Source organism: Streptomyces sp. NPDC097129, from assembly GCF_055668065.1.
On sequence record NZ_JBVOQE010000013.1, the window covers coordinates 113930 to 228450 of the forward strand.

100 protein-coding genes, 1 tRNA gene and 2 pseudogenes (1 of these 103 cut by a window edge) are annotated in these 114521 nt (G+C 72.5%); 33 read left to right on the plus strand and 70 right to left on the minus strand.

The annotated features are described in order from the left end of the window. The 6 genes from AC0B9F_RS31530 to ssd form a co-directional block, all read right to left on the minus strand. Positions 1-182, minus strand: partial view of a TadE family type IV pilus minor pilin gene (locus AC0B9F_RS31530; RefSeq protein WP_472008271.1) — the 5' portion only. Its footprint begins 184 nt before the window's first position; the window shows 182 of its 366 coding nt (coding positions 1-182); it begins with the start codon at positions 180-182; the stop codon falls past the left edge of the window. Beyond that, positions 169-381 carry a DUF4244 domain-containing protein gene (locus AC0B9F_RS31535; RefSeq protein WP_472008273.1) on the minus strand — a complete coding sequence of 71 codons (213 nt, stop codon included), beginning with the start codon at positions 379-381 and terminating at the stop codon, positions 169-171. Before AC0B9F_RS31535 ends, AC0B9F_RS31530 begins: the two co-directional genes overlap by 14 nt. A 74-nt stretch (positions 382-455) precedes the next feature. Further along, complete coding sequence (locus AC0B9F_RS31540; RefSeq protein WP_472008275.1) at positions 456-1247, minus strand: type II secretion system F family protein; 792 nt, start codon at positions 1245-1247, stop codon at positions 456-458. 76 nt (positions 1248-1323) lie between these two features. Next, positions 1324-2274: a type II secretion system F family protein gene (locus AC0B9F_RS31545; protein WP_472008277.1), complete on the minus strand. Its 951-nt coding sequence runs from the start codon at positions 2272-2274 to the stop codon at positions 1324-1326. Continuing rightward, positions 2267-3493 (minus strand): TadA family conjugal transfer-associated ATPase, encoded by a 1227-nt coding sequence (locus tag AC0B9F_RS31550; RefSeq protein WP_472008279.1) that lies wholly within the window; start codon positions 3491-3493, stop codon positions 2267-2269. Before AC0B9F_RS31550 ends, AC0B9F_RS31545 begins: the two co-directional genes overlap by 8 nt. Beyond that, positions 3490-4602, minus strand: coding sequence for a septum site-determining protein Ssd (gene ssd, locus AC0B9F_RS31555; RefSeq protein ID WP_472008281.1), 1113 nt, complete (start codon positions 4600-4602; stop codon positions 3490-3492). The genes AC0B9F_RS31550 and ssd overlap by 4 nt, the downstream gene beginning before the upstream one ends. Positions 4603-5182: 580 nt before the next feature. Between ssd and AC0B9F_RS31560 the strand changes: the two genes are divergently transcribed. Then, on the plus strand, positions 5183-6016 hold the full coding sequence (locus tag AC0B9F_RS31560; protein ID WP_472008282.1) for an HAD family hydrolase: 834 nt from the start codon (positions 5183-5185) through the stop codon (positions 6014-6016). A gap of 382 nt (positions 6017-6398) precedes the next feature. On the opposite strand, the gene AC0B9F_RS31565 is transcribed toward AC0B9F_RS31560, so the two are convergent. Beyond that, positions 6399-7223 carry a Fic family protein gene (locus tag AC0B9F_RS31565; RefSeq protein ID WP_472008284.1) on the minus strand — a complete coding sequence of 275 codons (825 nt, stop codon included), beginning with the start codon at positions 7221-7223 and terminating at the stop codon, positions 6399-6401. A gap of 101 nt (positions 7224-7324) precedes the next feature. Between AC0B9F_RS31565 and AC0B9F_RS31570 the strand changes: the two genes are divergently transcribed. Further along, complete coding sequence (locus AC0B9F_RS31570; protein ID WP_472008286.1) at positions 7325-8305, plus strand: ATP-binding protein; 981 nt, start codon at positions 7325-7327, stop codon at positions 8303-8305. A 49-nt stretch (positions 8306-8354) separates the two neighbouring features. Here the strand turns inward: AC0B9F_RS31570 and AC0B9F_RS31575 are convergent, their stop codons facing one another. After that, positions 8355-9635, minus strand: coding sequence for a polysaccharide deacetylase family protein (locus AC0B9F_RS31575; protein WP_472008287.1), 1281 nt, complete (start codon positions 9633-9635; stop codon positions 8355-8357). 339 nt (positions 9636-9974) lie between these two features. Between AC0B9F_RS31575 and AC0B9F_RS31580 the strand changes: the two genes are divergently transcribed. The 6 genes from AC0B9F_RS31580 to AC0B9F_RS31605 all read left to right on the plus strand — a co-directional run bounded on the left by AC0B9F_RS31580 (position 9975) and on the right by AC0B9F_RS31605 (position 18713). After that, on the plus strand, positions 9975-12494 hold the full coding sequence (locus tag AC0B9F_RS31580; protein WP_472008289.1) for a SulP family inorganic anion transporter: 2520 nt from the start codon (positions 9975-9977) through the stop codon (positions 12492-12494). A 365-nt stretch (positions 12495-12859) separates the two neighbouring features. Beyond that, the gene (acs, locus tag AC0B9F_RS31585; protein WP_472008291.1) at positions 12860-14824 is read left to right on the plus strand and encodes an acetate--CoA ligase; all 1965 of its coding nucleotides are present in this window, start codon (positions 12860-12862) and stop codon (positions 14822-14824) included. Between the two features lie 356 nt (positions 14825-15180). Then, on the plus strand, positions 15181-16830 hold the full coding sequence (gene nhaA, locus AC0B9F_RS31590) for a Na+/H+ antiporter NhaA (RefSeq protein WP_472008292.1): 1650 nt from the start codon (positions 15181-15183) through the stop codon (positions 16828-16830). A gap of 91 nt (positions 16831-16921) precedes the next feature. Further along, a complete protein-coding gene (locus AC0B9F_RS31595) occupies positions 16922-17437 on the plus strand; it encodes a phage holin family protein (RefSeq protein WP_472008294.1) in 516 nt (171 codons plus the stop codon). Further along, positions 17434-18393 carry an alpha/beta fold hydrolase gene (locus tag AC0B9F_RS31600; RefSeq protein WP_472008296.1) on the plus strand — a complete coding sequence of 320 codons (960 nt, stop codon included), beginning with the start codon at positions 17434-17436 and terminating at the stop codon, positions 18391-18393. The genes AC0B9F_RS31595 and AC0B9F_RS31600 overlap by 4 nt, the downstream gene beginning before the upstream one ends. Positions 18394-18530: 137 nt before the next feature. Further along, entirely contained in the window at positions 18531-18713 is a 183-nt protein-coding gene (locus AC0B9F_RS31605; RefSeq protein WP_472008298.1) for a hypothetical protein, read from the plus strand. 72 nt (positions 18714-18785) lie between these two features. Here AC0B9F_RS31605 and AC0B9F_RS31610 read toward each other — a convergent pair whose 3' ends face one another. From AC0B9F_RS31610 to nth, 3 genes are all read right to left on the minus strand, one after another. Beyond that, positions 18786-19985 carry a MarP family serine protease gene (locus AC0B9F_RS31610; protein WP_472008300.1) on the minus strand — a complete coding sequence of 400 codons (1200 nt, stop codon included), beginning with the start codon at positions 19983-19985 and terminating at the stop codon, positions 18786-18788. A 13-nt stretch (positions 19986-19998) separates the two neighbouring features. Continuing rightward, complete coding sequence (locus AC0B9F_RS31615) at positions 19999-20694, minus strand: NUDIX hydrolase (RefSeq protein ID WP_472008302.1); 696 nt, start codon at positions 20692-20694, stop codon at positions 19999-20001. A gap of 66 nt (positions 20695-20760) precedes the next feature. Then, positions 20761-21861 carry an endonuclease III gene (gene nth / locus AC0B9F_RS31620; RefSeq protein WP_472008304.1) on the minus strand — a complete coding sequence of 367 codons (1101 nt, stop codon included), beginning with the start codon at positions 21859-21861 and terminating at the stop codon, positions 20761-20763. 365 nt (positions 21862-22226) lie between these two features. Here nth and AC0B9F_RS31625 point away from each other — a divergent pair, with 365 nt between their 5' ends. Then, positions 22227-22901 carry a Crp/Fnr family transcriptional regulator gene (locus AC0B9F_RS31625; protein WP_363266380.1) on the plus strand — a complete coding sequence of 225 codons (675 nt, stop codon included), beginning with the start codon at positions 22227-22229 and terminating at the stop codon, positions 22899-22901. A 58-nt stretch (positions 22902-22959) separates the two neighbouring features. Next, the gene (locus AC0B9F_RS31630) at positions 22960-23778 is read left to right on the plus strand and encodes a nucleotidyltransferase (protein ID WP_472008306.1); all 819 of its coding nucleotides are present in this window, start codon (positions 22960-22962) and stop codon (positions 23776-23778) included. Here the strand turns inward: AC0B9F_RS31630 and AC0B9F_RS31635 are convergent. The 4 genes from AC0B9F_RS31635 to AC0B9F_RS31650 are packed head-to-tail and all read right to left on the minus strand — an operon-like array spanning position 23775 to position 26162. Continuing rightward, the gene (locus AC0B9F_RS31635) at positions 23775-24605 is read right to left on the minus strand and encodes an MBL fold metallo-hydrolase (protein WP_472008308.1); all 831 of its coding nucleotides are present in this window, start codon (positions 24603-24605) and stop codon (positions 23775-23777) included. The genes AC0B9F_RS31630 and AC0B9F_RS31635 overlap by 4 nt on opposite strands. 2 nt (positions 24606-24607) lie before the next feature. Continuing rightward, complete coding sequence (locus tag AC0B9F_RS31640) at positions 24608-25483, minus strand: NUDIX hydrolase (protein ID WP_472008310.1); 876 nt, start codon at positions 25481-25483, stop codon at positions 24608-24610. A 56-nt stretch (positions 25484-25539) separates the two neighbouring features. Then, a complete protein-coding gene (locus tag AC0B9F_RS31645) occupies positions 25540-26004 on the minus strand; it encodes a RidA family protein (RefSeq protein ID WP_472008311.1) in 465 nt (154 codons plus the stop codon). Next, a complete protein-coding gene (locus AC0B9F_RS31650) occupies positions 26001-26162 on the minus strand; it encodes a DUF4177 domain-containing protein (protein WP_003975360.1) in 162 nt (53 codons plus the stop codon). The genes AC0B9F_RS31645 and AC0B9F_RS31650 overlap by 4 nt, the downstream gene beginning before the upstream one ends. 153 nt (positions 26163-26315) lie before the next feature. Here AC0B9F_RS31650 and bagA point away from each other — a divergent pair, with 153 nt between their 5' ends. Continuing rightward, positions 26316-27293 carry an ATPase BagA gene (gene bagA, locus AC0B9F_RS31655; protein ID WP_472008313.1) on the plus strand — a complete coding sequence of 326 codons (978 nt, stop codon included), beginning with the start codon at positions 26316-26318 and terminating at the stop codon, positions 27291-27293. Beyond that, positions 27290-28807, plus strand: coding sequence for an ATPase BagB (gene bagB, locus AC0B9F_RS31660; RefSeq protein WP_472008315.1), 1518 nt, complete (start codon positions 27290-27292; stop codon positions 28805-28807). Before bagA ends, bagB begins: the two co-directional genes overlap by 4 nt. Before the next feature lie 204 nt (positions 28808-29011). On the opposite strand, the gene wblA is transcribed toward bagB, so the two are convergent. Beyond that, positions 29012-29341 carry a transcriptional regulator WblA gene (gene wblA / locus AC0B9F_RS31665; protein ID WP_472008505.1) on the minus strand — a complete coding sequence of 110 codons (330 nt, stop codon included), beginning with the start codon at positions 29339-29341 and terminating at the stop codon, positions 29012-29014. A 417-nt stretch (positions 29342-29758) separates the two neighbouring features. Here wblA and AC0B9F_RS31670 point away from each other — a divergent pair, with 417 nt between their 5' ends. Continuing rightward, complete coding sequence (locus AC0B9F_RS31670; RefSeq protein WP_472008317.1) at positions 29759-32008, plus strand: transglycosylase domain-containing protein; 2250 nt, start codon at positions 29759-29761, stop codon at positions 32006-32008. 180 nt (positions 32009-32188) lie between these two features. On the opposite strand, the gene AC0B9F_RS31675 is transcribed toward AC0B9F_RS31670, so the two are convergent. Then, positions 32189-32653 carry a GatB/YqeY domain-containing protein gene (locus tag AC0B9F_RS31675; protein ID WP_472008319.1) on the minus strand — a complete coding sequence of 155 codons (465 nt, stop codon included), beginning with the start codon at positions 32651-32653 and terminating at the stop codon, positions 32189-32191. A 147-nt stretch (positions 32654-32800) separates the two neighbouring features. On the opposite strand from AC0B9F_RS31675, the gene AC0B9F_RS31680 reads away from it, so the two are divergent. The 3 genes from AC0B9F_RS31680 to AC0B9F_RS31690 all read left to right on the plus strand — a co-directional run bounded on the left by AC0B9F_RS31680 (position 32801) and on the right by AC0B9F_RS31690 (position 34861). Further along, the gene (locus AC0B9F_RS31680) at positions 32801-33727 is read left to right on the plus strand and encodes a metallophosphoesterase (RefSeq protein ID WP_472008321.1); all 927 of its coding nucleotides are present in this window, start codon (positions 32801-32803) and stop codon (positions 33725-33727) included. Positions 33728-33956: 229 nt separating this feature from the next. Then, positions 33957-34754, plus strand: coding sequence for a Pr6Pr family membrane protein (locus AC0B9F_RS31685; RefSeq protein ID WP_472008323.1), 798 nt, complete (start codon positions 33957-33959; stop codon positions 34752-34754). Positions 34755-34787: 33 nt separating this feature from the next. Beyond that, positions 34788-34861, plus strand: a tRNA-Pro gene (locus tag AC0B9F_RS31690). A gap of 952 nt (positions 34862-35813) precedes the next feature. Here AC0B9F_RS31690 and AC0B9F_RS31695 read toward each other — a convergent pair. The 5 genes and pseudogenes from AC0B9F_RS31695 to AC0B9F_RS31715 form a co-directional block, all read right to left on the minus strand. Continuing rightward, positions 35814-36030, minus strand: a pseudogene (locus AC0B9F_RS31695) (hypothetical protein); the annotation flags it as partial. Positions 36031-36058: 28 nt separating this feature from the next. Further along, positions 36059-37495 (minus strand): DUF6177 family protein, encoded by a 1437-nt coding sequence (locus AC0B9F_RS31700; RefSeq protein ID WP_472008325.1) that lies wholly within the window; start codon positions 37493-37495, stop codon positions 36059-36061. 17 nt (positions 37496-37512) lie between these two features. After that, a complete protein-coding gene (locus AC0B9F_RS31705; protein ID WP_472008327.1) occupies positions 37513-37965 on the minus strand; it encodes a hypothetical protein in 453 nt (150 codons plus the stop codon). A gap of 87 nt (positions 37966-38052) precedes the next feature. Beyond that, positions 38053-39096 carry a hypothetical protein gene (locus AC0B9F_RS31710; RefSeq protein ID WP_472008329.1) on the minus strand — a complete coding sequence of 348 codons (1044 nt, stop codon included), beginning with the start codon at positions 39094-39096 and terminating at the stop codon, positions 38053-38055. After that, entirely contained in the window at positions 39093-39533 is a 441-nt protein-coding gene (locus AC0B9F_RS31715) for a hypothetical protein (RefSeq protein WP_472008331.1), read from the minus strand. Before AC0B9F_RS31715 ends, AC0B9F_RS31710 begins: the two co-directional genes overlap by 4 nt. Before the next feature lie 606 nt (positions 39534-40139). Here AC0B9F_RS31715 and AC0B9F_RS31720 point away from each other — a divergent pair. Further along, positions 40140-40949 (plus strand): DUF2637 domain-containing protein, encoded by an 810-nt coding sequence (locus AC0B9F_RS31720; protein ID WP_472008333.1) that lies wholly within the window; start codon positions 40140-40142, stop codon positions 40947-40949. 182 nt (positions 40950-41131) lie between these two features. On the opposite strand, the gene AC0B9F_RS31725 is transcribed toward AC0B9F_RS31720, so the two are convergent. The 5 genes from AC0B9F_RS31725 to AC0B9F_RS31745 all read right to left on the minus strand — a co-directional run bounded on the left by AC0B9F_RS31725 (position 41132) and on the right by AC0B9F_RS31745 (position 48044). Beyond that, the gene (locus AC0B9F_RS31725) at positions 41132-42268 is read right to left on the minus strand and encodes a hypothetical protein (protein ID WP_472008335.1); all 1137 of its coding nucleotides are present in this window, start codon (positions 42266-42268) and stop codon (positions 41132-41134) included. A gap of 53 nt (positions 42269-42321) precedes the next feature. After that, on the minus strand, positions 42322-42570 hold the full coding sequence (gene tatA, locus AC0B9F_RS31730) for a Sec-independent protein translocase subunit TatA (protein ID WP_472008336.1): 249 nt from the start codon (positions 42568-42570) through the stop codon (positions 42322-42324). Between the two features lie 75 nt (positions 42571-42645). Then, the gene (locus AC0B9F_RS31735) at positions 42646-44448 is read right to left on the minus strand and encodes an LCP family protein (protein ID WP_472008338.1); all 1803 of its coding nucleotides are present in this window, start codon (positions 44446-44448) and stop codon (positions 42646-42648) included. A 149-nt stretch (positions 44449-44597) separates the two neighbouring features. Then, on the minus strand, positions 44598-47672 hold the full coding sequence (locus AC0B9F_RS31740) for a cation-translocating P-type ATPase (protein ID WP_472008340.1): 3075 nt from the start codon (positions 47670-47672) through the stop codon (positions 44598-44600). A 9-nt stretch (positions 47673-47681) separates the two neighbouring features. Continuing rightward, positions 47682-48044: an ArsR/SmtB family transcription factor gene (locus AC0B9F_RS31745; protein ID WP_472008342.1), complete on the minus strand. Its 363-nt coding sequence runs from the start codon at positions 48042-48044 to the stop codon at positions 47682-47684. Between the two features lie 181 nt (positions 48045-48225). On the opposite strand from AC0B9F_RS31745, the gene AC0B9F_RS31750 reads away from it, so the two are divergent. Both AC0B9F_RS31750 and AC0B9F_RS31755 read left to right on the plus strand, forming a co-directional pair. Then, a complete protein-coding gene (locus AC0B9F_RS31750) occupies positions 48226-48618 on the plus strand; it encodes a BlaI/MecI/CopY family transcriptional regulator (RefSeq protein WP_472008344.1) in 393 nt (130 codons plus the stop codon). A gap of 3 nt (positions 48619-48621) precedes the next feature. Beyond that, positions 48622-49569 carry a M56 family metallopeptidase gene (locus AC0B9F_RS31755; protein ID WP_472008345.1) on the plus strand — a complete coding sequence of 316 codons (948 nt, stop codon included), beginning with the start codon at positions 48622-48624 and terminating at the stop codon, positions 49567-49569. An 85-nt stretch (positions 49570-49654) separates the two neighbouring features. Here AC0B9F_RS31755 and AC0B9F_RS31760 read toward each other — a convergent pair whose 3' ends face one another. Further along, entirely contained in the window at positions 49655-50281 is a 627-nt protein-coding gene (locus AC0B9F_RS31760; protein WP_472008347.1) for a hypothetical protein, read from the minus strand. Between the two features lie 246 nt (positions 50282-50527). Here AC0B9F_RS31760 and AC0B9F_RS31765 point away from each other — a divergent pair, with 246 nt between their 5' ends. From AC0B9F_RS31765 to AC0B9F_RS31775, 3 genes are all read left to right on the plus strand, one after another. Next, the gene (locus AC0B9F_RS31765; protein WP_472008349.1) at positions 50528-50740 is read left to right on the plus strand and encodes a DUF4287 domain-containing protein; all 213 of its coding nucleotides are present in this window, start codon (positions 50528-50530) and stop codon (positions 50738-50740) included. A 284-nt stretch (positions 50741-51024) separates the two neighbouring features. Then, positions 51025-55143, plus strand: a complete 4119-nt coding sequence (locus AC0B9F_RS31770) for an nSTAND1 domain-containing NTPase (RefSeq protein ID WP_472008351.1) — start codon at positions 51025-51027, stop codon at positions 55141-55143. A gap of 613 nt (positions 55144-55756) precedes the next feature. Beyond that, complete coding sequence (locus AC0B9F_RS31775; RefSeq protein ID WP_472008353.1) at positions 55757-56563, plus strand: glycosyltransferase family 2 protein; 807 nt, start codon at positions 55757-55759, stop codon at positions 56561-56563. Here the strand turns inward: AC0B9F_RS31775 and AC0B9F_RS31780 are convergent. Both AC0B9F_RS31780 and AC0B9F_RS31785 read right to left on the minus strand, forming a co-directional pair. Beyond that, the gene (locus AC0B9F_RS31780) at positions 56551-58521 is read right to left on the minus strand and encodes an NAD-binding protein (protein WP_472008507.1); all 1971 of its coding nucleotides are present in this window, start codon (positions 58519-58521) and stop codon (positions 56551-56553) included. The genes AC0B9F_RS31775 and AC0B9F_RS31780 overlap by 13 nt on opposite strands. Positions 58522-58633: 112 nt before the next feature. Beyond that, positions 58634-60460, minus strand: coding sequence for a S9 family peptidase (locus AC0B9F_RS31785; protein WP_472008355.1), 1827 nt, complete (start codon positions 60458-60460; stop codon positions 58634-58636). A gap of 271 nt (positions 60461-60731) precedes the next feature. Here AC0B9F_RS31785 and AC0B9F_RS31790 point away from each other — a divergent pair, with 271 nt between their 5' ends. Further along, a complete protein-coding gene (locus tag AC0B9F_RS31790) occupies positions 60732-61634 on the plus strand; it encodes an SURF1 family protein (RefSeq protein WP_472008357.1) in 903 nt (300 codons plus the stop codon). Here AC0B9F_RS31790 and AC0B9F_RS31795 read toward each other — a convergent pair. The 9 genes from AC0B9F_RS31795 to AC0B9F_RS31835 form a co-directional block, all read right to left on the minus strand. After that, positions 61604-62791, minus strand: a complete 1188-nt coding sequence (locus AC0B9F_RS31795; RefSeq protein ID WP_472008359.1) for a hypothetical protein — start codon at positions 62789-62791, stop codon at positions 61604-61606. The two genes, AC0B9F_RS31790 and AC0B9F_RS31795, sit on opposite strands and share 31 nt — an antisense overlap. Continuing rightward, positions 62788-63390: a SigE family RNA polymerase sigma factor gene (locus AC0B9F_RS31800; RefSeq protein ID WP_472008362.1), complete on the minus strand. Its 603-nt coding sequence runs from the start codon at positions 63388-63390 to the stop codon at positions 62788-62790. Before AC0B9F_RS31800 ends, AC0B9F_RS31795 begins: the two co-directional genes overlap by 4 nt. 464 nt (positions 63391-63854) lie before the next feature. Continuing rightward, a complete protein-coding gene (locus AC0B9F_RS31805; RefSeq protein WP_472008364.1) occupies positions 63855-64907 on the minus strand; it encodes an aspartate-semialdehyde dehydrogenase in 1053 nt (350 codons plus the stop codon). Positions 64908-64935: 28 nt separating this feature from the next. Further along, positions 64936-66207 carry an aspartate kinase gene (locus AC0B9F_RS31810; RefSeq protein ID WP_472008366.1) on the minus strand — a complete coding sequence of 424 codons (1272 nt, stop codon included), beginning with the start codon at positions 66205-66207 and terminating at the stop codon, positions 64936-64938. 179 nt (positions 66208-66386) lie between these two features. After that, on the minus strand, positions 66387-68546 hold the full coding sequence (locus AC0B9F_RS31815; protein ID WP_472008368.1) for a tetratricopeptide repeat protein: 2160 nt from the start codon (positions 68544-68546) through the stop codon (positions 66387-66389). A 41-nt stretch (positions 68547-68587) separates the two neighbouring features. Further along, the gene (locus AC0B9F_RS31820; RefSeq protein ID WP_472008370.1) at positions 68588-69169 is read right to left on the minus strand and encodes a Uma2 family endonuclease; all 582 of its coding nucleotides are present in this window, start codon (positions 69167-69169) and stop codon (positions 68588-68590) included. A 50-nt stretch (positions 69170-69219) separates the two neighbouring features. Continuing rightward, positions 69220-70146: a hypothetical protein gene (locus AC0B9F_RS31825; protein WP_472008372.1), complete on the minus strand. Its 927-nt coding sequence runs from the start codon at positions 70144-70146 to the stop codon at positions 69220-69222. Positions 70147-70452: 306 nt separating this feature from the next. Continuing rightward, positions 70453-70641 carry a DUF397 domain-containing protein gene (locus AC0B9F_RS31830; protein ID WP_472008373.1) on the minus strand — a complete coding sequence of 63 codons (189 nt, stop codon included), beginning with the start codon at positions 70639-70641 and terminating at the stop codon, positions 70453-70455. Continuing rightward, the gene (locus AC0B9F_RS31835; protein ID WP_472008375.1) at positions 70634-71428 is read right to left on the minus strand and encodes a helix-turn-helix domain-containing protein; all 795 of its coding nucleotides are present in this window, start codon (positions 71426-71428) and stop codon (positions 70634-70636) included. Before AC0B9F_RS31835 ends, AC0B9F_RS31830 begins: the two co-directional genes overlap by 8 nt. Positions 71429-71506: 78 nt before the next feature. Here AC0B9F_RS31835 and AC0B9F_RS31840 point away from each other — a divergent pair, with 78 nt between their 5' ends. After that, the gene (locus AC0B9F_RS31840; RefSeq protein ID WP_472008377.1) at positions 71507-71938 is read left to right on the plus strand and encodes a hypothetical protein; all 432 of its coding nucleotides are present in this window, start codon (positions 71507-71509) and stop codon (positions 71936-71938) included. Between the two features lie 15 nt (positions 71939-71953). Here AC0B9F_RS31840 and AC0B9F_RS31845 read toward each other — a convergent pair whose 3' ends face one another. The 5 genes from AC0B9F_RS31845 to AC0B9F_RS31865 all read right to left on the minus strand — a co-directional run bounded on the left by AC0B9F_RS31845 (position 71954) and on the right by AC0B9F_RS31865 (position 76683). After that, positions 71954-72361, minus strand: coding sequence for a hypothetical protein (locus AC0B9F_RS31845; RefSeq protein WP_472008378.1), 408 nt, complete (start codon positions 72359-72361; stop codon positions 71954-71956). Positions 72362-72415: 54 nt separating this feature from the next. Then, the gene (locus tag AC0B9F_RS31850; protein WP_472008380.1) at positions 72416-74881 is read right to left on the minus strand and encodes a tetratricopeptide repeat protein; all 2466 of its coding nucleotides are present in this window, start codon (positions 74879-74881) and stop codon (positions 72416-72418) included. 128 nt (positions 74882-75009) lie between these two features. Further along, positions 75010-75669: a DUF5063 domain-containing protein gene (locus tag AC0B9F_RS31855; protein WP_472008381.1), complete on the minus strand. Its 660-nt coding sequence runs from the start codon at positions 75667-75669 to the stop codon at positions 75010-75012. After that, on the minus strand, positions 75662-76261 hold the full coding sequence (gene recR, locus AC0B9F_RS31860; protein WP_363266343.1) for a recombination mediator RecR: 600 nt from the start codon (positions 76259-76261) through the stop codon (positions 75662-75664). Before recR ends, AC0B9F_RS31855 begins: the two co-directional genes overlap by 8 nt. Before the next feature lie 77 nt (positions 76262-76338). Next, positions 76339-76683 (minus strand): YbaB/EbfC family nucleoid-associated protein, encoded by a 345-nt coding sequence (locus tag AC0B9F_RS31865; protein WP_472008383.1) that lies wholly within the window; start codon positions 76681-76683, stop codon positions 76339-76341. A 278-nt stretch (positions 76684-76961) separates the two neighbouring features. Between AC0B9F_RS31865 and AC0B9F_RS31870 the strand changes: the two genes are divergently transcribed. After that, positions 76962-77714 carry an SLATT domain-containing protein gene (locus tag AC0B9F_RS31870; RefSeq protein WP_472008385.1) on the plus strand — a complete coding sequence of 251 codons (753 nt, stop codon included), beginning with the start codon at positions 76962-76964 and terminating at the stop codon, positions 77712-77714. A gap of 129 nt (positions 77715-77843) precedes the next feature. On the opposite strand, the gene AC0B9F_RS31875 is transcribed toward AC0B9F_RS31870, so the two are convergent. The 3 genes from AC0B9F_RS31875 to AC0B9F_RS31885 all read right to left on the minus strand — a co-directional run bounded on the left by AC0B9F_RS31875 (position 77844) and on the right by AC0B9F_RS31885 (position 81658). Continuing rightward, entirely contained in the window at positions 77844-80516 is a 2673-nt protein-coding gene (locus AC0B9F_RS31875; RefSeq protein ID WP_472008387.1) for a serine/threonine-protein kinase, read from the minus strand. A 69-nt stretch (positions 80517-80585) separates the two neighbouring features. Next, positions 80586-81044 (minus strand): MarR family winged helix-turn-helix transcriptional regulator, encoded by a 459-nt coding sequence (locus AC0B9F_RS31880; RefSeq protein WP_472008389.1) that lies wholly within the window; start codon positions 81042-81044, stop codon positions 80586-80588. Then, the gene (locus AC0B9F_RS31885; protein WP_472008391.1) at positions 81041-81658 is read right to left on the minus strand and encodes a type 1 glutamine amidotransferase family protein; all 618 of its coding nucleotides are present in this window, start codon (positions 81656-81658) and stop codon (positions 81041-81043) included. Before AC0B9F_RS31885 ends, AC0B9F_RS31880 begins: the two co-directional genes overlap by 4 nt. Before the next feature lie 181 nt (positions 81659-81839). Between AC0B9F_RS31885 and AC0B9F_RS31890 the strand changes: the two genes are divergently transcribed. From AC0B9F_RS31890 to AC0B9F_RS31900, 3 genes are all read left to right on the plus strand, one after another. Further along, positions 81840-83198, plus strand: coding sequence for an aminotransferase class III-fold pyridoxal phosphate-dependent enzyme (locus AC0B9F_RS31890; RefSeq protein WP_472008393.1), 1359 nt, complete (start codon positions 81840-81842; stop codon positions 83196-83198). Positions 83199-83307: 109 nt separating this feature from the next. Next, the gene (locus AC0B9F_RS31895; protein WP_472008395.1) at positions 83308-84045 is read left to right on the plus strand and encodes a GntR family transcriptional regulator; all 738 of its coding nucleotides are present in this window, start codon (positions 83308-83310) and stop codon (positions 84043-84045) included. 90 nt (positions 84046-84135) lie between these two features. Further along, on the plus strand, positions 84136-84786 hold the full coding sequence (locus AC0B9F_RS31900; protein WP_472008397.1) for a hypothetical protein: 651 nt from the start codon (positions 84136-84138) through the stop codon (positions 84784-84786). 3 nt (positions 84787-84789) lie between these two features. On the opposite strand, the gene AC0B9F_RS31905 is transcribed toward AC0B9F_RS31900, so the two are convergent. The 3 genes from AC0B9F_RS31905 to AC0B9F_RS31915 all read right to left on the minus strand — a co-directional run bounded on the left by AC0B9F_RS31905 (position 84790) and on the right by AC0B9F_RS31915 (position 86725). After that, positions 84790-85083 carry a hypothetical protein gene (locus AC0B9F_RS31905; RefSeq protein WP_472008399.1) on the minus strand — a complete coding sequence of 98 codons (294 nt, stop codon included), beginning with the start codon at positions 85081-85083 and terminating at the stop codon, positions 84790-84792. A 96-nt stretch (positions 85084-85179) separates the two neighbouring features. Beyond that, positions 85180-85374: a hypothetical protein gene (locus tag AC0B9F_RS31910; RefSeq protein WP_472008400.1), complete on the minus strand. Its 195-nt coding sequence runs from the start codon at positions 85372-85374 to the stop codon at positions 85180-85182. Between the two features lie 67 nt (positions 85375-85441). After that, positions 85442-86725 carry an adenylosuccinate synthase gene (locus tag AC0B9F_RS31915; protein WP_472008402.1) on the minus strand — a complete coding sequence of 428 codons (1284 nt, stop codon included), beginning with the start codon at positions 86723-86725 and terminating at the stop codon, positions 85442-85444. Positions 86726-86933: 208 nt separating this feature from the next. Between AC0B9F_RS31915 and AC0B9F_RS31920 the strand changes: the two genes are divergently transcribed. Beyond that, positions 86934-87752 carry a diacylglycerol kinase gene (locus AC0B9F_RS31920; protein ID WP_472008404.1) on the plus strand — a complete coding sequence of 273 codons (819 nt, stop codon included), beginning with the start codon at positions 86934-86936 and terminating at the stop codon, positions 87750-87752. Positions 87753-87950: 198 nt separating this feature from the next. Here AC0B9F_RS31920 and AC0B9F_RS31925 read toward each other — a convergent pair whose 3' ends face one another. Further along, complete coding sequence (locus AC0B9F_RS31925; RefSeq protein ID WP_472008405.1) at positions 87951-89171, minus strand: cytochrome P450; 1221 nt, start codon at positions 89169-89171, stop codon at positions 87951-87953. A 277-nt stretch (positions 89172-89448) separates the two neighbouring features. Here AC0B9F_RS31925 and AC0B9F_RS31930 point away from each other — a divergent pair, with 277 nt between their 5' ends. Further along, entirely contained in the window at positions 89449-89592 is a 144-nt protein-coding gene (locus AC0B9F_RS31930; protein WP_472008407.1) for a hypothetical protein, read from the plus strand. Between the two features lie 14 nt (positions 89593-89606). After that, positions 89607-90071, plus strand: coding sequence for a hypothetical protein (locus AC0B9F_RS31935; RefSeq protein ID WP_472008408.1), 465 nt, complete (start codon positions 89607-89609; stop codon positions 90069-90071). Positions 90072-90181: 110 nt separating this feature from the next. Here AC0B9F_RS31935 and AC0B9F_RS31940 read toward each other — a convergent pair whose 3' ends face one another. The 8 genes and pseudogenes from AC0B9F_RS31940 to AC0B9F_RS31975 form a co-directional block, all read right to left on the minus strand. Further along, positions 90182-90844: a response regulator gene (locus AC0B9F_RS31940; RefSeq protein WP_472008410.1), complete on the minus strand. Its 663-nt coding sequence runs from the start codon at positions 90842-90844 to the stop codon at positions 90182-90184. After that, positions 90841-92199 (minus strand): sensor histidine kinase, encoded by a 1359-nt coding sequence (locus tag AC0B9F_RS31945; protein WP_472008412.1) that lies wholly within the window; start codon positions 92197-92199, stop codon positions 90841-90843. The genes AC0B9F_RS31940 and AC0B9F_RS31945 overlap by 4 nt, the downstream gene beginning before the upstream one ends. 169 nt (positions 92200-92368) lie before the next feature. Then, positions 92369-93043 carry a response regulator gene (locus AC0B9F_RS31950; RefSeq protein ID WP_472008413.1) on the minus strand — a complete coding sequence of 225 codons (675 nt, stop codon included), beginning with the start codon at positions 93041-93043 and terminating at the stop codon, positions 92369-92371. Continuing rightward, positions 93040-94449, minus strand: coding sequence for a sensor histidine kinase (locus AC0B9F_RS31955; protein WP_472008415.1), 1410 nt, complete (start codon positions 94447-94449; stop codon positions 93040-93042). The genes AC0B9F_RS31950 and AC0B9F_RS31955 overlap by 4 nt, the downstream gene beginning before the upstream one ends. Then, positions 94442-95635, minus strand: coding sequence for an acyltransferase family protein (locus tag AC0B9F_RS31960; RefSeq protein ID WP_472008417.1), 1194 nt, complete (start codon positions 95633-95635; stop codon positions 94442-94444). Before AC0B9F_RS31960 ends, AC0B9F_RS31955 begins: the two co-directional genes overlap by 8 nt. Beyond that, positions 95628-96620: an alpha/beta hydrolase gene (locus AC0B9F_RS31965; RefSeq protein WP_472008419.1), complete on the minus strand. Its 993-nt coding sequence runs from the start codon at positions 96618-96620 to the stop codon at positions 95628-95630. The genes AC0B9F_RS31960 and AC0B9F_RS31965 overlap by 8 nt, the downstream gene beginning before the upstream one ends. Before the next feature lie 110 nt (positions 96621-96730). Continuing rightward, positions 96731-96925: pseudogene (locus AC0B9F_RS31970) on the minus strand (DUF397 domain-containing protein). Positions 96926-96943: 18 nt separating this feature from the next. Then, on the minus strand, positions 96944-97816 hold the full coding sequence (locus AC0B9F_RS31975; RefSeq protein WP_472008420.1) for an alpha/beta hydrolase: 873 nt from the start codon (positions 97814-97816) through the stop codon (positions 96944-96946). Between the two features lie 197 nt (positions 97817-98013). Between AC0B9F_RS31975 and AC0B9F_RS31980 the strand changes: the two genes are divergently transcribed. After that, positions 98014-98616 carry a TetR/AcrR family transcriptional regulator gene (locus tag AC0B9F_RS31980; RefSeq protein ID WP_472008422.1) on the plus strand — a complete coding sequence of 201 codons (603 nt, stop codon included), beginning with the start codon at positions 98014-98016 and terminating at the stop codon, positions 98614-98616. Between the two features lie 146 nt (positions 98617-98762). Next, the gene (locus AC0B9F_RS31985) at positions 98763-102083 is read left to right on the plus strand and encodes a FlgD immunoglobulin-like domain containing protein (RefSeq protein WP_472008424.1); all 3321 of its coding nucleotides are present in this window, start codon (positions 98763-98765) and stop codon (positions 102081-102083) included. Between the two features lie 225 nt (positions 102084-102308). Here AC0B9F_RS31985 and kynU read toward each other — a convergent pair whose 3' ends face one another. From kynU to AC0B9F_RS32040, 11 genes are all read right to left on the minus strand, one after another. Then, positions 102309-103493, minus strand: coding sequence for a kynureninase (gene kynU, locus AC0B9F_RS31990; protein WP_472008426.1), 1185 nt, complete (start codon positions 103491-103493; stop codon positions 102309-102311). Next, on the minus strand, positions 103486-104325 hold the full coding sequence (locus AC0B9F_RS31995; protein WP_472008427.1) for a tryptophan 2,3-dioxygenase family protein: 840 nt from the start codon (positions 104323-104325) through the stop codon (positions 103486-103488). The genes kynU and AC0B9F_RS31995 overlap by 8 nt, the downstream gene beginning before the upstream one ends. Before the next feature lie 144 nt (positions 104326-104469). Beyond that, positions 104470-104883 (minus strand): DUF3151 domain-containing protein, encoded by a 414-nt coding sequence (locus tag AC0B9F_RS32000; RefSeq protein WP_472008429.1) that lies wholly within the window; start codon positions 104881-104883, stop codon positions 104470-104472. 13 nt (positions 104884-104896) lie between these two features. After that, entirely contained in the window at positions 104897-106921 is a 2025-nt protein-coding gene (locus tag AC0B9F_RS32005) for a WD40 repeat domain-containing protein (RefSeq protein WP_472008430.1), read from the minus strand. A gap of 189 nt (positions 106922-107110) precedes the next feature. Then, a complete protein-coding gene (fbaA, locus tag AC0B9F_RS32010; protein WP_472008432.1) occupies positions 107111-108133 on the minus strand; it encodes a class II fructose-bisphosphate aldolase in 1023 nt (340 codons plus the stop codon). Positions 108134-108297: 164 nt separating this feature from the next. Continuing rightward, on the minus strand, positions 108298-108846 hold the full coding sequence (pyrE, locus tag AC0B9F_RS32015) for an orotate phosphoribosyltransferase (RefSeq protein WP_361634711.1): 549 nt from the start codon (positions 108844-108846) through the stop codon (positions 108298-108300). Between the two features lie 20 nt (positions 108847-108866). Then, positions 108867-109655 carry an aldose epimerase family protein gene (locus AC0B9F_RS32020; RefSeq protein ID WP_472008435.1) on the minus strand — a complete coding sequence of 263 codons (789 nt, stop codon included), beginning with the start codon at positions 109653-109655 and terminating at the stop codon, positions 108867-108869. A 288-nt stretch (positions 109656-109943) separates the two neighbouring features. Next, a complete protein-coding gene (locus AC0B9F_RS32025) occupies positions 109944-110885 on the minus strand; it encodes an SRPBCC family protein (RefSeq protein WP_472008509.1) in 942 nt (313 codons plus the stop codon). 296 nt (positions 110886-111181) lie between these two features. Further along, on the minus strand, positions 111182-112831 hold the full coding sequence (locus AC0B9F_RS32030; RefSeq protein ID WP_472008437.1) for a polyamine aminopropyltransferase: 1650 nt from the start codon (positions 112829-112831) through the stop codon (positions 111182-111184). Between the two features lie 114 nt (positions 112832-112945). Continuing rightward, positions 112946-113464 (minus strand): DUF2617 family protein, encoded by a 519-nt coding sequence (locus AC0B9F_RS32035; RefSeq protein ID WP_472008439.1) that lies wholly within the window; start codon positions 113462-113464, stop codon positions 112946-112948. Positions 113465-113843: 379 nt separating this feature from the next. Then, entirely contained in the window at positions 113844-114236 is a 393-nt protein-coding gene (locus tag AC0B9F_RS32040; RefSeq protein WP_472008441.1) for a hypothetical protein, read from the minus strand. Positions 114237-114521 lie beyond the last annotated feature (285 nt).

The window sequence follows — 114521 nt, forward strand, 5'->3', positions numbered from 1 at the left end:
GCCGGATCCTGGCGGGCGGCCGCTCGCGCCCCCGTCCGCGCCGCGTCCACGCACTGGACCTGCGCCGCGACGACGAGCAGCCCCCACACCAGGGCGGTGGCGAAGAGGACCAGTACCGGCAGGGCCACAGCCGTCTCCGCCGTCACGAACCCGGCGTCTCGCGGCCGCTCACACCGCCGCACCGAGCGCTCGATTCATCAGGGCCTGCAGCTGCGCGGAGACCGCCTCGCTCGTCACCAGTTTGTAGAGCACGGTGGCGAACGCCACCGCCGCCACCACGCCGACCGCGTATTCGGAGGTGACCATTCCGGCGTCCCTCCGCCCCACCGCGCGTGCCCTGCGCAGCAGTACCCGCATGCGTGCCTTCACTGCCTTGTACATCTCAACCCCCGTGAGGTTCCGTTCCGTTCGTCCGTCAGTCCGTGTCGTGCGTTCACACCGGTCCGTCCCCGCCGTCACCCACCCCCTTCCAGCACGCCGCCCGCGAGTCCGATCACCACGGGCAGGACGCCGATCACGATGAACGCGGGCAGGAAGCACAGCCCCACCGGCGCGGTCACCATCACCACCGCCCGTCTGGCCCGTTCCGTCGCCGTACGCGTCCAGTCGGCGCGGGCGTCCGTGGCGAGCCGCGCGACCGGCTCAGCCATCGGCAGCCCGCTGACGTCGGCCCGTTCCAGCAGCCGGGCCAGCGCACCGGCCCCGGGCAGCGCGGCCAATCTCCGCCAGGCGTCGGCCGGTTCGCCGCCGAGCCGTACCTCCGCGGCCCCACGCGCGAGGGCCTGTCCGAGCGGACCGCCCAGCGCATCACCGACGGCATGCGCCGCGTCCACCGGTCCGGCGCCCGCGGCGATACACGCGGCCAGCAGGTCGGATGCGAGCGGGAGTTGACGTTCCGCTTCCCGCAGTTCCACCGCGGTGAGGCTTGCACCGGAAATTCCCGCCGACTGCCGCCGGCGCCAGACCTCCAACCCGGCCGCGGCGACCACGCCGAGGACTACGCCGGTGATCCCGCCGATGACGGCCCATCCCGCGCCCGCCACGGCGAGCAGGGGCAGTCGGCGCCTCCACCCACGACCCAGCCGTAACCGGCGACTCACCGACACCGCCTCTCGGGCCAGCAGCCGAGTCAGCCGCCGACGCATCCGGCGCTCACGCCGCACCCGCTCCAGCCACCGCGCCGCCCACACCAGGCTCAGCACCAGGGCAGACACCGCCCCCAGCCTGTGGACAACCTCCGTGCTCATCACGCCCTCACTCCTCCCGGTCCTCTCCGTCTCCTGCCGTCTCCGCGCCTCGCGCCGGCGCCGGGCGACCGGCTCCTCACGCCGATTCCGCCGCCCGCACCACCCGCAGCGCCCACCACACGCCCGCCGCCTCCAGCAGCCCGCCGACCAGCAGGCATCCGAGACCCGCTCCGGTGTGCAGGAGCACCCGCAGCGGATCGGCGCCGAGCGCGGTGCCCAGGGCCAGGCCGAGGGCCGGCAGACCGGCGAGCAGCACCGCGGTGGAGCGGGCGCCCGCCAACTGGGCGCGTAGATCCGCACGCTGGTCGCGTTCGGCACGCAGAGCCGCCTGGAGCCGGTTCAGTCCGGCCGCGAGGCCCGCGCCCTGGTCCAGGGCCACCCGCCAGCAGGCGGCGAGCCCCAGCAGTCCGTCGGCGCCCGGCTGCCGGGCCGCGGTCGCGAGCGCGGCCGGGACGTCCCCGCCGAAGCGGGCGGCCGCCAGGACCGCGGCCCGGCCCTCTCCGAGACCGCCGGACTCGCGCGCCGCGCTCAGCAGCGCGTGGCCCGGCTGTCGCCCGGCGCGTACCTCTCCGGCGAGCGCCGCGCACAGCGCGATGACGGCGTCCTCCCGTTGTTCCCGCTCGCGCCGCGCCTTTGCCGCCAGCCGCGCCCGCCGCAGCAACGGCACCCCGGCCGCCCCCGCGACGACCGGCAGCAGGGAGGCGCCCCACAGGCCCAGCAGCACTCCGGCGACCGCCGTCCACCACTCGGGGCGCCACCGCGCCCGCAACCGCTGTACCTCCTGGGCGAGATCGGGCCAGGCGGGCACGGCAGCCACCACTCCCCCGGCCGTCACCACCCCTCCCGCCGTCACCAACCCTCCGGCAGCCGGCGTTCCCCCGGCCGCCACCGTTCCCCCGCCCGCGAGCACCAGCCGGACCCGCCGCGCCCCGAAGTGGTCACCGCCGACCAGCCAGGCCGCCATTCCCAGGCAGGCCGCGGCGGCGGCCCATGACGCCTGCGCCACACCCCACGGTGTCTCATCCATCCGTGCCACCTCCCCGGTCACCGGTCGCGCCCGGGTCCTCGTCGCATCCGTCGCCATGGCTGCCGAGCAGCTCCCGCAGCCGCTCCCAGCCCCGCTCGCGCACGAACGCCTCCCGGCCCCAGCGCAGGGCCGGCACCGTCCGCACCAGGCCGGACGGGTCACGCTCCAGGACGTGCACCTCGGCGATCCGGCGTCGGCCGGCGCGGTCGCGTGCCAGGTGCAGAACGACGGACAGGGCGGCGGCGACCTGGCTGTGCAGGGCGGCCCGGTCGAGCCCGGCGGCCGTGCCGAGCGCCTCCAGGCGGGCCGGGACGTCCGCTGCCGCGTTGGCGTGAACGGTGCCCGAGCCTCCTTCGTGGCCGGTGTTGAGGGCGGCCAGCAGATGCACGACCTCCGCCCCGCGCACCTCGCCGACGACCAGCCGGTCCGGCCGCATCCGCAGCGCCTGCCGCACCAGGTCCTCGAGAGTGACCAGGCCCGCGCCCTCCTGGTTGGCGGGTCTGGCCTCCAGGCGTACGACATGCGGGTGGTCGGGCCGCAGTTCGGCGGAGTCCTCGGCGAGGACGATGCGCTCGTCCGGCCCGACCAGGCCGAGCAGCGCGCTCAGCAGGGTCGTCTTGCCGCTGCCGGTACCACCGCTGATCAGGAAGGACAGCCGGGCCGCCAGCAGGGCGCGCAGCACCCGGTCTCCGCCGGGCGGCACGGTGCCCGCCGCGACCAGCTCGCCGAGGGTGAAGGCGCGCGGCCGTACGACGCGCAGGGACAGGCAGGTGCAGCCGACGGCGACCGGGGACAGCACCGCGTGCAACCGGGTGCCGTCGGGCAGCCGGGCGTCAGCCCAGGGACGGGCGTCGTCCAGGCGCCGCCCGGCCACCGCGGCGAGGCGCTGCGCGAGGCGTCGTACGGCGGCCGGGTCGGGGAAGGTGACGCCGGTCAGCTCCAGGCCGGTGCCGCGGTCCACCCAGACCCGGTCCGGCGCCGAGACCAGCACGTCGCTCACGGTCGGGTCGGCCAGCAGGGGCTCCAGCGGTCCGGCGCCGACCAGTTCCGAGCGCAGCCGCTCGGCCGCGCCGAGGACTTCCGCGTCGCCGAGGACCCGGCCCTGTTCGCGCAGCGCCTGTGCCACGCGGGCGGGGGTGGGTTCGGCGCCGCTGGCGGCCAGCCGGCGTCGTACGCCGTCCAGCAGTTCCACTCCGGTCGTCGCGTCGAGGGCGTTCATGCGGCACCCGCCTCGATCAGGGCGCGCTCCCAGAACTGCGTGCAGAACCGGGCCAGTGGCCCGCGTGCCGCCGCGCCCGGTGGCGCCTTGCCCTCTCCGGGGCGCAGCAGGGCCGATTCCAGGGGCACCTCACCGGCGAGGGGGAGTTGGAGCAGCCGCGCCACTTCGCGGTCGTCGAGGCCGGGCGCGTAGGGGCCGCGTACGGCGACCCGCAGGTCTTTCAGGACCATGCAGACGGCGGACGCCACCCGTCCGGCGGCGGCGACGGCCCGTAGCTCGGCGGGGACGACGAGGAGGCCGATGTCGAGCTGGGCGAGCACCTCGGCGACGCCGTCGTCGAGGCGGCGCGGCAGGTCGACGACGACGGTGCCGCCGCGGCGCCGGGCGGCGGCGAGGACCGCGCGCACGGCCTGCGGGGGCACGGCGACGCAGTCTCCGCGGTCCCAGCTGAGCACGCGCAGTGCGTGCAGTTCGGGCAGTGACTCCTCCAGCGCGCCGCCGCCGACCCGGCCGCGGGATGCGGCGAACGCCGGCCAGCGCAGGCCTTCGGCGCTCTCGCCGCCGAGGAGGACGTCGAGGCCGCCGCCCAGCGGATCGGCGTCGACGAGCAGGGTGCGCATGCCCTCCCGCGCGGAGGTGACGGCGAGCGCGCACGCGAGCGTGGAGGCTCCGGCACCGCCGCGTCCGCCGATGACGCCGATGGTGAGGGCGGGCCGGCCGACGCCCTCGGCGACGTCGGCGATGCGGTCGACCAGCCACTGCTCTCCGTCGGGCAGCATCAGGACGTGGTCGGCGCCGATCTCGACGGCTCGCTTCCACACCCCCGAGTCGTCCTGGTCGCGCCCGACGAGAACCACGCCCCGGCGCCGGGTGGCGCCGCGCACTCGCCCGGCAGCATCGTCGCCGACCAGGACGAGCGGGGCGGCCTCCCAGTTGCCGCGCGGTTCGGGCACCCCGTGGTGCACTTCCGGTGTGGCGCCCGCTGCCGCGCACAGGCGCAGCAGGTCGTCGAGGAGCTCGGCGTCCTCGGTGACGATGAGCGGTCGGCCCTGGCGTCCCGAGGTGGCGGGCGGCGGGTCGTGTGTGACGGTTCCGGACACGGTTTCCATCCCCCTTGGCTGCATGGCGCGTGGCCTCTCGGGCCCCGCGATTCCTGAACGTGTGAAGAACCGGCGAGCGGCCTCCATATGGACGGCCGACGGAAACCGGCCATACGCGCCCGCCAATGGGAACCGGCCACGAACTCGCCGTGGCGGGACGCGTTGGAATCACGGTGCAGCGAAGTCGGAAATCATGTGGATCTTGGTCGATAACTGTGGACGGCTCAGGGCTTGTGAATATCTCCGTCACCCATACCGGTGACCCTTGTCCGGCGCGTGCGCGGCTTTCCACAGCGCAGCCCTAGTGCTACCCACAGTAACCAGTCATGGGCATGACCAATCGGCCGCGTTCGTTCCACAGGCACGGCAGAGTCGTACGGGAAAGGGAGGAACCCGGGGAGAAACCCACCCGGACATGCGACGACCCCCGCCGGGGGGGAGAGCGGGGGTCGTCTCCACGGCCGACTCGGGGGGGGAGGAGTCGGACCGGGTTAGCACGGTCGCGAACGATCCGTGACTTCCATGGTGTACCCGAGAGGCCTCTCAGGCAAACCCACACGCCCCACCTTACGCCGAATGGGCTGCCCCTATGCTCTGGGGCGTGGAAAACCACTCCTTGCCCCGGACAGCGGCCTTCTTTGACCTGGACAAGACGGTCATTGCGAAGTCGAGCACGCTCACCTTCAGCAAGTCGTTCTACCAGGGCGGCCTGATCAACCGCCGCGCCGTCCTGCGGACCGCATATGCCCAGTTCGTGTTCCTGGCCGGCGGAGCCGACCACGACCAGATGGAACGGATGCGCGCATACCTGTCCGCGCTGTGCCGCGGCTGGAACGTGCGGCAGGTCAAGGAGCTCGTGGCCGAGACCCTGCACGATCTCATCGACCCGATCATCTACGACGAGGCCGCCTCCCTCATCGAGCAGCACCACACCGCGGGCCGCGACGTCGTGATCGTCTCCACGTCCGGCGCCGAGGTCGTCGAGCCGATCGGCGAGCTGCTCGGCGCGGACCGCGTGGTCGCCACGCGCATGGTCGTGGGTGACGACGGCTGCTTCACCGGCGAGGTGGAGTACTACGCGTACGGCCCGACGAAGGCCGAAGCCGTCCGGGAACTCGCCGCGTCCGAGGGGTACGACCTGGCCCGCTGCTACGCCTACAGCGACTCGGCGACCGACCTGCCCATGCTGGAGACCGTCGGCCATCCGCACGCCGTCAACCCGGACCGCGCCCTGCGGCGGGAGGCGCTCTCGCGCGGGTGGCCGGTTCTCGACTTCCACCGCCCGGTGCGCCTCAAGCAGCGCATCCCGGGGCTCTCGGTCCCGCCGCGGCCGGCGCTGGTGGTGGCTGCCGCCATAGGCGCCGCGGCGGCCACGGCGGGCCTCGTCTGGTACGCGAGCCGGCGTCGCCCCGGCCTGGCCTGACCTGCCTCGGCACGCATTCGGATACAGGGTGTCCGTTTACGCACTATTTGAGAACAAAAGTAAAGACGAGCAGGGCAGGGGTTTCGCTTACCCCCGGTCTGGAGTAAAAAGGACTTAACGGCCCGCGAGACCAAAGGACATCCGCGAGGATCACCTTTACGACGCATTTTGGCCCCACGGACCGAGCATGGACATCTGGCACCCACGCGACGTCGACCCGTCGATTACGGGCCAGCCGCACCAGGTACGGGCAAAGTTCCCGACCTGATGGGCACACATCGAGGACGCATGGTAACCGGGTGAACATGCCAGCGGCGGTACGAGTCTCTCGTACCGCCGCAACCCTTTCGGCCCCCTGTTGGGGCACCTGCCCTCCCGGCGTTTACGCCGCCCCGCGCTGCAGCGCCTCGCACACCGCGGTCGACTCGCGGGCGCCGAGCTCCACCGCCCGGCCGCAGTGCGCGATCCAGGCCGCCATGCCCTCCGGGGTGCCGGAGACGTACCCGCCGAGGGCCGTCAGATAGGCCGCGCGGCCCAGTTCGGCGTGGCCCACCTCGGCCGGGCAGATCGCCTTGGGGTCCAGGCCGCTGCCGATCAGGACGATCCGCTCGGCGGTACGCGCGACCAGGCCGTTGTGGGAGGTGAACGGCCGCAGCGCGAGCAGCTCGCCGTGCACGACGGCCGCCGTGACCAGCGCGGGCGCCGAGCTGCCCTTGATGATCAGGTCGGCGAGCCCCTCCAGTCGGCCGGAGACCTCGGCCGCACTCGGCAGGGCCAGCTCGACCAGCGGCTCGTCGACGTCCTCGCCGGCCTGCCGGGGCCGCCCGACCCGGTCGTCGTCACTGGCGGCCGCCACCAGGTGCAATCGGGCCAGCACCCGCAGCGGCGACTGCCGCCAGATGGACAGCAGCTGCCCCGCCTCGGCGGTCAGGCGCAGCGCCGCGCCCACCGCGCGTGCCTCGTCGTCACCGCCGAAGTCGGTGCGCCGGCGCACCTCCTCCAGCGCCCAGTCGGCACCGGAGAGCGCGGCGGACCCCCGGGCGCCGCGCAGGGCCGCCTCCGAGGTGATCGCGGTACTGCGGCGGCGCATGATCCGGTGACCGTAGACCCGGTCCACGGCCTTGCGTACGGACTCCACGGACTCGGCCACACCGGGCAGGTCGCCGAGGGCGGCGAGAGGATCGGCGGTCGCGCCTGTCGTACTCATGGGTACGACAGTACGCACCTGGGCCTCCCACCCCACGAAGGAGTGGTCTTCTTCACGCCGACTGGCCACGCACAGCCATCACACCACTACGCTTCGTGAATATGAAAATTGCTTTCGTCGGGAAGGGCGGTAGCGGCAAGACCACCCTCTCCTCCCTGTTCATCCGCCATCTCGCGACCACCGGCGCGCCGGTCGTCGCCGTGGACGCCGACATCAACCAGCATCTGGGCGCCGCCCTCGGCCTCGACGAGGCGGAGGCCGCCGCGCTGCCGGCGATGGGCGAGCACCTGCCGCTCATCAAGGACTACCTGCGCGGCAGCAACCCGCGGATCGCGTCCGCCGAGACGATGATCAAGACAACGCCGCCCGGTGAGGGCTCCCGGCTGCTGCGGGTGCGCGAGGACAACCCGGTCTACGACGCCTGCGCCCGGCCCGTGGAACTCGACGGCGGCGCCGTCCGTTTGATGGTCACCGGCCCCTTCACGGACGCCGACCTGGGGGTCGCCTGCTACCACTCCAAGACGGGAGCGGTGGAGCTGTGCCTGAACCACCTGGTGGACGGGCCCGGCGAGTACGTCGTGGTGGACATGACGGCGGGCTCGGACTCCTTCGCCTCCGGCATGTTCACCCGCTTCGACATGACGTTCCTCGTCGCCGAGCCCACCAGGAAGGGGGTCTCCGTCTACCGCCAGTACAAGGAGTACGCCCGCGACTTCGGCGTGGCGCTGAAGGTCGTCGGCAACAAGGTGCAGGGCCAGGACGACGTCGACTTCCTGCGTGCCGAGGCCGGTGACGACCTGCTCGTGACGGTGGGGCACTCCGACTGGGTGCGCGCCATGGAGAAGGGCCGCCCGCCGCGGTTCGGCCTTCTGGAGGACACCAACCGCCTCGCGCTGCGCCAGTTGCAGGAGGCCGCCGACGCGACGTACGCCCGGCGCGACTGGGCGCGCTACACCCGGCAGATGGTGCACTTCCATCTGAAGAACGCCCAGTCCTGGGGCAACGCGCGCACCGGGGCCGACCTGGCGGCGCAGGTCGACCCCGACTTCGTGCTCGGCGAGGAGATCGCCGCCGCCGTGTGAGCGAGCTCGGGAGCCCGCTCACAGCCGGCGCTCCCGGTGTCCGCTACGGCTACGGCTTGGCCGCCGGCGCCCCGGGGACTCCCTTGGGCGCCGGCGCCGGGCGGCCGCTGAGGAAGGACGCCCAGCCCTGCTTCGGGGCCTCGCCGACCTCCAGGCTGCGCAGCTTGGCCAGGGTCTGCGGGTCCTGGGCGTCCAGCCAGTCGGCGAGCTGCCGGAAGGACACGCAGCGCACGTCGGGCTTGTTGCAGACCTCCTTGACGACGTCCCCGAGGGCGCGCATGTAGGTGCCGCCGTTCCAGGACTCGAAGTGGTTGCCGATGATCAGGGGCGCGCGGTTGCCGTCGTAGGCGCGCCGGAAGCCCTTGAGCAGGCCCTCGCGCATCTGGTCGCCCCATTGGTCGTACATGCTGGGGTCGCCCTGGGTCTGGGTGCCGGACTGGTTGACCATGAAGTTGTAGTCCATGGTCAGCTGCTCGTAGGAGTGGCCGGGGAAGGGCACCAGCTGCATGGACAGGTCCCACAGGCCCTCCTTCTTGCCGGGCCAGACCTGGTTGTTCACGCCGCTGGTGTCGTAGCGGAAGCCCAGCTCATGGGCGGCCTTCATGAAGTTCTTCTGGCCCTCCAGGCACGGGGTGCGGGCGCCGATCAGTTCCTTGTCGTAGTCGAAGGGCAGCGGCGCCGCCTTCGTCATCCCCGTGTTGGTCTTCCAGCTCTTCACGAACTGTTTGGCCTGGGCGATCTCGTCCTTCCACTCGTCGACCGACCACTCGCCCACCCCGCCGTCCTTGCCGCAGAAGTGGCCGTTGAAGTGGGTGCCGATCTCGTTGCCCTCCAGCCAGGCCAGGCGGAGTTGCTTGACGGTGTCGGCGATGCCCTGGTTGTCATTGAAGCCGATGTCGGAGCGGCCCGGTGAGTGCTGCGGCGGCCGGTAGAGGTCGCGCTTCTCCTCCGGCAGCATGTACACGCCGCTGAGGAAGAACGTCATCGTGGCGTGGTTGGCCTTGGCGACCTCACGGAAGTGGGAGAAGAGTTTCTGGCTGTCCTCGCCGGCGCCGTCCCAGGAGAACACCACGAACTGCGGGGGCTTCTGGCCCGGCTTCAGCCGCTCGGGCCTGGGCAGGTGCGGCTGCGCCCCGGTGTAGGCGGTGGAGCCGTCGCCGATGAGCCGGACCGCGCTCTTGGGTGCGGCGGCGGGCCTGCCCTTCTGCGGGCCGGAGGCCCCTCCTCGCTCTCCGCTGGAGCCACCGGTTCCCATCGTGCAACCGGCCAGCGATGCGACTACGGCCGCGGCGGCCACGGCGCCTGCGGCGATCCTCTGGGTGGCGGCCATCTTCCGCCCACCTTCTTCCTTCTCTCAGGCCAACGCCGACGAGGGCGTCTTGACGGTGCGCGGCCGGGGCCCGAGCCGGGCTCAGCCGACAGCGCCGTCAAGGTCGCACGGGGCCGAGAAGGAATTAGTACGACAAGCCGATGAAATGCCCACTTCCCTCCAGCGGGTGAATCAATAACCCATTTGCTTCGAATATCCATGCTTGCTCTTTACTCTTCATTGCGATTCATTTACTAATTGTTGGTACATCCCGCCGCTGCACTCGTGGCCTACGCCGCGACGGCCTCGGGCCCAACCGGGGCCCCTCAGCGGCCGTGACGCCCCGAAGGAGACGGGAACATGCCAGCCTGCACCCCGGCCCGTACGGCCCACGCGACGCGCACCGAGCGCGTCCACCCGCCACACAGCCCGCCGCCCGCCCCGCACCATCGCTTCCGGCTCTCGGGCGCCGATGTGTCCGCTTCGATCGCGGTGTTCCTCATCGCTCTGCCCCTGTCCCTCGGTATCGCCCTCGCCACCGGCGCGCCCCTGCAGGCCGGTCTCGTCGCCGCTGCCGTGGGGGGCCTCGTCGCCGGCCGCCTGGGCGGCTCCCCGCTCCAGGTCAGCGGGCCGGCCGCCGGCCTCACCGTCGTCACCGCCGACCTCATCCACCGCTACGGCTGGCAGGCGACCTGCGCCATCACCGTCCTCGCCGGAGCGGCCCAACTCGGCCTCGGGTGCCTGCGCGTGGCCCGCTCCGCCCTCGCCGTCAGCCCCGCCATCGTGCACGGCATGCTCGCCGGCATCGGCGTCACCATCGCCGCCGCCCAGCTGCACATCGTCCTCGGCGGCAACCCGCAGAGCTCGGTGCTCGCCAACCTCCGGGCGTTGCCCGCACAGTTGGCCCATCTCCAGCCCGCCGCCGTGACGGTCAGCGCGCTGACCCTGGGGGTGCTGATGCTCTGGCCACGCCTGCCCGGCAGGGCCGGAAACCTGCTGCGCACGCTCCCCGCGCCCCTCGTCGCGGTCGCCGGCGGAACCACGGCCGCGGCCCTCGCCGGGCTCACGCTGCCCCGAGTCGACCTGCCCTCATGGCGCAGTCACGCCCTGCCGGCGCTGCCCGAGGGCCCGGTGCTCGGCCTGATCGCCGCCGTACTCACCATCACCCTGGTGTGCAGCGTGCAGTCGCTGCTCGGCGCGGTCGCCGTGGACAAGCTCGTCGCCTCCGGCCCCGGGACCGACCCCCGCGTTCACCGCGCCCACCGTGTCCATCGCTCGAACCTGGACCGCGAACTGCTCGGGCAGGGCGCCGCGAACATCGTCTCCGGTGCGCTCGGCGGGCTGCCCGTGGCCGGGGTGGCCGTGCGCAGCACCGCGAATGTGCGCGCGGGCGCCGTGAGCCGGAACTCCACGATGCTGCACGGCGTTCTCGTAGTGATCGCCGCGCTGCTGATGGTCCCGCTCCTGGAGCTCATCCCGCTCGCCTCGCTCGCCGCCCTGGTGATGGCCGTCGGCATCCAGATGGTGTCCCTGCACCACATCCGCACGGTGACCCGGCACCGGGAGGCGGTGGTGTACGCCGTCACCACCCTCGGCGTGGTGCTCCTCGGTGTCCTCCAGGGCGTGGCGCTGGGGATCGCCGTGGCCGTCGCCGTCGCCCTGAACCGCCTCGCCCACACCCGCATCACGCACGATGAGAAAAAGGGGGTCCATCACGTACGCGTCAGAGGGCAGTTGACGTTCCTCGCGGTGCCACGGCTCAGCCGGACCCTGCATCTCGTTCCCCAAGGCGTCGCCGCTGTCGTGGAGTTGGACGGCTCGTTCATGGACCACGCGGCGTACGAGTCCCTGCAGGACTGGCAGAAGACGCACACCGCGCAGGGCGGCACCGTGGAGGTGACCGGCCGCCGCGCCGCCGTCCGCCCGGCCGGCCCCGCCGAGACCCCCGCCGCCATGGAGCCCCGCACGAGACAGGCGCCCGGCGATACGGCACGTACCCCCGAGGCGCACACCGCCACGTCGCACATCTCCACAGCGCACCCCGCCACTGGCTGCCGCTGCCGGCCCTGGACACCGTGGCGCAACCACCAGTGCGCGGTGCCCCTCACCGCGCCGCCGAACGAGCCACCGTTCGGGGAGCAGCCGGGCGGCGCACCGGTCACCCCACCCGGGGACGAGGCCCCCGCCTCCCAGCCGGGCGACGCCTACCAGCTCACCCACGGCGTCAGCGCCTTCCAGCGCAACACCGCGCCGCTGGTCCGGGAGGAGCTGGCGCGGCTGGCGCGGGAGGGACAGCGGCCGTCGCAGTTGTTCCTCACCTGCGCCGACTCGCGTCTGGTCACCTCGATGATCACCTCCAGCGGTCCGGGCGACCTGTTCGTGGTGCGCAATGTCGGCAACCTCGTGCCGCTGCCGGGCGCGGAAGGCGGGGACGACTCGGTGGCGGCGGCGATCGAGTACGCGGTGGACGTGCTGAAGGTCCGGTCCGTGACCGTGTGCGGGCACTCCGGGTGCGGAGCGATGCAGGCGTTGCTGGGCTCCGAGCCCGGGGGCGCGCAGACGCCGCTGAAGCGGTGGCTGCGGCACGGGCTGCCGAGCCTGGCGCGGTTGGCCGACACCGGCCGGCCCCGGCCGCGGCTGGCCGGGCGGCCGCCCGCCGACCAGGTGGAGCAACTGTGCCTGGCCAACGTCGTGCAGCAGCTGGACCATCTGCGCGCCCACCCGTCGGTGGCCCGTGCGCTGCGGGACGGAGCTCTGGAGCTGCACGGGATGTACTTCGACGTGGGCGAGGCGCAGGCGTACCTGCTCACCGGAACGGACGGCGCAGAGGAGGCGGGACAGCGGTTCGACCGGGTGCGGGCAGCCGGGCTGGCGGGGTGAGGCCGGCACGGGTGGAGCGGGACGCGGGCCGGCCCGACCCATCGGGTGGAGGCCCACGCCGGGCCAAGGGGGTGAGGCCCGGCCCGGCCGATCGATCCACAGGCCGTCTCCCCAAGCAGGTTCACCAGCCGGGCGGAAGAGCGCATCGGCTTATGGATCGCATGCGTCAACGGCCTGGCACCGCCCGGTTGTGGGGCGGACGCGTTGGGTAGGCGCCGCCCTCGGGGGGAGAACCTCCGCGGGGTGCGCCCCGTGACCCGGGCGTGAACGGGTGACAGGATGCGGGGAGGGGTTGACCAGCCCCGTCGACCCCTCGGAGAATCAAGGGCGTTGATTGGTCTAAACCACTTTGGGACGGTGCACGGATGGCAAGCAACGAAAGTCCTTCACTCTCCAACCTCCTCAAGGAGGACCGTCGCTTCCCGCCGCCTGCCGAGCTCGCCGCGAACGCCAACGTCACGGCCGAGGCGTATGAGCAGGCCAAGGCGGACCGGCTCGGATTCTGGGCCGAGCAGGCCCGTCGGCTGAGCTGGGCCAAGGAGCCGACGGAGACGCTGGACTGGTCGAACCCGCCATTCGCGAAGTGGTTCAAGGACGGGCAGCTCAACGTCGCGTACAACTGCGTCGACCGCCATGTCGAGGCCGGCAACGGCGACCGGGTGGCCATCCACTTCGAGGGCGAGCCCGGCGACAGCCGCGCGATCACCTACGCCCAGCTCAAGGACGAGGTGTCCAAGGCCGCCAACGCGCTGCTGGAACTGGGCGTCGGCAAGGGCGACCGGGTCGCGATCTACATGCCGATGATCCCGGAGACGGCGATCGCCATGCTCGCCTGCGCCCGCATCGGCGCCGCGCACTCGGTGGTCTTCGGCGGCTTCTCGGCCGACGCGCTCGCGACGCGCATCCAGGACGCCGACGCGCGCGTGGTCATCACCTCCGACGGCGGCTACCGGCGTGGCAAGCCGTCCGCGCTGAAGCCCGCCGTCGACGAGGCGGTCGGACGCGTGGAGAACGTCGAGCACGTGCTGGTGGTGCGCCGTACGGGCCAGGACGTGGCGTGGACCGAGGGGCGGGACGTGTGGTGGGACGACATCGTCGCCCGCCAGTCCGCCGAGCACACGCCGGAGGCGTTCGACGCCGAGCACCCGCTGTTCATCCTGTACACGTCCGGCACGACCGGGAAGCCGAAGGGCATCCTGCACACCTCCGGCGGCTACCTCACCCAGACCGCGTACACGCACTGGGCCGTCTTCGACCTCAAGCCGGAGACGGACGTCTACTGGTGCACCGCCGACGTCGGCTGGGTCACCGGCCACTCCTACATCGTCTACGGTCCGCTGGCCAACGGCGCGACGCAGGTCATGTACGAGGGCACGCCGGACACCCCGCACCAGGGCCGGTTCTGGGAGATCGTCCAGAAGTACAAGATCTCGATCCTCTACACCGCCCCGACGGCGATCCGTACGTTCATGAAGTGGGGCGACGACATCCCCGCGAAGTTCGACCTGTCCAGCCTGCGCGTGCTGGGTTCGGTGGGCGAGCCGATCAACCCCGAGGCGTGGATCTGGTACCGGAAGAACATCGGCGCCGACGCCACGCCGGTCGTGGACACCTGGTGGCAGACCGAGACCGGCGCGATGATGATCTCCCCGCTGCCCGGTGTCACCGCCGCCAAGCCCGGCTCCGCGCAGACCCCGCTGCCCGGCATCAGCGCGACCGTCGTCGACGACGACGCGAACGAGGTGCCCAATGGCGGCGGCGGCTACCTCGTGCTGACCGAGCCGTGGCCGTCGATGCTGCGCACCATCTGGGGCGACGACCAGCGGTTCATCGACACCTACTGGTCGCGTTTCGAGGGCAAGTACTTCGCCGGTGACGGCGCGAAGAAGGACGACGACGGCGACATCTGGCTGCTGGGCCGCGTGGACGACGTCATGCTCGTCTCCGGGCACAACATCTCCACCACCGAGGTCGAGTCCGCCCTGGTCTCGCATCCGTCGGTGGCCGAGGCGGCCGTCGTCGGCGCCGCCGACGAGACGACCGGGCAGGCGATCGTCGCGTTCGTGATCCTGCGCGGTACGGCGACGGAGACCGAGAAGCTGATCGACGAGCTGCGCAGCCACGTCGGCGCCACGCTCGGCCCGATCGCCAAGCCCAAGCGCATCCTGCCGGTGGCGGAGCTGCCGAAGACGCGCTCCGGCAAGATCATGCGCCGGCTGCTGCGTGACGTCGCCGAGAACAGGCAACTCGGCGATGTCACCACGCTCACGGACTCCACGGTTATGGACCTGATCCAGACGAAGCTGCCGAAGGCGCCCAGCGAGGACTGAACTCGGGACCCACGGCGGGACTGAGCGCGGGACTGAACGCGGCACCTGCCGCGGGACCGAAAGCAGGAGCGAAAGCAGGACTGAACGAGCGAGGGCACGGGCACCCGGAATGCAGCGCGCCGGGTGCCCGCGCCGTACCCGCCCCACGTTCGGCTGGGTCCCGCCATGCCTCGGGTTCGCGTGGCTGGGCGCCCGCCTCAGCCCACCCCCTCCGGCCCCGGATGCCTTCGCGTCGCCGCTTAGGTAAACTAAACAAAGCGTCGATGACGCGACGGATCCGCCTCAGGATCATCAAGGTGCGCCGGGAAGTCTGGTCGGCATGCGTTCCGCCCTGCCCACCGACCGGAGGTCCCACCGTGACCGCGCCCCGCCCCACCACCGCCCGCAAGGTCCTCGGCCGGCTGTCGCTGCCGGAGCGGACCTTCGTCGCGGACGCGCTGCGCACCGAGACCGTCGGCGGTGTGCTGCTGCTCCTCGCCGCGATCGCCGCGCTGGTCTGGGCGAACATTCCGGCGCTGCGGGGCAGCTACCACAGCGTCAGCGAGTTCCACTTCGGCCCGTCGGCGCTCGGCCTGGACCTGTCCGTGGCGCACTGGGCCGCCGACGGGCTGCTGGCGGTCTTCTTCTTCGTCGCCGGGATCGAGCTCAAGCGCGAACTCGTGGCCGGCGATCTGCGCGACCCGAAAGCCGCCGCACTGCCCGTCGTGGCGGCGCTGTGCGGCATGGCCGCCCCCGCGCTCGTCTACGTGATCGTCAACCTCACCGGTGGCGGCTCGCTCGGCGGCTGGGCGGTGCCGACGGCCACCGACATCGCGTTCGCGCTGGCCGTGCTCGCCGTCATCGGCACCTCGCTGCCGAGCGCGCTGCGCGCCTTCCTGCTCACCCTCGCCGTCGTCGACGACCTCTTCGCGATCCTGATCATCGCGGTCTTCTTCACCGACCGGATCAACTTTCCCGCGCTCGGCGGCGCGGTCGTCGGCCTCGCCGTCTTCTGGCTGCTGCTGCGCCGGGGCGTGCGCGGCTGGTACGTGTACGTGCCGCTCGCGCTGGTGATCTGGGGGCTGATGTACAACAGCGGCATCCACGCCACCATCGCCGGCGTGGCGATGGGCCTGATGCTGCGCTGCACCACCCGTGAGGGCGAGCAGCACTCCCCGGGCGAACACATCGAGCATCGGGTGCGGCCGCTGTCGGCGGGCCTCGCCGTGCCGCTGTTCGCGCTGTTCAGCGCGGGGGTGTCCCTCACGCCGCACGCGCTCGGCGACGTCTTCGCCAAGCCCGAGACGCTCGGCGTGGTCCTCGGTCTGGTCGTCGGCAAGACGATCGGCATCTTCGGCGGGACCTGGCTGACCGCCCGGTTCACGCGGGCCTCCCTCAGCGAGGACCTGGCCTGGGCGGACGTCTTCGCGGTGGCGTCGCTCGCCGGGATCGGCTTCACGGTCTCGCTGCTGATCGGGGAGTTGGCCTTCGCAAGCGACGCGGTCCTCACGGACGAGACGAAGGCCGCCGTACTGACCGGGTCGGTGATCGCGGCGGCCACGGCGACGGTGCTGCTGAAGATCCGCAACGCCAAGTACCGCCGACTGGTCGAGGCGGAGGAGCGCGACGAGGACCTCGACGGCATCCCGGACATCTACGAGGAGGACGACCCGGCGTACCACCTGCGCATGGCCGCCCTGTACGAGCGCAAGGCCGCACAGCACCGCAGGATCGCCGAGGAGAAGGCCGCTGAGCGCGACGCCGCCCCCGGCGACCAGCCCGACGGGGGGCGCCGCTCAGCCAGGGAAGACGGAGGTCGCCGCTCAGCCGGGGAAGACGGAGGTCGCCGCAACGCCGGGGAAGACCGCGCTCGCCGTACCGCCGGGGAAGAAGCCGACCGGGGTCGCCGTACGGCCGGAGAAGGGGCCGGCCGGGGTCGCCGTACCGCCGACGGGGAGGCCGTCGCGCGGCGCGCGGTAGGCGAAGTGGTGGGCGGGGAAGGCGAGGAGGACGAGCGTCCGGCATGATCTGACGGGACGGTACAAAAGACGGGGCCCGACGCAGTCCGGCGGACACGTCAGGCGGATACGGACCCGAACGCGAGAGAGGGAGACCGCGATGAGCGCACCCGACGGCAGCCCGGTCGGTGCCGAACGCAGCATCGGCCAGCTGTTCGCCTCCGCGACGACCGAGATGTCGGCGCTGGTGCACGACGAGATCGCGCTGGCGAAGGCGCAGCTCAAGCAGGACGTCAAGAAGGGCGCGATGAGCGGCGGCGCGTTCAGCGTGGCCGGCGCCGTGCTGGTGTTCTCGCTGCCGATGCTGAACTTCGCCCTCGCCTATGGCATCCACGCCTGGACCGGCGGCCACAACGGCCAGGACGGCTGGAACCTCGGCTGGTGCTTCCTGCTGTCCTTCGCCGCGAACGTCCTGATCGCGGGCCTGCTGGCGCTGATCGGCGTCGTCTTCGCCAAGAAGGCGAAGAAGAGCAAGGGCCCGCAGAAGGTCGCCGCGTCCATGAAGGAGACGGCGGGCGTGCTGCAGAAGGCCAAGCCGCACCCGCGTCCCGAGGTTCCGGCGCTGGAGGACCGCACGCCCCAGGCCATCGAGGCTGTGGCACGCTCGTCCTCATGACGGACCCTGCCACCCCCTCGGCCCCGCAGCAGCCGGCCGCCTCGGACGTACGCATCGACATCCCCGGCGGCAGACGAGTGAAGCACCGGGACGTCGCCGCCAACGGCGCGCGTTTCCACATCGCGGAACTCGGCGACGGTCCGCTGGTCATGCTGGTGCACGGCTTCCCGCAGTTCTGGTGGACATGGCGGCACCAGTTGACCGCGCTGGCCGACGCCGGGTACCGGGCCGTCGCGATGGACCTGCGGGGCGTCGGCGGCAGCGACCGCACTCCCCGGGGCTACGACCCGGCCAACCTCGCCCTCGACATCACCGGCGTGATCCGCTCCCTGGGCGAGCCGGACGCCGCGCTCGTCGGCCACGACCTGGGCGGCTACCTCGCCTGGACGGCGGCCGTGATGCGCCCCAAGCTGGTCCGCCGGCTCGTGGTCGCGTCCATGCCGCATCCGCGGCGCTGGCGCTCGGCCATGCTCGCCGACGTCCGGCAGTCCCGGGCCGGCTCGCACATCTGGGGCTTCCAGCGGCCGTGGATCCCCGAACGGCAGCTCACCGCCGACGACGGCGCGCTGGTCGGGCGGCTGATCCGGGACTGGTCCGGGCCGCGCCTGCCGGAGGACGAGGCGGTGCGGACGTATCAGCGCGCGATGTGCATCCCCTCCACCGCGCACTGCTCGGTGGAGCCCTACCGCTGGCTGGTGCGCTCGCTGGGCCGTCCGGACGGCGTCCAGTTCTACCGGCGGATGAAGCGGCCGGTGCGCGTGCCGACGCTGCATCTGCACGGCTCGCTCGACCCGGTCATGCGCACCCGCAGCGCGGCCGGGTCCGGCGAGTACGTCGAAGCGCCGTACCGCTGGCGCCTGTTCGACGGACTGGGGCATTTCCCGCACGAGGAGGATCCGGTCGCATTCTCCACCGAACTGGTCAACTGGCTGAAAGATCCCGAACCCGATCGGTGACGGAGCGATCGCGCCCGGTACCCGCCCCGCACCCGGTGCCGAACTGCTGTGCCTCGAACGGCCAATTGCCGCCCGCATAGGCCAATTGAGGGGTCGCGGGGCGGTTATCGACCTTGGGAGAGGGCAGACGTCCGGGTATGGGCTGGACGCACGACTACAGTGACGTGGCACGCAACCGCCGCTCGGGCAGCACCCTGAGCTCCCACCAGCGAGGCGGCACTCCGCAACTGACGGGGAACGACCCCCGGGTGGGCATTTCGCGCATCCTGCGCCGCCGCGCCCGCTGGGTGTCCGTGCGCCTGCGTCACACGCGCGACTGACCCGCCCCGCGGGGGCCGGGCCCTACGCCGCGCACGCGTCCCTCACGCGTCCCTCAGAGCGCGCAACCGTCGCTAGAGCGCGCAACTGTCGCTGTCGACCTGCTGGTTCGCCTTGCGTCCCGTGGCGATGTCGTCCTTGATCTCGTCCAGGCTGAGCGCGTACCCGGTCTCGGCGTCGTCCAGGGACTTCGCGAAGACCACGCCGTAGACCTTGCCCTGGGGTGTGAGCAGCGGGCCGCCGGAGTTGCCCTGGCGGACGGTCGCGTACAGCGAGTAGACGTCACGGCTGACGGTGCCGCGGTGGTAGATGTCCGGGCCGTTGGCCGTGATCCGCCCGCGGACCCGGGCGGCGCGCACGTCGTAGGAGCCGTTCTCCGGGAAGCCGGCGACGATCGCGCCGTCCCCGCTGGCGGCGTCCTGCGCGGAGAACCGCAGCGCGGGCGCGTCCAGGTCCGGCACGTCCAGTACGGCGATGTCGCGCCGCCAGTCGTAGAGGACGACCGTCGCGTCGTACTTGCGGCCCTCTCCGCCTATCTGCACGGTGGGTTCGTCGACGCCGCCGACCACGTGCGCGTTGGTCATCACGCGGCGGTCGGCGAAGACGAAGCCGGAGCCCTCCAGGACCTTGCCGCAGCCCTGCGCCGTGCCCATCACCTTCACGATGGACTTGCGGGCGCGCGCCGTGACCGGGCTGCTCGTGAGCGCGGGGTCGGGCGGCTGGACCTCCTTGATCGGCTCGTTGGCGAACGGGCTGAAGACCTGCGGGAAGCCGTTCTGCGCGAGGACCGAGGTGAAGTCCTTGAACCAGGTGTCGGCCTGCGCGGGCATCGCCTCCGACACGCCCAGCAGCACCTTGGAGCCGCGCACCTCGCGGCCCAGCGTGGGCAGCGTGGTCTGCGCCAGCGCCGAGCCGATCAGCCACGCCACCAGCAGCATCGCCACGACGTTGACCAGCACGCCGCCGGTGGCGTCCAGGGCGCGGGCCGGGGACCAGGTGATGTAGCGGCGCAGCTTGTTGCCGAGGTGGGTGGTCAGGGCCTGGCCGATCGACGCGCAGACGATCACGACGACGATCGCGACGACCGCCGCCGTGGTGCTGACCTCGGCGTGGTCGGTCAGCGCGGCCCAGATGACCGGCAGGGCGTACACGGCGACGAGACCGCCGCCGAGGAAGCCGATCACCGACAGGATGCCGACGACGAAGCCCTGGCGGTAGCCGACCACCGCGAACCAGACGGCCGCGACCAGCAACAGGATGTCCAGCACGTTCACGTCAGACACCCTGTCATGCGCGCCAGTCGAGCGGGACCTGCCGGTCGCGGTCCCAGGGGATCTCCCAGCCCGAGTAGTGCAGCAGACGGTCGATCACACCGGCTGTGAAGCCCCACACCAGCGCCGATTCGACCAGGAATGCCGGGCCCCGGTGCCCACTGGGGTGGACGGTGGTGGCGCGGTTGGCGGGGTCCGTGAGATCCGCCACGGGCACCGTGAAGACCCGCGCGGTCTCGGCCGGGTCGACCACGCCGACCGGGCTCGGCTCGCGCCACCAGCCCAGCACCGGCGTGACCACGAAGTGGCTGACCGGGATGTACAGCTTCGGCAGCACGCCGAACAGCTGCACCCCGCGCGGGTCGAGGCCCGTCTCCTCCTCGGCCTCGCGCAGCGCGGCCCGCAGCGCGCCGTCCCCGGCCGGGTCGCCGTCCTCGGGGTCGAGGGCGCCGCCCGGGAAGGACGGCTGACCGGCATGCGACCTCAGGGAACCGGCACGCTCCATCAGCAGCAGCTCGGGGCCGCGCTCGCCCTCGCCGAACAGGATCAGCACGGCCGACTGGCGTCCCGCGCCGTCCTCGGGCGGCAGGAAGCGGCTGAGCTGCACCGGCTTGACCGTCTCGGCGGCTCGCACCACCGGGCGCAGCCAGTCCGGCAGCCCGTCCTTGCTCAGCGTCACCGGGCCGCCCTGTGTGTTGCTCGCACGCGTCATCGCCACCCCCGTCGTCCTGCCCAGTCCAACGCCCGGCGACACCGAGATCGTTCCGTCATACGAAGCTCAGCTCCCGGCCCCCAGCGGCGGTGCCGGTTTGCCGCCCGCGTCGAGGTAGGCCTGCGGCGGATCGAGCCGCTGGCCGGGGAAGCCACCCTTTTCGTACTTCAGCAGCTTCTTCGCCTTCTCCGGGTCGGTCTCGCCCTCGCCGTACGCCGGGCACAGCGGGGCGATGGGGCAGGCGCCGCAGGCGGGCTTGCGGGCGTGGCAGATGCGGCGGCCGTGCCAGATCACGTGGTGCGACAGGTCCGTCCACTCGCTCTTGGGGAACAGCGCGCCGACCGCGGCCTCGATCTTGTCCGGGTCGCTCTCCTCGGTCCACTTCCAGCGCCGCACGAGCCGCTGGAAGTGCGTGTCCACGGTGATGCCGGGCCGGCCGAATGCGTTGCCCAGCACGACGAACGCGGTCTTGCGGCCCACGCCGGGCAGCTTGACCAGGTCCTCCAGCCTGCCGGGCACCTCGCCGCCGAAGTCCTCCGCCAGCGCCTTCGACAGCCCTATCACCGACTTGGTCTTGGCGCGGAAGAAGCCGCAGGGCCGCAGGATCTCCTCGACCTCCTCCGGGTTCGCCGCGGCGAGGTCCTCGGGGGTGGGGTACTTGGCGAACAGCGCCGGGGTCGTCTGATTGACCCTCAGGTCGGTGGTCTGGGCGGACAGCACGGTCGCGACCAGCAGCTGGAAGGGGTTGGTGAAGTCGAGTTCGGGGTGGGCGTAGGGGTAGACCTCGGCGAGTTCGCGGTTGATCCGGCGAGCACGGCGGACGAGGGCGGTTCGGGACTCGCCCGACGGCGTCTCCTCCGTGATGGTCCGCGCCGGCGGGACGTCCTTGACGGCGGCGCTGGCCTTCTTGGGGGCGACGACCGCCTTCTTCAGGGCGGGAGCCTTCTTGACGGCGGGCTTCTTCGCTGCGGGCGCCTTCTTCGCGGCGGGCTTCTTCGCCGCGGGTGCCTTCTTCTCCGCCGACGCCTTCTTCGTGGCCGACGCCTTCTTCGTGACCGACGCCTTCCTCGCAGGCGCCTTCCTTGCAGGCGCCTCCTCAGCCGTCACCGGAGTCCTCGCCGTCTTCTTCTCCGCAGCCGTCTTCTTCTCCGCAGCCGTCTTCCTCACGCCCTTCCTGTCCGCCGCCGCCTTCTCCCCCACCGCCCCGTGTGTGGCGTTTGTCGCATTTTCAGCACCGCCCGAGACTTGTTCGCCCACAGCGGAATTACGACGTACCACCACCCGCCCAGCCCCCTTGGCCTGCGCTCTCACCGGCGATTTGGACACTCGGCCAGCCTAAAGCCCGCCACCGACATCCGCCCCGGACCGCGAAGATCGGCGTCCAATTGGCCCCCTGCCGCGTACCCGGGGACAGGTGTACGGCATCCTTGTGACAGATCACACTGTTTGGACCGTCCGGCAAAATGGGCACCACGGACCCCTGGTACACCGGGGGGACAAGATCCCTGAGCAGGTCGAATAGGAGAGAACTCGTGGACGACGTTCTGCGGCGCAACCCGCTCTTCGCGGCGCTCGACGACGAGCAGGCCGCGGAGCTCCGCGCCTCCATGACGGAGGTGACCCTCGCACGCGGCGACTCCCTGTTCCACGAGGGTGACCCCGGTGACCGGCTGTACGTCGTCACCGAGGGCAAGGTGAAGCTGCACCGCACATCCCCCGACGGGCGCGAGAACATGCTCGCGGTGGTCGGCCCCGGCGAGCTGATCGGTGAGCTGTCCCTGTTCGACCCGGGCCCCCGTACGGCCACGGCGACGGCGCTGACCGAGGTCAAGCTGCTGGGCCTGGGCCACGGCGACCTCCAGCCCTGGCTGAACGCCCGCCCCGAGGTGGCTTCCGCGCTGCTGCGGGCCGTCGCCCGGCGCCTGCGCAAGACCAACGACGCCATGTCCGACCTGGTCTTCTCCGACGTGCCCGGCCGCGTCGCGCGCGCCCTGCTGGACCTGTCCCGCCGGTTCGGCGTGCAGTCGGAGGAGGGCATCCACGTCGTCCACGACCTCACGCAGGAGGAGCTGGCGCAGCTCGTCGGCGCGTCCCGCGAGACGGTGAACAAGGCGCTCGCCGACTTCGCCGGGCGCGGCTGGCTGCGCCTGGAGGCGCGCGCCGTGATCCTGCTGGACGTGGAGCGCCTCGCGAAGCGCTCGCGCTGACGCCGGGCACGGCGAAAAATCGGCTGCTCGCGCGCCTGTCCCCGGGCAGAGTGCGTCCATGGCCGACATCGCCGTGCGTCCCGGAGTGGACGCCGAGGGCTTCCTCACCCGCGAGGGCTCCCTCACGCGCGTGCAGCCCCCGTTCCGCCCGGTCGTGGCTGTCGCCAAGCGGCGGTTGGCCGACCTGTTCGGGCCGCGGTTGCACAGCGCGTACGTCTACGGGTCGATCCCGCGCGGCACCGCGCGCGTGGGCCGCAGCGACCTTGACCTGCTGCTCGCGCTGCGGGACGAGCCATCCGACGCCGACCGGGCGGCCGTACGGGACCTCGGTGACGAGCTCGACGGACGGTTCGGGCAGATCGACGGCGTCGGCACGCTGCTGTACGGCCGGGCGAGGCTGCTGAGCGAGGCCGAGCGCTACGACCTCGGGTGGTTCGTCGCCTGCCTGTGCACCCCGCTGTACGGCGAGGACCTCGCCGCCCGCCTGCCACGCTACCGGCCCGAGTCACGGCTGGCCCGTGAGACGAACGGCGACCTCGCCGCCCTCCTGCCGGGCTGGCGCAAGCGGATCGCCGGGGCCGATGAGACCGATCGCGTCCGCTGCGTGCGCTTCATGTCCCGCCACCTCGTGCGCACCGCCTTCACCCTGGTGATGCCCCGCTGGCGGGGCTGGACCAGCGACCTGCACGAGATGGCCGAGGTGTTCGCCGGGTACTACCCCGAGCGCGCCGGGCAGCTGCGCACGGCCGCCCGGCACGGCTACGACCCCGTGGCCGACCCGGCCGTCCTGCGGCGTTACGTCGACGACCTCGGCCCCTGGCTGGCAGGCGAGTACACGCGCGTGCACGGCACGAAGGGCACGCGCGCGCAGGTCTAGATCAGACCGTGTTCGCTGAGGTAGTCCAGCTGGGCCCGTACTGACAGCTCCGCCGCCGGCCACAGGGAGCGGTCGACGTCGGCGTACACGTGGGCGACGACCTGCTCGGGGGTGCGGTAGCCGTCCTCGACGGCCGTCTCGACCTGGGCGAGACGGTGGGCGCGGTGGGCGAGGTAGTACTCGACGGCGCCCTGGGCGTCCTCCAGGACGGGACCGTGGCCCGGCAGGACCGTGTGCACGCCGTCGTCGACGGTCAGCGAGCGCAGCCGGCGCAGCGAGTCCAGGTAGTCGCCCAGGCGCCCGTCGGGGTGCGCGACGACCGTCGTACCGCGACCGAGGATCGTGTCGCCGGTGAGGACCGCCCGGTCGGCCGGGAGGTGGAAGCACAGGGAGTCCGCGGTGTGCCCGGGCGTGGGGACGACGCGCAGCTCCAGCCCGCCGACGGTGATCACGTTCCCGGCGGCCAGCCCCTCGTCGCCGAGCCGCAGCGCCGGGTCGAGGGCCCGCACGCGCGTGCCGGTGATCTCGGCGAAGCGGGCGGCGCCCTCGGCGTGGTCCGGGTGACCGTGGGTGAGCAGGGTGAGGGCGACTCGCTTGCCGGCCTGCTCGGCGGTGTCGACGACCGCCCGCAGGTGGCCCTCGTGCAGGGGGCCGGGGTCGATCACGACGGCCAGGTCGGAGTCCGGCTCGGAGACGATCCAGGTGTTGGTGCCGTCCAGGGTCATCGCGGAGGCGTTGGGCGCGAGGACGTTGACCGCGCGCGGTGTCGCCGGGCCATTGCCGACCGCGCCGCGCGGCTGGCCGGGGAGGGTGCTGGCGTCGGTCATGCTCAGGATCCCCCGGTCGGAAGCGTCGGGATGTGCTTGGTGAACTCGTCGTGGCCCGGCCAGGTCAGCACGACCTCGCCGTCCTCCAGCCGCGCCTCGGCGACCACGGGCGTCATGTCGCGGCCGGGCGCGGCGGCCAGCGCCTCGGCGGCACTCGCGTACGGCGCGAGCTGGCGCAGGGTCGCGATGGTGGGCGGCATCATCAGCAGCTCGCCCTTGTCGTACGACGCCGCCGCGTCGGCCGGGCGGGTCCACACCGTGCGGTCGGCCTCCGTGGAGGCGTTGCGGGTGCGCTGGCCCGCGGGCAGGGCGGCGACGAAGAAGAACGTGTCGTAGCGGCGGGGTTCGAACGCGGGGGTGATCCAGCGGGTCCAGGCGCCCAGCAGATCGGAGCGCAGCACCAGGCCGCGGCGGTCGAGGAACTCGGCGAAGGACAGGTCGCGGACGACCAGGGCGGCGCGGTCGGCCTCCCAGTCGTCGCCCGTGGTGTCACCGACGACCGACTCGGGCGTGGGTCCGGCGAGCAGGACGCCGGCCTCCTCGTACGTCTCGCGCACGGCGGCGCAGACGACCGCCTGGGCCGCCGACTCGTCGTCCACACCGAGTCGCCGCGCCCACCACGCGCGCGTGGGGCCCGCCCAGCGGACCAGGACGTCGTCGTCGCGCGGGTCGACGCCACCGCCGGGATAGGCGTACGCGCCTCCGGCGAAGGCCATGGAGGCGCGTCTGCGCAGCATGTGGACGGCCGGGCCGCCGTCGGCGTCCCTCAGCAGCATGACGGTCGCCGCGCGCCTGGGCGCGACCGGAGTGAGGGTGCCGTCCGCGAGAGCGCGGATGCGGTCCGGCCAGTCCGGGGGAAACCACTGCCCATTCGCCATGGCCGGAGGCTATCCCGTGGTGAGCGAATGTTCGAGAGGTGATCCGGAGCGGTGGCTCAGGGGGCCAGCTCGACCTGGATCTCGACCTCGACCGGGGCGTCCAGCGGCAGCACCGCCACGCCGACCGCGCTGCGCGCGTGCACGCCCTTGTCGCCGAGCACCGCGCCGAGCAGCTCGCTCGCGCCGTTGACCACACCGGGCTGGCCGGTGAAGTCGGACGCCGAGGCGACGAAGCCGACGACCTTCACCACGCGCGCGATACGGTCCAGGTCGCCCGCGACCGACTTCACGGCGGCCAGGGCGTTGAGGGCGCACGTGCGGGCCAGGTCCTTGGCCTCCTCGGGCGTGACCTCGGCGCCGACCTTGCCGGTGACGGGCAGCTTGCCCTCGACCATGGGCAGCTGACCCGCGGTGTACACGTACGGGCCGGACTGCACGGCCGGCTGGTAGGCGGCCAGCGGCGGAACGACCTCCGGCAGCGTCAGCCCGAGCTCGGCGAGCTTCTCCTCGACGGCGCTCATGCCTGCTTCTCCCGCTTCAGGTAGGCCACCAGCTGCTCGGGGTTGTTCGGACCGGGCACGACCTGGACGAGCTCCCAGCCGTCCTCGCCCCAGGTGTCCAGAATCTGCTTCGTGGCATGGACGAGCAGCGGCACGGTTGCGTATTCCCACTTGGTCATGGGGGGACTGTAGCCGCTGCGCCACAGCACCCTGTCGACCTGCCCCCGGGACGTCGTGCGACCCCGGTTTTCCACAGGCCGGCGCACTCTTCGCCACCCCGTTGTCCACAGCCTGCGGGTTGACGCGGACGCGGACTGGTTACGCTCGAAGACGTGAGCAGGCTCCAGGTCGTCAGCGGCAAGGGCGGGACCGGAAAGACGACGGTCGCCGCAGCCCTCGCGCTGGCCCTCGCGACCGAGGGGAAGCGGACGCTTCTCGTCGAGGTCGAGGGCCGGCAGGGCATCGCGCAGCTCTTCGAAACGGAGGCGTTGCCCTATGAGGAACGCAAGATCGCCGTAGCACCCGGGGGCGGGGAGGTGTTCGCCCTCGCCATCGACCCCGAACTGGCGCTGCTGGACTACCTCCAGATGTTCTACAAGCTCGGCAGCGCCGGCCGCGCCCTGAAGAAACTCGGCGCGATCGACTTCGCGACCACCATCGCGCCCGGCCTCAGGGACGTGCTCCTGACCGGCAAGGCGTGCGAGGCGGTGCGCCGCAAGGACCGGTCGGGCCGGTTCGTCTACGACTACGTCGTGATGGACGCGCCGCCCACCGGCCGCATCACCCGGTTCCTCAACGTCAACGACGAGGTCGCCGGGCTCGCGAAGATCGGCCCGATACACAATCAGGCGCAGGCCGTGATGCGGGTGCTGAAGTCGGCGGAGACCGCCGTGCACCTGGTCACGCTGCTGGAGGAGATGCCGGTCCAGGAGACCGCCGACGGCATCGCCGAGCTGCGGTCGGCGCGGCTGCCGGTGGGGCGGATCATCGTCAACATGGTGCGGCCCGGGCTGCTGGAAGCGGCCGATCTGGACCTCGTACGGACCACGCCGCACGCGGCTCTCGCGCAGTCGCTGTCCGCGGCCGGCCTCGGCGGGGCGCGCCGCGGCGGGCACGCGGAGCGGCTGGTGGATCCGCTGCTGGAGCAGGCCGAGGAGTACGCCGAGCGACACGCGCTGGAGCAGGAGCAGCGGGCGACGCTGGGCGAGCTGGGTCTGCCGCTGCACGAACTGCCGTTGCTCGCCGAGGGCATGGACCTGGCGGGCCTGTACGAACTCGCCACCGAACTGCGGAAGCAGGGGATCGCATGAGCCCGGACCCGGCCCACGCCTCGGAGGGGGCCATTGCCTCGGAGGGTGCCAATGCCTCGGAGGGCGCCCGCGCGGCGGAGGGGGCGCGCCCGTCCGGCAGTGGCCGCGCCTCGGACGGTGCCCGCGCCTCGGACGGTGCCCGCGGCCCGGAGGGTGCCCGCGGCCCGGAGGGTGCCCGCGGGCTCTCCCCCGCGCGCGTGCTCGACGTCGACCCGATCCTCGACGACCCGAAGACCCGCATCGTGGTGTGCTGCGGCTCGGGCGGCGTCGGGAAGACGACGACCGCGGCGGCACTGGGCCTGCGCGCGGCCGAACGCGGCCGCAAGGTGGTCGTGCTCACCATCGACCCCGCCAAGCGGCTCGCGCAGTCCATGGGCATCGACTCGCTCGACAACGTGCCGCGCCGCGTCAAGGGCATCGAGGACGGCGCCGGTGGCGAGCTGCACGCGATGATGCTCGACATGAAGCGCACCTTCGACGAGATCGTCGAGGCGCACGCGGACGGCGAGCGGGCCGCCACGATTTTGAACAACCCCTTCTACCAGTCGCTCTCGGCGGGCTTCGCGGGCACGCAGGAGTACATGGCGATGGAGAAGCTGGGCCAGCTGCGGGCCCGGGACGAGTGGGACCTGATCGTGGTCGACACCCCGCCGTCCCGCTCCGCGCTGGACTTCCTGGACGCGCCGAAGCGGCTCGGCTCGTTCCTGGACGGCCGGCTGATCCGGCTGCTGACGGCGCCGGCGAAGCTGGGCGGCCGGGCCGGGATGAAGTTCCTCAACGTCGGCATGTCGATGATGACCGGCACGATCGGCAAGCTGCTCGGCGGTCAGCTGCTGAAGGACGTCCAGACGTTCGTGGCGGCGATGGACACCACGTTCGGCGGGTTCCGCACGCGCGCGGACGCGACGTACAAGCTGCTGCAGGCGCCCGGGACGGCGTTCCTGGTGGTGGCGGCCCCGGAGCGGGACGCGCTGCGCGAGGCGGCGTACTTCGTGCAGCGGCTGGCGGCGGAGAGGATGCCGCTCGCCGGACTGGTGCTCAACCGCGTCCACGGCAGCGGCGCCGCCCAACTGTCGGCCGAGCGGGCGCTTGCCGCCGCGGAAAATCTTGAGGAAGCCCGCATTGTGGATCAGGGGGGCGGGAAAGCTGGACTTCGTAACTCTCCCGAAACGTACGGAAGTTCAGCATCGACAAGCGCCGAAGACACCGAGAGCTCCGACGGCACCGCGCACGCCGATGTCACCGAGAACCCTGACGTCACCGAGGACGAGGCTCCCCCGCCCGCCGAGGACGGCACCCGGAACGTCGAACAGCTCACCGCGGGCCTGTTGCGGCTGCACGCCGAGCGGATGCGGCTGCTCTCCCGCGAGCAGCGCACACGCGACCGCTTCACCGCGCTCCACCCGGAGGTGGCGGTGACCGAAGTGGCCGCACTGCCCGGCGACGTGCACGACCTCGCGGGACTGCGGGACATCGGAATCAAGCTCGCGGCCAACCGGCCGGAGCTGCCATAGCGTGACCGGGTGGGAGCGTCGTCCGGCCCAGCTGCCGTGGCGCGACGCAGCGAGCCGGTCGTGCCCTCGGGCTGCCGTAGGCAAAGCCTGGGGCGCGCCGTCAGCGCACGTCGGCGTACCACGGCGTACCACGACGTCATCAGCGCAGACGGTGAGAGCCCGCTCACCGTCAGCCGAAGACGCCGTACTCCTGCGCGGGACCCGTCAGCTCACCGCCGCATACACCTGGTCGTCGTCGAGGGGCAGGATGCCCGCGCCGCGTTCGTACTCGGTGCGTGCGGTCTCCAGCAGCCGGCGCCAGGAGGTGACGGTGGGCCGTCGGCGCAGTAGTGCGCGGCGCTCCCGTTCCGTCATGCCTCCCCACACGCCGAACTCGACGCGGTTGTCGAGCGCGTCGGCAAGACATTCGGTGCGTACCGGGCATCCGGTGCACACCGCCTTGGCTCTGTTCTGCGCTGCTCCCTGAACGAACAGTTCATCCGGATCGGTAGTGCGGCAGGCCGCCTGCGCACTCCAGTCGGTTACCCAGCCCATACCGGCGCCGTCCTCTCCCGAATCGAGGCTCCCCCACGGCGGCAGCGGCATATTCACCGCCGCCAGTTGAGGACGTTACGGAAGGTCGACACAGCGCAACACCCCCAGCGGGCCCAATCTTGAATGGTCCGAACGGACTATGGGGAAGCGGCAGATCACCCGGGCGAGTGAGCCGACGACATATGCGACTCTCCCGGCAAGGCGGGAGGGTTCCGGCTCGCCACAACGGACGCCGCGTGACACACAAGGCGGATTCGGACACGCCACCACCGCAGAAACATCCGCGGCCAAGGAGCCTTCGGAACGATTCGGGGTCGCCGGACGTATTGATACACGGCCGCACCGCTGTGACAGTCGAGAGCAGCTTAGGCCAAGGCATATACGCGTGTCCGGCGAATGAGAACGTAGGCTGCCCTCATGCCAAAGAAGCGCTCGGGCGGTGGTCTGTCGCCCACGCAGCAGGCCGCCAAGTTCCTCGGTGTCAGTGTGCTCGCGGGGGCGGTGCTGGCCGGTATCGCGCTGCCCGCGGTCGGCGTGCTGGGTCTGGCCGCCAAGGGATCGGTGGAGAGTTTCGACGACCTCCCGGTCAGCCTGAAGACCCCGCCGCTGAGCCAGCGCACCGCCATCCTCGACGCCGACGGCGGCCAGATCGCCACGGTCTACTCCCGTGACCGCACGGTGGTGGCCCTGAAGGACATCTCGCCGTACATGCAGAAGGCGATCGTCGCGATCGAGGACTCGCGCTTCTACCAGCACGGCGCGATCGACCTGAAGGGCGTGCTGCGCGCGCTGAACAAGAACGCGCGCAGCGGCGGCGTCGCCCAGGGCGCGTCCACGCTCACCCAGCAGTACGTCAAGAACGTCTTCGTGGAGGAGGCCGGCGACGACCCGACGAAGGTCGCGGAGGCCACCCAGCAGACCCTCGGCCGCAAGATCAAGGAACTGAAGTTCGCGATCCAGGTCGAGGAGGAGCTGGGCAAGAAGAAGATCCTCGAGAACTACCTGAACATCACCTTCTTCGGCGAGCAGGCCTACGGCGTCGAGGCCGCCTCCCAGCGCTACTTCTCCAAGTCGGCCAAGGACCTCAACCTCCAGGAGTCGGCGCTGCTGGCCGGCATCGTCCAGTCGCCGAGCCGCTACGACCCGGTGAACGACGAGGCGGAGGCCACCAAGCGGCGCAACATCGTGCTGCAGCGCATGGCCGAGGTCGGCGACGTCTCCCAGGCCGAGGCGGACCGCGCCAAGGCGGCCCCGCTCGGCCTGAAGGTCAGCACGCCCAAGAACGGCTGCATCACGGCGGTCAAGGGCTCCGGCTTCTTCTGCGACTACGTCCGCGAGGTCTTCCTGACCGACCCCGCCTTCGGCAAGACGCGCACGGAGCGGGCGAAGGTCTGGAACCAGGGCGGCCTGACCATCCACACCACCCTCGACCCGCAGGCCCAGGAATCGCTGCAGGACTCGGTGCGCCGGCACGTGAACAAGAGCGACGACGTGGCGACGGCCGCGACAGTCGTCCAGCCCGGCAGCGGCAAGATCCTCGCCATGGGCCAGTCACGGCCGTACGGCTTCGGGAAGAACGAGACGCAGATCAACCTCTCGGTCAACCAGAAGATGGGCGGCGGCGCGGGCTACCAGTCCGGTTCGACGTTCAAGCCGATCGTGGCGGCCGCGGCGCTGGAGGGCGGCATGCCCGCCACGAAGACGTACCCCTCGCCGTACTCGATGGACTACCCGCACCCCGTCGCGGCCTGCGACGGCAGGAAGTGGAACGAGAGCGGCGTCCCGCTCACCAACGAGAACAAGTCGGAGTCCGGCCCGTACGCGATGAAGGAGGCGACGGCGAAGTCCGTCAACACCTACTTCGTGCAGATGATCAGCGAGATCGGCATCTGCCCGGTCACCCAGATGGCGCAGAAGATGGGCGTTCAGCGGGCCGACGGCAAGAAGCTGGAGGAGCGTCCCTCCATCGCGCTGGGCACCCAGGAGGTGTCCCCGCTGACCATGGCGAACGCCTACGCCACCTTCGCCTCGCGCGGGATGTACTGCACGCCGGTCGCCATCGAGTCGATCACGCAGCGAGTCGGCGACCAGACCAAGTCGCTCCCGGTGCCGAAGTCGACCTGTTCGCGCGCGATGTCCGAGAAGACCGCCGACACGGTCAACACGCTGCTGCGCGGCGTCGTCGAGGACGGCACCGGCAAGCAGGCGGGCCTCGGCAGCCGCCCGAGCGCGGGCAAGACCGGTACGACGGACGAGCGGTTCGCGGCCTGGTTCGTGGGCTACACGCCGAACATGGCGGGCGCGGTGTGGGTCGGCGACCCGGCGCACAAGCGCAAGATGCAGCAGATCTCCATCGGCGGCGTCTGGCACGACAAGGTCTACGGCGGCGAGGTACCGGGCCCGATCTGGAAGGACATGATGTCCGGGGCGCTGCAGGGCAGGCCCGCCCCCGACTTCACGCTGGTCGACATCCCGGGCGGCGACAAGCCCGCGGACAAGGGCGACGGCAACGGCCGTGACGACGGCAACAACGGTGGCGGCGGCGGCCAGGGCAACGGCGGCACCAACGGCCTGCCCTTCCCGCTGCCGTCCTTCACCCTCCCCGGCGGCCTGTTCCAGGGCCAGGGCAACGGCGGCACCAACGGCCGCGGCCACGGCGGGCACTGACCGCCACGCGGATGCCGGTCCGGCAGCGGTGAGTACGACGACGGGGGCGCCCCTTGTAAGAGGGGCGCCCCCGTCGTCGTCACCGGGCGGTCCTGGGCTGCCGGCAGACGGAAGGCCGCAGGCCGCAGGCCGCCGGTGTCAGCACGCCGGTCTCAGCCCGCCGGTGTCAGCCCGCCGGTGTCAGCCCGCGAGGTGCTTCTTCACCGCGGCGGCGACGCGGCCGCCCTCGGCCTGTCCGGCCACCTTCGGGTTCACGATCTTCATGACGGCGCCCATGGCGCGCGGGCCCTCCACACCGGCGGCCCTGGCCTCCGTCACGGCCTGGGAGACGATCGCGTCCAGCTCGTCGTCGGACAGCTGCTTGGGCAGGTAGGCGGCGAGGACCTCGCCCTCCGCCTTCTCCCGCTCGGCCTGCTCGGCGCGACCGCCCTGGGCGAACGCCTCGGCGGCCTCCCGGCGCTTCTTCGCCTCGCGGGTGATCACCTTCTGCACCTCGTCGTCGGACAGCTCGCGCTTCTCCTTGCCCGCGACCTCCTCCTTGGTGATCGCGGCGAGCGTCAGCCGGAGCGTCGAGGAGCGCAGCTCGTCGCGCCCCTTGATCGCGGCGTTGAGGTCTTCCTGCAGCTTCGACTTGAGCGTGGTCATGAGGGTGATTGTCGCAGGTGCGGCCGGTGCGACGCCCGTTGATTAAAACGTTGGCCGGGTTGTCGGTGTCGACGGTGCCGGGTTGTCGGTGTGGAGGTTGTCCACAGGCCGGCGCGGCCGGGCGGGCGCATCTGACACGATGTCCGTATGCGCGCGCGATACAAGGTCCCCCTGGCAATCGCGGCGGCTGGCGCCGCCGGTCTGGTGTACTCGGCGGGCTTCGAGGCCCGCTCCTTCCGCCTGCGACGGGTGACGGTCCCGGTCCTGCCGTCCGGGATGCGCCCCCTGCGCGTACTGCAGGTCTCCGACATCCACATGGTGTCTGGGCAGCGCAAGAAACAGCGCTGGCTGCGCTCGCTGGCCGGTCTGCGCCCCGACTTCGTGATCAACACGGGCGACAACCTGTCCGACCCGGAGGGCGTGCCCGAGGCCCTGGACGCGCTGGGCCCGCTGATGGAGTTCCCGGGGGCGTACGTCTTCGGCTCCAACGACTACTACGGCCCGCGTCTGCGCAACCCCGCCCGCTACCTGGTCGAGAAGGTCTACGGCAAGCACGGGCTGAACGGCAACCCGCCCGCCGTCGGCGTGGTCCACAACCCCTGGGAGGACCTCCGTGACGCCTTCGACGCGGCCGGCTGGCTGAACCTGACCAACACGCGCGGGACCCTGAAGATCGACGGAGTCTCCGTGGAGATGACGGGCCTGGACGACCCGCACATCAAGCGGGACCGCTACGCCCGGGTCTCCGGCGGCCCCTCGGAGTCGGCCGACTTCTCGATGGGCGTCGTCCACGCGCCCTATCTGCGGGTCCTGGACTCCTTCGCGGCGGACGACTACCCGCTGATCCTGGCCGGCCACACCCACGGCGGCCAGCTCTGCATCCCCTTCTACGGCGCCCTGGTCACCAACTGCGACCTGGACACGGACCGCGTGAAGGGCCTGTCCACGCACACGGCCGAGGGTCGCACCGCGTACCTCCACGTCTCCGCGGGCTGCGGCACGAACCGCTACACCCCGGTCCGCTTCGCCTGCCCCCCGGAGGCGACGCTGCTGACGCTGGTGGGGAAGGACTGAGACGGAGACTGTGGCGGGGAGTGTGGCGCGGGGCTGATCGGCGAAGGCCGGGCTGAGCTGGCTGGGACTGGGTCGGCCGGGCTGATCGGCGAAGGCCGGGCTGGATCGGGCCGGGCTGGGCGGCGAAGGCTGATCCGGGCTGGGCGACGGCGACGGCGACGACGGGCGGTGACCCGGACGGCCCAGCCCGAAAGGCCCCCCTTGCCCCTTTCCGCCTAACTTGGGGAGCATGACCGCCCCCATACCCAGGGACATCCCGGACCTGCCCGCGATACCGGGAACCCACCCCGCCGTGCTGCCCTCGCCGGTCCCCGCCGCGGCGGTGGTCCCCCCGATACGCCGCCCGCTCACGGCGGCGTACCGCGTCCTGATCGCGCTCCTCGCCACGGCAGGAGTGACGCTCTACCTCCTCCTCGGCAGCCCGGCACGGGTCCTGTCCTACTTCACGATCCAGAGCAGCGTCCTGCTCGCCGTGGTGTCCCTGTTCTCGGCCCGCCGCGCCTGGACGGCCCGCCGCCCCCTCCCCTCCGGCCTGACCGGCGCCGCGCTCCTCTACGTCGTGATCACGGCCCTCGTGTACCACCTGCTCCTGGCGAACACGGCGAGCCCGTTCTCCATGGCCGGCGCCGGCGCCCCGACCGGCTGGCAGGCGGTGGCCAACCAGCTCCTGCACACGGTGGCCCCGGCAGCCGCGGTCCTGGACTGGCTGCTGCTCACCACACCCGGCCACCTGCACCTGCGCCAGGCGGCGACATGGCTCGTGTATCCCCTGGCCTACCTGGCCTTCTCCCTGGTCCGCGCCGAGTTCCTGCTGCCCGGCTCGCCGGCCCGCTACCTCTACCCGTTCCTCGACGTGGAGCAGCACGGCTACAAGAGCGTGCTGGCGAACGCCCTGCTGCTGGGACTGTCCTTCTACGCCCTCGCGATCGTCCTGGTGATCCTCGACCACGCCCGCCCCAACCCGCTCCGACGCCACCCGCGCCCCCGCTCCGGAACCGGATTTCGCCTACAGCCGCCGGTGGGCTAAAGTAAACGACGTCGCCGCGACAAGCAGCGACATCGGGGTGTAGCGCAGCTTGGCAGCGCGCTTCGTTCGGGACGAAGAGGTCGTGGGTTCAAATCCCGCCACCCCGACAGAGAAATACCAGATCAGGGGCCTGATCCGCATCGCGGGTCGGGCCCCTGAGTGGTTCCTGGGGTCGTTCTGGGAGCCTTTTGGGAGCCGACTTGGGGCGCCGGCTCCCAAAAGGCTCCCGCCTCGCGTGAGGGCGGTGCGCGGATCCGCCGTGGCAAATGCAGCACACGGGGGAAACGGGATGCAGGTCGGAGACCTGAGTTCATGGGTCGGTGGCGCGATCGCGCCGGGGGCCGCTGGTGTGTCGGTCTGGCAGGGGAAGTAAGTACGCGAGCAGGCACAAGTCGCGCAAGCTGCGCTTGAAGATGCCCGCAAGGTCAGGGATGAAGCGGCGCCCCCGGTCTTCCGGGTCAGGGGAAGAAAGATCGACCTCGTCGTCGAGATGGAATACGAAGGGCCGGCGCAGTTCGAGCTGAAGCTGACCTTGGAGTGCATGGAAGACGGTGGCCGCGAAAGGCAGTGGACTGTGACCCGCATCATCACCGCATGCGAAGCGCCGCAGTCAAATCCGACGCCGTCGGCCTGGAGGGGACGCCGCGCCCAATAGGTCACCACGCGGCCCGGGGCCGCCCTGCACGGATCCGGCGCGGCCGTCGTCTCATCCCGAGCAAAGAAACAGACCGCATCGGTCGCCCTACCTGGGCTCTGCACGGTGAGTCGACAAGCCACCCGCGTAGGTCCGCCTCCCCCGAGCCTGCGACCGCCGCCGTCGTAGACCGGTTCGGTGCCGGCGCGTCCGCATGCGGTGAGTCGGCCCTTCGTCGAGGAAGCATCCGTGACGGCGGAGGCGGCCGTCCAAGGGACGGGCAGGGGGAAGCTAGGTGGTCTGCGACCAACCGAGCGCATCCGGTAGTGCTCCCGATACGGCTGGCGCCGACCGCAAACGGTGTGTCAGTGCCCTACGGCACCATGGGAAGACGCTCTCCGCCCTTTTTCTTGACCACGAGCCGGTCAGCCTACGGAGAGGAGAGCCCGTTCGATGACTGACTGGCGAGGCTGACGGCCATCATTTCGCCGCCGAAAGCCGAGGTCGGCGAGCAGGCCGCGTACGCGTCGCTCGACAGCATCCCGAAGCGGTCGGACGGCTTCGACTCCCTCACCAGCAGGGTCGTCGATCTGCCACTCCAGGTACCGCTTGCCGGAGGAAGATGGGGCAGGCGTCTGGGCAGTTGCTGGAGCCGATGGGGCGGCGTCCGTCAGGACGGTCGGGCAGCAGCCCCGCCTCCACGTTTCAGGTGTTCGTTGATGCGTCGCAGGCGTTGCCAGGCGGCGGGCTCGGTGCCGTCGCCGAGCGGGTAGTGCAGGGCGGGTCGACCGGCCGGGCCGAGTGGGGCCGGGATGCAGTCCGGCAAGGCGTTGCGGGCATGGCTGATGTCGAGGTCGGCCACGGCATCCGGCCCGAGAGTGAGAGAGACCGGGATCGACGGCGGTTCGTAGTGGGCCGGAGTGGTCAGGTCCGCGCGCGCCGCACGCAGCTCGCTGATCATGGTGGCGAGGTTGTGCCTGGCCGCAAGGGAACCGGCGAGCCGGGGCAGCAACTCGATCGGGGCTCGCTCGTCCGCGGCGTAGCCGAGAGCCAGGGTGATGTGCTCCTCTACGCCCTCTCGCGTGTGAGCGATGCGCAAGGTGGCGATCGCAGGGCGGTCGACGGTTCCTACGGCGACAGCCCAGGTGGGCTGGGCCTGACGGGCGCGGCTGCGGGCCAGGTCGGTCAGTTGCCTTGGCGACCACGGGACGTTGACGGGCTCGGCGGTGGCCCATCCGGCCGGCGGCGATCCGGTGAGGGTCTGCCAGGCATCCTCCAGAGCGCCACCGAGTACGAGGTGCTCGTGGGCGGGGTGGATGGTGCGGATGGACAGCAGCAACTGCCGTTCACCGCTCTTGCCGAGCGGGGTTTGGAAGGCGTCCGCGATCCGAGGGCCGTTGTCGGCAGCCGGGGTGAAACGTCCGTCGTACCAGCGCAGTACGACTCCGGAAAGGCCGTCGTAGTAGCCGTGCTCGGGGTGGCGTACGACCCAGCGTGCGGGTATGCGCTCCAGCACGGTGCGGGTGGGCGGGCTCAGCCGGGTATTGGGAGACGTGACGAGATACAACTCCCGCCGGCTCGCTCCCACCGTTCGCACCGCCTCGGTCAGCCATGTCGTGGCGGCAACGACCGGGCGGTCGTAGATGACGATGACGCTCTTGTCAGTCACCACATCCGCATCGGTCAGTACCTCCACGTCAGCGGGCGGGACCGTCACCTCACCCGTGGCCGGGACGGTCACGACGTCGGTATGGGCGGCTTCGGGCGGCCACGTGATGGCGCCGAGCAGTGTTGTCAGCCGTCCGGCGACCGAGCCGGCGAGCAGCCTGGCTTCTGAGATGGCGGTGGACGCCCGCACCTCGGTCCACCACACCGGTCCTTTGATTCGAGGTCCCGGCCCCAGCAACCGCTCCACCTCACCCGGCACTTGCAGGTAGCGAGGCGCCTCCATGGAGACCAGGACCCGCCCGTCGTCCGTACACAACTGAGCGACGGCTCCTCCGCCGGCCCGGTTCACGCGCAGGTCCGGGCCGCCGGCGTGCAATGCGGCCAGCAGGCTTTTGGTGTCGGGCATCCGCGGTGTCAGAGCGATGGCGTCCTGGGACATGTGCTTGCTTTCTGTTCTCAACGAGCGCGACGGCTTGAAACGAGCGCCGGCGGTGACCACACCGTGAGGTCGCGAAGCCCGGCGAGCGGGTTCCGCCCGGTCCTTCCTGCGTACTGGCTCCAGGCGTCCCCGGCCTCCTCGGGACGTCGCAGCACGTGGTAGTCCCAGAGGTCCCGCAGGACAACCAGCGCCTCGTCCAGCGTGAACTCGCCCCGCAGGTGCGTCACGAAGTAGTGCTCCACCTCCACGCCGTGGGCACTGATGGTCGCGCCGTGGGCGTTTCCGCTCCAGTCCTGCGGAGTGAAAGGGACCTCGGACCGCGCCCGCCTCACGACATCGATCACTTCGACAACGTTCGGCGGGTATTCCCCGATGTCGCTTGCCCAGTACCCCAGACCACTGAGCTCCTCAGGCCCGTCGAAGCGCGGCTCTCTGGATGCGTCCTGAAAGTAATAGCGAGTACGGATCACGGGTTACCCCGCTCCTGCCAATTGTTGGAAAGGCCCGGACAGAAGTCGCCGAGTCACCCGTCAAAGGTGCGGATGGCGTCACGGTGCTCAGTAGCGGCCTGAGAGGTCTTCCAGCGCGTCCAGGGACGGGGCGTCCCGGGGGGTGTCCTCGATTGCGTGGCCGTTCTCCGGGTGCGGCGGGTTCTGCACAACCCATGACAGCGCCGCGAGCGGGGAGAGTCCTTGGCTGTAAGCCGCCCGTAGGCGAAGCAGCCATGCCGCTCCCACGTCGAATGCGTCGTCACCGGCTGCTGTTCGAGGTACGTAACCGGCGGCGGCATCGTCGGCCGATGCCCAGACGAAGCCGAGCGTCCTCCCTTCCCGCTGAACGGTGTAGTACCGCACTGGGTACTCGGTGTACGACTCGTACTCGTCCTCGGTCCGTCGATGCGCGCGCCGGCCGTCACAGGACCACAGAATGCGGGCGTTCAGCCGGCTCGCCCGGTCGAGCCCTTCGAACGTCCCCCAGGAATCGACGTAAGCGGGGCCCTCGCTCCTCAGGTCCTTGAATCCCGTTGTACTCGGCGCCGCGTAACGGTTCTCGTCGCCCGGCGTGGGGGCACCACCTAGCAGGGACGAGATCCCCTCCAGCGCGGCGGCGAGCCGAGGCGCGTTCGCCGCATACACCTCGGGCTGCTCGCGATCGCGGGTGTCCATCGTCAGCCAGGCGTCGGAGTACGTCTCCAGCGTCACGATGAGCAGGTTGCCGCCCCAGACCTCTACCTGGATGCTGAACAGCTTCTCCGCCCGGTACTCGGCCCCCGGCTCCAGCCACCAGCCAGGGCATTCGATCCGGATGGTGAGGACGAAGTCTCCATCGAGCGTTTCGGCCTGCGCCACCGCCTTGGTGAAATCCGACCCCGGAGCCAGCGGATCAGGGCCTAGGCGCAGCCCGCTCACATCGAGGCGGGCATCACGCAGCTTGGCCCCACTCCGGGCCAGAATCCTGGCCTTTCCCTCGGGCACAGCCAGGTTCCGCTTCGCCAACTCGTTCCAGACCGTCACCGCGGTCCGAATGGCACGGGCGGGCCTCTCGCCGCCGTCCGCCGCGACTTCCCACGTCCAGTCGCCGACAGGGGTGGAGGTGATCACAACATGCCCTTCGGGTCGGTCTTGCTGCCTGGCGGGATCACGAGGTTTCCATCCTCAAGGCCTACGACGAATGTGATGCCCATCCCCTTCCGTCCTCTTGCCCCGCCATTGATGGCCATGAGTTCATCGTAGGAGCCGTTGGACATCCACTCCGCGATCGTTCCCCGGCCGCCGTCCACGAGCAGCACGGAGTGATCGGCCTCGGCACTGGCCAACTGAAGGAGGTACTTGCCTCGGGTGATCTCACTGACGGGATCTTGGGGATCATTCAGGTGCTTCATCTGGTACGCGTAGACGTCACCGGACTCGTCCTTGATCCGGATGTCCATGTCAGCGCCGACCGGAAACTTCTGCTCGAAGTCAATGGCGTGTGCGGGCACGCCGCTTCTCACTAGGTCATCGGCGAACATCAGCTGATCGGCGGCCGGCTGGAACATCTGCTCTCTCTTTGCTCCCATGGCCGAAATCACCTGCCCGTACTCGTCAGCACTGCCTCTGGCGAAACGGCGTTGCCGTGTCGGGCTCAGGGCCCGAGCAGGGGAGAACCGGGGTGCCGCCGATCCTGTCCGCAGGCGGTGAACTCCTTCTTTTCCGAGAAGACTCAACGGACAATCCGCTGGACCTATTACGCATTGAACGCGGCGCGGCTGACTCTTGCGACAAACGCCAGTTTTAAAAGTTTCACCAAATCACCTCACTCATTTGCCGCGCATCTGGAGGAGCATGAAATGCGTTAGCGGACTATGACGAAAGCAAGTCTCTTTTCCTCGGCCCCCTCCGGGTCGACGGCGGAGAAGCGCCCCACGGCCCGTGGCGTGGCGGTAGGGCGGTACATCTTCACGCCGGCCTCGGCGTACTCATCGCCCGACGCCAAAGGCACCCTGCACAGAGACGGCGCGAAGGTCGAGCTGCGGGTCACTGAGACCCTGCTCAGGGAGTTCCTGGTGCTGTTGGACACGGCCCAGGAGGAGCTCAGTCGGCGGTGGACCAGCCAGAGGCATTCCGATTGCCTCGCATCGCGCAGGTGACGGGGGCTGACTTCCGTGGATCACGATTATCCGGATCACTGGTTCACCCGGCAAGATGAATATCTCGGCGCCTACCAGGACGGGCAGTCGGCAGGTTGGCACATGGGCACTGCTGAGACCCTGCATTCGATGACCTCCCCGGTAGGGGGCTGGGATCCTGTCGAGGAACTCACCTACCTCTTGCAGGATGTCGTGACGGCGGAGCAGGTGGCTGCCGTGCCACCCCCGCGTAGCGAGCCGTCGCCCGGCATCGACCGCACCGACGACCCGATGGACAACCTGGTAAAGCTCACTACCGAGTTGCCGCCCATCCGGCGTTTTTCCGCCGGGCATCGGAAGGTGCGAGCCCGTGAACCCCGCTTCACGAGATTGCAGACCCTCAGTTACCTCATCGCCGCTGTCGCTTCCGTGATCGTCTCGATGGTGAGCGTTTTTGGCGGCATGGTGGCCTACGCACCTCTTCTGCATGTCGCGCCCGGTACACAGGGCGCCATGGCTCACGCGTGGCCTCTTCTGATCTATGGCCCCTGGATGGTGGCCTCGCTCTCCATCCTGCGGGCCGCTCTGCATCAACGACGTGCGATGCATTCCTGGCTCGTCGTTCTGCTGTTTTCTTCCCTGGCGATGATCCTCTGCATGGCCGAGGCCGACAGGACCTTGACGAGTGTCGCCGCGGCCGCCCTGCCGGCCGTCGCGTCCCTGGCCTGCTTCCAGCAGCTGGTCCGTCAGATCACTCTGACTCGGCCACCTCGTCAGAGGACCTCACGTCGCCGACAGCGCCTCACTCCCGCACCTCCGGAGTCCACGAAAGCCAAAAGGGCATAGCCTCGCGCCATGATTCACGCCACTGAACAGCCGAACCCGGATTCATCGGATTTCCCACTCCCGGTGGGCCTCCCCTTGGGCCAGGATTCGCCGGCGTCCTTGGCTTGCGGTGTGCAGCGGAGTCGTTGAAGCCACTGCTCCCGAAACACCAGGTGAGGCACCCAGGAACGTTCCTGGGTGCCTCACCTCTTTTCGTCCGCCGCCGCGGGGTGGACGTATCTGCCTTTGTTGAACGGGGTGAACCACGCCGCGAACTCCATGGGCGCGATGCGCAGCGCCTGGTCGGCGGCGCTCTCGTCGGTCCCGTCCGCCGCGTCGTCGTAGAGCCAGACGTGGTCCATGTCCTCGTAGACGTTGTCCGCGAACGCCTCCAGAGCGGTCGACACGCCGGCGTCGAGCAGTCCGAAGGTTTCCAGGGTCACGTGCGTCTCGTGCAACAACAGGCTCAGGGCGAGTTCCTCGGCGACGCAGCCCAGCTGCTGGAAGCTGCCGTCCGTGAAGCGGGTGGTCATGGCGATCGCCGTCACCAGGAAGCGGCGGGCGAACCGGGCGTCGTACCGCAGGGCGTAGCGCGGGGGAAGGTCTTCGAGGTGCCGGAGAGGTTCGTCGCATGCTGCGGCGGTGGTGTCCTCGCGGGTGAGGGTCTGCACGTCCTCGAAGAGCTGGTCCACCAGGATGCCGGTCGCGTGGACCAGCGCTCCGGCGGCCAGTCTCGCGTCTTCCCGCCGGACGGAGAAGCCTTCCTCCCCTGCTTCTTCCTGTTCGTCCTCGTCGTCCCGGACACCGAACGTCACCGGGGAGAAGGAGCGCAGTTCGCCGGCCGCCGCCAGCATCCGGCAGCGCACCGCTTCGGCATCGGCATCGGCATCGGCGTCGTGATGGTCCGCTGCGTCCCCCGTCGGACGGTGCTCGCTGTGGCGGGCCTTGCGGGCGGCCGGGTCGGCGGGCGGGGCATCGGGGCCGTCGGCGGCGTCAAGGCTTTCCTGGGCGAGCTTGGGTTGCAGTGCGACCTCGCATCGCACGATCTGCCAGTCGGCCAGCAGCTCGAACCGCTCCAGCAGTTCTTCCACGACCGAGCCCACCGCGTCCTCGGCGCATTCGAGTGCCGGGGCGTCCACCACGACTTTCAGCAGGGCTCCGCCCGGGTGGACGGCCACGATGCTGTCGAGGAGTTCGACGTCCACGTGGTCGGGGCCCTCGATGGCCCCGACCGAGTCGAAGCCGTCCTCGAGGAGGGCGACAGCTCCCACCCGCTGGAGGGGATCCAGCTCCGCTGTCCCCTCCGGTATGCAGACATCCACGGTCACTACGTAGGTCACGCGTCCGAGCCTGGCAGCTACGGCCTCCCCATGAGGAGGAATCCCGCAGATGCTCAGCGTTCGGTCGCCTCGGCCGCCGCGCTGACCGGGCCCGCGCTGACCGGGCCCGCGCTGACCGGGCCCGCGCTGACGGGGCCGGCGGCGTCCGTGTCCGTCTTCATCGCCCTGGCCTCACTCTTGAGGATGCGGAGGGACTTGCCGAGGCCTCGGGCGGCGTCGGGCAGTTTCTTGGAGCCGAACAGCACGATGATGACGATCGCGACGATCAGCAGGTGCCAGGGCTCAAGTCCGTTGCGGAGCATGCGGTCCTCCGTGAGGTGTCGGGCGGCCCCCATCTTACTTGCTTTATTGCGCAAGCAAGCATGAGGTGCGGCGGTTCACTCGTCCGAGTCCGGTTTGGTCCGGGCCTCCGTGTACGCCTGCGCCGGGGTCATCGGCACGCCGTTCAGCTCCACCGTCTTGAACGGGCTGACCTTGGCGCAGGTCTTCGCCTGGTCGGCCGTCTGGGCGTGGGCGTTGGACGTGGCCGCCTTGGCGTCGGCCGGGGCCGGAGCGGACGCCGCGCCCGGGTAGCTCGTGCCGGACGGCCAGTCGCTGCCGATCACCAGGGTCAGGCCCTCACCGGTGCCTTCCCGCAGATGGGAGGCGGGCAGGTTCAGCGCCTTCGCCAGCGTCTCGGCCTGCGCCTTCTGCCCCGCGCCGTAGGTGAGGGTCGTCGCCGCGGTGCGGCTCGGGGCGTTGGCCGTGCCGTCGCTCCGGCTGAAGCCCTGCTCCGCCAGCGCCGCCGCGACCGCGGAGGCCCGGCCGGTGATCGTCGTGCCGTTCTCCACCGTCACCGCGATCTGCGACGCCGGGACGGGCGGGGTGGACTCGGCGGAACCGGCGTCACCGGCGGGCGAGGCCGTCGCCGAGGGCTTCGCGCCCTGCGCCGCCGACAGCGACTGGTCGTTCGCCATGGTCGCGAAGAGGGTCTTCGCACCGGGGCCCACCACCACGCGGTCACGGTTGCGGGGGTCGGGGGCCGTCTGCATCGTCGTGAACGTCATGGCCTTGGTCGGGACCTTGTCCACGTCCGTCGCCAGCGCGACCAGCTTGCGCACGCTGTCGAGGCCGTCGTCCACGGTCAGCGCCTTGGTCGCGGCGTCGGCGAGGTCGTAGACCGCGGTGGGGTCGGTGAGCGTGCCCGCGCTCTTGAACTTGCGGAGCATCGCGCTGAGGAAGATGTGCTGGGAGACGGTACGGCCCAGGTCGCTGCCGTCGCCGAAGCCGTGCCGGGAGCGGACGAACTCGAGGGCCGCCACGCCCTTGAGGGTGTGGGTGCCCCGCGACAGCTTCAGGTGCGAGTAGGTGTCGTAGACGTCGTCGCTGACGCACACCGGGACGCCGCCGACCGCGTCGGACATCTTCACCACGCCGGAGAAGTCCAGCTTCACGAAGTGGTCGATGGGGATGCCGGTGAGCTGGTGGACGGTGGCCACCTGGCAGGCCGGGCCGTACTCCAGCGCGCTGTTGATCTGGCCGTAGTAGCCGGGGGTCGAACGGCCGGTCTCGGTGTTCTGGCACGCCGGGACCTGGGTCATCGTGTCGCGCGGGATGCTCATCACGGTCGCGTTGGAGCGGTCGGCGGATATGTGCACCACCATCTGCACGTCCGCGTTGCTGCCGGTCTGCACCCCGGTCTTCGCGCAGCCGCCGCCGAGCTTGCAGTCCTCCTGGCTGGTCCGGCCGTCCGAGCCCATGACCAGGATGTTGATCGGGGTACGGCCGAAGGCGTCCGCCGTCTCCGTGCCGCCCTTGCCGTCCAGCGAAACGCTGTTGATGTTGCCGTTCAGGTGCTCGTAGAACCACCAGCCGACGCCGGCCGTGAGGAGGACGATGAGCGACAGGCCGATTCCGGCGGCCCGCAGCAGGCGCCTGCCCCGCCCGAGCTGCCGGGGCCGTCGCCGCGCGCTGCCGCGTGGGCGGGAGCGTCCCTGCGGGGGGACGCCGTCGCCTCGGCCGTCGCGCTGACGGGGCGCCGGCCGGTCCGCCGTCCGGCGCCTGCCGTCCGCACCGGACGCATGGCCGCCGCCGGCGCCGGACGCGCGGCCGGCCCCCGCCGCGGACCCGCGCCCGCCGGGCACCCGGGTGCCGCGGTTGCGCGTGGTCCGGCCGCCCGGGCCGTTCCACGGCTCGCTCATCTGCCACTCCTCCGAACGTCCTCGGGCGCCTCGCTTGCGTGATTGCGCAATCTAACAAACATGGAGTCGTGGCAGTGCGGCCGCTGCCCGGGCACCACCCTCCCTTTACAGGGGAGGCACGTGGGAGGCGCGTGGTTCCACGATGTCCGTCACAGCACGACGCCCCGCGTGCGGCAGCGCCGCTCCCAGCGGGCTCTCGCCGCCAGCAGGAACACCGCGTACACGGCCAGGACGGCGGCGAGGAGGCCGTAGTAGACGACCGGGAGGGCGGTTAGGCCGAGGGCCGCGCCGAGCGGTGACGGCGGGAGCGCCAGGCCCACGGCGACCAGGGCGAGCGCCGCCCGGGCGACCGGGCCGGGCCGCCGGACGGCCGCACGTGCGGCCCGGCCCCGGCCGGAACCAGCGGCCGTCTGCCGGCCGGCCCGCAGCAGCAGCATGACCAGGGCCTGGGTGAGGAGGTTCTCCGTGAACCAGCCGGAGTGGAACACGGCCTCGTCGTCCCCGGTGCCCAGCCCGTCCAGGGCGAGGGCGAGGACCGCGAAGGTGGCGAGGTCGGCGACCGCGTTGAGCGCGCCGAACGCCACGATGAAGCGGAGCATGTCGCGCGGCCGCAGCAGCGTCGGCCGGCGCAGCACCCGGGGGTGCGGGCGGTCGTGGGCGAAGGCGAGCTGGGCGGCGTCGAAGCACAGGTTCTGCACCAGGACCTGCGCCGGGAGCATCGGCAGGAAGGGCAGCAGCAGCCCCGCCGAGAGCATCGCGATCACGTTGCCGAGGTTGGAGGACAGCGTGACGCGCAGATACGTCGCGATGTTGCCGCCCGCCCGCCGGCCCGCGGCGATGGCGTGGGCGATCGAGGTGAGGTCCTTCTCGGCGAGGACGACGTCGGCGCTCTCGCGGGCCACGTCGGCCGCGTCACGCGGCGCGATGCCGACGTCGGCGGCGCGCAGCGCGGGCAGGTCGTTGACGCCGTCGCCGAGGAAACCGACGGTGTGCCCGGCGGCGCGCAGGGCGCCGGTGATCCGCGCCTTGTGCTCCGGCGTGCAGCGCGCGAAGACGGTGGTGCGGCCGGCCAGGTCGGTGAGGTCGGCGTCGCTGAGGGAGTCCACGCGGTCGGCGACGAGGACGGCGTCGCCGGCGACCGGGACGCCGAGGTCGCGGCAGGCGCGGACGGCGGTGGCCGGGTGGTCGCCGGTGAGGATCTTGACGGTGACGCCGCCGCCGGTGAGGTCCCGCAGCGCGTCGGCGGCGCTCGGGGTGAGCGCGTCGCGCAGGGTGACCAGGCCGCGGAAGGTGAGGCCGCGTTCGTCGGCCGGGGTGTAGCCGCGGGTGCGGGCGGGCCGCTCGGCGGTGGCGACCGCCAGGACGCGCAGGCCGTCATGGGCCAGGCGGGCGGTGAGATCGTGGGCGCGGGCGCGCTCGGCGCCGGTGAGCGCGCACCGCTCCAGGACGGACGCGACGTCGCCCTTGACCACCAGGGTGTGCGTGCCGAGGCGGCCGGGCGTGCGCACGACGGCGGTGGCCAGGCGGCGCAGCGGGTCGAAGGGGAGCGCGGCGACACCGTCGTACGCCATGAGGTCGCGCTCGGGCGCGGACGGAAGGGGGTCGGCCCCCGCGCCGTACGCCACAAGGCCGACCCGCGCGCCGTACTCGCCGGCGTCGCCCGCCACCGGCTCCTCCTCCCCGAAGGACGCCGGCAGGACCGCCTCCAGCAGCGCGTCGTCCAGCGCGTCCGGTTCCGGCAGGTCGGCCAGGTGGAGGGTCCACCACGCGTTGACGGCGGCCCAGTGCAGTACTCCGGGGTCGTCGCGGCCGGTCGGGTCGACGGCGCCGTGGACCACCGGGCGGTCCTGCGTGAGGGTGCCGGTCTTGTCCACGCACAGCACGTCCACGGCGCCGAGGTCGTGCAGCGCGGGCAGCCGGCGCACGATCACCCCGTGGGCCCGGGCGAGCAGCGAGGCGCCGCGGGCCAGGCAGGTGGTGACCAGGACGGGCAGCATCTCCGGGGTCAGCCCGACGGCCACCGCGACGGCGAACGGCAGCGTCTCCAGGCCCCGGTCGAGCAGCGCGGCGTTGGCCATGAGGACCAGCGGCGGGGTCAGCAGCATGAAGCGGATGAGGATCCAGGAGATGCCGTGGACGGACCGGTCGAAGGCGCTCGCCGGCCGCCGTTCGGGCCGCCGGGCGTGGGCGGCGGCGAGACGGGTGTGCGCGCCGGTCGCGGTGACGACGGCGATGGCGCTGCCGGAGGCGACACTGCTGCCCTGGAAGCAGAGCTGAGGCTGCTGAAGAACACCGCCACCGCGATACGCGACGGACTCGGCGCACGCGACGGACCCGGCGGGCTCGGCGCACCCGGCGCACCCCGCGGGCTCGGCGCACCCCGCGGGCTCGGCCCACGCGACGGACTCGGCGGACCCGGCGGACTCCGCGCACCCAGCACGCTCGGCGCGCGCGGCGGGCTCGGCCCACGCGACGGACTCGGCGGACCCGGCGGGCTCGCCCCACGCGGCGGGCTCGGCCCACGCGACGGACCCGGCGGGCTCGGCGCACCCGGCACGCTCGGCCCACTCGGCGGGCTCGCCCCACTCGGCGGGCTCGGCGCACCCGGCGCACCCCGCGGGCTCGGCGGACTTGGCGACGGGCGCCGATTCGCCCGTCAGCGCGGACTGGTGCACCGTCAGGCCGCGCGCCCGCAGCAGCCGTACGTCCGCCGGTATCAGGTCACCCGGGCCCAGCCGGACGACGTCGCCGGGGACCAGTTCGTCGACCGGGACCTCCCGGCTCACGGGCGCCGCGCCCTCGCCCGGGCGGCGCCGCACGGTGGCCGTGGTGGCGACCAGCCGGCGCAGCGCGGCCGTGGACCGGTCGGCCCGGTGCTCGCCGGTCGCGCGCAGCACGCAGCTCACCGCGACCAGCAGCAGGATCACCGAGGCGGTCCCCCAGGCCAGGACGGCCGCCGACACCAGCCCCAGGCAGAGCAGCACCGCGGTGAAGGGGTCGCGCGCACTGCGCGCGAACAGCCGCAGCCAGGAAGCCTCGCGCCGCGCCGGCAGCACGTTGTCGCCGCAGCGGGCCAGCCGCTCCAGCGCCTGTGCCTCCGTCAGGCCGCGCGGGCCGCTGTCCAGTTCGCGCAGGATTTCCAGCACCGTGCCGGGAGCACGGCGCCCTCCGCCGAAGTCCCGCGCCGCTGCGCCCGGCCCCGCGGCCGCGGTGCTCTCCGCCACCGGACGCTCTCAGCCACCGATCCGGCGCAGCCGGTGGGCCGGGGCGGAGGTCTGCTCGGTGCGCGCGGTCATCTGGCCGACCATGACCCGGACCAGCGTGACGATGTCCGGGTCGTCGATGTAGTAGATCTGCCGCCGGCCCTCGCGCCGCGAGCGGACGAGTCCGGCGAGCTTCAGCTTGGCCAGGTGCTGGCTGACGGCGGGCAGCGCGCCGCCCACCCGGTTCGCGAGGTGCGTGACGTCGCTCTCGCCCTGCGACAGGGCCCACATCAGGTGGAGCCGGGCCGACGACGCGAGCAGTCCGAAGGCGGCGGCCGCCTCCGCCAGCACCTCGGCGGGCGGATCCTCGAAGCCCCCGGCGCTCTGTGTCACAGCCCTCTCCCGTCCCACCCTGTTCCCAGCGGCGCCTGTGCGCCCACCCATCGTAGAAGGGCCGGACCATCACCTTCGTTCGTACGGCTCGGAGCGGCCACGCCCTTTGTACGATGTGACGCTCACCCCACCGTGCACCCCACGGGGAAGCGACCGGACCGAGGCGGAAGGGAGGCAGCGCGTGCGGGAACCGGAACCGCAGTCGCGCCGTCGGCGCAGGGCCAACGGCACGCTTGAGACGCGGGTGCTCGCCGCGCTGCACGAGGCCGACGGGCCGGTGACCGCGGGCTGGGTGCAGGAGCGCCTGGCCGCCGGCCTCGCGTACACCACCGTCGTGACGGTGCTGGCCCGCCTGCTGGCCAAGAACGCCGTCACGCGCCGGCGCGAGGGACGGTCGTTCGTGTGGCTGCCGGCCGCGGACACCGCCGGGCTCGCCGCGCTGCGCATGCGCAAGGTCCTGGACGGCGAGCAGGACCGCCGGGCGGTGCTCGCCAGCTTCGTCACCGGGCTGCCGGAGGGCGACGAGCGGCTGCTGCGCGAACTGCTGGACCGGGCCGGTGGCGAGGACCGGTAGCGGATGGGGATCTTCGTCTTCCTCCCGCTGGTGCTGCCGCTGACCGCCTGGCCCGTCGCGCGCCTCGCGGAGGGGCGTCTGGCCGAGGGGCGCCTGCACCCGCGTACGGCGACGGTGCTGCTGACCGGCGTCTCCACGGTCATGGCCCTGTGCAGCACCGTGTGTCTGGCGCTGCTGATGGTGGTCGGCACCGCGCAACTGCCCGGCAACCCCCTGCCCGACGGCTGGTCGGATCCGGAGGTCCGCGAGAGCGTGCCGCATCACGAGGTCGCCGGGAAGGCCGCGATCCCCGCGCTGCTCCTGGCCGTCGGCGCGTGCGGCCGGGTGCTGCTGCGCCACTACCGGGTCCGGTGGCGTGCCCACCGCGCCCTGGCGGGGCTGCCGCCGCGCGAGGTCGCGGTACTGCCCGACGCCGAGCCGTACGCCTACGCCCTGCCCGGCGGCCCGCGCGACCGGGTCGTGGTGTCCACGGGCATGCTGCGCTGCCTCGCCGCGCGCGAGCGCAGGGCCCTGTTCGCCCACGAACGGGCACATCTGGCGGCCCGGCACCACCGTCATCTGCTGCTCGTGCGGCTGGCGGCCTGCGCGAACCCGTTCCTGCTGCCGCTGCGGACCGCCGTGACGTATACGGCGGAGCGCTGGGCGGACGAGGAGGCGGCGCGGGCCGTCGGCAGCCGCAGGGCCGTGGCCCGGGCGATCGGCAAGGCGGCGCTGGTCTCCCACGACGCCCCGTCCCCGGCCCTCGCCGGGTTCGCCGCGCCCGGTCCACTGCCGCGGCGGGTCGCCGCCCTGCTCGGGCCGGCGCCTGCCGTACGGGCGTGGCCGTCGGTCTTCACCACCGTGGGCCTGGCCCTGTGGACCGCGGCCACCGGGGCCGCGCTGTCCGCGCTGTTCTCGGCGAACTCGGCGGTCACCCTGCTGTGCCTGCTCCGCGCGGCGACGCCGCTGTGACCGGCACGGAAACCGGCACGGATCCCGACGCCGCTGTGACCGCCACGGAAACCGGCACGGAAACCGGGGTCGAAACCGGCACGGATCAGGACACGCTGCGCGGCGCCTGCTCCCCCATCAGCGCTTCCTCCACCCGGCCGAGCAGGAAGGGCACGACGCCGCGCTCCAGCAGGGCGAGTTCCCACGACTCCCTCGCCCGTTCCGCGTCGGCGGCCGTGCCGGACGCCGCGTCCGCCCCCCGGGGCCCGGTCGCCCACAGCCAGACCACGTCGGCGACCGCCGCTCCCACGGCCAGGGCGCCGATCAGCAGCCCCGCCGTGAGGAAACCGTCGCCCACGTAGGGGCGGCCGTCGAAGAAGCGCAGGCCGTAGCCGGTGAGCAGGAAGGCGGCCGCCAGCACCGCGGACAGGCCGGGCAGGAGCACCGCGGGCGGGGGCAGGACCCGGCGAGCACCGGCCGGCCCCGCGACCGCGCCGGCGCACGCCGGACCGGACGGCGCGGGCAGCAGGCGGACGTACTCCCGGTACTCGGTCTCCGCCGCCGCCACGATGGCGGTGCGCGCCCGCAGCGCGCGGGCGCGCAGCTGGTCGCGGTCGACCACGCCGGCCGCGCTGTCGAGGGCGTCCCCGACCGGTCCGCACGCCAGGGCCTGGTCGAGCACCCGCTCGAAGACGACGGCGATCTCGGGCGCCGGCGGTCCACCACACGTCATACGTCCCCCGATGAAGGTGAGGACTGGCGAGTGTAATGGTTCCCGGATTGCGCAAGCTTGAAAGACTCAAGCAGCGGGAAGCGGAACCGCGGGCACGGGCGGCCCCGAAGTGTGACGCAGCCCACTCGCACGGACGGATGAGCCACCGAGCGCTCACGGGTCATACGGAGTGACACAGCGAGCTGCACAACGACACACGACACCACTCGACACCACTCGACACCACTCGACGAAGGAGCCACCGAGATGACCGACGCCGTGAAGGGCCCCGCCAGCTACTTCCCCTCCATCGAGAAGAAGTACGGCCGCCCGATCGCCGAGTGGCAGGACGTCATCCGCGCGGCGCTGCCCGCCAAGCACATGGACCTGGTGCGCCTGCTCAAGACCGAGCACGGACTGGGCCACGGCCACGCCAACGCCCTCGTCGCCCACACCTTCGCGGAGGCCGGGAAGGCGTAACCGGACATCCCGCTCACCCGAGGCCGTGAGTCGCCGCCCCGTCGCACCGTCCGGCACCGGTCCCTCCCCTCGTGCGGACCGGTACCGAGCGGTGCGGACGGAATCGACCCGGGCCGTGTCGGCGGTCGGCGCGGATCAAGAGCGGCGGATCTGGGATCCTGCCAGAGCGGGCCCGCCCCGAGGAGGCCGAGCCGTCCGTCCGGGGACGTCCGCGCAGGTCAGCCGTATAGGGTGAGTTTTCCGGTCCGGACGAAAGACGCGGGGGAAGTAAGGGGTGGGACACCTTGAGTTCCGACTCAGGGGCACGCACGGCCTTCGCGGAACGGCTCGCGCTGCTGTACGGCGAGGCCGGTAACCCGCCGCTCAAGCGCGTGGCGGAGGCGGTGGTCCGGCTCCAGCGTGTCGACGAGCGGGGGCGTCCGGTCCGCGTCTCCGCGCAGCGGATCAGCGACTGGCGGCGGGCCAGGAACGTGCCCGCGCAGTTCCCCGCCCTCGCCGCGGTGCTCCAGGTGCTCATCCCGCAGGCGCGCCGGTTGCAGCCCACCCCGGTGAGCCCCGGCCTGTACGACCTCGGCGAGTGGCAGCGGCTGTGGGAGAGCGCGGTGGCCGGCCCGGTCGCGGAGTCCCCCGCGCACTCCGGGCAGGACCCGCCGCAGCCCGAGGAGAACGCGACCGTGCCCGGCGGGGTGTGCCCCTACCGGGGGCTGGCCTCCTACCGGCAGCAGGACGCCCGCTGGTTCTTCGGCCGGCAGCGCAGCACGTGCATCCTGGTGGAGCTGCTGCGCTCGGCCGAGCGCACCGGCGGACTGGCGATGCTGGTCGGCGCGTCCGGCGCGGGGAAATCCTCCCTGCTGAACGCCGGTCTGGTGCCCGCGCTGCGCGACGGCATCCTCGACGACGGCCCGGAGCGGACCGTGGTGCAGATGGTGCCGGGCGCCCATCCCCTGGCCGAGCTGCGCCGCCGTATCCCCGGACTGCCCGCGGACCCCCCGGGACCGCACGAGGACGCCGACGGACCACCCGCGGCCCCCCACGGACGGCCCGCAGACGCTGACGGACGGCCGCCCGCCACCCACGCACGGCCCACCGCCCCCGACGCACGGCCCGCCGACGCCGACGCACGGCTCACCGCCCCCGACGCACGGCCCGCCGACCCCGACGGACTGCCCGCCGACCCCGAATCCGTGCGGTGCGCCGTCGCCGCGTGGGCCGGGGGCGGGTCCCGGCCGGTGGTCATCGTGGACCAGTTCGAAGAGACGTTCACTCTCTGCGCCGACGAGGACGAGCGGCGCGCCTTCGTCCGGCTGCTGCACGCCCTCTGCACGGGCGAGGATCCCCCCGTCCTCGTCGTCCTCGGCATCCGTGCCGACTTCTACGAGCACTGCCTCGCCCATCCCGAGCTCGCCGACGCCCTCCAGCACCGGCACATGGTGCTCGGGCCACTGACCAGCGCCGAGCTGCGCGACGCGGTGACCGGTCCGGCGAAGGCGGTCGGGCTGGAGCTGGAGGCGGGGCTGCCCGAGCTGATCGTGCGGGAGGTCGGCGCGGACGGCCCGCGCGGCGCGCACGACGCGGGGGTGCTGCCGCTGCTGTCGCACGCCCTGCTGGCGACCTGGCAGCGGCGCAAGGGCGGCCGGCTGACACTGGCCGGCTACCGTGCGGCGGGCGGGATCCAGGGCGCGGTGGCGGCGACGGCCGAGCGGGCCTGGGCGGACCTGGACCCGGCGGCGCGCGCGGCCGCGCGGCTGCTCCTGCTGCGGCTGGTGCGCCTCGGCGAGGACACGCAGGCCACCCGGCGGCGCGGCACCCGGCGGGAACTGGCCGCGGAGGCCGCCGATCCGGACAAGACGCAGGAGTCGCTGGAGGCGCTGGTCCGGGCGCGGCTGGTGACGCTGGACGCGGACACCGTGGAGATCACCCACGAGGCGCTGCTGCACGCCTGGCCGCGGCTGCGGGACTGGATCGAGGAGGACCGCTCCGGGAACCTGCTGCGCCAGCGGCTGGAGGAGGACGGCCGGGCCTGGGAGGCCTCGCACCGCGACTCCTCGCTGCTGTACCGGGGCTCGCGGCTGGAGCAGGCCCGCACCTGGGCCCTCGAGGCCGGCGACACCCTGCTCACGCGGGGTGCCACGGAGTTCCTGTCCGCCTCGGTACGGCTGCGGCGGCGCACGGTGTGGATCAGCCGGGCGGCGGTGTCGGCGCTGGTCGCGCTCGCGGTGGTGGCGGCCGGTGCGGCCGTGGTGGCCTGGCAGCAGCGCGACGACGCCGTGTTCGAGCAGGTAGTCGCCGAGGCCGACCGGGTGCAGGACACCGACCCGTCGCTGTCGGCGCAGATCGACCTGGTGGCGCACCGGCTGCGACCGGGCGACCAGGGCACCCGCAACCGGCTGGTGTCGATCGTGAACGCGCCGCTGGCGACGCCGCTGGCCGGACACACCGGCGCCGTGTATCTGACGTCGTTCAGCCCGGACGGGCGCGTGCTGGCGAGCGCCGGCTACGACCGCACCGTACGGCTGTGGGACGTGGCCGACCCCCGGCGCCCGAAGCCGCTGGGCCGGCCGCTGACCGGGCACGCCAGCTGGGTGAGCAGCGCCGTGTTCAGCCCCGGCGGCCGCACCCTGGCCAGCGCCTCGGACGACGGCACGATCCGGCTGTGGGACGTCGGCGACCCGGCACGGCCGCGCCCGCTCGGCGCGCCGCTGAACGCGCACGCGGGCACGATCTACCTGCTGGCGTTCAGCCCGGACGGCCGCACCCTGGCCTCCGCCGACGAGGATCACACGGTACGGCTGTGGGATCTGGCCGACCCGGCGCGTCCGAAGCCGCTCGGGGAACCGCTGGCCGGGCACGGGGCGGCCGTGCGCAGTGTGGCGTTCAGCCCGGACGGGCGCACTCTCGCGGCCGGCGGGGACGACGCGGTGATCCGGCTGTGGGACCTGTCCGACCGGCGCCGCCCGCGGCAGCTGCCGGCGGAGCTGACCGGGCACCGGGCGACCGTGCACTCGGTGGCGTTCAGCCCGGACGGGCGGACCCTGGCCAGCGGCAGCGCCGACGACACGGCGCAGCTGTGGGACGTGGCCGACCCGCGGCGGCCGCGGCGGCTCGGCGCACCGCTGACCGGGCACGCCGGACCGATCTGGTCGGTGGCCTTCAACCCGCAGGGCACCCTGCTCGCGGCCGGCAGCGCGGACTCCACGGCGAGCCTGTGGAACGTGACGAACCCGGCGTACCCCTCCCAGGTCGGCCAGCCGCTGGCGGGCGGCAGCGGCGAGATGTACACCGTCGGCTTCAGCCGCGACGGGCGGACGCTGGCCACGGGCAGCGGGGACGGCCGGGTGCGGCTGTGGTCGGTGCCGACGTCGGACATGGCCGGGCATGTCGGCGCCTTCCGGCCCGACGGCCGCGTCCTGGCCACGGCCGCCGAGGACGGCCTGGTCCGGCTGTGGAACGTCACGGCGCCGGACCGCCCCGCCCGCCTGGGCGAACCGTTTCCCCCCGGGGACGGCCACATACGCCGGATGGTGTTCTCCCCGAACGGGCACGTCCTCGCCGTCCTCCTGGCCAGCAGGGAAATACGGCTGTGGAACGTCACCGACCCCGCGCACCCCGTGGCGTACGCCCCGCGGATCGCGCTGCGCATCCGTTACGCCGGGGGCGACGCGCTGACGTTCAGCCCGGACGGCCGCACCCTGGCGTCCGCCTACGACGACCGCACCATCCAGCTGTGGAACGTCGCCGACCCCTCCCGCCCCCGCCCGCTCGGCACCCCGCTCACCGGACACCAGGGGTACGTCTACACGCTCGCGTTCAGCCCGGACGGCCGCACCCTGGCCAGCGGCAGCGCGGACGCCACGGTCCGGCTGTGGAACATCACCGACCCCGCGCACACCGTGCCGCGCGGCCGCCCCCTCACCGGACACCGCGGGCCGGTCAACGTGCTCGCCTACAGCCCCGACGGCCATACGCTGGCCAGCGGCAGCGACGACGACACGGTCCGGCTGTGGGACGTCACCGACCCCGGACGCGCCACGGGTTTCGCCCGCCGGCTCACCGGCCACACCGAGGCGGTCGTCTCCCTGACGTTCAGCCCGGACGGCACCACCCTGGCCAGCGGCGGCAACGACACCACGGTCCGGCTGTGGAACGTGGCCGACCCCTCCTCGGCGAAGCCGATCGGCGCGTCGATGAGCGCCCGCGCCCGCACGGGCAGCTTCCTGTCGTTCGGCCCGACGGGCCACATGCTCGGCGTCTCCAGCGGCGCGGACACGGTCCGCCTGTGGAGCCTGGACGTCGACACAGCGATCACCCACATCTGCGCGACGACCCACGGCGTCCTGACCGCAGAAAAATGGCACGAATACCTACCCCGCCTCTCCTACGACCCCCCATGCGCAGGGGACTAGACCCGGCGTCCAGTGGTGCCCGGAGTTGTGGCCGGCCGGGGGTGGGCACGCTCACCGGCGCTGGCGGGGTGCCTCCCCCAAGCTCTTCGAGCAGGGGGTACCCCCAGCCCACCCGTGCCGCCCCAGCGGCACGACTGCCCGCAGCTACGCAGGACGGCGGCCCGCAGGCATGCCCGCGCGGCGGCCCGCACCCGCGGGCGGCAGGGGCGACGGCCCGCACCCGCCGACGGCGGGAAGGGGACGGGGTGGGGGGTGTCCGCCCGCAGCGTCCGGCACCGGCGGAGGGCGCCCTTCGTCGGGGACGGGCGGCCGGACCGAGGACGGACACCCCCCACCCCGGCCCCGACTCACAAACCGCCGGTAGGCGCGACGCACGCCACGACGCGACCGCGACGGGCCGCCGCAGGCACAAAAGGGGCGCGGGGAACTGCGCGACCAGCCACAACGCACCCGCAGACGACAAACAACCCAGCGCCGCAGGCACAGGCACCCGCTCCCCCTTGTTACGCTGGACCCAGGCCCGGTCGCTGCTGTCTCCCCCGTCATCAGCGACCGGGCTCCCTGCTGAGCAGCCGCCCGGCCCCGGTCGGCCCGCCCCGTCCCGGAAAGGCAGGTGAGGGCCGCCGTGCACCGGCGCGTCGTCATCGTCACCGCGGTCCACGCTCCCTCAGCCCCCTTCCTTCCCGACGCCCACGCCTCGCTGTGCGCGCAAGCGCTCCCCGACGGCTGGACCTGGCACTGGGTGATCCAGGAGGACGGCGAGAGCGACGCCGTACGCCCGTACGTCCCCGACGACCCCCGGGTCACCTTCCGGCAGGGCCGCCGCGGCGGACCCGGCGTCGCCCGCACCCTCGCGCTCGCGCACGCCGACGGCGAGTACGTGAAGGTCCTCGACGCCGACGACCGGCTCGCCCCGGGCACGCTCGCCCGCGACCTGGCCGCGCTGGAGGCCGACCCCGGCCTCGGCTGGGCCACCTCCCGCGCCCTGGACCTGCTGCCGGACGGCACGACCGTCGCCTTCCCCGGCGACCCGGCCGAGGGCCCCCTCGAACGGGGCGCGGTGCTCGGCTTCTGGGCGGCGAACGACTACCGCGCCCAGGTCCACCCCGCGACCCTCTTCGTCCGCCGTGAGCTGCTGCTCGCCCTCGGCGGGTGGATGGCCCTGCCGGCGTCGGAGGACACGGGACTGCTGCTCGCCCTCGACGCGGTCAGCCCGGGCTGGTTCACGCGGGAGGTCGGCCTGTACTACCGCAAGTGGGACGGCCAGGTCACCGGCCAGTCCTCCCACGTGGACCCGGTGGAACGCCGGACCCGCATGGCGGTGGTGGAGGCCCGGGCGCGGGCGCTCGCCGAGTTGGAGTGGTACACCGGGCGTCCGGCACGGCCGTCCACCCCGCGGGTCCCGCATCAGGTCCGCTGAGCGCCCGCCCGGCCCCGCCGCCCCAGCAGTTCGGCGAGACCGCGCCGGGTCGCCGCGAGGATCACCCGGTCCTGCGGTCGCAGCACATACGTGTCGGGCAGGTCCCACACCAGCCCCGACGGCCTCGGCTCCGCCCCGTCCACCCCCACCGACGGCTCGGCGGAGCAGGACGCGGCCGTGTCGAGGGCCAGCACCCGCCACGAACCCGCACGGAAGGCCTCCCCCACCGTGCGGCCCTCCAGCTGCGGATGACCGGCGACGTCCACCGCCGCGAACAGCAGCACCCGCCGCTCCACGGGGATCGCGCCGAGGATCTGCCGGCCCAGCATCGCCGCCGCGAAGGCGGGCGCGGCCAGGTGGGACACGCTGCGGCTGCGGGTGCGGGCGTGCGGGTGCGCGGCGCGCAGGGTGCGGTACACGGCGGTCGCGAAGTCGTCGTCGTACAGCCGCAGGACGGTCCGCAGGTCGGGGCGGATGCCGCGGGCGTACAGCACCGCCTCCAGGTTCGTGGTGTCGGAACTGGTCACCGCCAGCAGTGCCGCCGCCCGGTGGATCTTGGCGGACTCCAGGACGCCCTCCTGTGTGACGTCCCCGAGCACCACCGGCACCCGCAGCCGCCGCGCCGTCGCCAGCCCCCGCGCCTCGGGTCCGGCCTCCACGCACACCACCGGCACGTCCAGTTCCCGCAGCCGGGTCAGCACCCGGGTGCCGATCTTGCCGAGGCCGAGCAGCACCACATGCCCGCTCAGCCCGCGCGGCGGCTTGCGCAGGGCGGACGCGCTGCGGAAGGTGCCGAGCCCCTCCAGCACCGCGGCCAGCAGCACCGGCAGCAGCAGCAACCCGACCAGCCCGGACAGCAGTTGCAGGATCTGCCGTCCGGTGGAGGCGCCGACCGCCGGGTCGTTGATGGCGAACAGGTCCAGCAACGTCAGATACAGCGCCCCGAGCGGATGCACCCCCGTCACCAGCCACAGGGCGACGGCGAGGGCGAGCACGCATCCCACGAGTCCGGCCAGCGACCAGCGCAGCCGCCGCGAGAACAGCGACCCGAACGGCGGTACGACGGCCCCGATGCCGCGCCGCGCCCCGCTGGTCGGCGCCGACGTGCCGTCACCGGTGTAGGCCACCTGTTCCAGCACCACCCGGCCGCACAGCCCGGCGGCCTCCCGCACGGCGCCGTTGTCGGGCAGCAGCTCGGGCCCCCGCTCGTCGGCGCCCTGCGCGGCCGCCGTGCCGTTGCCGGGCGGCGACAGCAGCGCCAGCGTCGCCAGGCCGGGCGCGTTCTGCTGCTCGCGCCCCGGCGGCTGCTCGACCGCGCGCAGCATCAGCCCCTCGGTCTGTACGACCTTGGTGGTGCCGGCGACGGCGGCCGCGGCCAGCGCGGGCGCGGCCGTGTCGGCGTCGGACAGCACGGTCGTCGACGCGTCACCGGTGTCCTCGCCGGTCGCCAACGCGGCGGCCTGATCGAGGAGTTCCTCGATGTGCTGGCCCAACCGCCGGTTGTACAGCCGCAGAACGAGCCTGAGGCGCGGGTTGAGGCGGCGTGCGGTGAGGGCGGCGCGGATGTTGGTCTCGTCGTCGTCGTACACCAGGGCCAGCGCGGCGGCCCGCTCGACGCCCGCGTCGGCGAGGACCGCCTCGCTCGGCTCGACGGCCTCCACCAGCCCCTCCGGCCTACCGGCCGCGTCACGACCGCCGGCGGCACCACCGCTGCCGCCACCGGCACCACTGGCACCACCGTTGCCGCCACCGCTTCCACCGTTGCCGGCGCCGAGGCCGGCGGCGGCGCCGACCACCCGGTCCAGCAGCGCCGCCGACACCGCCCGGGCCCGGCCGACGACCGGCGGCCGGACGGTGCGCTGCGCGGACGGCACGACCAGCGTCACCTGCTCGCCGTACACACCGCGCAGTTCGGCGGCCAGCCGGTGCGCGAGCGCGTCGTCCCCGCACACCACCATGTGCCCGGCCGCGTCGGCCGGTGCGCCCTGACTCGGAACCGTTCCCACGACGGGACAGACTGCCCCACCGGCCGGCTGGTTCCACCGGGGGCCCGGAAGAACGGCGTCACGGCTACGGCTGCGGCAGGTACCGCTCGGCGAAGTCCAGCTCCAGCCGCACCTGCTTGATCCGCTCGTCCACCACCAGCGAGCCGTGCCCGGCGTCGTAGCGGTACACCTCGTGCACGGCCCCTCGGGCCTGAAGGCGCTTGACGTAGTTCTCGATCTGGCGGATCGGGCAGCGCGGGTCGTTCACCCCGGCGGAGATGTAGACGGGGGCCTTGACCTGGTCGACGTAGGTGATCGGCGAGGACGCCTCGAAGCGCTCCGGGACCTCCTCGGGGGTGCCGCCGAGCAGGGTGCGGTCCATCGCCTTCAGCGCCTCCATCTCGTCGTGGTAGGCGGTGACGTAGTCGGCGACCGGGACCGCGGCGATGCCCAGCGTCCACAGCTCGGGCTGCACGCCCAGCCCCAGCAGGGTGAGGTAGCCGCCCCAGGAGCCGCCGGTCAGGACCAGCCGCTCGGGGTCCGCCAGGCCCGACTCGACGGCCCAGGCGCGCACCGCGGCGATGTCCTCCAGCTCGATCAGGCCGACCCGGTGCTTGAGGGCGTCCGTCCACGCCCGGCCGTACCCGGTGGAGCCCCGGTAGTTGACCCGCACGACCGCGTACCCGTGATCGACCCAGGCGGCCGGGCCCGCGGCGAAGGAGTCGCTGTCGTGCCAGGTGGGGCCGCCGTGGATGTCGAAGATCGTGGGCAGCGGCCCGCTGACGCCGGCCGGCTTCTGGACCAGGGCGTGGATACGGCCGCCGGGCCCCTCCACCCACACGTCCTCCACCGGCACCGAGCCGGGGGACTTCAGGCCGGGCGGATCCAGGACCACACCGCCGGCGGTGGAGCGCACGGCGGACGGTTCGGCGGACGACGACCACAGGTACTCCACCGTGCCGTCCGGGCGGGCGGTCGCCCCCGACACCGTGCCCGGCGGGGTCGGGATCCTCGTCAGCTCGCGCGAGGCGAGGTCGTAGCGCAGCAGCTCGCTGCGCGCCTCGAAGCTGTGCGCGATGAGCAGGGCGCTGCCGTCCGGATACCACTCGGCGCTCACGTCGCCGGGCAGCTCGAGCGCCAGGTCGCTCTCCTCGCCGCTCGCCACGTCCCACACCAGCGGCTCCCAGCGGCCGCGGCGCTGGTGCCCGATGAGCAGCCGGGTGTCGCCGTCGACCGGGGCGAACCCGAGCACCTCGAGGCCCAGCTCGACCGTGCCGCCCTTGGTGTCGTCCAGCTCGGCGACCGGGGTGCCGTCGGGGCGGACCACGCGCAGCGCGGAGTGCATGGCGTCGCCGTGCTCGGTGTGCTCCAGGGCGATCAGCGTGCCGTCGCGCGAGAGGTCGCCGACGCCGGCCGACTCCCGGTGGCGGTAGATCTCCACCGGCTCCTGGCCCTCGCGCGCCAGGTGGATCGTCGTGCCGTCCTCGTCGGTGGAGCGGCCCACCACCGCCGTACGCCCGTCTCTGCCCAGGGCGAGGCCCGCCGGGTAGGAGGCGGCGAGGCCGGGGGCGCCCGGCTCGTCGGCGCCGCCGGTGAAGGGCTGGCGGCGCCAGACGCCGAACTCGTCGCCGTCCTTGTCGTCGAACCACCAGATCCACCGGCCGTCCGGGGAGAGCACGCCGTCCGTGGTGCCGTTGGGCCGGTCGGTCACCTGGCGCTGCTCGCCGCTCACCCGGTCCCAGGCGTACAGCTCGTACGTCCCGGTCGCGTTCGACACGAACAGCGACCGGTCCGGGGCGTCCTCGGCCCAGTCCGGCAGGGACACCCGGGGCGCCCGGAAGCGCTTCTCCCAGTCCGGCATTTCCTGGCTCTGCTGCCGTCCCTGCGAGACGGACCCGTTGCTCTCAGTCATGGGCCCATAGTGCCTGGTCCTCCGGACAATTGACCGCGCTCCTCCTCACCCTGTGGACAACCTGCCCTGCCGCCCTGGGGGTCCCCCCTGCTCGAAGAGCTTGGGGGAGGCACGCATGCCCGCGGTTAGAGGCAGCCGGTGCCTGCACCCACCCAAAGGGGCGCGGGGAACTGCGCGAGGGGCCACGACGGACCCGCACCCGAAAACCCGCACCCGCCCCCACCCGCCCCCCACACCGAAGCAAAGCGCAGCGCCCCGTACCTTTGAAGGCGTGTACCGGTTTCTGCTGACGCCCCGCTGGTGGGGGATCAACGTCTTCGTGCTGTTGGCCATCCCCTTCTGCATCTTCATGGGCTCCTGGCAGCTGAGCCGCTTCGAGACCCGCGTCGCCGAGCACCGCGACGCCAAGGCCACCGCCACCGCCGAGCACACGCAGGCCCCGCGCCCGCTGGCCGAGCTGCTGCCGGTGGACAAGGCGACCTCGGGCAGGCAGGCCACCGCCACCGGCCACTACGACCGTCAGCTCCTCGTGCCCGACCGTGAGCTGGACGGCCGCCAGGGCTTCTACGTCCTGACCCTGCTGCGCGTCGACGGCGGCAAGGCCCTGCCCGTCGTCCGCGGCTGGCTGCCGGGTACCGCCGACGTGGCGAAGGCCCCGGCCCCGCCGGCCGGCCGGGTCACCGTCACCGGCGTGCTCCAGGCGCCGGAGACGCCCGGCGACAACGGCGTCAGCGCCAGGGGCGGCCTCCCGGCCGGGCAGACCGCCGCGATCAGCTCGGCCTCGCTCGTCAACCTGGTGCCGTACGACGTGTATCCCGCGTGGGTCACCCTCGACCGGGGCGACGCCGGGATGAAGGCGGTGCCCGCGAGCGCGCCCGCGGACACCGGCCTGGACCTGAAGGCGTTCCAGAACCTCGGCTACACCGGTGAGTGGTTCGTCTTCGCCGGCTTCGTCGTCTTCATGTGGTTCCGGCTGCTGCGCCGCGAGGCGGAGTTCCAGAAGGACGCCCGCCTGGGCCTGCTCCCCGACCCCGAAGCCGACACCGAAACCGAAGCCCACCCCGAAACCGAAGCCGGTACCGAAACCGAAGCCCACACCGACGCCGCCCCCGAAGCCGGCCCCGCCGCGTCCGGGGACGCGGACTACGACTCCGCCAGCAGCCCCGTCCGGTAGATCGTTCCCGCGCAGGCGCCCGTCACCGTCACGGAGGCCGACGGTGAGCCGGCCTGCGCGGTGTGGGTGACGACCACGCTGCCGTCGGCCGTGCCGTCCTCGGTGACGAACTGGGTGGTGGTGCCGGTCTCCCCGCCGGTGGACGTACCCGTGTCCGTGGCGGCGTCCTGGCTGGGCGACGGGTCCGGCGACGGGTTGCCGGAGCCGCCGTCCCCGCCGCTCCCCCCCGTCGTGCCGCCGCTGGTGCTGCCGCCGCCCGTGGGGCAGGTCTGCGAAGGCACCCAGGCGAACTTCACGTCGTACGCCGAGCCGGGCGCGAGGACCAGACGCGACACGTACAGCGACGGGTCGGACAGCGCGGCCGCGGCGTCGCCCGCGGTGTGCTCGACGACCGAGATCTGCGCGGCCTCGGCCGCCCCCTGCGCCGTGAAGCCGACCGTGCCGGAGCCGGCGACGGCGCACTTGGCGGTGGAGACGTTCGTGACGCGGAAGGTGCCGTAGACGATGCCGGCGGAGTCGGGCGCGTCGGCCGTGGCGGTGGCGTCGCCGAGCTGCGCGGACGTGCATTCGGGGACGCTCGCCGGGCTGGACGCGGAGGGCCCGGTGCCGGCGGACGCGGAGGCGCTGCCCGCGCCGGGCTTGCCCTTGCCGGGGTCCTTCGTGCCCTGCTCGGTCGTGTCGCGGGCGGGGCCGGTGGCCCCGGTGCCGGACGTCTGCCCGCCGCTGGGGTCCTTGCCCTGCCCGGTGCCGCCCTGGGCCTGGGAGCTGTTGGCTGCGATGGAGGGGTCGGCGTCGGTGCCGGTCGCCTGCGAGACGTGCACCAGGGCGGGGATGGCGGTGCCCACGAACAGCGCCGCCGCCGCCATGCCCACGACGGCCTGCCGCTTGCGCGCCCGCCGGGCCGGTACCGCGCGGCGCAGGTGGTCCAGGCCGCCCTCGCGCGGTTCGAGTTCCTCGACCGCGCTGTGCAGCATCCGGCGCAGGGCCAGCTCGTCCGAGTCGAGCCCGTCGGGGCTCTGGTCGTCGGGGCCGTCGTTCACAGTTGCGTTCCCAGCGTGCGATGGCTTCGGCTGTTGCTCGGGTGGCGTGCCCGGTTCGTGCCAGGCGTACGGCTCGTGCCGTTCGTGGGAGTCACCGCCCTCCGCGCGCTTCGTCATGCCCGTGCCTCCATGACCTTGCGCAGGGCGGCGATGCCGCGCGAGCCGTAGGCCTTGACCGAGCCCAGCGAGATGCCGAGCGTCTCGGCGACCTGCGCCTCGGTCATGTCCGCGAAGTAGCGCAGCACCAGCACCTCGCGCTGGCGGCGCTGCAGGCCCTTCATCGCCTGGATGAGGGAGTCCCGCTCCAGCTGGTCGTACGCCCCCTCCTCGGCGCTGGCCATGTCCGGCATCGGCTTGGACAGCAGCTTGAGGCCGAGTATGCGGCGGCGCAGCGCGGACCGGGACAGGTTGACCACGGTCTGGCGCAGGTAGGCGAGGGTCTTCTCCGGGTCGCGGACGCGTTTGCGCGCGGAGTGGACGCGGATGAACGCCTCCTGGACGACGTCCTCGCAGGAGGCCGTGTCGTCGAGGAGGAGAGCGGCGAGGCCCAGCAGGGAGCGGTAGTGCGCCCGGTAGGTCTCGGTGAGGTGGTCGACGGTCGTACCGGCCGCCACCGCCTCGCTCTGCTCCGCGCCGTCACGCTGACCGGGGAGGCGGGCGGGCCGCGCTGCGGGCATGGGCGCGATCACCGGCATGCCACCGGACGGACCGGCCATGCGCGGTCGGAGGGCCGGCGGGCGGGGCCGAAGGGCCGTGCCGCGCGCTGCCGCAGGAAAGTCGAGAACCTCTGCCACGCCAGTTGGACCCGTTTCCCCCCGGGAGGGTTGTACGTGCCCGGCGTCACTTTTGCGCCGCCCGACGGTGAGTCATGTGCCGCCATGAGCCCCGCTCTTCCCCTATGTCCGTTTGCGACCGGGCGCCCCCGCGCCCGGCACGGGCCGTCCCCGGGCCCTGACCGACACGCCTCCCGCAGCCCGGAAAAGGGCGATCGCAAAGACGCTCCCCGCCGTCCGCGTGGTTGCGGAGGCGGGGAGAAAAATCTTCGAACGCCGGGTGGCACGATTCAAGTGGTCCGGACCATCGTCCTGATCACACGTTTTCCACGGATCCTACAAAGGGCCACTGACACCGCCCTGGGTTTTCCGTCCACAGGGCCCGCGCGGGAGCGGGCCGGAGGGGGTCAGCCCCGTTCGGCGGCGACCAGCTCGGCGAGCTGTGCGGCGTTCAGCGCGGCCCCCTTGCGCAGGTTGTCCCCGCACACGAACAGCTCCAGCGCCGTCGGGTCGTCCAGTGCGCGGCGGACCCGGCCGACCCAGGTCGGGTCGGTGCCCACGGCGTCGGCGGGCGTCGGGAACTCGCCCGCGGCCGGGTTGTCGACGAGGACCACGCCGGGTGCGGTGGCGAGGATCTCCCGGGCGTGCTCGACGGTGACCTCGTCCTGGAAACGGGCGTGGACGGTGAGGGAGTGCGTGGTGACGACGGGGACGCGGACGCAGGTCACGGCGACCGGCAGGGAGGGCAGGCCGAGGATCTTGCGGGACTCGTCCCGCACCTTCATCTCCTCCGACGACCAGCCGTCCTCGCGCAGCGACCCGGCCCACGGGACGACGTTCAGCGCGACCGGCTCCGGGAACGGCCCGGTGTCGTCACCGACGGCCCGCCGTACATCGCCGGGGTTGGTGCCCAGCTCGGTCCCGGCGACCAGGGACAGCTGCCTTCGCAGCGTCTCCACGCCGGCCTGCCCCGCACCGCTCACCGCCTGGTACGACGACACCACCAGCTCGCGCAGCCCGAACTCGGCGTGCAGCGCGCCCAGGGCGACGATCATCGACAGCGTGGTGCAGTTGGGGTTGGCGACGATCCCGCGCGGCCGCAGCCGTACGGCGTGCGGGTTGACCTCGGGCACGACGAGCGGGACGCCGTCGGCGAGCCGGAACACGGCGGAGTTGTCGATCACGACGGCGCCCTTGGCCGCGGCGATCGGCACCCACCGCTCGGCGATCTCGTCGGGCACGTCGAACAGCGCGATGTCGACCCCGTCGAGGTTCTCCTCGCTCAGCGCGAGCACCTCGGTCTCCTCGCCGCGCACGGCGACCTTGCGGCCGGCCGAGCGCGGAGAGGCGAGCAGGCGGATCTCGCCCCAGATGTCCGCCCGCTGGGACAGGATCCGGAGCAGGACCGTGCCGACGGCTCCGGTCGCCCCCACGACCGCGAGCGTCGGACGGTCCTTCATCGGCGTACGCCTCCGCTGACGCGGACGGTCATCGTCCGGTGCCGCCGTAGACGACGGCCTCGTCGCTGTCGGAGTCGAGGCCGAAGGCGGTGTGCACCGCGCGGACGGCCTCGGCGACGTCGTCGGCGCGGGTGACGACCGAGATGCGGATCTCGGAGGTCGAGATCAGCTCGATGTTCACCCCGGCGTCGGACAGGGCGGTGAAGAAGTCGGCGGTGACGCCCGGGTTGGTCTTCATACCGGCGCCGACCAGCGAGATCTTGCCGATCTGGTCGTCGTAGCGCAGCGAGTCGAAGCCGATGCCGGAGCGGTTCTTCTCCAGGGCGTCGATGGCCTTGCGGCCCTCGGTCTTCGGCAGCGTGAAGGAGATGTCCGTCAGGCCGGTGGCCGCGGCGGACACGTTCTGCACGACCATGTCGATGTTGACCTCGGCATCGGCGATCGTGCGGAAGATGGCGGCCGCCTCGCCGGGCTTGTCGGGCACGCCGACGACCGTGATCTTGGCCTCGGAGGTGTCGTGCGCGACACCGGAGATGATGGCCTGCTCCACCTGCTTGTCCCCAATCGGTTCACTGCTGACCCATGTGCCCTGCAGTCCGCTGAAGCTGGACCGGACGTGGATCGGGATGTTGTAGCGGCGGGCGTACTCCACACAGCGGTGGAGCAGCACCTTCGACCCGGAGGCGGCCAGTTCGAGCATGTCCTCGAAGGAGATCCAGTCGATCTTCCGGGCCTTCTTCACCACACGCGGGTCGGCGGTGAACACGCCGTCGACGTCGGTGTAGATCTCGCACACCTCGGCGTCGAGCGCCGCGGCGAGGGCGACGGCCGTGGTGTCGGAACCGCCCCGGCCGAGGGTGGTGATGTCCTTGGTGTCCTGGCTGACGCCCTGGAAACCGGCGACGATGGCGATGTTGCCCTCGTCCAGCGAGTCCCGGATACGGCCCGGCGTGACGTCGATGATCCGGGCTTTGTTGTGGACCGAGTCGGTGATGACACCTGCCTGGCTACCGGTGAACGACTGGGCGCTGTGGCCCAGGTTTTTGATCGCCATGGCCAGCAGGGCCATGGAGATCCGCTCTCCGGCGGTCAGCAGCATGTCGAGCTCGCGCCCGGCAGGGATCGGGGATACCTGCTCGGCGAGATCGATCAGCTCGTCCGTCGTGTCGCCCATCGCGGAAACCACGGCGACCACCTGGTGGCCGTTCTTCTTGGCTTCCACGATCCGCTTGGCGACGCGCTTGATGCCTTCGGCATCGGCTACGGAGGAGCCTCCGTACTTCTGCACGACAAGGCCCACGTGCGCTCCTCGCTCCGTTTGTGTTCTTTCCGCGGATACGACGGTGTACCGCGGTCGGTTCAGTCTATCGAGCGCCCGTTTTCACCCCTCGTGATATCGCATCGTGAGATGTCCGGGCCGCTCGTTGTCAGACAGGCTCATGCCCAGGGGCACCAGCGGCACGCGGAATGTGGGTCGGGTCACAGAAGCAGGACGGGGCCGAGCAGCTCCCGCATCTTCTCCGTGAACTCGGACTCACCGTATGTCTCCTCGACCTCCCGCAGGAGGGCGCGGGCCAGTTCCTGGATACGGCCCAGCCCGTGGACCTTGTACACGTAGTAGAGCTGCTCCCCGCGCAACATCATCGGCACGAGCGCGGTGTCGCCGTAGAGGCGGCGGGAGACCGGCAGAAACTCCTCGCTCAGGGCGAGAGCCCGCGCGAAGTCCCCCTCCTCGGCCGCCACACGAGCGCGCTCCACCATCTGGTCCAGGACGTCCTCGGGGCTCGCGGGCGCCTGCGTGGCGTCGTCGCGCGGACCGTCCGTCTCCCACGAGGACACGGTGGAGCCGTCCCCGCCGGCACTGCGGGCCCGGCGGAGCGACTCGGTGAGCCCCTGCCGGGCCGCCCGGGTCTGCGGATGGCCTCGGCCCAGGACCCGCACGGCCAGCCGCAGGTTCTCCCGGCCCAGCTCCACGGCGCGGCTGTGCTCGCCCGCGGAGGAGAGCACCAGGGCGAGGTCCCCCCGGGCCTGGAACGTTTCCGGGTGGCCGGACCCGAGGACCCGCTCGGACTCGGCCAGTTGCTCGCGGGCCGACGCGAGAGCCCGGTCGTGGTCATCGGCGCTTCCGTAGGCGTTCACGAGCAGGCCCCGGGCCATGAACGTCAGCTCGCCGTCCGGACCGCCCGCCCGCAGAGCGGCGCTCAGCGCGCGCTCGCTCATGGCCACCGCGCGCCGGAACAGCGCGTTCAGCGCCAGGCACGAGCCGGCGTCCAGGAAGAGTTCCGCGGTCTCCTCCGTGTCCTCCTCGCGGGGGCAACGGGCCGCGAGCGCCTCGACGTGGCCGGCGAACAGGCGTGCTTCGGCGCTCCCGACGGACCTGGTGACCGCCTCGTGACCGTTGTCCCCGGTCAGGCGCAGGAACTCATGGTGCAGCAGCCCGACGGCAAGCCTGCGGGCCCTCGCGACGATGTCCGCGGCCCCGCCCGGATCGGGATCGTCGGGACGCGGTGTGCGCATCACGGCCTGGACCAGCCGGTGCACCGAGAGCGTCCCGTCGCGCACGGTGACGAGGCTGTGGGCGGCCAGACGCCGGATCGCCTCGGTCACCTCCAGCGCGTCGCCCAGCGGGTCGAGATAGGACCGGGGGATTCCGTCCGGCGCCCACCAGGCGATGACCTGAAGGATCATCTGCGCGGGCGTTCCGCGGAGCCGGTCCGTCGTCACCCGCCACACCCGGGCGACCGTGCGCTCGGCCGCACCGCCCTCGGGGCCGGCCGCGTACATGGCGGCCGGGTGCCGGGCCAGCAGCGCGCTGTACGCGCGCGGTGTGATGCCCGCTTCCCGGCAGTACGCCGCCGCCTGGTCGACGGCCAGCGGCAGACAGCCGAGTTCGGCGCACAGCTCTTCGACCCCGTCGGCCGGTCCGGGCAGGATCCGCGTGAACAGCTCGACGGCCTCGGGGAGCCGGAGCACGTCCAGGTCGACCGGTCGGGCGAGCCCGCGCCACGTGGTCGGGCCGAGCCGCGTCGTGATCAGGAAACGGCCCCGGGGCGCGCGCTCCAGCAGCGGCCTGATGTCGGCCGGATCGGTGACGTTGTCCAGGACGATCAGCCAGCCGTCGTGACCGGCGAGCCACTGCACGGCACGTTCCCGCAGGGCCTCCTCCGGCAGGACGCCCACCAGGGACGGCTGCAGTGCCCGGCTCAGCGCGGCCAGGCCGGCGCCGACCGCCGCGGCGGAGTCGGCGGTGATCCACCAGACGGGGTTGAAGTCCGCGTCACGGCGAGCGGCCCAGCAGGCGGCCAGCGTCGACTTGCCGACGCCGCCCAGCCCGTGCACCGCGTGCACGGCGACGCCGCCCGGTTCGCGGAACGCCTCGTCCAACGCGCCGAGTTCGTCCGCCCGCCCCACGAACAGCCCTGTCTCCCACGGCAGATACCGCACCGGATGGGTGAGCGGTCCGAGCGCGAGAGCCTGAGCGGGAAGGACCGTGGCGCGCCGGATCTGCGTCACGTGATCGCCGGTGGCCACCTGCCCGGCGTCCCCTCCGACCGCGACCGCCCGCTCACCCGACGCCTCGACGGACCGCCCGGGCTCCCCGCCCTCCGAGTCCCCCGTCGCACTCGCCCGCCCCGTCATACGGCCATCATGGCGGCGGGTACGGCGCGGGCGCAGGGGTTTCAGTCGGCGAGGTCTTTGAGGGGGGTGGTGTCGAGGGTCAGGTTCACGGGGTCGGGGAGCTCGACTACGGTGCCAAAAGGCTTGTTGAGCTGGAGGCGGTAGCGGCCGTCCTCGGGGTCGCTCAAAACGGTGACCGTGCCGTCGTCGCGGTCGATGAGCAGGTAGACGGGGATGCCGGCGGCGGCGTAGGCGTCGGGTTTCCCGACCCGGTCACGCTGGTGCGTGTCGGAGTCGTACGACGTGACCTCCACGGCCATGAGCACGCCCTCCGCACCGGACCAGTCTCCATGCCCCACCGGAAATCCGAAGGGCGCCAGAACGCCGTCCGGGCGCGCCCGCCCCTTGCGGTAGCGCTCGACCTTCATCCCACGGTCCCCATAGAGCCACAGCTCAGGCCGATGCTGCATGCACAGCCTCTGCAGCCAGGCGATGATGTGGTCGTGGTTGCCGTCAGTCACCGGCTTGACCCGGACGTTTCCCCCGATGAACTCCAGCCGCACGGTCTCCGGGGCATGGCGTTCCAGTTCCTCGAACTCCTCGACGGACATCTGGGGCCTGTGTTGCCCGGTCCTGGGGGTCATGGCGTCGCCTCCTCGACTCCATGGTGCCCGGACCGGCACGTCCTGCACGCTCACATGCTCCTCCCGGCCTTCGAGCGCAGGCCGCCCGCGCGGCGGACCTCGGCCGCCCAGCGGGCGACGTCGACGACGCGGGCGCTGTGGGCCTCGGCGGTGAGGAAGGTCTCCGGGACGTACCCCGGGATCGGTCCGTCCGGCGCGTCCGCCTCCAGCTCGGCGTGGCAGTCGAGGCACAGCCCGTCCACGATCTTCGCGGTCAGTTCGTCGGCGTCGCAGGTGACGCAGCACATGATCACGCGGTCGATCCGGGCGCGGCGGGCCGCCTTCTGCCGGACCTTCGCCTTCTTCGGGGGCATCTTCGTCTCCAGTCGGTTGCGGGCCAGACCGCCCGGGTTCGCCACGGTCGCGGGTAGCCCGTCGGTCAGGGCCCTGGTGATGTCGTGCGGTGTCGAGCCACGGGAAAGCCACTCGGCGGCGAGCCCTTCGAGGGCCCGGCAGTCCGAGTCGGACAGCGGCATACGGGGATCGGCGTCGCGGAGTTCGGCAAGGGTGCCGTAGGCGACGCTGCCGGACTCCTCAGCGGCCTCCTCCACCGGCTCCTCGGGCACGGCCGGCTCGTCGGTACGCGCCAGCCCGGGGCCGTACGCGTCTGTGACGATCCGGCCCTTGCGCGCCCGCGCGAACTCCGCCCACCACTCCGGTGACCTGGGCGTACGCGACCAGTACGTACGCGTCACCCAGCGCATCGAGTTGTCCTCGACGGTGATGTGCTCCCGGATGTGCCGCAGGTGGCCGACGGCGGACAGGAGCTTCATCGACGAACGGACGGCCTGCTGGCCGTAGCGGGGATGATGCGCCGCGATCGCCTTGTAGCCCATGGCGTGGCCGTCGTGCAGGTGGTCGATGTACAGCGCGAGGTCGCGTTCGCGGTCGCCCAGGTGTGCGAAGTCCTGGTCTGCGTGCGGGTCTTCGTCACCCACGGAGCGCTTTCCGTACCCCGTTTTGGCCATGGGGTGGGACGGGGACGGCAGGACGGGATTAGGGTAGGCGTAAGCCACGGTCGAAGTCTCGATTCGTTCCGTAGGTCTAGGCCCCGGAGCCGGTGTTGGCGCACCGACCGGGGCCGATCTGTTTGCCGCGAACCTAGAGCGGCTTTACGTTCCGATGCAAGCCGATCACGGAACGTCACTCTTTCGAGGTAGGCCGCCTCAACTCACGTTCACACTTGGTTGGTTGGTTGGTTTCACCCAGCCCAAAGCCCAGGGGAAGAGCTCGAAGCCCGAGGCTCAAGCCTCGGGCTGAAGTGCGGAGATGAACGCCGTCCAGGTGGGGGCGGGGACGTGGAGGTGCGGGTCGGTGGGGGCCGTCTTCGAGTCCCGGATGTGGATGGCGGTGGGGGTTACGGCGACTTCGACGCAAGCGGCGCCTTCCGAGTCGCTGTAGCTCGACTTGAACCACTTCAACTGGTCAGTCATGGTTCTCCACCATCCGCTCGAGAAACCGGGTCGATTCAGCAGGACTGAGGGCCTGGGCACGAAGCATGCTAAGCCGCTCGGTCACCCGCCGAACAACATCTGGATCCGCCGAGAGGTCACTGATGAACTGGCTCTCCGTGTAGGCGAATCGCTCATGGCCACTGGTCTCCAGCAAGATCATGGGGCCCATTCCGGCGATGGGGATGGCCCGCTCGAACGGCAGCACCTGCAACACGACGTTCCTCAGCTCCGACACCGCCAGCAAGTGGCGGAGCTGCACGTCGTCCACCAAGGGGGCACGCAGAGCGGCCTCGTACAGGACGAAGGAAAGGGCCACTGGCGGAGTGCGCTCCAGGATGGCCTGCCGTTCCGCCCTGCCCGTGATCCGCTGCTCCACCGTCGCCTCGTCCACGGGCGGAATGTGGCTCTCGATCAGGCTCCGCATGTACCGGTTCGTCTGCAAGAGTCCGGGGATCAGCCCGGCCTCGTACGACCAGAAGCTGATCGCCTCCTTCTCCCGCTCCATGAAGTCCTGCGCGCGCTTCGGGAACTTCTCGCGCTGCAAGTAATCCTTCGCCGCACTCAACAACCCCTCCGCCCCGCACAACTCATCGGCCACGTCGAGGACTCGGGGCGTCGGCATCCGTACGCCCTGCTCCATGGCCTTGATGGTGTCCGGGGAGTAGTTGGAGGCGGCGGCCAACTCCTCCCGCGAGACGTTGGCCTTCGTGCGCCAGCGCTTCAACTGGTTGCCGCAGAAACGCCACATGGGGGGCGGCTGGGTCACAGGACACACCTCCGGCCGGTACACCGCGTCGTGTAACACCTGGGTCACTACCGAGCGTAGCCACTGGTGCGTCAGCGTGTGACCATGACCAACAGAATTCACCGGCCTTCCTGGGTCCCCGCGCAGGGGCACCGGCTGCGCCTGGCCGGGGTGCATTTCGACGCCGTACGGATCGAGGGCCGCAGGGGCGAGGCCGTCGCCGAGTGGCTGATCGAGCGGGCGGGCGACGACGCGGGGCCGATCGTGTGCGCGGGCGGGAGCGGGAGCCGTTGGGTGTACTTCCTGCTTCCGCCGGGGACCGTGCACCGCTACGACTGGCCGCTGGGCGTGCAGCGGTACGGCCGGCGCGCGGACCGGAGCGTCACGTACATCGGCGTACCGGCGCTGGACGGCGACACCTGGCCGCTGCGCTGGTACAGCGAGCCGACACCGACGGCACCGTTCGTGACGGTGGAGGCGCTGTCGGCGGCGCTGGGTGAGGCGCGGCTCAGCCGCCGGATTCCGGGGTGAGCAGCTCGGCGAGGCTCACGTGTCCCCCGTCGAGGCGGAGCCGATGTCACCGCCCGCCGCGATGGACCGCTCGCCGGAGGCGGACACGTTCCGCGGTCCGGGGGGCGGGGTGGAAGGAGAGGGAGGCACCGCCGGTCCGGCCGGGGCGGTCGGACCGTTCCCCGTCGACGCGCTCCCGAGGTTCCCGCCGGCGGCGACGGACCGGGTCCCGCCCGCCGTCACCGTCGAACCGCCGCCGGATGGGCTCGCGAAGAGCGCGTACACGGTGAGCGCCAGCCCGACCAGGGCCGCCGCACCGCCGGCCACGCTCGCCCAGGGGTCGGCGGCCGAGACGTCCAGCACCCCGCCGACCACGAGTCCCACGGCCCCGGCGGCACACAGCCCGATCCCGGTCCACATCAACGCCTTCGACTGCCCCGTCATACGACCATCATGGCGCGCGGAGCGTGGCGAGCGCAGCGGTTCGGCGGGGCGAGGTCACGGTTCCTCGGGACCGGCCGTCTCATCGCCCGGGCCGATCCCTGCGGGCGGCTTCGCCTCAAGGGCCGCCCTGCCCAGTTCCTCGCCCGCCGTCTCCGCGAAGCCGAGGAGCTCGCCCAGCTCGCTGTCCGCCCCGATGCTGAAGGCATCGCGGATGCGTGCGGTGAACTCTTCCTTGGCCGGCAGGCGGCCCTCGTTCGCGCCTTCCTGCAGCAAGGACGTCATCTCGAAGGTCAGGCGGGCGGTGACGGTCGAGGGGTGCTCGGGGCCCAGTGTCCGCTCCGCGTCGGCCAGGCTCTGCTCGATCAGGGCGATGCCCCTGTCCGCGTTACCGCCGATCATGCACGCCTGCGCCAGCGTCAGCCTGGCGTGGATCGTGTCCCCGTGCCCGGGCCCCAGCACCGCCTCGCAGTTGGCCAGATGTTCCTCCAAGGTGGTCATCGCCTCACCGGCCCAGGACTGCATCCGGGTCGGGCTGATCTCGACGAACTGCTCGAAGAGGCCCGCCATGTAGGACCGGAACTCGTCCTTGTCCGGAGCCTCCGCCAGCCTCATGATGCTGCCCACGCGGGCGATGAACTCGCCCATGCCCGGCGGCGCGTGCATCGCCACCTGGCCGTGCAGATCCAATGTGAGGGGGTGGGTGGGGCCCAACTCCCGGGCGCAGTCCTGGTAGACCGCCCCCAGGTCGGCCAAGGCATCGTCGACCGCGCCCTCCACCAGGATCAGTCTGGCGAGATCCGCACGTGCCTTGAGCGTGTCGCGGTGCCCGGGGCCCAGTATCTCGGTCCGCCGCCGGATGACCTGCTCCAGCACGGTGCGGGCCTCATCCATGGCGTCCCGCGAAATGTACTCGCGGGCCAGCTCGTGCAGCGCGGTGATCGTCTCGGGGTCCCGCACGCCCAGATTCTCCGCGCAGCGCCCGATATGGGCCCGGGCATCCTCGACGGATATCTCCACCACGCTGATGAGCCGGTTGCGGGCGATCAGTGAGAGCCGGTGGTCCGGTCCGAGATGGCGCAGGATCCCGGCCGCACCGCGCTTCAGGAGCCCCACGGCCCGGTCACGCATGCCGTATTCGGAGACGAACTCACCCGTGATGCTGAAGACGCGGGCCAAGTCCACCGAGTCCGCCGACGGGGGCACGTGTACCGCCAGCGCCTCGACATGAGGCAGCAACGCATGCCAGCGGGGCCAGTGCGCCGGGTCGCCCGTGCCCGCGGGCAGCCCCTCCACCAGGGTCTCCGCGGCCATCTCGCGCGCCAGCGCGACCGCGTCCGGGCGGCGGTGGGGGTCGGCGGGGTCACTGGTGCGGGCGACGGCCTGTACGAGCCGGTGCAGGGAGACGGTGTCGCCGCGCAGCGCCAGCATGCTGTGCGCGGCGAGGCGGCCCAGGGCGCGGCGTACCGCGATCGGATTGCCGAAGGTGTCGAGCAGGGACCGGGGGATGTCGTCGGGGGCGTACCAGGCGAGGGCGAGGAGGATGCGCACGGCCAGCGGGTCGTCGGCGAGGCGGTCGAGGGTGACGCGCCAGACACGGGCTGCCGTGCGTTCGGTGTCGCCGCCCTCGGCGACCGCCGCGTACATGTCGGCGGGGTAGGAGGCGAGGAGAGCGAGGTAGTCGGCGGCGCTGGTGACGGTCTCCGCGCAGTAGGAGGCGGCCTGCTCCACCGCCAGCGGCAGGCAGCCCAGCTCCGAGCACAGGCGCCCGACCTCGTCCCCGGCATCCCGGCAGATGCGGGTGAACAGGTCGAGGGCCTCCTCGTGGGCGAGGACGTCGAGGGCCACCGGCTCCGCCAGCCAGTGCCAGCCGGAGGAGCGCCTGCTGGTGATCAGGAAGCGGCCGTTGCGGGCCACGGCCAGCAGGGGCTTGAGGTCGGCGGGGTCGGTGACGTTGTCGAGGACGATCAGCCAGTTGTCGTGCACCGCGAGCCACTGCACCGCCCAGTCGCGTAACTGCTGCTGGTGCAGGGTCTTGGTCAGGTCGCGCTCCACCGCTGCCGCGAGGCCCGCCAGTCCGGCGTCCAGCGCGGCCGGACTGTCGGCGGTGATCCACCATGCCGGGGAGAACTGGGGGTGGCCCGCGACCCAGCGCGCCGCGAGCGCGGACTTGCCGATACCCCCGAGGCCGTGCAGCGCCTGCACGACGGCGCCCCCCGGCGTGGCCAGGGCGGCGTCCAGCAGGGCGAGTTCACGGGCACGTCCGACGAACAGCCCCGGGCGTACGGGAAGGTTCGTCAGCCCGGAAGGGGCGACGACCGACTCGGGCCGGGGAGTGGCGTCCGCGTATCCGGCGCCCGGCAGGATCGTGGCCTTGTCGATGTACTGGCCGATGTGCTGCTGGGTGTACTGCGCGCCGACGGCACCGGCGCCGGTCACGGCGACGCCGATGTCCCCGCCCGCCGCGACCGCTTCGTCGCCCGACGCCGCGACTCCGGGCCGTCGGTCGAACACGCCACTCATGCTCCCCATGATGACTCCAGGGGCACGGAAACGTCAGCCCGAGCAAGGAGTTGACTTGTCGTCAGCTACGGTCAGCGCGGGCAGTGACCGTCGGTGCGGGGAGTTCCCGTCGGTGCGGGAACTTCGCGTCAGTGCCGTTCCATGCCCAGCGGGCCGCCGATCTCCTGGGCCATGACGCGGCCCGCCTCCATTTCGAGGGTGTCGTCGCCCAGGTCCGCCTGGTCGGTGTCCAGGCCGTCCAGTTCCTCCAGCGGCTGGTTCAGCCGGACGTGGATGAGGACGGACTGCAGGGCGCGCAGCACCGCGGAGGCCGTCGAGCCCCAGTTGGAGAAGTAGGAGAACTGCCACCACCACAGCGCCTCGGAGGTGCGACCGGCCCGGAAGTGGGCCATGCCGTGGCGCAGGTCGGTGATGACGTCGGCGAGGTCGTCGGAGATACGGGCCGGGACCGGGGCGGTACGCGGCTCGTAGGGGTCGAAGACCTCCGAGTAGACGTCGATGGGGTCCAGGAGGCGGGCGAGGTTCTCTCGGAGTTCGTCCACGTCCGCTTCCGGGCCCGGGTCGGGCTCGTAGCGTTCGTCGGGGACGATGTCCTCGTGGGCGCCCAGACGGCCGCCGGCGAGCAGGAGCTGGGAGACCTCCAGGAGGAGGAAGGGGACCGCCGAGGCCGGCTCGTCGCCCTTGGCCACCTCCGTGACGGCCACCAGGAAGCTCTCCATCTGGTCCGCGATCTGGACCACGAAGTCGTCCGGGTTGTGTTCGGTCGCGTGCAGCGTGGCGTCAGACATCTAGCAGTCGTCTCCCCTCGAAGGCGCGGCCGAGAGTGACCTCGTCCGCGTATTCCAGGTCGCCACCCACCGGGAGGCCGCTGGCCAGGCGGGTGACCTTCAGGCCCATGGGCTTGATCATGCGGGCCAGGTACGTCGCCGTCGCCTCTCCCTCAAGATTGGGGTCGGTGGCGAGGATCAGCTCGGTGACCGTGCCGTCGGCCAGACGGGTCAGCAGTTCCCTGATGCGCAGGTCGTCGGGGCCGACGCCCTCGATCGGGCTGATGGCGCCGCCGAGCACGTGGTAGCGGCCGCGGAACTCGCGGGTCCGCTCGATCGCCACGACGTCCTTCGGCTCCTCCACCACGCAGATCACCGCGGGATCGCGGCGCGGGTCCCGGCAGATCCCGCACAGCTCCTCCTGCGCGACGTTGCCGCAGGTCGCGCAGAAGCGGACCTTCGCCTTCACCTCGAGCAGGGCGTGCGCCAGGCGCCGCACATCCGTGGGCTCCGCCTGGAGGATGTGGAAGGCGATCCGCTGCGCGCTCTTGGGACCGACGCCGGGCAGCCGCCCCAGCTCGTCGATGAGGTCCTGGACCACGCCTTCGTACAACGGACTGCCGTCCTTCCTGGGGTTCCTGTCACTACGTACGGTAGAGGGCCGACACCTGACTCAGAAAGAGCAGACGACTAGAACGGCAGTCCGGGAATGCCGCTGCCGCCGCCGAGCCCCTGCGCCAGCGGGCCGAGCTTTTGCTGCTGGAGGTTCTGGGCGTTGTCGTTGGCCGCCTGGACGGCCGCCACGATCAGGTCGGCCAGCGTCTCGGTGTCCTCCGGGTCGACGGCCTTCGGGTCGATCTTCAGGCCGCGCAGCTCGCCGGCACCGGTCACGGTGGCCCGTACCAGGCCGCCGCCCGCCTGGCCGTCGACCTCCGTGTTCGCCAGTTCCTCCTGGGCCCTGGCAAGGTCCTGCTGCATCTTCTGCGCCTGCTGCAGCAGCTGCTGCATGTTCGGCTGGCCACCACCGGGGATCACGTCTCAGCTCCTTGGCGTCGGTGCGCGCGTTCCGTGCGGATTTACCGCTCGGAATGAGCCTACGTGGTCCGCGAGGGCATCGCCCCGCCACTCTTTCGAGTGAGTCGATCTCGTCTCCTATACCTGATCAAGGCCCTCTTCCGGGCGGAAAAGAGGCCAAAGGTCACCCACCGCCACCCATTGGGCGGTAGGAAGGGTCCGGCGCATCAGCATCACGCGTCACTGAGTCACGCAGCGTGATCGGTCGCGGTCGGTCGGGATCAGTAGGGAGTGCCGGGGTGGGTCAGCCGGAGATGCAGCCCGAGGGTCCGCCTCAGGACGGGTGGGGCGAGGGTGCGGCCGGGCTGCGGCCGGGCGATCTGACCGGGCGGGCGTTCCCGCTCGGCGACTGGGGCGAACCCGCGCAGCGCCTGGACGAGCTGTACCGGTGGGTGGAGCGCGGCGCGCTGGAGACGTCGGCCTGGTACCTCGCCGACCGCGTGTGGAAGCGGCGCGGGGCGCGAGTGCTGCGCACCGGCGCCGCCCTGGGCGCCGTCGCCGGGGCCGCGCTGCCGCTGCTGGACCTCACCCGCGTGATCGGCGGTGTCGCCCCCTGGGGCTATCTGGCGCTGATGCTGGCCGTGGCGTGCGTGGGCGTGGACCGGTTCTTCGGGGTGACGTCCGGCTGGATAAGGGACGTGGCGACCGCGCAGGCCGTGCAGCGCCGGCTCCAGGTGCTCCAGTTCGACTGGGCCTCGGAGAGCGTGCGCGAGGTGCTGGGCCCCACGGAGGGCACGGCGAGCGAGGCCGCCGACCGGTGCCTGGGGGTGCTGCGGAGGTTCTCGGAGGACATCACGGAACTGGTGCGCACCGAGACCGCCGACTGGATGGTGGAGTTCCGCACCGGGTCGGCGCCGCTCGGCATCCAGTCGACGGTGGCCTCCCCCGGGACGCGGCAGGACGGCACGGTCGTGCACGGCCGTTTCCCGATGCCGCCCGGCGGCGGCACCCGCCCGAACATGCCGCGGCAGCGGCCGCCGGAGCCGCGGTGAGGCCTCCGGCGGTTGGGGGGTACGGGGTGGTGCCGGTCGCTTTTGGCTGCGGGTGCGGGGGTGGCTGGTCGCGCCCACGCGGCGGAGCCGCATATCGGACAGAGCCCCGCGCCCCCAGGTGGGTGCAGCTCAGCTCTGCCGGGTGTATGTCAGCTTCTCCCCGTTGTCGGTGTTGACGCGTTCCAGGCTGCCGTCCGGGAGCAGGGTGACCTCGGTGGCCGCGCCCGGTGAGCACGACGAGGCCGGGCCGGTGACCACGGTCGACGGTCCGATCCGCAGCGGACCGTCCGGGCCGGGCGCCGCGCTGAGGGACGCCGCGAACTCGCAGTGGTAGGTGCCGGCGCCGGCCGGGCCCTCGGCGACGAGCGTGAGGATCGTGTCGCCCACCCCGCCCTGGCGGATGGTCAGCACACGGGTGTTGAGGCCGGTCCCGGTGTCGATGGTCGCGGCCCAGGTGCCGAGGTACCCCTGCGGGACGGTGCCGTTCCGCGTGGACGGGGTCGGGGACGGGTCCGTGGACGTGCCGTCGGACGTCGGCTGCGATGAGGGCTGCGCGCCGGTCGCCGTCGGGGACGACCGGGGGTGCTTGGCGGAGCCGCCCCCGCTCATGAACGCGTACACCGAGCCGCCCGCGGCGAGCGCGACGATCACCGCGATCACCACGAGCAGCACGGTGGAACGGCCGCTGCGGCGCGGCTCCTCCGGTCCGAAGGGCAGCGGCCCGTACGGCGGCGTGACCCCCGGTGCGGCGTATCCCGGCCCGGCCCAGCCGCCGGGCTGCTGCCCCGGGTAGCCGTAGGCGCCGGGTGCGGGCGACGGCTGGGGGTGCGGGTGGCCGTACGGCGTGGGGGCGGCCGGGCTCTGCGGGTACCCGGGGCTGCCGCCGTACGGCCCGTGCGGTGCGGGCGCCTGCGCGTGCTGGACGCCGGGCTGCTGGGGGACGCCGTAGGAGGCGGGCGGGTGGCCCGGCTGGTGCGGGGTGTTCTGGGCGGGCGGCGTGGCGGGCGCCGGCCCGCCCGCCTGGGGGTGGCCGTGCGGGGGCGTCTGCGCGGGGGCGGGCGTCCCCGTCCCGGCACCGCGCGCCGCAGCGCCGTCCGCTCCGGCAGCCATCGTCGGCAGGAACCCCGGCTGCCCCGGCGGAGGCGGCCCGGCGGCCCCGTCCCGGGGACCGGGGACACCGGGCACGCTGGGCACGCCGGGTGCGCCGGGCCCGCCGGACCCGCCGGGTGCTGCGGCCGCGTCGGCGGCGGACCCGTGCTCGGGCACGGCAGCGGGCCGACCTGCTACGGCACGCGGCGCACCGCCGGGGAGGGGCGGAACGGCACCTGGGGCACTGCCGGGGACGGGCGGAACGGCACCAGGCGCACCACCGGAGACGAGGCCCACGGCACCCGGGGTGCCACCCGGGACGGCCGGCGTCGCGGCCGGCGGACCGTCCGCCGCGGCAGCCCCGGCGTCGCGCGCCGCACCGGCGCCCGAGGCAGCGGCACCGGCACCCGAGGCAGCGGCACCGCCGCGCGCCCCGCCCGCGCCGCCCGGGGCCTCGGCACCATCCCTCACCCCCGGGGCAGCGGCACCGTCGTCCGCCCCCGGGGCACCCCCGGCGCCCGGCGCGTTCGCCGCACCGGCGGCAGCCGCGGCCTCCGGCGCGTCAGGAGCCGTAGCACCCGCCACACCCGCACCCGCCACACCCGCTGCCCCGGCACCCGCCACGCCCGGAGCCGCCGCACCCGCCACGCCCGGAGCCGCCGAACCCGCCACGCCCGGAGGCACCGCACCCGCCACGCCCGGAGGCACCGCACCCGCTGCCCCCGCACCCCCCGCACCCGCCGCACCCGCCCCGCCCGGCGCCGCAGTACCCACCGGCATCGGGCCCGCCCCCTCCGGGTTCTCCGTGTCCAGCAACCGCACCGCGTGGCGGCCCAGTTGGGCCACCAGGGCGCCGGGGAGCCAGGGGTCGCGGGAGCGGCCGTCGGTGACGGTGTCCTCCGCGCCGGTGTGTTCCAGGACGCGTTCGAGGGTGGGGCGGGCGGCGGGGTCCTTGCGCAGGCACTCGCTGACCAGGTCGGCGATGCCCTCCGGCACGCCCTCCAGGTCGGGTTCCTCCTGGGCGATGCGGTACATCAGCGCGTGCGCCCCGCTGGTGGCGGCGCCGAAGGGGAAGTTGCCGGTGGCCGCGTAGGCCAGCACCGAGCCCAGGCAGAAGACGTCGCAGGCCGGCGTGATGCGGTCGCCGCGGACCTGCTCGGGCGCCATGAAGCCGGGCGAGCCGACCAGCGAACCGGTGCGGGTGAGCCCCTCCCGGGCCGGCGTCTCCAGGGCCCGCGCGATGCCGAAGTCGATGACGCGGGGGCCGTCGATCGTCACGAGCACGTTGGAGGGCTTCAGGTCGCGGTGGACGATGCCCGCCGCGTGGATGTCCTTCAGGGCGTGCGCGAGGCCCGCCGCCAGGATGCGCACCGAGCGCTCCGGCAGGGCCCCGTGGTCGTGGCCGACGACCCGTTCGAGGCTCGGCCCGGCGACGTAGCCGGTGGCCACCCACGGGACGGCCGCCTCGGTGTCGGCGTCGAGCACGGGTGCCGTCCAGTACCCGCCGACCTGCCGCGCGGCCTGCACCTCCTGCCGGAACCGCGCGCGGAACTCCTCCTGCGCGGCCAGCTCCTCGCGCACCAGCTTCACGGCGACCGTGCGTCCCCGGTCCGAGCGGGCCAGGTACACCTGTCCCATCCCGCCGGCCCCGAGCCGCGCCAGCAGCCGGTACACGCCGATGCGGTGCGGATCCCCCGGCCGCAGCTTCTCCATGCGGTGCCCCTCCCCTGTGCAACAGACCCACGATAGTTGCGGGGTCTGCGCGGGTGGACGGGGCGGTGTCTACGGTTGCGTAACAGCCGGGTCCAGTTCGTCCAGGACGACGGCCAGCCGCTCCATCAGCTCGACGGCCGCGGCCAGTTCCGCCTCCCCGAAGGCCTCGGCCAGCCGGTCGGCGAACGCCGCGTGCCGGGGGCCGATACGGGCGACGGCCGCGCGGCCCTCCTCGGTCGGCGCGAGCAGTTTGGCGCGGCGATGGGCCGGGTTGGGCCGGTATTCGGCCAGTCCCCGCTCCACCAGCAGGTCGGCGATCCGCTGCACGCTCTGCCGGGTGATGCCCATGGCGCGGGCGATCCCGGCGACCGGCAGGGGCTGCGGCAGCACCGCTCCGAGCACCTGCCACCACGCGGCGGTCAGTCCGGCCGGCCGGGCCAGCTCCTCGGCGACGGCGAGGAACCGCCCGTTGAGCCGGAAGACACCGAGCGCGCTGCGGCTGAGCAGTTCCTGACGGGCTCGGCTCACCGCGTCCCGGCCTGCTGCAGCTCGGCGTACGCCGTGGCGTCGGAGTCGTGGAAGAGGCGGTACCAGGCGTCGGTCACGCGCTCGTCGTACGCGCCGAGCAGCCGGAAGATCTCCCGCGCGAAGGCGACCGGCTCGGTGGGCCCGGCGCTGACGAGGAGGCCGTCGGTGACGGCGTCCGCCTCCACATACCGCTCGCCGCCGGCGTACCCGGTGGCCGCGAGGTACTGCGCCGCGCCGCTGGTGTGGGCGCGGTCGTCGAAGAGGCCCTCGCGGGCGAGACCGGCGGTCGCGCCGCAGATCGCGGCGACGGGGACACCGGCGTCCAGGAAGGCGCGGGCGGTGCGGGCGAAGGGGGCGAGGGGGTCGCCGTCGGCGTTCCAGTCGTTGGCGCCGGGCAGGATCAGCAGGGAGCTGTCCTCGGGGCGCACCTCGTCCAGGGCGAGGTCGGGCTGGACGCGCAGGCCGCCGATGCTGGTGACGGGCTCGCGGGTGGGGCCGACCGTACGCACGGGGAAGCCGGCGAGCGCGAGGTGCGCGGTGGCGTGGCCGGTCTCCCAGTCGGCGAGGGTGTCGTAGACGGCGAGGTACACGGGCTTGCGGTCGGTGCTGCTCATGGCTGCCTCCAGCGAAAGCACTATGACAGCAGGCTGTCACCAGGACAGCCTGCTGTCAATGGAAGGGAACGGCCCCCGGAGCCTCTCGGCGCCCCGCATCGACAACCTGTCGTGGAAACCCCCTGTCCACAGACAGGACGCCGATACCGCTTCCGCATCGCGGACATTTACCCTCGCCGACATGACCCCTCATCTGCCCGACCCCCAGACCGGCGCCGCGGTGAAGGCCGCGGACCGCGCGCACGTGTTCCACTCCTGGTCCGCGCAGGACCTGATCGACCCGCTCGCCGTCGCCGGCGCGGAGGGGTCGTACTTCTGGGACTACGACGGCAAGCGCTACCTCGACTTCACCAGCGGGCTGGTCTACACCAACATCGGCTACCAGCACCCGAAGGTCGTCGCCGCGATCCAGGAGCAGGCCGCGACGATGACGACGTTCGCGCCGGCCTTCGCGATCGAGGCGCGTTCGGAGGCGGCCCGGCTGATCGCCGAGCGCACCCCCGGCGACCTGGACAAGATCTTCTTCACCAACGCCGGCGCCGACGCCGTAGAGCACGCGATCCGCATGGCGCGGCTGCACACCGGCCGTCCGAAGGTGCTCTCGGCGTACCGCTCGTACCACGGCGGCACCCAGCAGGCGATCAACGCCACCGGCGACCCGCGCCGCTGGGCCAGCGACACCGGCACCAGCGGCGTCGTCCGCTTCTGGGCGCCCTTCCTGTACCGCTCGCGCTTCTACGCCGAGACCGAGGAGCAGGAGTGCGCGCGGGCGCTGGAGCACCTCGAGACGACCATCGCCTTCGAGGGCCCGGCCACGATCGCCGCGATCATCCTGGAGACCGTGCCCGGCACGGCCGGGATCATGGTCCCGCCGCCCGGCTATCTCGCCGGGGTGCGCGAGATCTGCGACAAGTACGGGATCGTGTTCGTCCTGGACGAGGTGATGGCCGGGTTCGGCCGCACCGGTGAGTGGTTCGCGGCCGACCTGTCCGGTGTCGTGCCGGACCTGATGACCTTCGCCAAGGGCGTGAACAGCGGATACGTCCCGCTCGGCGGCGTCGCGATCAACGGGGAGATCGCCGAGACGTTCGGCAAGCGGCCCTACCCGGGCGGGCTCACCTACTCCGGGCACCCGCTGGCCTGCGCCGCGGCCGTGGCGACGATCAACGTGATGGCCGAGGAGGGCGTGGTCGAGAACGCCCGGCAGCTCGGCGGGGCGGTGCTCGCGCCCGCTCTCGCCGAGCTGGCCGAGCGGCACCCGAGCGTCGGCGAGGTGCGCGGCGTCGGGATGTTCTGGGCGCTGGAGCTGGTGAAGAACCGGCAGACCCGCGAGCCGCTGGTGCCGTACAACGCGGCCGGCGAGGCGAACGCGCCGATGGCGGCCTTCGCGGCGACGGCCAAGGCGCACGGCGTGTGGCCGTTCGTGAACATGAACCGCACCCATGTCGTCCCGCCGTGCAACGTCACCGAGGCCGAGCTGAAGGAGGGCCTCGCGGCGCTGGACGCGGCGCTGTCGGTGGCCGACGAGTACACCGAGTAGCTCCCGCGGGGGGGGCGCCCCCGGTGGGCCGAACGCGTAAGGTGGCGTGCTCGTAGACACCCCTGCGAGCCCGCCACCTACGCGCGTTCCGGAAGGAGCCCCCACGACCATGCCCGGCAGTACCGGCACCGGCGCCGTGACCCGCAGCACCCTGCGGCAGCAGATCGCCGACGCCCTGCGCGACGAGGTGCTGGCAGGCCGGCTCAAGCCCGGGCAGGAGTTCACGGTCAAGGAGATCGCCGAACAGTACGGCGTCTCCGCGACGCCGGTGCGCGAGGCGCTCGTGGACCTCGCCGCCCAGGGCCTGCTGGAGGCCGACCAGCACCGCGGCTTCCGCGTGCACGAGTACTCCGTCGCGGACTACCGGGGCATCATCGAGGCCCGCAGCCTGGTCGTGGAGGGGATGTTCACGGCCCTCGACGACGGCCACAAGGGCTACCGCGACCTGCACGAACCGCAGGTGGCGGCCGCGGCGGCCGGGGTGCGGCGGCGCGCGGAGGAGGCACAGCGGGCGGCACGGGCCGGCGACCTGACCGTGCTGATCGGCTACGACCTGCGCTTCTGGCGCGAGCTGAGCACCCTGTTCGGCAACCCCTACCTCGCCGGCTTCCTGCACCGGCTGCGCGTGCAGTCCTGGGTGTGCGCGGTGCAGCACCTGCGGCTGCTCACCGATCTGCGCGGCTATCTGTGGGCCCGCCACACCGAGCTGGTCGACGCCCTGTCACGACGCGACACCGTTACCGCCCGGTCCATCGTCACCTCGTACAACGCGCACTCGCTCGCGCTGATCGAACAGCTCGCGGCCCACAGGGATGAGGGCCGGGCCGCACGGGAAAACGACGGCTGACCGGGACGTACCCGCGCCTTACGAGGGCGGGTGACAGCGAATACGCTGCTGGGACCAACGCGTGCGCTGTTGCTGTGTGAGGAGCTCCTTTTGGCCTGTGACCTGTGGCTGGTACCGCTCGTCGACGTGTTGTGCCACGCGCCCGACAACCCGTTCGCCGAGGAACTCACCCAGTACAACGCGGCGCTCGCCGAGGCCGGTCTGCCACCGGTGCCGGTCTACCAGTACATGCCGGGTCTGTCCGGCGACGTCGGCCCGGTCGCCGGGTTCGACTACGACGCACTGCACTTCCTGCGCCGCGCGCACCTGCTCCAGCTGTGCGGGCTGCCGGTGACGCCGGTGGACGAACTGGGCGGGGACTACGAGCAGTTGCTGGAGATGTTCGAGGCGACGGCCCAGCAGTCGCATCTGGTCTGGCACTACGACCACGCCGGCGCGTACGTTCCGCTGGACTTCCCGCACCCGCTGGCCAACGACGAACTCCTCGCCGGCGGCGGCCCGCTGGGCTCCTCGCAGGGGCTGCTGCGGGAGCTGGAGCAGGTCGCCCCCGCGCTCGGCATCGACCCGGCCAACCCGCCGGCCCCGCCGCAACCGCCGCTGGAGCCGACCGAGTTGGAGCAGCCGGCCGCGCCGGCGCCGTACGATCCGAGCCCGTTCGCCCGCGAGCGTCACGTCTGGCTGGGGCTGCACGCGGCGGCGACGCGGAGTCTGGCGCAGGGCTCGATGATCGTGTTCAGCTGACGGTCAGCGACCCACCTGGGAGAGGCCCTTCTGCACGTCCTCGAAGTTCATCACCGGGGTGTAGGTGACCTTGGCGCCCAGGTTGAGGAACCACGGCTCGCTGAGCACCGGCATCAGGGAGCTGTCCTGCATGTCGAAGACGAAGAAGGCGCAGCGATCGCCGTTCTCCGCGGTGAAGTAGGCCGCTTCGGGCTTGAGCTGTTCCATCGCCTCCTGGACCAGCTTCCCCAGGGTGCCATTCCGGATGGCCTCGTTCGCCTTGTCCGTGTTCATCTGCGCCTTGAACAGTACGCGCATCGCACTCACCCTCTTCGGTCGAGATACGCGAAGTTCACGCCCAGGATATGCCGTTATGCGGTATTTCTCTTCGGCTGCTCCGGCGCGAGCGGCTGGTCAGGCGATGAGGCGGATCTCCGGTGGCCACAGCACGCCGGTGGCCAGGAGCAGGGACGGGCCCAGGTGGACCGGGCACACCCGCAGGGCGGGGCGGCCGTGCCGGGTCACCTCGAAGCGGGCCCGTTCGCCGCAGTCGGTGCCGGCGACCTCACCGCCGTACGGGCCCCGGCACGCAGGCTCACCCTGGGGCATGTCTCCATTCGAACGCACAACGGGCGCCCCCGCTTGCCGGGGGCGCCCGTGTGTGCAGCGTGAGGACCTACAGGAACGAGTTGATCTCGATCGTCTCGTCCCGGCCCGGGCCCACACCGATCGCGGAGATCGGCGCGCCGGACATCTCCTCCAGCGCCTTCACGTACGCCTGCGCGTTCTTCGGCAGGTCGGAGAACGACTTCGCCTTGCTGATGTCCTCGCTCCAGCCCGGCAGCATCTCGTAGACGGGCTTCGCGTGGTGGAAGTCGGTCTGCGAGTACGGCAGCTCCTCGACGCGCTTGCCGTCGATCTCGTACGCCACGCACACCGGGATCTGCTCCCAGCCGGTGAGCACGTCGAGCTTGGTGAGGAAGAAGTCGGTCAGGCCGTTCACCCGCGTCGCGTACCGGGCGATCACCGCGTCGAACCAACCGCAGCGGCGGTCGCGGCCGGTGGTGACACCCCGCTCGCCGCCGATCCGGCGCAGCGCGTCGCCGTCCTCGTCGAACAGCTCGGTCGGGAACGGACCGGCGCCGACGCGGGTCGTGTACGCCTTGAGGATGCCGATGACCCGGCTGATCTTCGTCGGGCCGACACCCGCACCGGTGCAGGCGCCACCGGCGGTCGGGTTGCTGGACGTGACGAAGGGGTACGTGCCGTGGTCGATGTCCAGCAGCGTGCCCTGGCCGCCCTCGAAGAGCACGACCTTGTCGTCCTCCAGGGCCTGGTTCAGGATCAGCACGGTGTCGGCGACGTACGGCTTGATCTGCTCGGCGTAGCCCAGCAGCTCCTCGACCACCTGGTCGGCGGTGATGGCGCGCCGGTTGTACAGCTTGGTGAGGATCTGGTTCTTGACGTCGAGGGCCGCCTCGACCTTCTGCTGCAGGATCGACTCGTCGTAGAGGTCCTGCACCCGGATGCCGACGCGGTTGATCTTGTCCGCGTAGGTCGGCCCGATGCCGCGCCCGGTCGTGCCGATCTTGCGCTTGCCGAGGAAGCGCTCGGTCACCTTGTCGACGGTGACGTTGTACGGCGTGATGACGTGCGCGTTGCCGCTGATCAGCAGCTTCGACGTGTCCACGCCGCGCTCGTTCAGACCGCTCAGCTCGGAGAGCAGGACCGACGGGTCGACGACGACACCGTTACCGATGACAGGCGTACAACCGGGAGAGAGGATTCCGGAAGGGAGGAGATGCAGTGCGTACTTCTGGTCGCCTACGACGACGGTGTGGCCGGCGTTGTTGCCGCCCTGGTAGCGCACTACATAATCGACCGATCCACCGAGCAGGTCGGTGGCCTTTCCCTTGCCCTCGTCACCCCACTGAGCACCGAGCAGCACAAGTGCGGGCACGCGCGTACACCCCTTCCGGGCGGGGCATGTCCAAGGTCAGGGGCGTACGCGGAAGGGTTCCGCCGCGTGCACCACGGCCGTCGTTGGCCGCTACCGTCGGACCGGATGCCCCGGAATAGACGAAGCCCCTGGCGCAATAGCGCAAGGGGCTCTTGCACAAAGATGCTACCCGAGGAAGCGAGGCAGGACCGAGGTGGCGACCTTCGCGATGTCCGACCAGCTGTTGGTGATCATCGATCCGGTCGCCCGGCGGACGGACCCAGAGTCCGTCCGGATCGCAAAAGACGTGCTCAGCGCGGGTGCGGCGACAAAGGTGTGCCTGCCGGAGGGTCCGGAGGAATTCGCCCGGATGCTGCTGCGCCGGGGGTCCCGCAGGCCGGTCGTGGTCGGTGACGACCGCGCCCTGGTGCAGGCGGTGACGCTGCTGCACCGGCGGCGGGAGCTGGCCGGCTGCGCGCTGTCGGTGGTGCCGGTCGGGGGCCGGCTGTCCGTGATGCGGGCGCTCGGCGTGCCGGCGGGTGCGGTGGCGGCGGCGCGGGCCGTCCTCGACGGGGCCGAGCGGCGCCTGGACCTGATGGTCGACGACAGCGACGGGGTGGTCCTGGGCGAGCTGCGGATCCCGCCGGTGACCGAGGACGCCCCGGCGGAGGCCGCCCGGCCGTGGCTGCGCACCTGCCGGTCCCTCGTGCACGCGCTGGTGCCCGCCCGCCCGGCCCGTGTGGCGCCGGGGGCCGACGGCCCGGCCCGGCTGCGGGTGGAGGTCGACGGGGAGCTGCTGGTCGGTACGGAGCATCCGGTGTCGGGCGTGTCGGTCATACGCGCGGCCGCGGGGCTCGCGGAGGTCGAGGTGCGGCCGGTGTCGGTGGGCGCGGCGGCCGCGCCCCTGCGGGCGACGGGCCGCCGGGTGACGGTCACGGGCACGGACTTCCGCTACCGGGCGGACGCGACGGTCTCGGGCCCGGTACGACGGCGGACGTGGACGGTGGCGGAGGGAGCCTGGGCCCTGACGATGCCGAGCACGGGGTGACGCGGGCGCGAGCGTGACCGCCGGACCTCACCCGGCGACCAGCCGAATGGCGACCGACCGAATGGCGATCGACCGAGCGGTGATCGGCCGGACGGCGACCGACCGGACGGTGATCGACCGGACGGCGACCGACCGAGCGGCGGAGGCGGCGATCAACCGGACCGCGATCGACCGAGCGGCGATCGACCGAGCGCGTGATCACCCCAGCTCCACCCGCAGCCCCTCCAGGCCCCGGATCACGAAGTTCGGCTTGCGCATGGGGTCGGCGGCGAGGGCGAGGGTGGGGGCCTTGGTGAGCAGGGCGTTCATCGAGGCGGCCAGTTCGATGCGGGCCAGCGGGGCGCCGATGCAGTAGTGGATGCCCGCGCTGAACGAGATGTGCGGGTTGTCGCGGCGGGCGAGGTCCAGACGGCCCGGGTCGGCGAAGACGGCCGGGTCGTGGTTGGCGGAGCCGAAGAGCATGGCGATCTCCGCGCCCCTCGGGATCGTCGTGCCGTCGATCTCGATGTCGTCCAGCACCCAGCGTTCGAAGAGCTGCAGCGGGGTGTCGTAGCGCATCAGCTCCTCGATCGCCGTCGGGATCAGGGAGTGGTCGGCGCGCAGGGCGGCCAGCTGGGCCGGATGCCGGAAGAGGGCGTACCAGCCGTTGACCGTGGCGTTGACGGTGGCCTCGTGACCGGCGTTGAGGAGGAGGACGGCCGTGGAGATCATCTCCTGCTCGGTGAGCCGGTCGTCCTCGTCGTGCGCGGCGATGAGCCCGGAGATCAGGTCCTCGCCGGGCCTCCGGCGGCGCTCGGCGATCAGCGCGCGCAGGTAGTCGGAGAACTCCACCGACGCCCGCACGGCCCTGTCCGCCGTCTCCGGCGGCGGGTTCAGCTCGTACATCCCGCAGATGTCCGCCGACCAGGGCCGCAAGCGATGCCGGTCGGCCTCCGGGATGCCCAGCATCTCGGCGATCACCGCGACCGGCAGCGGCTCGGCGACATCGGTGAGCAGGTCCCCGCCACCCACGTCGACGAGCCGCTGGACGAGGTCGCCCGCCAGCGCGTGCACATACGGCCGCAGCCGCTCCACCGTGCGCGGGGTGAACGCCTTGGACACCAGGCGCCGGATCCGGGTGTGGTCCGGCGGTTCGAGGTCGAGCATGCCGTGGTCGTTGAGCGTGTGGAACGGCTCGTGCTCCGGCGGGGGCGGGGTGCGCCCGAACTCCTCGTGCGAGAAGCGGTGCAGATACGTCCGCCCGAGACGGCGCTCGCGCAGCAGCGCGGAGACGTCCGCGTGGTGCGGGACCAGCCACTGGTTCGTCGGCTCGTAGAACAGCACTCGGCCACGCTCACGCAGTTCGGCGTAGGCGGGGCAGGGGTTCTCGACGAAGCGCGGGTCCCAGGGGTCGAAGGCGAGGTCGGTGACCGCTGACATGGACGGACGCTAACGCGGGAGCCCGGTGTGTGGCCAGAGGTCGGCCCGTCGTCCGAGGAACGGCCGGCCCGCCGGTGCGGTCGTTGCTCAGTTCTTGCTCAACTTCGTTGTCTTCGGGCGTCCTGTTCTACAAGATCACCTCTGTCGCGGTTGCCCCGCTCCGGTCGCCCGGCCAGCGGCCGAGGAGAGGGGCAGGGACCGCGTCGCGTCTGTCTGACCAACAGGCGCCACCTGCACAACCGCAGGACTGCACAACGCACACGAGGGGGACGCCGACGTGACATCGTCGACCGGCGTGGTCCGCACCACCGTCATCGACCCGAACGAGCCGACGTTCACCGCGGCCGGGGTGCGCGATCTCATCCAGCGGACGAAGACCGACGGGGGCGCCGACACCGCCGAGATCGCCCAGAAGGCGTAGGCGAGGGCAGCCGGATGGATGACGAACCGTCGACACCTGGTGAGAAGCGGCTCGCCCGCCTGGTCGTGGGGGGACTCGTGCTGTTCGTGGCCGGGCTGGTCGGGCTGGTGTTCCTGCTCGTCCTGCTCGTCACGGCCGTGGTCTTCCCCGACGCGGTGGAGTTCGACGGGGTCCTCCCCGTCCTGTGGGCGCTGCTGCTGATGGGCCCGTGCGCGGGCGTCGCCCTGGCCGTCACGGTGCCGGCGCGTGCGCTCGTGCGCGCCTCGCTGAACCCGTCACCGTCCGTGGCCCGCGTCTGCGACGCCGTCTTCGGCTGGCTGTCGGCGTTCCTCGTCGGTGTGATGCTGCTGGAGTGGACGCCGGGGGTTCGCGCCCACTCCCTGCTGCCGGCCGTCGCCGTCGCCACCGTGGGCCTGCTGCTGGAACCGCTCAGCGACCGGCTCTTCAAGAAGAGCCAGGACGAGGGGAACGGCCGCTGATCCGGTCACCGGCCGGAGCCGACGGGGACGCCCGCTGCCCGTCCCTGCCGGACGGAGCAGGCAGGGACGCCCGCTGGACCGGCGCCGCCCCTGGCCCTCACCCCGTGCCGTCAACTCGGGGTCACCAGGCGGGTCTCGTAGGCGAACACCGCCGCCTGGGTGCGGTCGCGCAGGCCCAGCTTCACCAGGACGCGGCTCACATGGGTCTTGATCGTCGACTCGGCGACCACGAGCCGCTCGGCGATCTCCGCGTTCGACAGGCCCTGGGCGATCAGGACCAGCACTTCCGTCTCCCGTTCGGTCAGCTCCCCGTACGCCTGCGCCGCAGATGGCAGCCGCGGCGCGTCGGTGAGCCGTGAGAACTCGGTGATCAGACGCCGCGTCACCGACGGCGCGAGCAGCGCCTCCCCGGCCGCCACCACCCGGACCCCGTCGGCGAGCTGACGCGCCGAGGCGTCCTTCAGCAGGAAGCCGGAGGCGCCCGCGCGCAACGCCTGGTACACGTACTCGTCCAGATCGAACGTCGTCAGCACCAGCACCTTCGCCGCCGCGTCCGCCGCGACGATCTCCCGCGTCGCCTCGATGCCGTTCAGCTCGGGCATCCGGATGTCCATCAGCACGATGTCCGGGGCGAGTTCACGGACCCGGTCCACCGCCTCACGGCCGTTGACCGCCTCGCCGACGACCTCGATGTCCGGCATCGCGTTCAGCAGCACCGAGAAGCCCTCCCGGACCATCATCTGGTCGTCCGCGATCAGTACCCGGATCGTCATGGGGTGCCCTCCGCCACCGCGGTGACCGGCAGGAACACCGCCACCTCATAGCCGCCGTCGGCCATGGGGCCCGCCGTCATCTCCCCGTTCAGCATCGTCACGCGCTCCCGCATCCCGGTGATGCCGTGCCCGGCGCCGGGCGACTGCTTGACCAGCGCGGGGCTGGGCGGCGGGCCGTTGACTATGCGCAGGCCCAGCCCGCCGATGACGTACCCGATCTCCACCCGGGCGCTCGCCCCCGGCGCGTGCCGCAGCGTGTTGCTCAACGCCTCCTGCACGATCCGGTACGCCGACAGCTCCACCCCCTGCGGCAGCTCGCGCACCGCGCCCGTCACCGCCTTGTCCACGTCGAGGCCGGCCTGGCGCACATTGGCCAGCAGCGCGTCCAGGTCCGCCAGCGTGGGCTGCGGCGCCTCCGGGACCGCGTAGTCCTCCGCCCGTACGACACCCAGCACGCGGCGCAGTTCGGTCAGGGCCGCCACCGCGTTCTCCCGGATGGTGACGAAGGCCTTCTCCAGTTCCTCCGGCGGGTTCTGCACCCGGTAGGGCGCGGCCTCGGCCTGGATGGCGACGACCGACATGTGGTGGGCGACCACGTCGTGCAGCTCCCGCGCGATGGTGGTGCGCTCCTCCAGCAGCGTGCGCCGCGATCTCTCGTGCGCGGTGACCGTCTGCTGGGCGGTGACCTCCTGCTCGGCGTCCCGGCGGATGTGCCAGACGGTGACCACGAGCAGCAGCACGGCCGACAGGAACAGCATCGGCATGGTCGTCGTGCCTTCGAAGGGATGCGCGAGCAGCTCGGCCATCCCGCCGTACACGAATGTCAGCAGCCACATCCAGGCGGCGGTGCGCGGGCGGGTGCGGATCGCCACGATCGTCATGACGCACAGGTGCGCCAGGAAGCTGCCCGGCTGGAACGGCCACAGGTCCCACAGCGGGTCCACCACACACAGGACGGGTGCCGAGACCAGCGACAGCCAGAACGCGGCGACCGGCCTGAGCAGCGTCAGCAGCACGGCGGCCGCCGGAATGAAGCTCACCAGCAGATACGGCGGCCAGGCCGGCGCGGGTGCGGCGCCGGTCATCCAGACCAGCAGCGCCAGTGCGCCCACGACCGCGTGCGGCGTCCAGAGCGCGTACCGCCGCAGTCCGGGCGGCAGGCCGCGCAGGAACCGGCCGTCCGCGGCCCGGCGGGGCAGGGGGCGGTAGGCGAAGGCGTCGTGCAGCAGGTCCTGCCGCAGGCCGCGCAGCGCCTGCACGGCCGCCCGGACCTCCGGGCTGCGCGGCTTGTACGCGGCGTACCCGCCGTCCGCGTCCCGCGGCGGTGTGCTGTGCGTGGGGGTCGTCTCGGTCACGTTCCACACCGTAGGCCGGGGCGGGTGTCCCGGTCGTCACCAGTGAGAGGGGTCCTGCCGGGTCCGTCTCAGGTACTACGGGTACCGTCCCGACCGGCCCGCGCAGGTATGACGGCTACCGTCCGGGCCGGGCCACGTAGGCATCGGGTACCGGCCGGGCGGGGCCGCGTCAGTAGCCGGACGGCCGGACCAGACCCGACTCGTAGGCGAACACCGCAGCCTGCGTACGGTCCCGCAGGCCCAGCTTCACCAGGATGCGGCCCACATGGGTCTTCACGGTCTGCTCCGCGACGACGAGCCGTTGGGCGATCTCCGCGTTGGACAGGCCCTGCGCGATCAGGGCGAGCACCTCGGTCTCGCGCTCGGTGAGGTCGCCGATCCGTTCCTTCAGCGGGGCCTTGGGGGTGCCGTTGAGGCGGGTGAACTCGGTGATCAGCCGCTTGGTGATGCCCGGCGCGAGCAGCGCGTCCCCGGCCGCCACCACCCGCACCGCCTCGGCGAGCTGGTCCGCGGAGGCGTCCTTCAGCAGGAACCCGGCCGCCCCGGAGCGCAGCGCCTCGTACACGTACTCGTCGAGGTCGAAGGTGGTCAGCACCAGCACCTTGACCTCGGGGGTGGCGGCCTTGATGCGGCGGGTGGCCTCGATGCCGTCCATCTCGGGCATGCGGATGTCCATCAGGACGACGTCCGGGGCCAGTTCCGCCACCTTCGCGACCGCGTCCCGCCCGTCGACGGCCTGCCCGATCACCTCGATGCCGGGCTGGGTGTTGAGCAGCACCGTGAAGCCCTGGCGGACCATCTGCTGGTCGTCGGCGATCAGTACGCGGATGGGACCGCTCGTCATACGAGGTCGTCTCCTGTCGGGAAGGTCAGTTCCACGTTGAACCTGGGGGGCGGGACCGGCTTGTCGGCGAACGGGATGCCGTCGCGGGGCAGGAACGCGGACACGGCGAAACCGCCGTGCAGGGTCGGGTGGGCGATGATATGGCCGCCGAGCATCGTGGCGCGCTCCCGCATGCCGAGCAGCCCGTGCCCGCTGCCCGAGGAGTCCGTGGCGGGCCGCGTCGGGCGGGAGTTGATCACCCCGAGGTAGAGACCGTCGGGGAAGTGGACGACCTCGACACGCACAGCGGCACCCGGCGCGTGCTTCAGGACGTTGCTGAGCGCCTCCTGCACTATGCGGAACGCGGACAGCTCCACCCCCGGCGGATACGGCACCGCGTCGCCCCGGATGTCGGTACGGATCTCCAGACCGGCGGCCCGGATGTTGTCGATGAGGCTGCCGAGCCGGTCCAGGGTGGGCTGCGGCGCGTCGGGCGTCGGCCCGGCACCGTCGCGGCCCTGTCCGAGGGCGCCCAGGTCCTCGGGAAGCTCCGAGCGCAGCACGCCCAGCACCCGGCGCAGCTCGGTCAGCGCCTCCAGCGCGTTCTCCCGGATTCCGGTGAGGTTGTCCCTCAGCTCCTGTGGCGGGTCCTTGACCAGGTGCGGCGCGACCTGGGCCTGGATGGAGATCACCGACATGTGGTGGGCGACCACGTCGTGCAGTTCCCGGGCGATCCGGTTGCGCTCCTCCAGCAGGGCGCGCCGGGCCCGCTCCTCGGCGGTCAGCGTGGTCTGCTGCTCCAGCTGCGCCCGGGCCTCGCGGCGGCCGCGCAGGGCGATGCCGAGGACGACGACGACCGCGCAGAGGATGACCGCGAGCACCCCGGTGGGCGTGTAGTCGGACGCGCCCAACAGCCCCTGCAGGGCATAAGTGAGAAGCGCGGTCAGGGCCAGCGCCTCGACGGACACCCGGGTGCGCACGCGCAGGGCGAGCAGCAGCAGCACCGCCATGTGGCCGATGATCCCGGCCGACGACCAGGGCCAGACGAAGTCGTGAGCGCCGCCGGCCAGCAGTTGGCGCCGCACCTCCACGGCGCCCGCCAGCGTGCCCGCCATGGACAGCCACCACGCCGGGACCGGCCGCCACAGCGCGAACACCACCGCACCGCCCTGCGCGAGCCCGATCAGGAAGGCGACCTGCCCGCCCACCCCGCCGCCGTCCACCAGCTGGGCCGCCGCGCCGAAGGTCACCCCGAACGCGACCAGGCACAGCACACCGTGCGGGAACCAGCGCAGCCACACGAAGACCGGCAGGGGATCCGCGCGGTAGGTGCACAAGTCCTCGCGCAGCACCCGCAGCCAGCGCAACACCACGCGGCCCACCCCCGACTTCACCCCCGATTCCGTCACGCCGCCCAGCCTAGACATGGCGCGCCTCCCCCGAGCTCCGGCGATCCGCCGGGCAGTGCGCCCGCACCACACGGGACCGGCCCGGACCGCGCCACTCGTGCCGGCGGAAGGCAACCCAGCACACCCCCAGCACCGCCGCGAACACCGGCAGCCACAGCAGCCGGGCCGCCACCCAGCCGAGATCGTCGGGCGCCGTGTGCAGGCCGGGCAACCGCCCGGCGAGGAGCGCGCCGGCCGTCGTCGCCATCAGGGCCGTCTGATGCCACAGGAAGACCGTCATCGCGGACAGGTTGACCAGCACCACGGCGGTCCAGGCCACCGGCCGGCGCAGGGCCCGGCGCAACCGGTCGCGCACCAGCAGCGCCAGACCGCACTGGGCCATCCCGAAGGTGACGGCGGCCAGGGTCGGCGGATCGAGGTTGGACACGGCGGCACCCGGCACCCCGACCATCGACGCCGGATATCCCGCCCACGCCACCAGCGCGACGGTCACCACCGCACCCCCGCCCAGCAGCAGCCACCCGGCCCGCCGCCGCTCCAGCTCACCCCTCGTCCACGCGGCGCCCAGCGTGTACGGCACCAGCCAGCCCGCCGCCACGTTCACCCAGCCGAGCCAGGACGGGCCGCCCAGTCCGAAGCGCACCAGGTCCACATGGAGGACGACGGCGAGCGGCCACAGCGGGTTGAGCCGGGTCAGCAGCGGGGTCGCCGCCGTCAGCCCGGCGAGGACCAGAAGGAACCACAAGGGGGACAGCGCCAGCTTGACGAGCGTGTGCACGGTCGCCGGTTCCGCGCCGGTGAGGACCAGCAGCGCCGCCGCCACCGCCCACAGCGTCAGCAGGGCCGCCACCGGCCGGAACAGCCGGCCCAGCCGGGCCGCCAGCCACCGCCGGTACGGCACACCCCGCTGCCGGGCCGCCGCCAGACCCCGGGTGGCGGAGTGCCCGCCGACCAGGAAGAACACGGCCAGGGTCTGGAAGACCCAGGAGACCGGCGCCAGCCACGGCATCGGCCCCAGCGGGCTCGCGGTGTGCAGGGTGCCGCCGTCGGCGACCAGCGCGGTCACCAGCCAGTGCCCGAGCACCACACCGAGGATGGCGACCGCCCGCAGGGCGTCCACCGCCCGGTCCCGGTCGGCCGGGGTGGCGGCATCGATCCGCGCGGCGAACCGCCCGAGTTCCGTCCGCGTCGCACGCTCAGGCACGGGACACCTCCGCCTGCTCGCCGAGCACGATCCGGGCGAGGTTCGCCAGGGACACCGAGCCCGGCCGGAAGTAGTCGCTGTGCCCGCCGTCGCCGGCCGCGAAGACCCGGGCGCCGAACGCCGGGTCCACCGGGTCCGTACCGAAGCCGACCGTCGTCCCGAACAGGCCGGCCCGGACATGCGGCACATCGGCCACCCAGTCGTCGCCGCCGCGCGCCGCCCACACCCGGGCGGTCGTGTGCAGCGCGGTGACGTCGTCGGCGCCCGTGCCGGGGCTGCCCAGCAGGGCGATGTCGTCCACGGCCGGCACGTCCGCCGCACGACCGCACACCACCGAGCCGTAGGAGTGACACAGGAGGGCGACATGGGCCGTGCGGCCCGCTATGGCATGCAGCTGCCGTATGAACTCCTTCAGCTTCGGGGCGGCTTGGTCGGCACGGTCGGGAGTCAGCACCGTCGTACTGACCGTGCCGGGGGTGTCGTAACCGAGCCAGGCGACCACGGCGGTGACCGTTCCCGGCGGCGCCGCTCTGCCGACACCGGCCGCGAGCGCGGTCGCCGTCGCGCGGAACCGGGCGTAGGTGTCGAGCGACGTGTCCGAACCGGGCACGAGCACGGCTATCCGGTCGGCGCGGGCCAGATCGCCGAGCACCTCAACGACATGGCCCGCTCCGCGGCCGTCGAAGGCGAGCAACCGGCGATCCGCGAGGGCGCGCTCCGTCTCCGCCCGGCGGGTGTCGCCGTACGCCGCGGCCATGCGCGCCGCCTCCAGGGCGTTGGCCCGGTTCGCGGCGTACGCCTGCGGCAGCGTGGCCGGGGTGACGGCCGCGAGCCGCGCCGGGGCCGGGGCGGGGACTTGCGGCCGGGCCGCGGCGGAGAGCGGGACGACGACCGCCGTAGTGATCAGTGCGGCCAGCAGAGCGCGGAGCAGTCCCCGACCCCGCCGCGGCGGGCTCTGCCGCGCGCCGTAATCCCCCGTGTCCATGCTCACCCTCCCCGCCACGCGACCCGTCCATCGGGGCCGCCTGACAAGGAAGTTACGGAGCGCGACACCTCATCCGCGTCACACCGGGGAGCTCATCTCCGGCGTAGCTCTCAGGTACTACGGGTACGACGGGGCTCCGCCTTGACGTGCTCGACGAAGGCGGTGAACTCCGACGCGGGGAAGGAGAGGGTGGCCCGCGCCGGGACCTTGGAGTCGCGGACGGCTATGCGGGTGGGGAGGTCGGCGATCTCGACGCAGGTGTCACCCTCGCCGCCGCCGGAGTAGGTGGACTATCGCCAGTTCATCAGAGTTCCTGCCCCGCCTCACCACGCCAGCTGGGCGATCTCCTCCGCGGCCACCGCGCACGCGTCCGCCGCCGGGTCGATCAGGGGGAAGTGACCCACATCCTCCAGCAGCGTCAGGCCCACCATCTCCCCCGCCTTCGCCGCCGCGTCCGCGTACGACTCGGCGACCGCCTGCGGCACATCAAGGTCGGCGCGCCCCTGGACGAGCGTCGTCGCGATCCCGGTGGGCAGCAACAGGGCCGGGTCGGCGTACAGCCGACGCTCGGCGAACACCCGCTCCCCACCCAGCAATTGGCGCGCAGCGCCCCCGCACACGTCCAGCTTCTCCGCGACCGCGAAGTCCGCGATCGGGGCGAGGGCGACCACGCCGCGCAACGGTGCCGGGCCGTGGATGCGCCAGGGCGCATCCGTGGGCAGGACGTGCCGGGCGGCCGCCCACAGGGCGAGGTGACCGCCGGCGGAGTGACCGGTGACGACCGTGCGGCGCGCGTCGGCCTGCGGCAGCGCCGCGCGGACCAGGCCCGGCAGCGCGTCGAGCGCGGCGGCGACGTCGTCGAACGTCTCCGGCCAGCGGCCCGCGACCTCGTCGCCCTCCGTGGCGCTCCCCCGCCGGTACTCCACGCTGGCCACGGCGAAGCCGCGCCGGGCCAGGAAGTCCGCGAACGGGCTGACGTGCCGCCGGTCGTACGGCGCCCGCCAGGCACCGCCGTGCAGGACGGCGACCAGGGGGGCCAGGCCGGTCGGGCCCACCTGGACGCGCGGGGCGTAGAAGTCGATCACCTGGTCGGGGTGGTCGCCGTAGGCGGCGGTGGCGTCGGGGTCGACGGGCGGGTGCGAGAAGGCCGACTCCTCCTCGGCGGCGGCCCGGGCTGCTGCGACGTCGTCCGGCATGCTCCAACCTCTCAGCGATGACACGTACTTGGCGGACCAGAAGAGACGGACCAGGGGGAAAAATCGGCCGTTGGCCGGGACGGTATCAGGCCGGTGACGTGCGCGGACACGCGGATGTCACGCTCGGTGAGGGTTAAACGGTTCTGCTGTTTCGTTACGCTGACGGGGTAATCCGTCCGTGCACCAAGGAGGCCGTTATGTCCGCCGAACCCGGCACCGTACGTCCCGGCGGCCGTACCGCTCGCGTCCGCGCGGCCGTGTTGCGGGCGGCCGGGGACGTGCTCGTGGAGCACGGCTTCGACCGGCTCGACCTCGCGGACGTCGCGCGCCGGGCCGAGGTCGGCAAGACCACCGTCTACCGACGGTGGGGCTCGGTGACGGGCCTGGTCGCCGACCTGCTCGCGGACATGGCCGAACAGTCGCTGCCGCGCGAGGAGACCGGGTCGGTGCTCGGCGATCTACGGGCCAACGCGTCACTGGTACAGCGCACCCTGGCCGACCCCCGTCAGGGCGCCCTCTTCCGGGCGGTGATCGCGGCGGCGGCCTGCGACACACGCACAGCTGAGGCACTGCGCCGGTTCTACGAGGTGCGGGTGGCCGAGTGGGCGCCATGCGTGGAACAGGGCGTGGGACGGGGCGAGTTGCCGCGCGGCACGGACGCGGGGGCGGTCGTCCGAGCGGTCTCGGCACCCCTCTACTACGAGCTGCTGACGACCGGAATCGCCCCCGATCCCCCCGCGGCCGATCGGGCGGCCCGAGCGGCGTACGAGGCCGCGAAAGCCGGGGTGTACGCCGGGTGACCCCGGTCCGGGCGCCGGTAAAGGTCCGGGTGTCCGCGAGCAAAGGACAGGGTGTACGCAGGTAAAGGCGACGGGTTACTGTCGGGGCTCGTGAGCCGGGAGGGGAGCCCGGCTCCGGCTTCCGGTCCTGGGGAGGGGCCCTCATCTTGCGCAGTATTCTCAAGCGCCGCCGTGGCCGTGCCGCGGCGGCTGCCGCCGTGACCGTGGCGGCTCTCATCAACGTCATACCGCTGGCCGGGGCGGCGGAGGCCGCCGAGACGCCGGCCGAGGTGGTCATCCCGGCCGAGTACAGGGCGGATCCGTACGCCGGACTGCCCATCGCGGGCCTGACCGGTTTCCTGCGGCACGCCGGCGACGGGTACACCTGGATCTCCTACGCCGACGGGACGCGTACCCCGCTCGGCTCGACCTCGGAGGTTCCCTTCGCCACCAGCTCGGACGTGATCGCCTGGAGCACGGACGGCGGGGTCAGGCTGGACGACCCCACGCACGGCACCACGCAGTTCATCGGCATCCCGCGAGAGTACGCGTTCGAGGCCATCGTGGGCGCGTCGGTCGTCGCCGTGGAACGGAACAACCCGGCCCGCTGGCATCTCCTGACACGCGAGCAGGACGGGGTCACCGACAAGACGCTGACTTTGCCGCAGGGCGCGACCAACGTCTTCATGCCCTACTTGAAGGTGCCCACCCGGTACGGCTTTTTCCTCAAGTACACCGTCAGCGGTGTCGCCCACCTCGACTGGGTCGACCGCTCTTTCACCACCCGGCCGGTGGATCTGGGGACGTACGGCACGTCGGACATCACGATCCTGTCGGGCAGGTATCTGTTCCGCCGCTATCCGGACGAGCACCGTATGCGGATATGGGACATGACCGGCGACTTCTCCGCACCGGCCCATGAGATGGCCTGGACCGGGGGCATCCCCGTGACGCTCGTCGGCGACCATGCTCTGGCCCGGGTCACCACCGAGGGCGGTGGCGACCGCCTCGTGGCCCGCCCACTCGCGGGCGGGCCGGACGTGCCGGTGCTCGACCGGGTCGTCACCGACACCCCTGTCTCACCGGACGGGCGAGTGCTCGCGGTCCGCGCCGAAGGCATCGAACGCACCGTCCACGCGATACAAGCGAGCCAGGACGGCGGACCGCCGGTCGTCACGAAGGTCACCGACATCCCGCCCACCCGTACCCGCCTGGAGAAGACGACACTGGCCCAGGGTGTTCTCCAGACGTACGGGACGGGGCCCGGCAACAGGGGGCTTCTCACCTCGACCGAGCTGGCCACGGCAGGTGACCCGACGGCCGGGACCGGGAAGGAACTCGGCAACTACCTCTGCGGCAGCTTCGACTGCACGTCGATCGTTCCCACCGGTGACGGCCGCTCGGTCCTCCTGCGATCAGATCTTCACGGACCGATCCACGTGCTCGAAGCGGGGCAGGGCCTGCCCGGCACGAGCGTCGCGGAGGTCGACCCGGCCGACCACACGGTGCGGGCTTCCGGCCGCTACATCGCATACCGGCTGGCGGGCCAGCGGGCAGAAGTCCGCGATCTGGACACCCACCAGGTGGTACTGAACCAGCCGCACCCGGACCCGTCCGACCCGCAGATCGCCCTCGCAGGGGACACCCTGTGGGAGACGGCCGGCACCCCCGGCGCGGTCATCGCCGTCGACGTCCGCTCCGGCGCCCCCCGCCAATCGCTCAAGGTCGCGGACTGCGACCTGACCGATCTCCAGGTGAACGGCTCCCTCCTCTACTGGAAGTGCGACTCCAAGGCGGGCGTCCGGGACGTGGCCTCCGGCGAGAACTTCGCCATCCCCTCTCACCGCACCGCCCTGCTCGGTGACGGCTACCTCGCCCACCAGCAGGACGGCGTCCTGTCCGTCACCCCGCTGCGCGGCACCGGGACGACACGGGTGATCGGCAATCCCTCCAAGGGCGGCACCAACTTCAGCGTGGACCGCTTCGGCGGCCCCCTCGCCTACGCCGACGACCAGGACCGCGTCCACGTGGTCCGCAGCGGCGCCCCCACCTCCGACCTCTCCGCCCTCGACGCCGACACTCCCGAGACCCTCGACCTCGACGCCGCCACCGCCTCCTGGACCGGGCGCTGGTGGCTGTCCAAGCCGTCCGCGTCCTGGACTCTGACGGTCAAGGACCGCACCGGCAAGGCCGTACGGACCCTGAGCGGCGGTGAGGCGCGCGGACTGGTGAAGGCCGTCTGGGACGGCAAGGACGACAACGGCGCCGCGCTCGCCGACGGCCGCCACACCTACGAGCTGACGGCACGGCCCGCGGACGGCACCGGCCCGGAGCTGCGACGCACCGGCGAGGTGTTCCTGACGCACGGGCGGCTCGGAACGTACGAACCGGTGGCCCCGGCCCGCATTCTCGACACCCGCAGCGGCCTGGGCGCGCCCAAGGCGAAGATCGGCTCCGCCGGCACCGTGACGCTTCAGGTCACGGGCCGTGGCGGGGTACCGGCGACGGGCGTCACCGCGGTCACCATGAACGTGACCGCGACCGACCCGACCGCCTCGACCTACGTGTCCGTCTACCCGTACGGCACGGCCCGCTCGGCCGCGTCCAGCCTCAACGCGGCGGCGGGCCGAACAGTGCCGAACCTGGTCACCGTGCCGGTGAAGGACGGCAAGGTCACGCTCTACAACCACGCCGGCAGCGTGAACCTCCTCGCGGACGTCGCGGGGTACTACACGCTGAGCGGTGAGGGCGACGGCTTCCGCTCGCTGGCCCCGGCCCGCCTCCTGGACACCCGCAGCGGACTCGGCGCACCCAAGGCGAAGATCGGCTCGGCGAGGACGGTGACCTTGCAGGTCACGGGCCGCGGCGGCGTACCCGCGACCGGCGTCACCGCGGTCACCATGAACGTGACGGCCACCAACCCGACCGCCTCCACCTACGTGTCCGTCCACCCGTACGGCACGGCCCGCTCGGCCGCGTCCAACCTGAACATGGTCGCCGGGCAGACGGTGGCGAACCTGGTCACCGTGCCGGTCAAGGACGGCAAGGTCACGCTCTACAACCACGCCGGCAGCGTGAACCTCCTCGCGGATGTCGCCGGGTACTTCACGGCCGGCGCGGGTGACGGCTTCCGCGCGCTGGCCCCGGCCCGCCTCCTGGACACCCGCAGCGGACTCGGCGCACCCAAGGCGAAGATCGGCTCGGGGCAGACGGTGACCTTGCAGGTCACGGGCCGCGGCGGCGTACCCGCGACCGGCGTCACGGCGATCACCATGAACGTGACGGCGACCAACCCGACCAGCATCGGCTACGTCTCGGTCTACCCGTACGGGACGCCACGCCCGGCCACGTCCAACCTCAACGTGGCCAAGGGCCAGACCGTCGCGAACCAGGTCGTCGTACCCGTCAAGGACGGCAAGGTGACGCTGTACAACCACAACGGCACCGTCGATCTCCTGGCCGACGTGGCCGGTTACTACACGTCGTAGCCCGGCACTGAGGGGCCCCGCCGCGCGCGCCACGACGTGGCCGCAGTCGCGCGCGGCGGGAAGGGGCCGGGGTGGGGGGTGTCCGCCCGCAGCGGCCGGCACCGGCACAGGGCGCCCGCGTCGGAAACGGGCGGCCGGACCGAGGACGCACACCCCCCACCCCGGCCCCGCGCACCGCAGGTGCTGCACCAGCCCCCCACACGCCCGCAGCCGAAAAGCCGGAGGTCAGCCCAGCGCAGCGCCCAGCACCCGAGCCGCCCGCTCCACATCCCCGAACCCCACATACAGCGGCGTGAAGCCGAAGCGCAGAACGTCAGGGGCCCGGTAGTCGCCCACCACCCCCCGCTCGATCAGCCGCTTCATGACGTCACCGGCATCCGCGCACCGCAGCGCGACCTGGCTGCCGCGCTCCGAGTGCGCCACGGGCGTCACGGACTCGACCCGGCCCTGACCGACGTACTCCTGAACGCACTCGAGGAAGAAATCCGTCAGCGCGAGCGACTTCTCACGCACGGCCTCGATGGTCACCCCGTCCCACACGTCCAGCGCCGCCTCCAGCGCCAGCATCGACAGGATGTCCGGGGTACCCACACGCCCCCGCAGCGCGCCCGCCGCCGGCGCGTACTCAGGACGCATGCCGAACGGCTCGGCGTGGGAGTTCCACCCCGGCAGCGGCGAGTCGAAGCGGTCCTGAAGCGAACGGCGCACGTACAGATACGCCGGCGAACCCGGGCCCCCGTTGAGGTACTTGTACGTGCAGCCGACCGCCAGGTCCACGCCGTGCTCGTCCAGCCCCACCGGCAGCGCCCCCGCGCTGTGGCACAGGTCCCACACCGCGACCGCGCCCACGGCGTGCACCGCGGCCGTCAGCGCCGGCAGGTCGTGCAGGCGCCCGGTGCGGTAGTCGACGTGGTTCAGCAGCACCGCCGCCGTGCGCTGCGACAGCGCGCCCGGCACCTCGGCCGGCGTCACCGCCCGCAGGGTGCGGCCGGTGAGCCGGGCCGCCGACTCGGCGATGTAGCCGTCCGTGGGGAACGTCGAGGCGTCGACGAGGATCTCGTCCCGCCCGTCCCCGGCCAGCCGCACCGCGCCGACCAGCGCCTTGAACACGTTCACGCTGGTCGAGTCGCCCACGACGATCTGCCCCGGCGCCGCGCCGACCAGCGGCGCGATCCGGTCGCCGATCCGCTCGGGCGCCGTCCACCAGCCGCTCTCGTCCCAGGAGCGGATGCGCAGCTCGCCCCACTGGCGGCGCACGACGTCCTCCACCCGGCCGGGAACGTGCGCGGGCAGCGCGCCGAGCGAGTTGCCGTCCAGGTACACGACGTCATCGAGCACGAACCGGCCGCGCACCTCCGCGAGACCGTCCGCGGAGTCCAGCTTCCGCGCCCGCTCAGCCAGTTCAGACATGGGACCTCGCCGTCCACAGCTCCGGGAAGACGTTCTTCTGCGCGCGCTTCTCCAGCCACGCCACCCCGGCCGAACCACCGGTGCCCTGCTTGGCGCCCATCGCGCGGCGCGTGGCCGTCAGATGGTCGTTGCGCCAGCGCCACACCAGCTCGGCGACATCCGTCAACGCCTCGCCCAGCCGGGCGAGTTCACCGTTGTGGTCGCCGGAGTAGATCTCCGCCCACGCGGCCTCCACGGCATCGGAGGGCTCGTAGCGCCGGGTCATGTCCCGCCCGAGCACCGACGCCGGAATCGCGTACCCGCGCCGCGCGAGCAGGCCTACCACCTCGTCGTACAGCGACGGCTCGTGCAGCGCCTTCTCCAGTTCCGCGTGGACGCGGGGCGCGCCGCGGTGCGGCACCAGCATGGACGCGGACTTCTCGCCGAGCAGGAACTCCAGCCGCCGGTACATCGCGGACTGGAAACCGGAGCCCTCGCCGAGCGCGGACCGGTAGGAGTTGAACTGCTGCGGGGTGAGTCCGCCGAGCGGCTTCCAGGAGGCGTTCAGCGCCTCCAGCTCGCGTACGGAACGTTTCAGCGCGTCGATCGCGACCGGCACCCGGTCCTCGCGCAGGGCGCGCGCGGCGGTCTCCCATTCATGGACGATGACCGTGAACCACAGCTCCATCACCTGGGTCGTGACCAGGAAGACCATCTCTCCGGGATCGTCGGAGAGGGTGTGCTGGAGGTGGGTGAGCACGTCCGCCTTGACGTAGTCCTCGTACGGCGTGGTGCCCTCGAAGTCGAGATGCGGGGTCTGAAGCTCGTCTGACCGGTGAGCCTCGTGGGACATCGCTGTCTCCTGTTGTACTCCGGGTAGCGGTCCGCCCCTGCCGTTACCGGCACGGGGGCCCCGGTCCCCACCCGCATCCTCCGCAATCACTGCGGAAACGGCAAGGCCCGCCCGGTCAAGGGCGGGCCCACCAGGGAAAACGCTCTAGCCCAGGGTCTGGGCCGCGGCCGGCGAGGAGTCCTTCAGGAACTGCGAGCAGCGCTCGTACTCCTCCTCCTCGCCGATCGCCTGCGCGGCCCGCGCGAGGCCGTGCAGGGCCCGCAGGAAGCCGCGGTTCGGCTCGTGCTCCCACGGCACCGGGCCGTGGCCCTTCCAGCCGCTGCGCCGCAGCGCGTCGAGGCCGCGGTGGTAGCCGGTCCGGGCGTACGCGTAGGACTCGACGGCCGCGCCCCGCTCGAAGGCGTCGTCGGCCAGCTGGGCCCAGGCGAGCGAGGACGCCGGGAACCGCGCGGCGACCTCGGCGGGCGGGGTGCCCTTGGCGAGGAGCTCGCGCGGCTCCGGGTCGTCGGGCAGGTGGGTCGGGGGCGGACCCCCGAGCAGGTTCTCGTGAAGGGACATGGCATCCAGTCTGTCACCGGGTGACGTTGAGGTACTTCCACGGTCCGGTGACGCCGGCGTTCACGTTGTCCCCGTTGTAGCCGTCGACGTACACCGACCGCACCCGGCCACGGAAGCCCGCGGCGCCGTCGTTGTCGAGGTCGAGGTACATCTTGCCGTCGCTGCCGAGCTCGAAGAACTCGGAGAAGCCGGTCTGCCAGGCGCCCTGCACGTACAGCTGGAAGTCGATCCGCGTGTAGCGGCCCGGGTAGGCGTTGTGCCAGGTGGTGATCAGCGCGTGGGTGCTCTGGTGGTAGGTCTGGTACCAGGTGGTGCCGATCTTCGTCCACTTGTAGTGGCGCGACAGCGCGGTCGATACCCCGGCGCGGGTGTAGACCCCGGACTTGGCCGACGCGTAGCCGTTGCGGGCGTCCCCGGCGAAGACCGCGGTGACCGTGGTGTCGCGGCTCATCCACATGGACGCCGACAGCTTGCCCTGGGCGTTGACCGTGCCCCGCTTCAGCAGCCGCTTGGGCTCGTAGCCCCACGGGTCGGCCCAGATCTCCACGACACGGTTCTTGTACGTCGGGCCGAGGGTGGCCGTGTACGTCACCGTCGTGCCGTAATTCACCAGCGTGCCGTTGCGGTCGAGGCTGATCGCGGTCGCCTTGTGGGCGACGCCGACGCGCGCGATGCCGCCGGCGGCCGCGTGCTCGGCGTCCCCGGCGTAGGCCACCTTGTAGGTGACGGTGCCGGCCGCGGTCGGGGTGTCGGTGAAGGAGTACGCGCTGTTCGCGCCGAGCGGCTTGGTGCCGAGCGCCTTGCCGTTCGGGGCCTCGGCGTCGTACCGGGTCACGGTGAGCGGCGTCCCAGCGGGCAGCTGCAGGCTCGCGGTGACGGTGCCGGAGACGGTGAGCGCCTTGTCGAGCGGGGCGGTGGCCGGCGCCTTGACGGTGACGGCGGGCGCGGACTTGACCGGCTCGTCCATCCGCTGCAGCCGCAGGGCGCCGCGGACGTTGCGGGTCACCGCGAAGAGGCGGCTGCCGCCGGGCTCCCAGGCGAGACCGCCGTCGACCAGCTCGTCCCCGCTGCCGCTGCCGCTGTAGCCGGTACCGGGGAAGTCGTAGTGCCGCACCGCGGTCTGCTCGCCGGGGCGGTAGACGAAGACGTCGTCGCCGTAGGCCGCGTCGGAGCCCGCCGCGACGGTGCCGTCCGGGGCGACGGCCACGGCGGCGCCGTGGTCCTCGCTCGGGTAGGAGGCGACCTGGGTGAGGTCCGCGGCCTGCCACACCGAGTGCGCGTTGCCCGGGTTGGCCGTGATCAGGCGGGTGCCGTCCGGCGTGTAGGCGAGGTCGTTCGTCATGCCGCGGGCCGCGTTCGCGTCGCCGTCGGCGCGCGCGGTGCGCACGGCGCTGCCCGTCGTCACGTCGTAGGTGGCGAGGGCGAAGTTATTGGAGTACGAGCCGGCGGCGGCGATGGTGTTCGGGTTCGCCGGCGAGGCGACCAGGCGCGGCGCGCCCGAGTAGGCGGTCTCGCTGTCCTGGCCCAGGGCCACCACCGGCTCGGCGCCGGAGACGTCCAGCGAACCGATGTCGCCGTCGTCGTCGCCGTACGCGCCGTTGGCGAGGTCGCTGCCGTAGCCGAACCAGACCTTGCCGCCCGCGAGCGCCAGGAAGCGCGGGTGGGTGCCCTCGCCGGTGGCGTACCGGGCCTGCTCGGTGACCGCCTGGGTGTCCAGGGCGACGATGGAGTCCGCGCCGGGCACGGCGGCGTACAGGCGGCTCGCGTCGTCGGAGAGCGCGAGGCCGGTGACACCCGGCAGGGTGGTGGCGGTGGCCAGCACGGCGCCGGAGTAGTTGGTCGCGACCACCTTGCCCGCGGACGGGTCGCTGATGAAGATCCGCTGGTGGACGCCGTCCACCACGACGTCCCCGGCGCTCTTGAGCGGCAGCAGCAAGCTGCTGTCCGCCGCGGCGGAGCCGGCCGTGCCCGCGACGAGCGCCGCGGAACTGCAGAGGACCGCGAGTGCCGTCGCGGCCGAGAGAGAGCGCTTACGCACGATGATGAAGACCCCCCAATGGTCCACGCGTCCTGGATGGGGACACGGTGAAGCGCAGCGTAGAGCATGTCCCTGACATCGCGCGCGCGGGTATCACTTACGGCGGCCTCCGCGGGCCGGGGCACGCCGAGGGCCCGGCAGCCGTACCGGAGTACGGCTGCCGGGCCCTCGGTGAGCCGACCGGGCCGCTTACTTGATGCGGGTGCCGGTGGAGCGCAGGTTGTTGCAGGCCTCGACGACACGGGCGGCCATGCCCGCCTCGGCCAGCTTGCCCCAGGTGCGCGGGTCGTAGGTCTTCTTGTTGCCGACCTCGCCGTCGACCTTCAGGACGCCGTCGTAGTTGGTGAACATGTGCGCGGCGACCGGACGCGTGAAGGCGTACTGGGTGTCCGTGTCGAGGTTCATCTTGATCACGCCGTTCTCCAGCGCGGTCAGGATCTCCTCCTCGGACGAGCCGGAGCCGCCGTGGAAGACGAAGTCGAACGGGGAGGCCTTGCCGTACTTCGCGGCGACGCCCTCGTTCAGCTCCTTCAGCAGCTCGGGACGCAGGACGACGTTGCCCGGCTTGTACACGCCGTGCACGTTGCCGAAGGACGCGGCGAGCAGGTAGCGGCCCTTCTCACCGAGGCCGAGCGCCTCCGCCGTACGGATCGCGTCGTCCACCGTGGTGTACAGGGAGTCGTTGATCTCGTGCGAGACGCCGTCCTCCTCGCCACCGGTCGGGGTGATCTCGACCTCCAGGACGATCTTGGCGGCGCGGGCCTGCTCCAGCAGCTCCTGCGCGATCGACAGGTTGTCGGCCAGGGTCTCCGCGGAGCCGTCCCACATGTGCGACTGGAACAGCGGGTTCAGACCGGCCTCGACACGCTTCTTCGACAGCGCCAGCAGCGGACGTACGTACCCGTCGAGCTTGTCCTTCGGGCAGTGGTCGGTGTGCAGGGCGATGTTGACGTCGTACTTCTCGGCGACGATGTGCGCGAACTCGGCCAGGGCGACCGCGCCGGTGACCATGTCCTTGTTGTGCTGGCCGCCCAGGAACTCGGCACCACCCGTGGAGATCTGGACGATGCCGTCGCTCTCCGCCTCCGCGAAGCCGCGCAGGGCCGCGTGCAGGGTCTGGGAAGAGGTGACGTTGATGGCCGGGTAGGCGAACTTGCCTGCCTTCGCCCGGTCGAGCATCTCGTTGTAGATCTCGGGGGTTGCGATGGGCATCTGTCCGCTCCTTGTATGTGCGGGTGGGCGTGTGGTGCGTTACGGCCCTGACCTAGACCATGGGGGCGACGTCATCGTCGGCCCCATCTTCCCAGACTCGCCCGGAAGGTCCAGGCACGGTCCAGGGGCCGGTCGGTCCGGGGACCGGTCGGTCCGGGGACCGGTCAGTCCAGGCCCAGCTCGTCCTTGCCGTAGGCGTACAGGTACGGCACGCCCGCGCCGTCCTGGATCTTCTCCGCGGCGCCGGTCGCCCGGTCGACGATCGTCGCGACGGCGACGACCTCGGCGCCGGCCTCGCGCACGGCCTCGACGGCGGTGAGCGGGGAGCCGCCGGTGGTGGAGGTGTCCTCGACGACGAGCACGCGGCGGCCCGCGATGTCCGGGCCCTCGACGCGGCGCTGCAGGCCGTGCGCCTTGGCGGCCTTGCGGACGACGAACGCGTCCAGCTTCTTCCCGCGCGCGGCGGCCGCGTGCAGCATGGCGGCGGCGACCGGGTCGGCGCCCATGGTCAGGCCGCCGACCGCATCGAACTCCAGCTCGGCGGTCAGGTCCAGCAGCACCTGGCCGACCAGCGGCGCCGCCTCGCCGTCGAGCGTGATGCGGCGCAGGTCGATGTAGTAGTCGGCCTCCAGACCCGAGGAGAGGGTCACCTTGCCGTGCACCACGGCCTTGTCCTTGATCTGCTGCAGCAGCGCCGCGCGAACGTCCGTCATGCCGACCAGCTTAAATGCGCTCAAAGGCGCCGCCAGCTCCAGGTGGTCGCGGCCTCCAGCGGCTCCAGGGGAGTGACCAGGCGCGGGGCGGTGTTCAGCCCGTTGGGCGGCCCGGTCTGCGGCTCCACGCAGACGGCCTCCTGCTGCTCGTCGTAGACGACCACCCACTCCTCCCGGCTGGCCACCTTCAGCTCCAGCTGCCCGGGCCAGGTGAGGGTGACGTCGACGCCGCCGGGCATGCCGAAGCAGTCGTCCCAGGGGCCGGGCTTCGGCTCGATCCGGTTGCCGGTGGGCAGGTGGTCGTCGCCGCGCTCCTCCTGCCAGGCGGGCGAGAAGTCCAGCGTGGCGTCCTGGCCGCCCAGGTTCCGGTGGAACCAGGGGTGCCAGCCGATCTGCGCCGGGAACGACGAGTCGTACGTCTCGATCGACATGGTGAGCGTGAGGGAGTCCGGGGTGAGGGCCACGACCTGCGTGACCCGGCCGGGGTAGGGCCAGGGCTCGACCAGGTCGTACGTCAGGACGGCTTCGTCGGCCGTGGCGCGGGCGGTCCGCCAGGCGGCGTCGCGGGCGGTGCCGTGGATGGCGTGCGGCGGGGAGTTCAGCGGCATCTGGTGCACGGTGGCGCCGTCCCGGAACCGTCCGTCCCGGATACGCCCGCACCAGGGCACCATCGGGAAGCACCCGTACCGGTCCCCCTGCCGCAGCAGCTCGACTCCGCCGACCCGCACCGACCCGATCCGCCCACCGCCGGCGGGCCGCACGACGACCTGCGCGTCCCCGGCGCTCAACGTGATGTCTTCGTTACTCACGGGACGACAGTACTGGGGGCGGGGGCGCGGGGGCGACGGGAGCGGGGGCGATGCCATGCGATGCGTGCGCTGCGCGTGCGAGGGGGGTGATGCCGGCGATGCTGCGATGCAGGGCGATGGGGGCGATGGGGCCGATGGGGCCGGCTGGCACGGATCGGGGGTGACGCCGCTCGGGTGGCCCGTCGGGGCCCAGCGGCGCCCGGCGGGGTCCGGCGGGGCCCAGCGGCGCCCGGCGGGGTCCGGCGGGGCCCAGCGGCGCCCGGCGGGGGCCGGCGGGGGCCGGCGAGGTCAGTGGCGGCGGCGCAGGGCGCGGCCGACCACGATCGCGGACGCGACCACGGCCACCGCGGCCGGGGCCATCCAGCGCAGGGTGGAGGTGGCGGAGGACGTCTGCGGGGCGGGGACGGGCGCGTAGCGACCGCGGGGCGGCGCGTGGTCGACCTCCTCGGCGCTGCGGCCGATCATCGTGCGCCGGGCGTGGGCCGCCTCGGCGGCCGGCCGGTCGAGGTCGGTGTAGTCCGCCTCCGCCGGGGCGTCGGGCTGCGGCTCGGCACGGTCCGCCGGGGGCCCGGCGGGCGGCTCGGCGTCCTCTTCGGCGCGCGGGTCCAGGGACGGCGGGGGTACGTCGGCGTCGAAGTCGGACGGCGCCGGCGCGTCGTCGGCGTCCGGCGCCGTCTCGAAGTCACTGGTCGCGGCCGGCTCGAAACCCCCGGCGGACAGCTGCTCCGGCGACTCCGGCGTCTCGGGCGCGGCGGTCTCGGGTGCTGTTGCCGTCGCTTCAGGGGCCGGCCGCGTTTTCGTCCCCTCCTGCCCGAGCTGTTCCGCGAAGCGGGTCAGGAGCCGGGTGACGGCCGCCTCGACCTCCTGGGCAGGGAACTCCGTGATGCGGCCGTCGGCCGTCGCGCCGCCCTCGAAGGTGAGCGTGGCGCCGCCCTCGGCGTCCGCCGCCCGCACGGTCAGCGTCAGCTTCACCGTGCCGGTGCCGCGCGCCTCGCCCGCGTCGCCCTCGACCGCGCAGGAACCGTCCTCGCGTCCGCTGACCCGCAGGGTGCCGCGGTAGGTGACGGAGTGGCCGCCGACCCGCAGCTTCAGCCGCCCGGCGATGTCCGTGCCGTCTTCCGCGCCGGCGTCCCGCTGGAGTCCGGGCAGCGCCCGGGCGATCCGCGCGGGGTCGGCCAGAGCCGCCCGAAGCCGCTCGGCGGGGACCGGAACGAACACCTCATGCTCCATGTCGACGGAGCCTACCCAGCGGGCGGCGAACTGCACCCTCACGCGCCTGGATCCCCACGCCCTCCCCCTTGCGGACTACCGCGAAAGTTGCAGGAACCGCACGCCTACCGCGCGGGTTGCGCCCAAGATCCGCCGCGGGCGGGATTCGGCCCCGGAGCCCCGGCCCGTAGGTTCGGGGACGAGCGACCCGACCGGGGGGAAGGGTGCGGCCCGTCTCTCGGGGGAGAGGCGGGCCGCCACGCGCACGTATGGGCCACGCGGGCGTAGGTGATGGAAGAACATCCGCCCTGGGCCGGTCAGCCCCGGTAGCGCGGGTGCACCAGGGTCGACGGCGGCAGCCCCGGCACGCGCGTGCGGGTCGCGTCGCGCGCGTCGGCGGCGAGCTGGGCGGGCGTCAGCGTGGCGGGACGCGGGCCGTCCGGGTCGAGTCGCAGCGCCGGCGGCCTCGGGCCCGTACCGGCCAGGACGAAGCCCCAGTCCCCCGGCGGATGGGACACTCCGGCCGTGCGGTCCGGTCCGGCCGCGAACCCGGAGTCCCGGGCGCCGACCCGGTAGGACACGGTCCGCAGCCCCGCGGCGCGCACCGTCGACTCCACGGTCCAGAACACACGGGGCCGCGCGGCGACCGGCCCGGCGTGCACGACGAGCCGCCCGCCGGGGGCGAGCGCGCGCCGGGCCAGCCCGTAGAACTCCTGCGCGTACAGCTTGGTGCTCGCGGTGATGCCCGGATCGGGCAGATCCGCGATCACCACGTCGTACGACCCGGGGGGCGTCGTACGCAGCCAGCCGAAGGCGTCGGCGGTGGTGACCGTGAGCCGCGGGTCGCCGTAGACGTGGTCGTTGAGCCGGGACAGCGCCGGGTCGGTGCGGGCGAGGCGCACCACTTCGGGGTCCAGTTCGACGACCCGCAGCCGCCGCACGTCCGGGTGGCGCAGCACCTCGCGGGCGGCCAGGCCGTCGCCGCCGCCGAGGATCAGCACGCGCCCGTGCGGCCCGGCCATGGCGGGCTGGACGAGCGCCTCGTGGTAGCGCCGCTCGTCGCGGCCGCCGACGCGCAGCCGGCCGTCGAGGAAGAGGTCGAGGGGGCGGCCGGCGGTGCCGCCGGTCAGGACGATCTCCTGGACCCCGCTCTGCACGGCGACCCGTACGCCGCCGCCGTAGACGGCGTGCCGCGCGGCCCGCTCGAAGTCGTCGACCTCTGCGGCGGCGAAGGCGAGCACGCCGAGCACGACGAGACCCACGGCGAGCAGCGCCCGCCGGGCGCGCCGGCTCAGATCGCGGCGGAAGAGCCCGAGGACGAGCGCGCCGCCGGCGAGCACGTTGACCGCGCCGGTGAGCAGGGAGCTGGTCAACTGGCCCAGCAGCGGCAGCAGCAGAAAGGGGAAGGCGAGGCCGCCGACGAGGCCGCCGACGTAGTCCGCGGCGAACAGGTCGGCCACCGCGCCGCCCGCGTCCTGGCGGCGGATGCGCTGGATCAGCTCCATCAGCAGCGGCACCTCGGCGCCGATGAGCAGCCCGATGGCGAGGGAGAAGGCGACCAGCAGACAGCGCGGGCCGCTCGCCCAGACCCCGCCCCAGGCCCCCGTCCAGGCGAACACGGCGTACAGGGCGAGCGCGCTGCATCCGCCGACGAGGGCGAGCGCCGCCTCCAGCGCGGCGAACCCGATGGCCGCGTGCCGCCGCAGCCGCTTGGCCGCGAGCGAGCCGATGCCCATGGCGAACACCATGACCGACAGCACGACCGAGGCCTGGGTGACCGAGTCGCCGATCAGGTAGGAGGCGAGGGCGACCAGCTCGAGTTCGTACACCAGTCCGCAGGCGGCGCACACGAACACACCGGCGAGGACCAGGAACCGGCCCGTGCCCGGACGGACGGGCAGCCGCGGGGTGCGGCAGCCCCAGGGCGGCGGCGCGCCGGGCGGAGCGGGGGCGTGCTGTTCGATCACAACTGTGACGTTACGTCAGAGGTACGCCACGCTTCGTCACCCACACGTGTGGTGTTGGCGCTTCACGGGTTTGCCCGGACGAAGGCCGGTACTCGGACGCCGATGCGCGAGGACCTAGACGGCGGCCGGTACCCGGGTGCCGACCCGTGTGCGGGTGGCCACCAGTTGGCCGTCCTGCGGGTAGGCGTGCCAGGTGCGCCAGTGGACGTGGCCGTCGTGGGCCTGCGCCAGCAGCGCGGTGAAGGCGTGCGGGCTGCCCGGGAAGACGCCGGCCAGGCCGTGGGGGTGGTCGGAGACCAGGGCCAGCAGTTCCTGGGCGCGGCCCGCGAAGGAGCCCGGGGAGAGCACCTCGACGCGGGCGGCGAACTCGTACTCCCAGTCGCCGACGCGTTTGGCGACGCCGAGCGGCAGGGGTGTGCTGCTGCCCGGGATGCAGGCCACGGTCTCCGAGCACACGCCGCGCTCCTCCTCCAGGAGTACCTGGTGGGAGGCGCCGAGCAGTCTCAACTGGAGTTTTGCGCCGGACAGTTCGAGGTCGAGCGTGGCCAGTGCGGGGAGCGGTTCGCGTCCCAGGGTCCAGGCGAGGTCGGCCGCGCGCGTGTCGGTGTAGGAGGTCTTCAGGGTCGTGAGCATGGATCGGCTCCGCAAGCACGCAAAGAACAGGGGCGTTGGTCCGTCACACCCCGGTCGGCACCGGGAGATCGGCCCGGTCGGCCCGGCGGGCAGGCGTCCGCGCGAGACGTCCTCGGGGCTGGGGTGGTGATTTAGAGGGAATCATGAACTGTGCGGCCGCCACAGCGTTTTTACCCAACTTCGGAGGGTTTCCATCCCTCAGAGGGCTGCAACGCTCAACTGTTCAACGACGGCGTACGCCCACTCGCGGGAGGCGTACGCCTGCGCACCGCACGTGTGTCGGGCGCCGGGTGGTTTCGCCGCGGGGCCCGGGCCCGGTCCGGACCCGGGCCCCGCGGTGCGGATGCGGTTCCCCTGTTCGAGACCCGGCTGCCCCGTGTCAGCCGCCGCCTCCCCCACATCCGCCCCCGCCACCCCCGCATCCCCCGCCACCCCCGCAGGACGACCCGCCTCCGCAGGACGAGCCGCCGCCGCACGAGGAGTGGCCTCCCCCGCAGGAGTGTCCACCGTGCCCGGAGTGGCCGCTGCCGCCGTGGTGCCCGCCCGAGGACGTACCGGAGGACGACCCGCCGGCGTCGCCCCCGCCGGCCCACCAGCTGTTGCCGGAATTGCTGGTGCTGCCGCCGTAGAGGGTGCCGGCGGCAGCGCTCCGACGGCCGTGGTGGCGAGCGGGCCGCCGGACGGCCCGCCGGCTGCGTCGCGCGGCGGAGAGGACCGCCGCGATCACCGCGAAGACGATCAGCACCAGGATGAAGCCGAAGAACACGCTCACGGCGACACCCTCCTTCCGTTTCTCCCCCGTGGACCCGCCCCGGGCGTCCGCCCGGGGCGGGTCCGGCGAGGCGCCCCCCGTCGGCCGCCCCGCTCTTGGTGTGACCGGGAGATGCCCGCCGCCACCCCGGCCCAAAGCAGAGTTGAGGAACTCCAGAGGGTTCTGGCATGCCGACGGCCAGTGACCTACACGGAAGGGCAGCTCAGGGGCCGTTGGGGGGCTTGGACGTGTCCGCTCCGCTGGTGCGCGGCTTGGCCCGGCGGTCCCTGCAAGGGTCACCGCCTC

Excerpts from the sequence above, each read along its gene's own strand:
- AC0B9F_RS31535 (WP_472008273.1), bottom strand. The coding sequence starts at position 381 with ATGTACAAGGCAGTGAAGGCACGCATGCGGGTACTGCTGCGCAGGGCA.
- AC0B9F_RS31540 (WP_472008275.1), bottom strand. The coding sequence starts at position 1,247 with ATGAGCACGGAGGTTGTCCACAGGCTGGGGGCGGTGTCTGCCCTGGTG.
- AC0B9F_RS31545 (WP_472008277.1), bottom strand. The coding sequence starts at position 2,274 with ATGGATGAGACACCGTGGGGTGTGGCGCAGGCGTCATGGGCCGCCGCC.
- AC0B9F_RS31550 (WP_472008279.1), bottom strand. The coding sequence starts at position 3,493 with ATGAACGCCCTCGACGCGACGACCGGAGTGGAACTGCTGGACGGCGTA.
- ssd (WP_472008281.1), bottom strand. The coding sequence starts at position 4,602 with ATGGAAACCGTGTCCGGAACCGTCACACACGACCCGCCGCCCGCCACC.
- AC0B9F_RS31560 (WP_472008282.1), top strand. The coding sequence starts at position 5,183 with ATGCTCTGGGGCGTGGAAAACCACTCCTTGCCCCGGACAGCGGCCTTC.
- AC0B9F_RS31565 (WP_472008284.1), bottom strand. The coding sequence starts at position 7,223 with ATGAGTACGACAGGCGCGACCGCCGATCCTCTCGCCGCCCTCGGCGAC.
- AC0B9F_RS31570 (WP_472008286.1), top strand. The coding sequence starts at position 7,325 with ATGAAAATTGCTTTCGTCGGGAAGGGCGGTAGCGGCAAGACCACCCTC.
- AC0B9F_RS31575 (WP_472008287.1), bottom strand. The coding sequence starts at position 9,635 with ATGGCCGCCACCCAGAGGATCGCCGCAGGCGCCGTGGCCGCCGCGGCC.
- AC0B9F_RS31580 (WP_472008289.1), top strand. The coding sequence starts at position 9,975 with ATGCCAGCCTGCACCCCGGCCCGTACGGCCCACGCGACGCGCACCGAG.
- acs (WP_472008291.1), top strand. The coding sequence starts at position 12,860 with ATGGCAAGCAACGAAAGTCCTTCACTCTCCAACCTCCTCAAGGAGGAC.
- AC0B9F_RS31595 (WP_472008294.1), top strand. The coding sequence starts at position 16,922 with ATGAGCGCACCCGACGGCAGCCCGGTCGGTGCCGAACGCAGCATCGGC.
- AC0B9F_RS31600 (WP_472008296.1), top strand. The coding sequence starts at position 17,434 with ATGACGGACCCTGCCACCCCCTCGGCCCCGCAGCAGCCGGCCGCCTCG.
- AC0B9F_RS31605 (WP_472008298.1), top strand. The coding sequence starts at position 18,531 with ATGGGCTGGACGCACGACTACAGTGACGTGGCACGCAACCGCCGCTCG.
- AC0B9F_RS31615 (WP_472008302.1), bottom strand. The coding sequence starts at position 20,694 with ATGACGCGTGCGAGCAACACACAGGGCGGCCCGGTGACGCTGAGCAAG.
- AC0B9F_RS31630 (WP_472008306.1), top strand. The coding sequence starts at position 22,960 with ATGGCCGACATCGCCGTGCGTCCCGGAGTGGACGCCGAGGGCTTCCTC.
- AC0B9F_RS31635 (WP_472008308.1), bottom strand. The coding sequence starts at position 24,605 with ATGACCGACGCCAGCACCCTCCCCGGCCAGCCGCGCGGCGCGGTCGGC.
- AC0B9F_RS31640 (WP_472008310.1), bottom strand. The coding sequence starts at position 25,483 with ATGGCGAATGGGCAGTGGTTTCCCCCGGACTGGCCGGACCGCATCCGC.
- AC0B9F_RS31645 (WP_472008311.1), bottom strand. The coding sequence starts at position 26,004 with ATGAGCGCCGTCGAGGAGAAGCTCGCCGAGCTCGGGCTGACGCTGCCG.
- AC0B9F_RS31650 (WP_003975360.1), bottom strand. The coding sequence starts at position 26,162 with ATGACCAAGTGGGAATACGCAACCGTGCCGCTGCTCGTCCATGCCACG.
- bagB (WP_472008315.1), top strand. The coding sequence starts at position 27,290 with ATGAGCCCGGACCCGGCCCACGCCTCGGAGGGGGCCATTGCCTCGGAG.
- wblA (WP_472008505.1), bottom strand. The coding sequence starts at position 29,341 with ATGGGCTGGGTAACCGACTGGAGTGCGCAGGCGGCCTGCCGCACTACC.
- AC0B9F_RS31670 (WP_472008317.1), top strand. The coding sequence starts at position 29,759 with ATGCCAAAGAAGCGCTCGGGCGGTGGTCTGTCGCCCACGCAGCAGGCC.
- AC0B9F_RS31675 (WP_472008319.1), bottom strand. The coding sequence starts at position 32,653 with ATGACCACGCTCAAGTCGAAGCTGCAGGAAGACCTCAACGCCGCGATC.
- AC0B9F_RS31680 (WP_472008321.1), top strand. The coding sequence starts at position 32,801 with ATGCGCGCGCGATACAAGGTCCCCCTGGCAATCGCGGCGGCTGGCGCC.
- AC0B9F_RS31685 (WP_472008323.1), top strand. The coding sequence starts at position 33,957 with ATGACCGCCCCCATACCCAGGGACATCCCGGACCTGCCCGCGATACCG.
- AC0B9F_RS31700 (WP_472008325.1), bottom strand. The coding sequence starts at position 37,495 with ATGTCCCAGGACGCCATCGCTCTGACACCGCGGATGCCCGACACCAAA.
- AC0B9F_RS31715 (WP_472008331.1), bottom strand. The coding sequence starts at position 39,533 with ATGTTCCAGCCGGCCGCCGATCAGCTGATGTTCGCCGATGACCTAGTG.
- tatA (WP_472008336.1), bottom strand. The coding sequence starts at position 42,570 with ATGCTCCGCAACGGACTTGAGCCCTGGCACCTGCTGATCGTCGCGATC.
- AC0B9F_RS31735 (WP_472008338.1), bottom strand. The coding sequence starts at position 44,448 with ATGAGCGAGCCGTGGAACGGCCCGGGCGGCCGGACCACGCGCAACCGC.
- AC0B9F_RS31755 (WP_472008345.1), top strand. The coding sequence starts at position 48,622 with ATGGGGATCTTCGTCTTCCTCCCGCTGGTGCTGCCGCTGACCGCCTGG.
- AC0B9F_RS31760 (WP_472008347.1), bottom strand. The coding sequence starts at position 50,281 with ATGACGTGTGGTGGACCGCCGGCGCCCGAGATCGCCGTCGTCTTCGAG.
- AC0B9F_RS31765 (WP_472008349.1), top strand. The coding sequence starts at position 50,528 with ATGACCGACGCCGTGAAGGGCCCCGCCAGCTACTTCCCCTCCATCGAG.
- AC0B9F_RS31780 (WP_472008507.1), bottom strand. The coding sequence starts at position 58,521 with ATGGTGGTGTGCGGGGACGACGCGCTCGCGCACCGGCTGGCCGCCGAA.
- AC0B9F_RS31785 (WP_472008355.1), bottom strand. The coding sequence starts at position 60,460 with ATGACTGAGAGCAACGGGTCCGTCTCGCAGGGACGGCAGCAGAGCCAG.
- AC0B9F_RS31795 (WP_472008359.1), bottom strand. The coding sequence starts at position 62,791 with ATGACGAAGCGCGCGGAGGGCGGTGACTCCCACGAACGGCACGAGCCG.
- AC0B9F_RS31800 (WP_472008362.1), bottom strand. The coding sequence starts at position 63,390 with ATGGCCGGTCCGTCCGGTGGCATGCCGGTGATCGCGCCCATGCCCGCA.
- AC0B9F_RS31805 (WP_472008364.1), bottom strand. The coding sequence starts at position 64,907 with ATGAAGGACCGTCCGACGCTCGCGGTCGTGGGGGCGACCGGAGCCGTC.
- AC0B9F_RS31815 (WP_472008368.1), bottom strand. The coding sequence starts at position 68,546 with ATGACGGGGCGGGCGAGTGCGACGGGGGACTCGGAGGGCGGGGAGCCC.
- AC0B9F_RS31820 (WP_472008370.1), bottom strand. The coding sequence starts at position 69,169 with ATGACCCCCAGGACCGGGCAACACAGGCCCCAGATGTCCGTCGAGGAG.
- AC0B9F_RS31830 (WP_472008373.1), bottom strand. The coding sequence starts at position 70,641 with ATGACTGACCAGTTGAAGTGGTTCAAGTCGAGCTACAGCGACTCGGAA.
- AC0B9F_RS31845 (WP_472008378.1), bottom strand. The coding sequence starts at position 72,361 with ATGACGGGGCAGTCGAAGGCGTTGATGTGGACCGGGATCGGGCTGTGT.
- AC0B9F_RS31850 (WP_472008380.1), bottom strand. The coding sequence starts at position 74,881 with ATGAGTGGCGTGTTCGACCGACGGCCCGGAGTCGCGGCGTCGGGCGAC.
- AC0B9F_RS31855 (WP_472008381.1), bottom strand. The coding sequence starts at position 75,669 with ATGTCTGACGCCACGCTGCACGCGACCGAACACAACCCGGACGACTTC.
- AC0B9F_RS31875 (WP_472008387.1), bottom strand. The coding sequence starts at position 80,516 with ATGGAGAAGCTGCGGCCGGGGGATCCGCACCGCATCGGCGTGTACCGG.
- AC0B9F_RS31885 (WP_472008391.1), bottom strand. The coding sequence starts at position 81,658 with ATGAGCAGCACCGACCGCAAGCCCGTGTACCTCGCCGTCTACGACACC.
- AC0B9F_RS31890 (WP_472008393.1), top strand. The coding sequence starts at position 81,840 with ATGACCCCTCATCTGCCCGACCCCCAGACCGGCGCCGCGGTGAAGGCC.
- AC0B9F_RS31895 (WP_472008395.1), top strand. The coding sequence starts at position 83,308 with ATGCCCGGCAGTACCGGCACCGGCGCCGTGACCCGCAGCACCCTGCGG.
- AC0B9F_RS31905 (WP_472008399.1), bottom strand. The coding sequence starts at position 85,083 with ATGCGCGTACTGTTCAAGGCGCAGATGAACACGGACAAGGCGAACGAG.
- AC0B9F_RS31910 (WP_472008400.1), bottom strand. The coding sequence starts at position 85,374 with ATGCCCCAGGGTGAGCCTGCGTGCCGGGGCCCGTACGGCGGTGAGGTC.
- AC0B9F_RS31920 (WP_472008404.1), top strand. The coding sequence starts at position 86,934 with ATGTCCGACCAGCTGTTGGTGATCATCGATCCGGTCGCCCGGCGGACG.
- AC0B9F_RS31925 (WP_472008405.1), bottom strand. The coding sequence starts at position 89,171 with ATGTCAGCGGTCACCGACCTCGCCTTCGACCCCTGGGACCCGCGCTTC.
- AC0B9F_RS31935 (WP_472008408.1), top strand. The coding sequence starts at position 89,607 with ATGGATGACGAACCGTCGACACCTGGTGAGAAGCGGCTCGCCCGCCTG.
- AC0B9F_RS31940 (WP_472008410.1), bottom strand. The coding sequence starts at position 90,844 with ATGACGATCCGGGTACTGATCGCGGACGACCAGATGATGGTCCGGGAG.
- AC0B9F_RS31950 (WP_472008413.1), bottom strand. The coding sequence starts at position 93,043 with ATGACGAGCGGTCCCATCCGCGTACTGATCGCCGACGACCAGCAGATG.
- AC0B9F_RS31955 (WP_472008415.1), bottom strand. The coding sequence starts at position 94,449 with ATGTCTAGGCTGGGCGGCGTGACGGAATCGGGGGTGAAGTCGGGGGTG.
- AC0B9F_RS31965 (WP_472008419.1), bottom strand. The coding sequence starts at position 96,620 with ATGGACACGGGGGATTACGGCGCGCGGCAGAGCCCGCCGCGGCGGGGT.
- AC0B9F_RS31975 (WP_472008420.1), bottom strand. The coding sequence starts at position 97,816 with ATGCCGGACGACGTCGCAGCAGCCCGGGCCGCCGCCGAGGAGGAGTCG.
- AC0B9F_RS31980 (WP_472008422.1), top strand. The coding sequence starts at position 98,014 with ATGTCCGCCGAACCCGGCACCGTACGTCCCGGCGGCCGTACCGCTCGC.
- kynU (WP_472008426.1), bottom strand. The coding sequence starts at position 103,493 with ATGTCTGAACTGGCTGAGCGGGCGCGGAAGCTGGACTCCGCGGACGGT.
- AC0B9F_RS31995 (WP_472008427.1), bottom strand. The coding sequence starts at position 104,325 with ATGTCCCACGAGGCTCACCGGTCAGACGAGCTTCAGACCCCGCATCTC.
- AC0B9F_RS32000 (WP_472008429.1), bottom strand. The coding sequence starts at position 104,883 with ATGTCCCTTCACGAGAACCTGCTCGGGGGTCCGCCCCCGACCCACCTG.
- fbaA (WP_472008432.1), bottom strand. The coding sequence starts at position 108,133 with ATGCCCATCGCAACCCCCGAGATCTACAACGAGATGCTCGACCGGGCG.
- pyrE (WP_361634711.1), bottom strand. The coding sequence starts at position 108,846 with ATGACGGACGTTCGCGCGGCGCTGCTGCAGCAGATCAAGGACAAGGCC.
- AC0B9F_RS32025 (WP_472008509.1), bottom strand. The coding sequence starts at position 110,885 with ATGGAGCATGAGGTGTTCGTTCCGGTCCCCGCCGAGCGGCTTCGGGCG.
- AC0B9F_RS32035 (WP_472008439.1), bottom strand. The coding sequence starts at position 113,464 with ATGCTCACGACCCTGAAGACCTCCTACACCGACACGCGCGCGGCCGAC.